The sequence below is a fragment of the Novosphingobium subterraneum genome (genome assembly GCF_000807925.1).
In the GTDB taxonomy this organism is placed as follows: domain Bacteria; phylum Pseudomonadota; class Alphaproteobacteria; order Sphingomonadales; family Sphingomonadaceae; genus Novosphingobium; species Novosphingobium subterraneum.
Map to the genome: position 1 here is coordinate 111726 of NZ_JRVC01000001.1, position 113037 is coordinate 224762.

116 protein-coding genes and 2 pseudogenes (2 of these 118 running past the window's edge) are annotated in these 113037 nt (G+C 61.1%); 40 read left to right on the forward strand and 78 right to left on the reverse strand.

Annotation, left to right across the window (positions count from 1 at the left end; genetic code table 11):
• The 10 genes from NJ75_RS00525 to NJ75_RS00565 form a co-directional block, all read right to left on the reverse strand.
• A protein-coding gene (locus tag NJ75_RS00525; RefSeq protein WP_052241816.1) for a PAS domain-containing sensor histidine kinase crosses the window boundary here: on the reverse strand, positions 1–21 show its 5' portion. It extends 1521 nt beyond the left edge of the window; the window shows 21 of its 1542 coding nt (coding positions 1–21); it begins with the start codon at positions 19–21; its stop codon lies off the left edge, out of view.
• A gap of 335 nt (positions 22–356) precedes the next feature.
• Positions 357–785 (reverse strand): DUF411 domain-containing protein, encoded by a 429-nt coding sequence (locus NJ75_RS00530; protein ID WP_039330752.1) that lies wholly within the window; start codon positions 783–785, stop codon positions 357–359.
• A 60-nt stretch (positions 786–845) separates the two neighbouring features.
• On the reverse strand, positions 846–1046 hold the full coding sequence (locus NJ75_RS00535) for a hypothetical protein (RefSeq protein WP_039330754.1): 201 nt from the start codon (positions 1044–1046) through the stop codon (positions 846–848).
• A gap of 17 nt (positions 1047–1063) precedes the next feature.
• Positions 1064–1405: a hypothetical protein gene (locus NJ75_RS24175; protein WP_137775969.1), complete on the reverse strand. Its 342-nt coding sequence runs from the start codon at positions 1403–1405 to the stop codon at positions 1064–1066.
• The gene (locus tag NJ75_RS00540; RefSeq protein WP_039330756.1) at positions 1402–2121 is read right to left on the reverse strand and encodes a PepSY domain-containing protein; all 720 of its coding nucleotides are present in this window, start codon (positions 2119–2121) and stop codon (positions 1402–1404) included. Before NJ75_RS00540 ends, NJ75_RS24175 begins: the two co-directional genes overlap by 4 nt.
• 505 nt (positions 2122–2626) lie before the next feature.
• The gene (locus NJ75_RS00545; protein WP_236727031.1) at positions 2627–3523 is read right to left on the reverse strand and encodes a copper resistance protein B; all 897 of its coding nucleotides are present in this window, start codon (positions 3521–3523) and stop codon (positions 2627–2629) included.
• Positions 3524–3921: 398 nt separating this feature from the next.
• The gene (locus tag NJ75_RS00550) at positions 3922–5751 is read right to left on the reverse strand and encodes a copper resistance system multicopper oxidase (protein WP_039330760.1); all 1830 of its coding nucleotides are present in this window, start codon (positions 5749–5751) and stop codon (positions 3922–3924) included.
• Between the two features lie 197 nt (positions 5752–5948).
• A complete protein-coding gene (locus NJ75_RS00555) occupies positions 5949–6533 on the reverse strand; it encodes an RNA polymerase sigma factor (RefSeq protein ID WP_039330761.1) in 585 nt (194 codons plus the stop codon).
• A complete protein-coding gene (locus NJ75_RS00560) occupies positions 6530–6967 on the reverse strand; it encodes a periplasmic heavy metal sensor (RefSeq protein ID WP_039330763.1) in 438 nt (145 codons plus the stop codon). The genes NJ75_RS00555 and NJ75_RS00560 overlap by 4 nt, the downstream gene beginning before the upstream one ends.
• Before the next feature lie 2 nt (positions 6968–6969).
• Positions 6970–7236, reverse strand: a complete 267-nt coding sequence (locus NJ75_RS00565; protein ID WP_039330765.1) for a hypothetical protein — start codon at positions 7234–7236, stop codon at positions 6970–6972.
• Between the two features lie 133 nt (positions 7237–7369).
• On the opposite strand from NJ75_RS00565, the gene copC reads away from it, so the two are divergent.
• The 10 genes from copC to NJ75_RS00615 all read left to right on the forward strand — a co-directional run bounded on the left by copC (position 7370) and on the right by NJ75_RS00615 (position 16583).
• Entirely contained in the window at positions 7370–7753 is a 384-nt protein-coding gene (gene copC / locus NJ75_RS00570) for a copper homeostasis periplasmic binding protein CopC (RefSeq protein ID WP_039330766.1), read from the forward strand.
• A 21-nt stretch (positions 7754–7774) separates the two neighbouring features.
• Positions 7775–8701 carry a copper homeostasis membrane protein CopD gene (copD, locus tag NJ75_RS00575; protein ID WP_039330768.1) on the forward strand — a complete coding sequence of 309 codons (927 nt, stop codon included), beginning with the start codon at positions 7775–7777 and terminating at the stop codon, positions 8699–8701.
• Complete coding sequence (locus NJ75_RS00580) at positions 8698–9423, forward strand: helix-turn-helix domain-containing protein (protein ID WP_137775968.1); 726 nt, start codon at positions 8698–8700, stop codon at positions 9421–9423. The genes copD and NJ75_RS00580 overlap by 4 nt, the downstream gene beginning before the upstream one ends.
• A 79-nt stretch (positions 9424–9502) precedes the next feature.
• Positions 9503–10387 (forward strand): sterol desaturase family protein, encoded by an 885-nt coding sequence (locus tag NJ75_RS00585; protein ID WP_039330770.1) that lies wholly within the window; start codon positions 9503–9505, stop codon positions 10385–10387.
• On the forward strand, positions 10384–11121 hold the full coding sequence (locus NJ75_RS00590) for a class I SAM-dependent methyltransferase (RefSeq protein WP_067511735.1): 738 nt from the start codon (positions 10384–10386) through the stop codon (positions 11119–11121). The genes NJ75_RS00585 and NJ75_RS00590 overlap by 4 nt, the downstream gene beginning before the upstream one ends.
• 80 nt (positions 11122–11201) lie before the next feature.
• Positions 11202–13532, forward strand: coding sequence for a heavy metal translocating P-type ATPase (locus NJ75_RS00595; RefSeq protein ID WP_052241820.1), 2331 nt, complete (start codon positions 11202–11204; stop codon positions 13530–13532).
• A 3-nt stretch (positions 13533–13535) separates the two neighbouring features.
• The gene (locus NJ75_RS00600; protein ID WP_039330774.1) at positions 13536–13721 is read left to right on the forward strand and encodes a DUF2933 domain-containing protein; all 186 of its coding nucleotides are present in this window, start codon (positions 13536–13538) and stop codon (positions 13719–13721) included.
• Between the two features lie 37 nt (positions 13722–13758).
• Positions 13759–14235 carry a YybH family protein gene (locus tag NJ75_RS00605; protein ID WP_039330776.1) on the forward strand — a complete coding sequence of 159 codons (477 nt, stop codon included), beginning with the start codon at positions 13759–13761 and terminating at the stop codon, positions 14233–14235.
• Positions 14236–14245: 10 nt separating this feature from the next.
• Positions 14246–15532, forward strand: a complete 1287-nt coding sequence (locus NJ75_RS00610) for a hypothetical protein (RefSeq protein WP_052241822.1) — start codon at positions 14246–14248, stop codon at positions 15530–15532.
• A 475-nt stretch (positions 15533–16007) separates the two neighbouring features.
• Positions 16008–16583, forward strand: a complete 576-nt coding sequence (locus NJ75_RS00615; protein ID WP_039330781.1) for a recombinase family protein — start codon at positions 16008–16010, stop codon at positions 16581–16583.
• 41 nt (positions 16584–16624) lie between these two features.
• Here the strand turns inward: NJ75_RS00615 and NJ75_RS00620 are convergent, their stop codons facing one another.
• The 7 genes from NJ75_RS00620 to NJ75_RS00650 all read right to left on the reverse strand — a co-directional run bounded on the left by NJ75_RS00620 (position 16625) and on the right by NJ75_RS00650 (position 30500).
• Positions 16625–19726, reverse strand: a complete 3102-nt coding sequence (locus NJ75_RS00620; RefSeq protein ID WP_039330934.1) for a type III restriction-modification system endonuclease — start codon at positions 19724–19726, stop codon at positions 16625–16627.
• Between the two features lie 133 nt (positions 19727–19859).
• Positions 19860–21524: an RNA-binding domain-containing protein gene (locus NJ75_RS00625; protein ID WP_039330783.1), complete on the reverse strand. Its 1665-nt coding sequence runs from the start codon at positions 21522–21524 to the stop codon at positions 19860–19862.
• Between the two features lie 3 nt (positions 21525–21527).
• Complete coding sequence (locus tag NJ75_RS00630) at positions 21528–23624, reverse strand: site-specific DNA-methyltransferase (protein ID WP_039330785.1); 2097 nt, start codon at positions 23622–23624, stop codon at positions 21528–21530.
• 157 nt (positions 23625–23781) lie between these two features.
• Entirely contained in the window at positions 23782–24441 is a 660-nt protein-coding gene (locus NJ75_RS00635; protein WP_039330787.1) for a DUF4391 domain-containing protein, read from the reverse strand.
• Positions 24438–27725: a helicase-related protein gene (locus NJ75_RS00640; protein WP_039330788.1), complete on the reverse strand. Its 3288-nt coding sequence runs from the start codon at positions 27723–27725 to the stop codon at positions 24438–24440. The genes NJ75_RS00635 and NJ75_RS00640 overlap by 4 nt, the downstream gene beginning before the upstream one ends.
• Positions 27726–28239: 514 nt before the next feature.
• Positions 28240–29661: a DUF6035 family protein gene (locus NJ75_RS23145; protein WP_169745685.1), complete on the reverse strand. Its 1422-nt coding sequence runs from the start codon at positions 29659–29661 to the stop codon at positions 28240–28242.
• 92 nt (positions 29662–29753) lie between these two features.
• A complete protein-coding gene (locus NJ75_RS00650; protein WP_156135675.1) occupies positions 29754–30500 on the reverse strand; it encodes a WYL domain-containing protein in 747 nt (248 codons plus the stop codon).
• Positions 30501–30600: 100 nt separating this feature from the next.
• Here NJ75_RS00650 and NJ75_RS00655 point away from each other — a divergent pair, with 100 nt between their 5' ends.
• The 4 genes from NJ75_RS00655 to NJ75_RS00670 all read left to right on the forward strand — a co-directional run bounded on the left by NJ75_RS00655 (position 30601) and on the right by NJ75_RS00670 (position 35858).
• The gene (locus tag NJ75_RS00655; RefSeq protein WP_022677993.1) at positions 30601–31746 is read left to right on the forward strand and encodes an exonuclease SbcCD subunit D; all 1146 of its coding nucleotides are present in this window, start codon (positions 30601–30603) and stop codon (positions 31744–31746) included.
• On the forward strand, positions 31743–34817 hold the full coding sequence (locus tag NJ75_RS00660) for an AAA family ATPase (protein WP_039330789.1): 3075 nt from the start codon (positions 31743–31745) through the stop codon (positions 34815–34817). Before NJ75_RS00655 ends, NJ75_RS00660 begins: the two co-directional genes overlap by 4 nt.
• Positions 34818–34952: 135 nt before the next feature.
• Entirely contained in the window at positions 34953–35162 is a 210-nt protein-coding gene (locus NJ75_RS00665) for a hypothetical protein (protein ID WP_039330790.1), read from the forward strand.
• Positions 35163–35192: 30 nt separating this feature from the next.
• Complete coding sequence (locus tag NJ75_RS00670; RefSeq protein WP_039330791.1) at positions 35193–35858, forward strand: hypothetical protein; 666 nt, start codon at positions 35193–35195, stop codon at positions 35856–35858.
• A 13-nt stretch (positions 35859–35871) separates the two neighbouring features.
• Here the strand turns inward: NJ75_RS00670 and NJ75_RS00675 are convergent, their stop codons facing one another.
• Positions 35872–36654, reverse strand: coding sequence for a GntR family transcriptional regulator (locus NJ75_RS00675; protein ID WP_039330792.1), 783 nt, complete (start codon positions 36652–36654; stop codon positions 35872–35874).
• A 179-nt stretch (positions 36655–36833) separates the two neighbouring features.
• On the opposite strand from NJ75_RS00675, the gene NJ75_RS24180 reads away from it, so the two are divergent.
• Positions 36834–37046: a hypothetical protein gene (locus tag NJ75_RS24180; protein ID WP_137775965.1), complete on the forward strand. Its 213-nt coding sequence runs from the start codon at positions 36834–36836 to the stop codon at positions 37044–37046.
• 46 nt (positions 37047–37092) lie between these two features.
• On the opposite strand, the gene NJ75_RS00680 is transcribed toward NJ75_RS24180, so the two are convergent.
• The 20 genes from NJ75_RS00680 to NJ75_RS00775 form a co-directional block, all read right to left on the reverse strand.
• Positions 37093–39873 (reverse strand): conjugal transfer protein TraG N-terminal domain-containing protein, encoded by a 2781-nt coding sequence (locus NJ75_RS00680; RefSeq protein ID WP_082013217.1) that lies wholly within the window; start codon positions 39871–39873, stop codon positions 37093–37095.
• 28 nt (positions 39874–39901) lie between these two features.
• Entirely contained in the window at positions 39902–41356 is a 1455-nt protein-coding gene (locus tag NJ75_RS00685; protein ID WP_052241834.1) for a conjugal transfer protein TraH, read from the reverse strand.
• Complete coding sequence (gene traF / locus NJ75_RS00690) at positions 41356–42162, reverse strand: conjugal transfer protein TraF (protein ID WP_039330942.1); 807 nt, start codon at positions 42160–42162, stop codon at positions 41356–41358. Before traF ends, NJ75_RS00685 begins: the two co-directional genes overlap by 1 nt.
• A complete protein-coding gene (locus NJ75_RS00695; RefSeq protein ID WP_039330795.1) occupies positions 42159–42536 on the reverse strand; it encodes a hypothetical protein in 378 nt (125 codons plus the stop codon). The genes traF and NJ75_RS00695 overlap by 4 nt, the downstream gene beginning before the upstream one ends.
• A complete protein-coding gene (locus NJ75_RS00700) occupies positions 42533–44206 on the reverse strand; it encodes a conjugal transfer protein TraN (RefSeq protein ID WP_052241836.1) in 1674 nt (557 codons plus the stop codon). The genes NJ75_RS00695 and NJ75_RS00700 overlap by 4 nt, the downstream gene beginning before the upstream one ends.
• Positions 44207–44271: 65 nt before the next feature.
• Complete coding sequence (gene trbC / locus NJ75_RS00705; RefSeq protein ID WP_039330799.1) at positions 44272–45009, reverse strand: type-F conjugative transfer system pilin assembly protein TrbC; 738 nt, start codon at positions 45007–45009, stop codon at positions 44272–44274.
• A 14-nt stretch (positions 45010–45023) separates the two neighbouring features.
• Positions 45024–46049, reverse strand: coding sequence for a conjugal transfer pilus assembly protein TraU (gene traU, locus NJ75_RS00710; RefSeq protein ID WP_039330801.1), 1026 nt, complete (start codon positions 46047–46049; stop codon positions 45024–45026).
• Positions 46039–46317 carry a hypothetical protein gene (locus NJ75_RS00715; RefSeq protein ID WP_039330803.1) on the reverse strand — a complete coding sequence of 93 codons (279 nt, stop codon included), beginning with the start codon at positions 46315–46317 and terminating at the stop codon, positions 46039–46041. The genes traU and NJ75_RS00715 overlap by 11 nt, the downstream gene beginning before the upstream one ends.
• Positions 46314–46970: a type-F conjugative transfer system protein TraW gene (gene traW / locus NJ75_RS00720; RefSeq protein WP_052241838.1), complete on the reverse strand. Its 657-nt coding sequence runs from the start codon at positions 46968–46970 to the stop codon at positions 46314–46316. Before traW ends, NJ75_RS00715 begins: the two co-directional genes overlap by 4 nt.
• An 11-nt stretch (positions 46971–46981) precedes the next feature.
• Positions 46982–47503 (reverse strand): S26 family signal peptidase, encoded by a 522-nt coding sequence (locus tag NJ75_RS00725; protein WP_236727033.1) that lies wholly within the window; start codon positions 47501–47503, stop codon positions 46982–46984.
• On the reverse strand, positions 47490–48074 hold the full coding sequence (locus tag NJ75_RS23150) for a TrbI F-type domain-containing protein (protein WP_052241845.1): 585 nt from the start codon (positions 48072–48074) through the stop codon (positions 47490–47492). The genes NJ75_RS00725 and NJ75_RS23150 overlap by 14 nt, the downstream gene beginning before the upstream one ends.
• Positions 48071–48424: a hypothetical protein gene (locus NJ75_RS23155; protein ID WP_022678009.1), complete on the reverse strand. Its 354-nt coding sequence runs from the start codon at positions 48422–48424 to the stop codon at positions 48071–48073. Before NJ75_RS23155 ends, NJ75_RS23150 begins: the two co-directional genes overlap by 4 nt.
• Positions 48421–50967, reverse strand: coding sequence for a type IV secretion system protein TraC (gene traC / locus NJ75_RS00740; protein WP_039330807.1), 2547 nt, complete (start codon positions 50965–50967; stop codon positions 48421–48423). Before traC ends, NJ75_RS23155 begins: the two co-directional genes overlap by 4 nt.
• Positions 50968–50973: 6 nt before the next feature.
• Positions 50974–51648: a hypothetical protein gene (locus tag NJ75_RS23160; RefSeq protein ID WP_052241847.1), complete on the reverse strand. Its 675-nt coding sequence runs from the start codon at positions 51646–51648 to the stop codon at positions 50974–50976.
• The gene (locus NJ75_RS00750; RefSeq protein ID WP_052241849.1) at positions 51645–52481 is read right to left on the reverse strand and encodes a DsbC family protein; all 837 of its coding nucleotides are present in this window, start codon (positions 52479–52481) and stop codon (positions 51645–51647) included. Before NJ75_RS00750 ends, NJ75_RS23160 begins: the two co-directional genes overlap by 4 nt.
• Positions 52482–52491: 10 nt before the next feature.
• The gene (locus NJ75_RS00755; protein ID WP_039330809.1) at positions 52492–53784 is read right to left on the reverse strand and encodes a TraB/VirB10 family protein; all 1293 of its coding nucleotides are present in this window, start codon (positions 53782–53784) and stop codon (positions 52492–52494) included.
• 5 nt (positions 53785–53789) lie between these two features.
• Entirely contained in the window at positions 53790–54590 is an 801-nt protein-coding gene (locus NJ75_RS00760; protein WP_039330811.1) for a type-F conjugative transfer system secretin TraK, read from the reverse strand.
• On the reverse strand, positions 54587–55150 hold the full coding sequence (locus NJ75_RS00765; RefSeq protein ID WP_039330813.1) for a type IV conjugative transfer system protein TraE: 564 nt from the start codon (positions 55148–55150) through the stop codon (positions 54587–54589). Before NJ75_RS00765 ends, NJ75_RS00760 begins: the two co-directional genes overlap by 4 nt.
• Before the next feature lies 1 nt (position 55151).
• Positions 55152–55436: a type IV conjugative transfer system protein TraL gene (traL, locus tag NJ75_RS00770; protein WP_039330815.1), complete on the reverse strand. Its 285-nt coding sequence runs from the start codon at positions 55434–55436 to the stop codon at positions 55152–55154.
• Positions 55437–55522: 86 nt separating this feature from the next.
• The gene (locus NJ75_RS00775) at positions 55523–55774 is read right to left on the reverse strand and encodes a hypothetical protein (protein ID WP_407668280.1); all 252 of its coding nucleotides are present in this window, start codon (positions 55772–55774) and stop codon (positions 55523–55525) included.
• Positions 55775–56196: 422 nt separating this feature from the next.
• Between NJ75_RS00775 and NJ75_RS00780 the strand changes: the two genes are divergently transcribed.
• From NJ75_RS00780 to NJ75_RS00790, 3 genes are all read left to right on the forward strand, one after another.
• Positions 56197–56571: a hypothetical protein gene (locus NJ75_RS00780; protein ID WP_022678018.1), complete on the forward strand. Its 375-nt coding sequence runs from the start codon at positions 56197–56199 to the stop codon at positions 56569–56571.
• 45 nt (positions 56572–56616) lie between these two features.
• Positions 56617–57111 (forward strand): hypothetical protein, encoded by a 495-nt coding sequence (locus tag NJ75_RS00785; RefSeq protein ID WP_039330819.1) that lies wholly within the window; start codon positions 56617–56619, stop codon positions 57109–57111.
• 148 nt (positions 57112–57259) lie between these two features.
• Positions 57260–57535 (forward strand): hypothetical protein, encoded by a 276-nt coding sequence (locus tag NJ75_RS00790; RefSeq protein ID WP_039330821.1) that lies wholly within the window; start codon positions 57260–57262, stop codon positions 57533–57535.
• Here NJ75_RS00790 and NJ75_RS23165 read toward each other — a convergent pair.
• Positions 57515–58372 (reverse strand): lytic transglycosylase domain-containing protein, encoded by an 858-nt coding sequence (locus NJ75_RS23165; protein WP_052241851.1) that lies wholly within the window; start codon positions 58370–58372, stop codon positions 57515–57517. The genes NJ75_RS00790 and NJ75_RS23165 overlap by 21 nt on opposite strands.
• A gap of 1082 nt (positions 58373–59454) precedes the next feature.
• Between NJ75_RS23165 and NJ75_RS24185 the strand changes: the two genes are divergently transcribed.
• Complete coding sequence (locus NJ75_RS24185; RefSeq protein ID WP_156135676.1) at positions 59455–59604, forward strand: hypothetical protein; 150 nt, start codon at positions 59455–59457, stop codon at positions 59602–59604.
• A 188-nt stretch (positions 59605–59792) separates the two neighbouring features.
• On the opposite strand, the gene NJ75_RS00805 is transcribed toward NJ75_RS24185, so the two are convergent.
• Positions 59793–60131: a YnfA family protein gene (locus NJ75_RS00805; protein ID WP_039330825.1), complete on the reverse strand. Its 339-nt coding sequence runs from the start codon at positions 60129–60131 to the stop codon at positions 59793–59795.
• Positions 60132–60261: 130 nt separating this feature from the next.
• Positions 60262–60666 (reverse strand): MerR family transcriptional regulator, encoded by a 405-nt coding sequence (locus NJ75_RS00810; RefSeq protein WP_052241857.1) that lies wholly within the window; start codon positions 60664–60666, stop codon positions 60262–60264.
• Between the two features lie 83 nt (positions 60667–60749).
• On the opposite strand from NJ75_RS00810, the gene NJ75_RS00815 reads away from it, so the two are divergent.
• The 15 genes and pseudogenes from NJ75_RS00815 to NJ75_RS00885 form a co-directional block, all read left to right on the forward strand.
• Entirely contained in the window at positions 60750–61376 is a 627-nt protein-coding gene (locus tag NJ75_RS00815) for a cation transporter (RefSeq protein ID WP_039330829.1), read from the forward strand.
• Complete coding sequence (locus tag NJ75_RS23630; protein ID WP_082013220.1) at positions 61373–62170, forward strand: DUF3703 domain-containing protein; 798 nt, start codon at positions 61373–61375, stop codon at positions 62168–62170. The genes NJ75_RS00815 and NJ75_RS23630 overlap by 4 nt, the downstream gene beginning before the upstream one ends.
• A 163-nt stretch (positions 62171–62333) precedes the next feature.
• Positions 62334–62501: a hypothetical protein gene (locus NJ75_RS24190; RefSeq protein ID WP_156135677.1), complete on the forward strand. Its 168-nt coding sequence runs from the start codon at positions 62334–62336 to the stop codon at positions 62499–62501.
• Between the two features lie 408 nt (positions 62502–62909).
• On the forward strand, positions 62910–64187 hold the full coding sequence (locus tag NJ75_RS00835) for a TolC family protein (protein ID WP_039330833.1): 1278 nt from the start codon (positions 62910–62912) through the stop codon (positions 64185–64187).
• Positions 64187–65356: an efflux RND transporter periplasmic adaptor subunit gene (locus NJ75_RS00840; RefSeq protein WP_039330835.1), complete on the forward strand. Its 1170-nt coding sequence runs from the start codon at positions 64187–64189 to the stop codon at positions 65354–65356. Before NJ75_RS00835 ends, NJ75_RS00840 begins: the two co-directional genes overlap by 1 nt.
• A 3-nt stretch (positions 65357–65359) precedes the next feature.
• Positions 65360–68605 carry an efflux RND transporter permease subunit gene (locus tag NJ75_RS00845; protein WP_039330837.1) on the forward strand — a complete coding sequence of 1082 codons (3246 nt, stop codon included), beginning with the start codon at positions 65360–65362 and terminating at the stop codon, positions 68603–68605.
• A gap of 53 nt (positions 68606–68658) precedes the next feature.
• A complete protein-coding gene (locus NJ75_RS00850; protein ID WP_039330838.1) occupies positions 68659–69147 on the forward strand; it encodes an SRPBCC domain-containing protein in 489 nt (162 codons plus the stop codon).
• Positions 69144–69521, forward strand: coding sequence for a hypothetical protein (locus NJ75_RS00855; protein WP_039330839.1), 378 nt, complete (start codon positions 69144–69146; stop codon positions 69519–69521). The genes NJ75_RS00850 and NJ75_RS00855 overlap by 4 nt, the downstream gene beginning before the upstream one ends.
• A 45-nt stretch (positions 69522–69566) precedes the next feature.
• Positions 69567–69908, forward strand: a complete 342-nt coding sequence (gene fliE, locus NJ75_RS00860) for a flagellar hook-basal body complex protein FliE (RefSeq protein WP_039330840.1) — start codon at positions 69567–69569, stop codon at positions 69906–69908.
• On the forward strand, positions 69905–70060 hold the full coding sequence (locus NJ75_RS24195) for a hypothetical protein (protein WP_156135678.1): 156 nt from the start codon (positions 69905–69907) through the stop codon (positions 70058–70060). The genes fliE and NJ75_RS24195 overlap by 4 nt, the downstream gene beginning before the upstream one ends.
• Before the next feature lie 5 nt (positions 70061–70065).
• Complete coding sequence (locus NJ75_RS00865; RefSeq protein ID WP_171007820.1) at positions 70066–70449, forward strand: hypothetical protein; 384 nt, start codon at positions 70066–70068, stop codon at positions 70447–70449.
• 3 nt (positions 70450–70452) lie between these two features.
• Complete coding sequence (locus tag NJ75_RS00870) at positions 70453–71139, forward strand: ZIP family metal transporter (RefSeq protein ID WP_039330842.1); 687 nt, start codon at positions 70453–70455, stop codon at positions 71137–71139.
• A complete protein-coding gene (locus NJ75_RS00875) occupies positions 71136–71744 on the forward strand; it encodes a cation transporter (RefSeq protein WP_039330843.1) in 609 nt (202 codons plus the stop codon). The genes NJ75_RS00870 and NJ75_RS00875 overlap by 4 nt, the downstream gene beginning before the upstream one ends.
• Complete coding sequence (locus NJ75_RS00880) at positions 71741–74275, forward strand: heavy metal translocating P-type ATPase (protein ID WP_052241852.1); 2535 nt, start codon at positions 71741–71743, stop codon at positions 74273–74275. Before NJ75_RS00875 ends, NJ75_RS00880 begins: the two co-directional genes overlap by 4 nt.
• A 15-nt stretch (positions 74276–74290) precedes the next feature.
• Positions 74291–74494, forward strand: a pseudogene (locus NJ75_RS00885) (transposase); the annotation flags it as partial.
• Between the two features lie 63 nt (positions 74495–74557).
• Here NJ75_RS00885 and NJ75_RS00890 read toward each other — a convergent pair.
• From NJ75_RS00890 to NJ75_RS00905, 4 genes are all read right to left on the reverse strand, one after another.
• Entirely contained in the window at positions 74558–77527 is a 2970-nt protein-coding gene (locus tag NJ75_RS00890; protein ID WP_014072601.1) for a Tn3 family transposase, read from the reverse strand.
• Positions 77528–77618: 91 nt separating this feature from the next.
• Positions 77619–79037 carry a mercury(II) reductase gene (gene merA, locus NJ75_RS00895; RefSeq protein ID WP_039330847.1) on the reverse strand — a complete coding sequence of 473 codons (1419 nt, stop codon included), beginning with the start codon at positions 79035–79037 and terminating at the stop codon, positions 77619–77621.
• 37 nt (positions 79038–79074) lie between these two features.
• On the reverse strand, positions 79075–79404 hold the full coding sequence (locus NJ75_RS23635; protein WP_004213249.1) for a heavy-metal-associated domain-containing protein: 330 nt from the start codon (positions 79402–79404) through the stop codon (positions 79075–79077).
• 12 nt (positions 79405–79416) lie between these two features.
• A complete protein-coding gene (locus NJ75_RS00905; protein WP_014072602.1) occupies positions 79417–79812 on the reverse strand; it encodes a mercuric transporter MerT family protein in 396 nt (131 codons plus the stop codon).
• A gap of 76 nt (positions 79813–79888) precedes the next feature.
• On the opposite strand from NJ75_RS00905, the gene NJ75_RS00910 reads away from it, so the two are divergent.
• Together NJ75_RS00910 and NJ75_RS00915 are read left to right on the forward strand one after the other, a co-directional pair.
• Positions 79889–80311, forward strand: a complete 423-nt coding sequence (locus NJ75_RS00910) for a MerR family transcriptional regulator (RefSeq protein ID WP_039330852.1) — start codon at positions 79889–79891, stop codon at positions 80309–80311.
• 167 nt (positions 80312–80478) lie between these two features.
• The gene (locus tag NJ75_RS00915) at positions 80479–81039 is read left to right on the forward strand and encodes a recombinase family protein (RefSeq protein ID WP_017184234.1); all 561 of its coding nucleotides are present in this window, start codon (positions 80479–80481) and stop codon (positions 81037–81039) included.
• Between the two features lie 84 nt (positions 81040–81123).
• Here NJ75_RS00915 and NJ75_RS00920 read toward each other — a convergent pair whose 3' ends face one another.
• The 7 genes and pseudogenes from NJ75_RS00920 to NJ75_RS00950 form a co-directional block, all read right to left on the reverse strand.
• Positions 81124–82218 (reverse strand): Cj0069 family protein, encoded by a 1095-nt coding sequence (locus NJ75_RS00920; RefSeq protein WP_137776362.1) that lies wholly within the window; start codon positions 82216–82218, stop codon positions 81124–81126.
• A gap of 71 nt (positions 82219–82289) precedes the next feature.
• Entirely contained in the window at positions 82290–82958 is a 669-nt protein-coding gene (locus NJ75_RS00925) for a superoxide dismutase (protein WP_171007877.1), read from the reverse strand.
• Between the two features lie 75 nt (positions 82959–83033).
• Positions 83034–83525: pseudogene (locus NJ75_RS00930) on the reverse strand (chromate transporter); the annotation flags it as partial.
• A gap of 69 nt (positions 83526–83594) precedes the next feature.
• The gene (locus NJ75_RS00935) at positions 83595–84671 is read right to left on the reverse strand and encodes a hypothetical protein (protein WP_236727034.1); all 1077 of its coding nucleotides are present in this window, start codon (positions 84669–84671) and stop codon (positions 83595–83597) included.
• 36 nt (positions 84672–84707) lie between these two features.
• The gene (locus NJ75_RS00940; RefSeq protein WP_012449407.1) at positions 84708–87686 is read right to left on the reverse strand and encodes a Tn3-like element ISMpo10 family transposase; all 2979 of its coding nucleotides are present in this window, start codon (positions 87684–87686) and stop codon (positions 84708–84710) included.
• Between the two features lie 4 nt (positions 87687–87690).
• Positions 87691–88275, reverse strand: coding sequence for a recombinase family protein (locus NJ75_RS00945; RefSeq protein ID WP_010339849.1), 585 nt, complete (start codon positions 88273–88275; stop codon positions 87691–87693).
• A 133-nt stretch (positions 88276–88408) separates the two neighbouring features.
• On the reverse strand, positions 88409–88885 hold the full coding sequence (locus NJ75_RS00950; protein ID WP_010339850.1) for a YkgB family protein: 477 nt from the start codon (positions 88883–88885) through the stop codon (positions 88409–88411).
• 104 nt (positions 88886–88989) lie between these two features.
• On the opposite strand from NJ75_RS00950, the gene NJ75_RS00955 reads away from it, so the two are divergent.
• From NJ75_RS00955 to NJ75_RS00965, 3 genes are all read left to right on the forward strand, one after another.
• Positions 88990–89532: a MarR family winged helix-turn-helix transcriptional regulator gene (locus NJ75_RS00955; RefSeq protein ID WP_010339851.1), complete on the forward strand. Its 543-nt coding sequence runs from the start codon at positions 88990–88992 to the stop codon at positions 89530–89532.
• An 82-nt stretch (positions 89533–89614) separates the two neighbouring features.
• The gene (locus tag NJ75_RS00960; RefSeq protein ID WP_230960668.1) at positions 89615–89809 is read left to right on the forward strand and encodes a type II toxin-antitoxin system RelE/ParE family toxin; all 195 of its coding nucleotides are present in this window, start codon (positions 89615–89617) and stop codon (positions 89807–89809) included.
• Complete coding sequence (locus NJ75_RS00965) at positions 89799–90101, forward strand: HigA family addiction module antitoxin (RefSeq protein ID WP_039330864.1); 303 nt, start codon at positions 89799–89801, stop codon at positions 90099–90101. Before NJ75_RS00960 ends, NJ75_RS00965 begins: the two co-directional genes overlap by 11 nt.
• 303 nt (positions 90102–90404) lie before the next feature.
• Here the strand turns inward: NJ75_RS00965 and NJ75_RS00970 are convergent, their stop codons facing one another.
• From NJ75_RS00970 to NJ75_RS01065, 20 genes are all read right to left on the reverse strand, one after another.
• Complete coding sequence (locus NJ75_RS00970; RefSeq protein ID WP_062780548.1) at positions 90405–91241, reverse strand: alpha/beta hydrolase; 837 nt, start codon at positions 91239–91241, stop codon at positions 90405–90407.
• Between the two features lie 396 nt (positions 91242–91637).
• The gene (hypB, locus tag NJ75_RS00975; RefSeq protein ID WP_007015761.1) at positions 91638–92531 is read right to left on the reverse strand and encodes a hydrogenase nickel incorporation protein HypB; all 894 of its coding nucleotides are present in this window, start codon (positions 92529–92531) and stop codon (positions 91638–91640) included.
• Entirely contained in the window at positions 92531–92773 is a 243-nt protein-coding gene (locus NJ75_RS00980; protein ID WP_011536540.1) for a hydrogenase maturation nickel metallochaperone HypA/HybF, read from the reverse strand. Before NJ75_RS00980 ends, hypB begins: the two co-directional genes overlap by 1 nt.
• Entirely contained in the window at positions 92773–93492 is a 720-nt protein-coding gene (locus NJ75_RS00985; protein ID WP_007015759.1) for a HoxN/HupN/NixA family nickel/cobalt transporter, read from the reverse strand. The genes NJ75_RS00980 and NJ75_RS00985 overlap by 1 nt, the downstream gene beginning before the upstream one ends.
• 15 nt (positions 93493–93507) lie before the next feature.
• Positions 93508–94557, reverse strand: coding sequence for a hydrogenase expression/formation protein HypE (gene hypE, locus NJ75_RS00990; protein ID WP_007015758.1), 1050 nt, complete (start codon positions 94555–94557; stop codon positions 93508–93510).
• On the reverse strand, positions 94554–95687 hold the full coding sequence (hypD, locus tag NJ75_RS00995; protein WP_007015757.1) for a hydrogenase formation protein HypD: 1134 nt from the start codon (positions 95685–95687) through the stop codon (positions 94554–94556). The genes hypE and hypD overlap by 4 nt, the downstream gene beginning before the upstream one ends.
• The gene (locus NJ75_RS01000) at positions 95684–96367 is read right to left on the reverse strand and encodes a D-sedoheptulose-7-phosphate isomerase (protein ID WP_039330976.1); all 684 of its coding nucleotides are present in this window, start codon (positions 96365–96367) and stop codon (positions 95684–95686) included. Before NJ75_RS01000 ends, hypD begins: the two co-directional genes overlap by 4 nt.
• Entirely contained in the window at positions 96364–96660 is a 297-nt protein-coding gene (locus NJ75_RS01005) for a HypC/HybG/HupF family hydrogenase formation chaperone (protein ID WP_011536535.1), read from the reverse strand. The genes NJ75_RS01000 and NJ75_RS01005 overlap by 4 nt, the downstream gene beginning before the upstream one ends.
• Entirely contained in the window at positions 96651–99032 is a 2382-nt protein-coding gene (gene hypF, locus NJ75_RS01010; protein ID WP_007015754.1) for a carbamoyltransferase HypF, read from the reverse strand. The genes NJ75_RS01005 and hypF overlap by 10 nt, the downstream gene beginning before the upstream one ends.
• Positions 99014–100192 carry an NHL repeat-containing protein gene (locus tag NJ75_RS01015; protein ID WP_007015753.1) on the reverse strand — a complete coding sequence of 393 codons (1179 nt, stop codon included), beginning with the start codon at positions 100190–100192 and terminating at the stop codon, positions 99014–99016. The genes hypF and NJ75_RS01015 overlap by 19 nt, the downstream gene beginning before the upstream one ends.
• Positions 100189–101055, reverse strand: a complete 867-nt coding sequence (locus NJ75_RS01020) for a NifU family protein (protein WP_007015752.1) — start codon at positions 101053–101055, stop codon at positions 100189–100191. The genes NJ75_RS01015 and NJ75_RS01020 overlap by 4 nt, the downstream gene beginning before the upstream one ends.
• A gap of 4 nt (positions 101056–101059) precedes the next feature.
• Complete coding sequence (locus NJ75_RS24690) at positions 101060–101281, reverse strand: hypothetical protein (RefSeq protein ID WP_007015751.1); 222 nt, start codon at positions 101279–101281, stop codon at positions 101060–101062.
• 11 nt (positions 101282–101292) lie between these two features.
• Positions 101293–101499 carry a hypothetical protein gene (locus NJ75_RS01030; protein WP_196490157.1) on the reverse strand — a complete coding sequence of 69 codons (207 nt, stop codon included), beginning with the start codon at positions 101497–101499 and terminating at the stop codon, positions 101293–101295.
• Positions 101500–101511: 12 nt separating this feature from the next.
• On the reverse strand, positions 101512–102510 hold the full coding sequence (locus NJ75_RS01035) for a tetratricopeptide repeat protein (RefSeq protein ID WP_007015749.1): 999 nt from the start codon (positions 102508–102510) through the stop codon (positions 101512–101514).
• Positions 102511–102606: 96 nt separating this feature from the next.
• Positions 102607–102918 carry a hypothetical protein gene (locus NJ75_RS01040; RefSeq protein WP_007015748.1) on the reverse strand — a complete coding sequence of 104 codons (312 nt, stop codon included), beginning with the start codon at positions 102916–102918 and terminating at the stop codon, positions 102607–102609.
• Between the two features lie 3 nt (positions 102919–102921).
• Positions 102922–103407, reverse strand: a complete 486-nt coding sequence (locus NJ75_RS01045) for a hydrogenase maturation protease (protein WP_007015747.1) — start codon at positions 103405–103407, stop codon at positions 102922–102924.
• Positions 103395–103712 (reverse strand): hypothetical protein, encoded by a 318-nt coding sequence (locus NJ75_RS01050; RefSeq protein WP_039330882.1) that lies wholly within the window; start codon positions 103710–103712, stop codon positions 103395–103397. The genes NJ75_RS01045 and NJ75_RS01050 overlap by 13 nt, the downstream gene beginning before the upstream one ends.
• Positions 103713–103723: 11 nt before the next feature.
• The gene (locus tag NJ75_RS01055; protein ID WP_007015745.1) at positions 103724–104104 is read right to left on the reverse strand and encodes a hypothetical protein; all 381 of its coding nucleotides are present in this window, start codon (positions 104102–104104) and stop codon (positions 103724–103726) included.
• A gap of 89 nt (positions 104105–104193) precedes the next feature.
• On the reverse strand, positions 104194–105789 hold the full coding sequence (locus tag NJ75_RS01060; RefSeq protein ID WP_039330883.1) for a nickel-dependent hydrogenase large subunit: 1596 nt from the start codon (positions 105787–105789) through the stop codon (positions 104194–104196).
• Between the two features lie 61 nt (positions 105790–105850).
• On the reverse strand, positions 105851–106765 hold the full coding sequence (locus NJ75_RS01065) for an NADH-quinone oxidoreductase subunit B family protein (RefSeq protein WP_007015743.1): 915 nt from the start codon (positions 106763–106765) through the stop codon (positions 105851–105853).
• Between NJ75_RS01065 and NJ75_RS24965 the strand changes: the two genes are divergently transcribed.
• Positions 106691–106990 carry a hypothetical protein gene (locus NJ75_RS24965; protein WP_236727037.1) on the forward strand — a complete coding sequence of 100 codons (300 nt, stop codon included), beginning with the start codon at positions 106691–106693 and terminating at the stop codon, positions 106988–106990. The genes NJ75_RS01065 and NJ75_RS24965 overlap by 75 nt on opposite strands.
• Before the next feature lie 320 nt (positions 106991–107310).
• Here NJ75_RS24965 and NJ75_RS01070 read toward each other — a convergent pair whose 3' ends face one another.
• The 6 genes from NJ75_RS01070 to NJ75_RS01095 all read right to left on the reverse strand — a co-directional run.
• Positions 107311–108759 carry a sigma-54 dependent transcriptional regulator gene (locus NJ75_RS01070; RefSeq protein WP_039330884.1) on the reverse strand — a complete coding sequence of 483 codons (1449 nt, stop codon included), beginning with the start codon at positions 108757–108759 and terminating at the stop codon, positions 107311–107313.
• A gap of 149 nt (positions 108760–108908) precedes the next feature.
• Entirely contained in the window at positions 108909–110174 is a 1266-nt protein-coding gene (locus NJ75_RS01075; protein WP_007015740.1) for a DUF3422 family protein, read from the reverse strand.
• A 177-nt stretch (positions 110175–110351) separates the two neighbouring features.
• Positions 110352–110849: a hypothetical protein gene (locus NJ75_RS01080; RefSeq protein ID WP_039330979.1), complete on the reverse strand. Its 498-nt coding sequence runs from the start codon at positions 110847–110849 to the stop codon at positions 110352–110354.
• A 154-nt stretch (positions 110850–111003) separates the two neighbouring features.
• Positions 111004–111633, reverse strand: coding sequence for a hypothetical protein (locus NJ75_RS01085; RefSeq protein WP_007015738.1), 630 nt, complete (start codon positions 111631–111633; stop codon positions 111004–111006).
• A gap of 60 nt (positions 111634–111693) precedes the next feature.
• The gene (locus NJ75_RS01090; protein WP_007015737.1) at positions 111694–112362 is read right to left on the reverse strand and encodes a hypothetical protein; all 669 of its coding nucleotides are present in this window, start codon (positions 112360–112362) and stop codon (positions 111694–111696) included.
• Positions 112363–112405: 43 nt separating this feature from the next.
• Positions 112406–113037, reverse strand: the final stretch of a protein-coding gene (locus NJ75_RS01095) for a hypothetical protein (protein ID WP_007015736.1). Its footprint extends 742 nt past the window's final position; the window shows 632 of its 1374 coding nt (coding positions 743–1374); its start codon lies off the right edge, out of view; it ends in the stop codon at positions 112406–112408.

Sequence of the window (113037 nt, forward strand, 5' to 3'; positions counted from 1 at the left end):
CCTGTGCCGATCGCCCGCCATGTCTAGCACGCCACGCTTGCGACCCGCGGGCGGAAAAGCCGGTCCTCGCGAAAGTCGCTTCGGGCAGTCATTGGAAACATGCGAATGGAATCTTCCGGTACACGCGCTGGGCCTTCGTTCTAGAATACGCACAGCGACCGGCCACCCCTCACGAATTTCGGACACGTGTCCCGTCCGCTGGCCGCACCGGTGAGGCGCGCTCATATTTTTCCCGGGAATCACCCCCGTGAGGGCTGCAGCGCTCGGGACAGCCCTCTCGGGGGTGATTGGCAGTTTACCGCGACATTTCGGCCTCGTTTGCAACGGCGGACCGGTCGAGTCAGCGCCGCAAACGGTCAATGCCGCGCATAGACAGTCGGCGCCCCGGCGCCGATGGCGTAAACCGCAAAGCGTTGGGGTTCCTGCCCCGGCACTTCCATCCCCGGCGACCCCAGTGGCATGCCGCCGACCGCAAGGCCGCTCACGCCTCTCGGCCTTGCCGAAAGGACACGCCGCATATCCTCGATCGGAACGTGACCTTCGAAGGCCATCCCGTCGATCACGGCGGTGTGGCACGAACGGAGGGTGGGTGGAATTCCATACCTTGCCTGAAGGGCTGCGCGGTTGGAGGCGTCGACCGCTCTGATGGTCTTGCCCAGCCCCTTGCGGACTTGTGCCGCCCACTTCTCGCAACAGCCGCATCCGGGATCCCGGTGCATGATTGCCGCGGTCGAGGCCATGGCGGGTGAACCCGCTAACGCCAGTGCCAGAATGAGTTTTCGCATTGTATATCTCGCCTTCCTGAAGTGCTCAGGCGGCAGCTAGCCGCCTGAGCACCGAGTTGCCTACTTGTGTTCCATGCCGCCCATGGCGTGGCCCGCATGATCGTCGGACGCTGCCTCGGCTTTGTCCTGACAACAGGCCATCTTGCCATGTTCGTCCTTCTTGCAGCAGCACTCCTTCTTCGGAGCGGAAGGCGGTTCTGCGGCAAAAGCCGCTGTCGACAGGGTGAGCGCGAACGCGCCAAGCAGATAGTTGAGTTTCATGATCTATTGCTCCGTGATCAGGTTGAATGATTTGGCATGGCCTGATCTCGCGGCGGCGGATGCGGTGGTTTGAGGGCAATTCCCTTAATCGAGGTTGCTGCCTCCTCTTTGGGCACCGGATCATTCCAGACTGCGACCGGCTGCACGGTCGGCGGCTCGGCCGCGCGTGAGGCGCAGGCATGACAAGCCATGGCAGAATCTTTCGCGTGACCATCGGGCACCGGAAGATGACCGTCTTGCGCGTTCGAGCAATCCATCGCCATCGATGTCGCCGCGGCTAGCGGTGCCGCATCAGCACACAACGGCCCGGTCTGTAATGCGAGGCCGAGAGCGAGAAACAGAACAGCCAAAAACTTCATGCCGCCCGCCTTTTCCGGCGAAACGGCCAGCGCATGAAGAGCAGGATCGCGCCCGCAATAGCGAGCACCAAGCCGCCGCACGCAAAGGCCAGCAACCACCAAGTGTTGAAATTCTCGTGGTTCTTCCAGTCCATGATGTGGAGGCTCCAGAAGAAATCGTAGAGCCGCCACGTCCCGTTGCGAACCGCCGTCAACTTGCCCGAGTCCGCCGCGACGAAAACGCTGGTGCTGTCAGGATCGGCAAAGGCCACGCGCCATGCGGGAAGCGCGCCGCGATATTCGGGGCTTTCGGCAAGGACGCGAGAAACTTTGGCATCGGGCTTGACCGGAGCCTTCCACGCATCGCGTGCAATTGCGAGGGCAAGCGCTGCGTCAACCGGCAGTAGTGGCGCGCCGCTCACCGCATCGAAAAGAGTGGTTCCCTCCGCCGTCGCGACCAGGGCGACTGGGCGATTGGCGAGCATGGCGAAGGATACCGACTCGACCGGGGTCTTGGCCGCCGCGACCAGGCGGGTCGGCGCGACGAAATCGACGCCTTTCGGCATCGCGACAACGCGCTCGCGGTCCACAAGATGTTCGCCGCGCACTTGCTCGATGGGCAGATAACTCATCAGCACACCGCTCGAAAACCAGATCAGGAGCTGCGCCCCGATAACCAGCGCCAACCATTTGTGAATGCGGCTCGCGGCGACATGAACCCTTACCTTCGCTCCCATTGGTCCCCCGATTTGCACCCATTGCGACCGCCTCCGATCACCATCGGCGTTCCGATTGTTGCCTTATCTTATGTCGCTCATGTCATGGCCCGCATGAGGATCGGCTTCGCCGGGCGGCGGTGCGGTCTTGGTGGGCACGGGCGTTGCAGCCTTGGATTCCGCTCTCTGTTGAGGTTTTGGTGCGCCGGCCCTTGAAGCTGGTTTTGGTTTCGGGGTGCTGGGCTCTGGTACCGGTTTTGCTTCGGATCGTTGCGGCGCGCCCTCCGGCCCCGCCGGTGATCCGCTTGCGCCACTATCCGTTGCCGTCACGTCTGCCTGGGCTTCCGCTAAAGCCGGTCCCGAATTTGCCGATTGGTCGGGCGCAAAGGGCTGTTTAGTCGCGCCGCAGCCGGCAAGCGCAGACGCCGCCGCTATTAATGCGAGAGGAGCGAGCTTATTCAAGAAAATACCCTTGGAAAGATGGATCTGCTGGTCCGCTACGAACCGTTCCTCCAGACTAACTCCTCTAGAACCAGACCCGCACGCCCATCACAAAGTGCGGGTCAGAGACTTCTCCTCCGTTCGCTCTGACGAAGCGAGCGGATTCGCCAAACTGCCTAGTCCACTCAAAGCCTGCATAAGGTGCAAACTCCTTTCTGATTTCGTAGCGGAAGCGAACCCCAAGCTCGAGGTTCGAAAGGCCATCTCCGACCCCAAGCTCGGGAATGGCTTGCGCGGAAAAATTGGCCTCGATCCGGGGCTGCAAGATCAGCCGCTGGGTAATGCGCTGATCGTAAAATCCCTCGAACCGGCCGCGCAGTTCCCCCTTGTCCGACAAGAATGCCGACGCCGTGACCTCGAACCAATTGGGTGCCAGACCTTCAATGGCGACGACAGCATAGGTGCGCGACGGATCAGGCGTCACGTCGTAGCGGACACCCGCCTGCAGGTTCCAATAGGGTGAGATCGCGCGGGAATAGACGCCGGTCAGCTCAAGATCGTCCAATGCCCCCCTGAACTCGCCCTCGCCTTCATACTTGAACACGAAGCGGTTGATGTCGCCGCCGAACCAGGCCTCGCCATCGAAACGATAGCTGTCCTTGCCCTTGTGGACGACGTATTCGGCAAGATCGAAGGATACATAGCGAAAAGTCGTGCCCCCGGCTTCTTTCATCATCTCGTCGCGCGAGCGCCGCATGGTTTCACTCGGGAAAAACCGGTCGGCATACCAGTCCGAAGGCGGCGCGGGGGCGGGCGCGTTGCCAGGCGCGAAGTCGGTGCCGGTCGCCGTCCCGGACCCGCCTTGGGGCAATGAAGGAGCGACCTTTGGCGTGCAATGGCCCATCTTTGCATGCTCAGGTGGGCAGTCCGGATCGACACCGCTTGCTACCGACGAGGCCGTGCCCATAGAAATGCCTGGCATTTCATCGGCTGCGGATCCCGGAGCCGTCTCCGACGGCTTGGGAGTTTCGGCAGCCGGAGTGCAATGCCCCATCCTTGCGTGCTCGGGCAGGCAACCGTCATCGGATGGCGCGGGCGGCGGTGCCATCTTCATCGCTGGCATTGTGTCGGGCGTGGATGGCGTCGAACCCGTTGGTTCGGGAACGCAGTGCCCCATTTCCGCGTGTTCAGGCGAGCATGTGCTTGCCGAAGGAGGCGCCGCCGGCTTCTGAGCGACTGGCTTTGCAGAAGGCGCCTTGGGTTTGGCGGGCTCGCTAGCGGGCGGCATCGAGCCATGATCCATGCTTTGCATCGATTGTGCCGAAGCGGGGACGGCTGCCGCGCAAAACATCACGCTGGCGAGCAACAGTTCGGCTCGGCTCATGCGCCTACCCCCCGCGGACGCACGCTGACAACGCGCATCATCCCTGCGTGCATGTGATAGAGCAGATGGCAATGGAACGCCCAGTCACCGACGGCATCGGCGGTAAAGTCGAAACTTGCCTTACCGCCTGGCTGCACCAGCACGGTGTGCTTCCTTGGAGAGTATGCGCCCTTGCCGGTCACCAGCTCGAAGAAATGCCCATGGAGATGGATCGGGTGGCTCATCATTGAATCGTTGATGAGGTTTATCCGCACCCGCTCACCTTCGATGAACGGAATGGGCTCGTGAAAGTCCGACATTTTAACGCCGTCAAACGACCACATGAATCGCTCCATGTTGCCGGTCAGGTGAATGTCCAACGAACGATCAGGAGCGTTGACATAGGGATTGCGCTCAAGCGCTACGAGATCGTGATAGGTGAGCACTTTGTGCTCGACATTCTCCAATCCCTGGCCCGGTTCGCCCATTCGGTCCACAGGCATCGGCGAGATCGTCTGTACGCCCGGATTTTTCTCGACTTGCGGTGCCACACTGAAATCACGCATGTTCATCGAACCGTGGTCCATCCCGGACATGGTATCGGAATTGGACATCTCCATGCCGGGCATCGAGTCTGTCGACGGAGCGGGTGCTCCGGGCATGTCCATCGAGCCGCCGGAGCCATGGCCCATCGCTGCATGATCCATGCCGGACATCGAGCCACCGGACATGTCCATCTCGCCCATGCCCATGTCCTTCATATTGGCTAGCGGACGCTCACGCAGCGGCGGGACTGCGGCGACCATCCCCGGGCGCGGCGCTAACGTTGCGCGGCCCATGCCCGAGCGGTCGTTGGCTTCGGCGACCAGCGTGTAGGCGCGGTCTTCGGCCGGCGTCACGATAACATCATAGGTTTCGGCAACCGCGATCTGAAACTCGTCGACCTCGACCGGTCGAACGTTGAGCCCATCGGCTTGCACGATCGTCAGGCGAAGCCCCGGGATGCGGACGTTAAAAATCGACATTGCCGAGGCATTGATGATGCGCAGTCGCACCCGCTCGCCCGGCTGGAACAGCGCCGTCCAATTGTCCTTCGGGCCATAGCCGTTGACCAGAAAAGTGTAAGTCGAACCGTTGACATCGGCGATATCGGTGGGATCCATGCGCATCGCGCCCCAATCAAGCCGGTCCTTAAGCGGCTGATCCTTGCCCGACAGCAGACCTCCGAGCGTCTGGCGCTGCATATTGAAGTGCCCGGGATTGACCTTGAGCTTGTGAAAAATCGCCTCGGGCGAGAGTCGGCTGTGATCCGAAAGCACGACGACATGCTCCCGATCATAGGCCACCGGATCGGCACCCTTGGGATCGATGACGATCGGTCCGTAGTGTCCAAGCTGCTCCTGAAGACCCGAGTGGCTGTGATACCAGTAGGTCCCCGACTGCATGACAGGGAATTCATAGACGAAGGTTGAGCGCGGCTTGATGCCAGGGAAGCTGACGCCTGGAACCCCGTCCATCTGGAACGGGAGCAGCAAACCGTGCCAGTGGATCGAGCTGTCTTCGTCGAGGTCGTTCGTAACAGAGAGGCGAACATTCTGGCCTTCGCGTAGACGGATCAACGGTGCCGGGACAGTCCCGTTGATCGCGATCGCGCGGCTGACCTTGCCATCGACACGCATGGTCTGACGGGCAATCCGCAAGCTGATGTCGTTACCCGAAACCGTTGGAATCGGCTCCGTGATCCCCGGCGAGACGGGCTGCGCCCATGCCGGAAACCAGGGTGCAAGGGCGGCTGTTACGCCACCGGCGGCAGCGACGCCGATAAAGGATCTTCTGTCGAGGGTCATATCTTGTCCAGGTTCGACGATGGGGATTACACATGGCTTTACGCGGCGGGCACATGCATCCCTCACGCATAATCAGAAAATATTCCGCCAATTGCCCCGCCGCATCGCCATGCAAGTACGGCTCGCGAGCGACCAAACCCCACCGGCTGTCCATAAATGCTGCAAGCGGTGGTACGCTTTGCTAATGACGTGCGTGATTAGGGCCGACCGGATACAGGCTCGGCCGCCAACTGCGCCTTCAGTTGACCTCGCGCTCGATAGAGCCTCGTTTCAACTGCCTTTTCGCTGATCCCCAGGATCGCGGCGGTCTCGGCTTGGCTCGCTTCCTCGATAGTTCGCAGGATGAGCACTTCGCGAAGCGGCTGCGGCAATTTGGCAATCTCCCTTTCAACCCGCAGCAGCTCCGCACGGCTCTCGGCTTCGCGCGCAGGCCCAGGCGCATCGCTCCCGAAATCCTCATCGCGTTCGATCGGGCGGGCCAGCGAGAAGAATGAGCGCACGGCCCGCCGCCGCGCCCAGTCGCGGCACTTGTTGAGCGCGATCCTGGCAATCCAATGCCGAAACGGCCGATCCGGGTCATAGCGGCGGATGGCGCCAAACGCCGAAACAAAGCTCTCCTGTAGCAAATCGAGCGCCTCGTTCGGATCGCCGACATTGTTGCGGATTAAACGATAAACCGGATCCTTGTGGCGACGCATCAATTCCCGAAATGCCTGCGCTTGACCGGCTACCGCAAGGCTTGACAGCTCGTGGTCGTCACATTGCGAAAGATCGAGTGTCACTGCGCATCGGCGGTCAGGGCTTTGACCACAGTGTTGTCGAACATTTTGGCCTGTTCGGGGTTCAACACCCCGCGCATGGCGAAGAGATGCTCCAGCGTCTCCTTCTGCAGTTTTCCCATGACCACATGGTTATGGTCGATCGCGGCGGTCACCTTTGGTCCGTACCCGTGCTCTTCCGCGATGGCTTCAGCGAGCCGTACATTCGACGCTCGCATTTCAAGTTCGAGCGCCTTTCGCCGAACGGCGAACTTCGCTTCAATCGCCTCAACCTTCGAGCGCTGCTGCGGGGTCAACTCGAGCTTGTCGTGAAGCAGCGCGTGCAACTCGCTCTCTTTTGCTCGCGGCTGATCCGCGACAAAGCGCCCGATAAAGACGCCTGTCAGCGCCGAAACGAAGGCGACCACGGCGATCAGCAGAATTTTTCGGTAGCCCATCGTTAGCGTGCATCCAGCAAGGTTGAAGGGGCCAAAGCGGTGCTCGGCGCGAATGGCGAGAGCGGGCGCGCCGCGACAATCGGGGCACGCGTGGTGACCCCCGCGAAAGCGCCCCAGCCAAGGGAAACCACTGCAGCCAACGCCATGAGGCGGTATGACGCACCAGTCTCGCGTCGACGATCCGAGAGCATTGCCAATACGTTATCGTCGACGCCGTCCAACAGGCCCACCGGCGGGGGGTGCCGCAACTGTTTCAGGAAATCGTCCATCACACCCTCATCCAACAATTGTTCTGCAGCGCCATACGCGCTCGCGCGAAAAACCCCTCAACAATTTCCGTCCTGAGGGGTGCGACCTCGACATGCGTATTCATGACTGGCACCACTTTTTTGGAGACCGAATATGCGCAAGACCCTTGTTGCCTTCTCGTTGGCCGTGCTCTCGCTGACCGCCCTTTCCGATACCGCTCTCGCCCATGCCAAATTGGTCAGTTCGGCGCCTGCCGCAAACGCAACCGTCTCAAATGTCACGTCGGTAAACCTGCAGTTCAATGAGCGGGTAATCGCTTCGACGATGAAGGCTGAGCTACTGATGATCGGCATGCCCGGGATGTCCGATCACGCGCCAATGAAAATCGCTTTCACGTCGATGATGGGCAAGGACGGGAAATCCATGATGCTCATGCCCAAGAAGGCACTCAGCCCGGGCACCTACAAAGTCATATGGTCGGCCGCTGGTGCTGACACGCATCGTATGGGCAGTGAATTCAGCTTCACGGTCAAATAGAACGTGGACACTGATTTTGGGATGATTGCCATCAGGCTCGGATTGTATCTGAGCCTGATGCTGCTTGTCGGGCTCGCCGCCTTTCCGCTCTACGCCTTGCGGCACGATGAAAGGCCGGAAGGGCAGGTGCTTTCACTGCGGTGGGCGCTCACTTTCTGGTCAGTTACGGCAATTACCTTGTCGGGTCTGGGATTGGCTGCACTGATCGCGGCCATGATGGGCGGGCCGTTAACCGATATCGACTGGGAAACCAGCCAATCCATCCTGTTTGAAACGCCGATCGGCACCGCGTGGTTGGTGCGGATGGCGGCGCTTGCGGTTGTTTTGATGGCTGCCTTCCCGCGGCGCTGGACCGATGAGCAGCAGCTTGGCACCATAGCGCTTGCGGGCGCAGTGGCGCTTTCATCGCTCGTCTGGACAGGTCATGCTGGAGCAAGCGAGGGCGGCTTGGGTCTCATCCACAAGCTGAGCGATATGCTGCATATGCTCGCCGCTGCGATCTGGCTCGGCGGGATCGCCGCCTTCCTGCTGCTCCTGCGGTCCCCGCTCGATCAGCATTCGGGCCGCAAATTGGTGGTCGGGCATCGCGCTCTCGAAGATTTTTCACGGGTCGGCACGATCTGTGTTGGAATAATCGCTGTTACCGGACTGATCAACGGTCAGGTTCTGATCGGCTTTTCGAATATCTTGCGCGTTTTTGACACCACATACGGGCAGGCACTTTTTCTGAAACTGGTTCTGGTTGCCGGGATGCTGCTCCTCGCTGCGCGAAACCGCTGGCGCCTGACGCCAGATCTGGCACTTGGGCTGAACGACGGGGATGCGTCCAGCGCTGTCGCGGCACTTCGCAAGAGCCTGATGCTGGAAGCGGGGGCGGCGATAGCGATCCTGGCGCTTGTGGCGTGGTTCGGCATGCTTGAGCCGCCCGCCAGCACGATGGGGCCTTGAGCGGAAGGGGCTCGCCCTGGTCGGGGACAATGGTGCTTGGCGTCGGCTGGGCATTGCTCGACGTCCGTGCGGGCGACAACCGGCCGCATCGCCACTTGGCGCACCAGGTCAGCCTTGCGCTCGATGCTCCCTGCGCAATCGGCGGAACGCTTTCCTTGCACCTAGCCGCGGGCGAGGCCGCAGCCATCCCGGCCGGGACCTTGCATAGCCTCGGCCCCGCCGGATCAGCGGTGCGAACCATCTATGTCGATCCGCGGTTTGGCGGGCGGTGCGACCTGTTCGGACGGCCCGAGCCATTCCGCCTCCCTCCCACGCAGACTGCGGCGCTGCGGGCCGTGCGATCCGGGACCGAAGCCAAAGAGTGGATTGCCCGTTTCCTGGGAACCAGTCCCGTGAGTTTGATCGATAGCCGGTTGCGATCGGCATTGGCAGGGATCGAACCAGGGATGAGCGCCGCCGAATTGGCCCAAGCAATGGGGCTGTCGCGAGCACGCCTTCGTGAAGTCGTCAGCCGCGATTTCGGGTTTCCGACTGTCAAATTGTTGCAATGGTTGCAGCTCCAACATGCGATCGACGCACTCCGCCACTCCGCCAGCCTCGCCGATGCGGCTGCCGCAGGGGGCTTTGCCGACCAGGCGCATTTCAACCGGCGGCTGGTCGAATGGTTCGGGGTTACGCCATCGCTCGGGCTCGCCCAGCTCGACATTTCGATCGTCCGCTAAGGTTCGAACCAGCGATTCGTTCAAGACCCGGCGCTGCGCTTGCCGCAGAGAACCGAGCGAACCGTATGGGATCGCCCGAATGTCTCTCTTCCGAACTCTCTATGCACCTGTCTATTTTCTCGGCTTTGTCGGGGCCGCGGCCGTGCTGGTTTCGTCCGGTGGATCGCCCATTTGGCTGATCGCGCTGTTCGCTTTGGCGATTGTCACCTCGCTTGTATCGGAGCGCGTTGCGCCGTTCGAGCCGGTTTGGAATCGCAGCCATGGCCACGCCCGCCGCGACATCGCCCATGCGCTGGTCAACGAAGGCTCGATCCTCGTGCTGGTGCTCTTGCTTCCCTTCTTTGCCAGCCTCGTCCCCTGGTCCCCGCTCTGGCCTTCCTTGCTGCCGTTCTGGGCCGAGCTAGCGCTGGCGATCATCTTGCTTGATGCCGGGATCAGCCTGACCCATTACGCCAGTCACAGGATCCCCCTGCTGTGGCGCTTCCATGCGGTCCACCATTCGGTGCGCCGAATGTACGGATTCAACTGCTTGCTTAAACACCCGATCCACCAGCTGATCGAGATTTCCGTCGGGACATTGCCGTGGCTGCTACTGGGAATTCCGCAGGACGTCGCGATTGTCGGATCGTTCGCGGTCGCCATCCAGTTACAGCTGCAACATTCGAATGTCGACATGCGGGTCGGGCCCCTGGCATTGCTCTGGGCGATCGCGCCGGTGCATCGCCACCATCACCTCGCGTCCGAGACCGAGGGCGATGTCAATTTCGGTCTGTTCCTGACGATCTGGGATGTGATGCTTGGGACGGCTCAATTCCGATCGAGCGCCCAGATTCGCGCTAGCTCGCTCGGTATTGCCGGTCGCTCCGACTATCCCGAGACCTATCTAGCACAGCTTGTCGAGCCATTCACTGCGGAATTAGCAGCGACTGATCCCGCACCGCAGCGCAGCGGGGTACGCCGATGACCGGGAGCGGCTCCTACACGCCCGCCGCTGGCTATCACTTTTTGACGCCGCTTTACGATGCCGGTGTCCGGCTATCGACCCGCGAGGCAGTCTGGCGCGAGGCTTTGGTCGAATTCTTGGCTCCTGAAGACCACGACCTGTTGCTCGACATCGGTGCCGGAACCGGCAGCCTTGCCCTGCTGGTGTCACGCAAGAATCCGGCCACTCGCTATTTCGGCATCGATCCCGACCCTCATGCCTTGGACATCGCCCGCAAAAAAGCGCGACGAGCCGGTATCGATGCCCAATTCAGGCAATCGTTCTTCTCGGCAGAGGCGGTAGCGGACTGGCCGGTGCCCAGTCTGGCGACGCTGTGCCTGGTGCTTCATCAGGTTCCGCTCGACGAGAAACTGCGACTGCTGCGCGAAGTGCATGCCATACTCCAGCCAGGAGGCCGCCTCTTCATCGCGGACTATGGCGAGCAGCGCTCTTGGCTCATGCGCAGACTGTTCAGGGCAACGATCCAGCAGCTCGATGGGATTGCGGACACCCAGCCCAATGCCGACGGCGTGCTCATCCCTTTATTGCGCGAGGCGGGCTTCGCGAAGGTGCGCGAACTCCAACACGTGAAGACTGTGACTGGATCTATCTCGATCCTGTGCGGTGAAAAAGACTTCGGGGCCGCGGGTGGCCAGAAAAGCGATGCCAGCTTGAGGGATGACGGTTCGATCCGCGTATCCAAGATTAGCAGCTAGCCGTTCCTTCCCGTTCGGCATGCCCGTCGGGTCGCCCAGCCTGCGGGCCGGAGGCGGGAGGATAACCATGGAGCAAACACATGGCCTCCCGCCACCACACTACCGAATCGTCGAGGCTTCACGATCCGGTCTGCGGCATGACTGTCGAACCTGAGGATTCGACACCGACAGCTACGCACGAGGCTGAAACCTTCTATTTTTGCAGCCAGGGTTGCCGGACGAAATTCATCGCCGACCCCCAGCGGTTTACCCACCAATCGGGTGGAACAGCACCGCAGCTGCAGCACGAAGCACCCGAAGGCGCGATCTGGACCTGCCCGATGCATCCGGAGGTCCAACAACCGGGTCCCGGAAGCTGCCCGATCTGCGGCATGGCGCTGGAGCCGATGACCCCCACGCAAAACGACGGCCCTTCCCCAGAATATGCCGACATGAAGCGGCGCTTCGTCATCGGCCTCGTGCTCTCGCTGCCGGTCTTCGCGCTTGAAATGGGCGGGCATCTGACCGGACTGCGCCACATGCTCGATGGCGGGATCGCCAATTTGGTCCAGATGGTGTTGGCGACGCCGGTGGTCCTGTGGGCCGGCTGGCCATTCTTCGAGCGTGGCTGGGCTTCGTTGAAAAGTCGCCATCTCAACATGTTCACGCTGATCGCGATGGGAACCGGCGTCGCCTGGGCCTACAGCATGACGGCCACGCTTGCCCCCGGCGTGTTCCCTGCCGCGTTCCGTGCCGAGGATGGATCGGTCGCGGTCTATTTCGAGGCGGCGGCGGTGATCACCGTTCTGGTTTTGCTCGGGCAGCTACTCGAACTGCGCGCCCGCGAAACGACCAGCGGGGCGATCCGTGCGCTCCTCGATCTCTCGCCCAAGCTCGCCCGGCGGATCCGCTCTGACGGTAGCGACGAGGAAATCTCCCTCGACGAGGTCATGGTTGGAGACACCTTGCGTGTCCGTCCCGGCGAGAAGGTGCCGGTCGATGGCGTGGTGCTCGAAGGCCGCGGCACGGTCGATGAATCGATGGTGACCGGCGAGTCCATGCCGGTGACCAAGGAGGCCGCCGCCAAACTGATCGGCGGGACGATCAACCAGACCGGCGGGCTGGTCATGCGCGCCGAGAAGATCGGCCGCGACACCATGCTGGCCCGCATCGTCCAGATGGTAGCCGACGCCCAGCGCAGCCGTGCGCCGATCCAGCGGCTTGCCGATACGGTGTCGGGCTGGTTCGTTCCTGTCGTGATCGCGATTGCCGCGATCGCGTTCATCGTCTGGTCGCTGATCGGCCCGTCCCCGGCGATGGGCTACGGGCTAATCGCAGCGGTCGCGGTGCTGATCATCGCCTGCCCCTGCGCACTCGGGCTTGCCACACCGATGTCGATCATGGTGGGCGTCGGTCGCGGCGCACAGGCTGGCATTCTCATCAAGAACGCGGAAGCCCTCGAACGGATGGAAAAGGTCGATACGCTTGTCGTCGACAAGACCGGCACGCTGACCGAAGGCAAGCCCGCCGTAGTCGCCATCGAAACCGCCGAGGGGTTCGACGCAGACGAAGTGCTGCGTCTCGCCGCCAGCCTCGAGCGCAGTAGCGAACATCCCCTGGCGCTCGCGATCGTGCGGGAAGCAGAAGCTAGAGGTTTTGCAATCAGCGAGCCGAGCAGTGTCGATCAGCCAGTCGGCAAGGGCATCACCGGCACTGTCGATGGCCGCATTCTCGTCGCCGGAAATGCCCGCTTCATGGGCGAAAGCGGCATTGCGACCGGTGCGCTCGCGGAGCGCGCCGACCGGATGCGCAGCGAGGGCGCAACCGCGATCTTCCTCGCCATCGACGGCAAGGCCGCAGGGGCGATCGGCATCGCCGATCCGGTCAAGGAGACGACCCCCGCTGCGCTCAAGGCACTCGGCGAAGCGGGCATCCATGTCATCATGCTGACCGGCGACAACCGCGTTACGGCCGAGGCGATTGCGCGGCGGCTCGGTATCGCCGAAGTCGAAGCCGACGTGCTGCCGGACCAGAAAAGCGCCATCGTCAAGCGGCTGCGCGACCAGGGCAAGATCGTCGCGATGGCCGGCGACGGGGTGAACGACGCCCCTGCGCTTGCCGCCGCCGATGTCGGCATCGCGATGGGCTCGGGAACCGACGTCGCAATCGAAAGCGCGGGCGTCACCCTGCTCAAGGGCGACCTGACCGGGATTGTCCGCGCCCGGCACCTGAGCCATGCGACCATGGCGAATATCCGTCAAAACCTGTTCTTCGCCTTCGCCTACAATGTCGCGGGGATTCCCGTTGCGGCGGGGGCGCTTTACCCGCTGTTCGGACTGCTGCTGTCGCCGATCATCGCAGCTGCGGCCATGGCGCTGTCCTCGGTCAGCGTCATCGGCAATGCCCTCCGCCTCAAGCACGTGGAGATCTAGCCGATGCGTTTCACCCGTCCCGCCATTCTCGCAGCGGCATCTTTCGCCGCGATCGCGCTGTTTTACCTGCTGCGCGAACATTGGGCACACGCGCTCGGGCTATTGCCATACGCGATCCTGTTGCTCTGCCCGCTCATGCACTTCTTTCATGGCTCGCACGGACACAATCATCCGGGCGGAAAGCCTTGAGACCCGCCAATCCAAAACTGAACAGGGGAGAGAGACAATGCGTAGAACTTCACTAGCTGGCAACGCGCTCTTGCTGATTGCCAGCATTTCTGTCGGCACCTCTGCCGTTGCCCAGCAAAACGGCCAGGAAGGCGTCGCAGCGGTTTTGTCTGCTTACAAGTCTGCGGTTGAGCGGCTCGATATTACTGGCACCGACCAGCTGTTTGCGCCTGACGCCGTGGTGGTTGAATCGGGCAAGGTCGAAGGCAATTTCGGCGCCTATCGCGACCATCACCTCGGGCCCGAACTCAAGGAGTTCAAATCTTTTGCGTTCGGCGACTACGAAGTCGATATCAGGCTCGAAGGACCCATTGCGGTCGCAACCGAGACCTATACCTATCGAATTGTCCTCAAATCGGACGAAGCAATCGAGCGTCTTGGCGTTGCCACCAGCGTGCTCAAATGGGATGGGCAAGCATGGCGGATCATCTCGACGCACAGCTCCTCGCGCAAACCCAAGCAGCCCGCCAGCTGATGGCTATAGCATGAGCGCCTCTGACCGACCCGCGCTTGTGCGCAAGCTTATCGAAAGCTGGCGCGAAGACCCGGGTGCGACCTATCAAAGCTGGTTTCTGTGGGACGAACGGATCAAGAATTTCCGCTCCATCCGGCGCGGCATCCAGCAGGTCGTGGCCGAGATCGACAATGGGTCGTTCGGCGTTGCCTATCGCGGCTCGTCGCTCGAAACGGTTGTCCATTCCATCGCCGAGCAACGCCAAATCTTCAAAGGTGCCGACCATGCCTTCCTCTGGAAGCCCAAGTTGCGCATCCCGGATATCTATGAAAGCCCGACCAACCAGCGCGCCTTCGGTCGCCTGCTGCACAATTGCGTCTGCTGTGATGAGGCGGAAGATGTCATCTCCCAAATTCGTGAAATCGACGCACTCAAGATCAAGGGGCTCGGTCCGGCGGTCGCCAATCTGCTCTATTTCCTGCATCCAACGCTGATCGCGCCGTTCAACACCGCGATCGTCAGCGGCTACAACGCGCTGACGGGCGCAAAGGTAAAGCTGGGCAGCTGGGAACAGTTCCTGGCGATGCGGAGCGGAATACTCGATCTCAACGACCAATATCGCGACCTCCTGTCGAACGACCTCGGGGCAATCGGAGGACTGCTGTTCGACATCGGCTCCGGCCGTTACCCCGCCCCGCCTTTGGGCGGGGAAGAAGCCGACGACTGGAGCCGAAGGCTCGACGTTGTCCGCGAGGAAGCGGCCCGGCTCGACAAGACGCAACTCGCCCAGGGCGAGAGCGAACGGACCCACAGCGAAATGCAGGCGTGGCTTCGCGACATCGGCATGGCGCTCGGATATCGCGTTTGGATCGCTGCCAATGACCGGGGCCGCCTGTTCGAGGGCGCGCCGCTCGGCAAGGGCTGCCTCGACTTGTTGCCCGATGAAATCGCCACTGCGCCAGGTGCGGACGCAATCCGATTGATCGACGTGCTCTGGCTTGAACGGGATAACGCTCAGGTTGCCGCCGCCTTCGAGGTCGAGCACTCGACCTCAATCTATTCCGGGATCGTCCGGATGCTCGATCTGGCGCTCAGTGGCAGTAAGTTCCACGCTGCGGCGGGACTGTTCCTCGTCGCTCCCGGCAACCGGGAAAAGGATGTGCGCGCCCAAATTGCCCGGCCTGCCTTCAGCCGCGTGGCGGACCTCGATATCTCTTATCTGCCCTACAGCGAATTGGAGGCCCATCGCGAGCAGATTGCGCGGTTCGGGAGCGGGCTCAAAGCGATCAGGGCAATCGCAAGCCCGTTGTCGGCGTAAATTCGATTTGAGCCCGGTCAGAGCAAAGATCAACAGACAAGGCCATTGAAAGGATTGGCGCTGAGTCCAGAGACCGATTTCGTGCGGCTCTGACTTTCCCCGATGCTCCTTTTGGAGGAGATGCGTCGCATTTCTTGTAACCAAGAAGCGACGTTCTCGCGGTGCAGACCGATGAATGCCGCATCGGCGCCCTCGCGCGCAAAATGCGAGTCGAGACACAGAACGCCGACAAAGTCGCAGTAGAGCTTTGAGGCGGCAACCGTTTCAAAGCGCCCAATGAGAGGGGCTTACTATTTTATCTACGCCTCGCAAAAATTGAAATGCCTTGCGGATGCTTGTCCGAAAGCGATCGCTCACCGGACACTTTTGAGGGAGCAGAGGTCAGACCCCCCTGCCCTCCGCAAATCCGGCTTGCAGGGTCTCTCATTAAGGTGGTACGCTTTATATTCTCACACAGGGGCCTCATCCGTTACAAATGACCAACACCCTCATCGGATATGCCCGCTGCTCAACCGACAAGCAGGACCTCACTGCTCAGCGCCGCGCGCTGATCGAGCTCGGTGTGCCCGAAGACCGCATCTACACCGACCACGGCCTGACCGGCCGGAACCGCGATCGCCCCGGCCTCGCCCAAGCACTGGCTGCGGTCCGCGCCGGCGAGACGCTGGTCGTGCCGAAGCTTGATCGCCTCGCCCGATCGGTCCCGGACGCGCGGGCGATCGCCGATGAGCTGGAGAAGCGCGGCGTGAGCCTGGCGCTGGGCAAGCAGGTTTATGACCCCAATGATCCCATGGGCCGGATGTTCTTCAACATCCTCGCCACCTTCGCCGAATTCGAGAGCGACCTCATCCGGCTGCGAACCCGCGAGGGCATGAAGATCGCCCGGGACAAGGGCAAACTCCGAGGCAAGCCGCCGAAGCTCTCCGACCTCCAACAGCGCGAACTGCTCAAGATGCACGCCACCGGCGAATACTCGATCAGCGACCTCGGCAAGCTGTTCAAGGTCTCTCGGCCGACCGTGTATCGGACGATCCGGCGGGGTGGACTTTGACCGCGCCTTATTCGGGCGAGCTTAGAGGCGCGGGGGCAGGATCAAGTCGTCACGATCTCCATCAGCTTGTTGTAGCTATCAGCTACCCCGTACCTGACATTGGGCGTCGGGTTCGATTCCGCTAGCTTGGCGAAGAACTTCTTGGCGCAGTCGATTTTCGCCCGCTCGAGGTCTCGAAGCGCAAGCGACGACATCGACCCCTTGGTTTCCGCCACGAAATAGATGTGCTTCACGGCACCGGCGCGAAACACAATGGCCCAATCGGGATTGTAGTCGCCCACAGGGGTCGGGATGAGGAAGCCGCGTGGCAGCTTCGCATAGACCTCGACCTCCGCACTTGTATCCAGCTCCCCGACGAAGTCGCGCTCGACCCCTGAGTCTGTGATGCAATAGTCGAAGACATGGTTCTTCAGCCGCTCGGTCGCCCGTGAAAAATCCTGGCCGATCTCCGCCGCAGTGAAGATGTCGGCGTCATAGCGCTCATCGATCGAATCGTAGACGAGCTGCTCGATCAGGTGCCCTGCCTTCTGTTCCTTGATCAGCCGCGCCGCCTCAGAAATGAAGTGCTCGGGATTGGCGCGATATTGGTCGAAGATCGCAGGCTCGATGCCGGTGAGGATCTGGGCCACGGTCCGCCGCAGGAGGTCGGTCGCCTCTGAGACTTTCCCCAAAAGATCGTACTTCACCGCCGAGCGGGCCGACGCGGCCTGGACGGTTTCGTTACGCGTAACGCTGAAACCAGTCCCACCCCGCAATTGCTCATCAGTGACCTCGTCCGTCTGGATTCCCGTCTGCACGGTGTATTGCAGCTTGGTCACGCGCAATTCGCTGTTGAGGGCACTGATACATTTCTGGATCAGCTCCGCCGTGTCGAACTCCACGCGGTAGACGGCCTTTCGGTTGATCCGGCTCCAGAGTTCCTGGAAGGCACCCTTGTGAAAATTGTCGTTCAGCGGGTTGCGCTTGGGCTTCCGTCCGTCCTCGAACTTGGGAAGAGCGGCATCACTGTAGACGCTGTCGATCAGGCTGAAGACCTCAGCCTGGTACGGGACCAGATCGTCATGCAGCACGGCCAAAGTGCCCTCGGCCTTCGCGGTATCATAGGTGTCCGTGATCTGATCTGCGTCGTCGATGTAGTCATGCTTGATCAGGTAACGGTGAATCTGCGTCGCCATCTGGTCGGTGACAGTCACGGGCCCTTCCGGCGTGTGCAGCTGTTTACCCACGAAGAAGGCTTGGCTGGCCTTGCGCGGCCGGGCGGAGAGGCTTTCGGCGATCTCCTTCTGCAGTCCCGCTACGAAATCAGTGTAGCTTTCGCTCGCGATCACCGAGAGAATATTGATGTCGTGGACGGTCGCGGGATGGTCGAGCCTTTCGCCAAACCGGTCTACGGCCAGTCGGAGACCGCGCCCCACTTCCTGCCTGCGTGAAACCGTGTTTTCGCTGTGCTTGAGCATACACATCACGAACACGTTCGGGTTGTCCCACCCTTCCCTCAGCGCGGAATGGGAGAACAGGAACCTGACGGGCTCATCGAAGGAAAGCAGTCGCTCCTTGTTCTTCAGGATGAGATCGTAGGCATCGCTATCGTCGGAATCCGTTGACCGCGCGCCAACCTCGGGGTCCTTCAACCGCTTGGTCTTCTTGTCGATCGAGAAATAGCCATCGTGTGTCTTGGCTACCGGGATCGCCTCGAGGTGCTTGCGCCAAGCAGCCTCATCAAGCGGAAGCTCAGCGAGCACGAGCGCAACAGCCTCGGCATATTCTTCCTCGAACATGCGAGCATACTCGCCGTTCTGATCGTCACGGCTGTAGTCACGGTACTTGGCTACCTCGTCGATGAAGAACAGCGACAACACCTTGACCCCTTGGGCGAAGAGCTGACGCTCCTTTTCAAGATGGGCGCGGATCGTTTCGCGGATCTGAATCCGGCGGATGTCCCGCTCCGACAGGTCGCCATAAGCCTCGCCAGCCTTAAGCGTGATCCCATTGGTGAACTCGACGGTATCGGCGGTTGCATCGATCTGCGACACGACGAGGTCACGGTACTGGTCGAGCCCGCCTGACAGATCGTAGAGGTCATCGCGGAACTTCAGGCGTTTCAGCCGGCGCTTGATCGTTCCGGTGGTGTCCTTGATCTCCATCTCCAGACGGGCAAAGGGCCCGCCCTTGCCGCGGCCGACCGTCTCAATCCCCTCGAGATAGAGATAGGCCGTCGTGCCGGTCAGTCCCTTGAGCGCAATGCCCCGGACCTGGATCTTCTTCACCAGCTTCTGGTTGTAGGCGTCCAGCGCATCAAGCCGGTGGATCTTGGTGTGCTCGGTCCGGTGCGTTGCCGAATAACGCATGATGAACAGGGGGCGGAACTTGGGAAGCGCTTCGACCGTAGCCTTGCCTTCCATCTTTTGCGGCTCATCGAGGATCAGGATCGGCCGGTTGGCGGCGATCACATCGATTGGCTTGCGTGACTGGAAGTCATCGAGGGCGTCATAGATGCGGCGGTTATCCTTGCCGCTGGCGTTGAAGGCCTGGATGTTCATGACCATCACGTTCAGTCCGGCATCGGACGAGAAGCTCTCGAGCTCGTGCAGACGCTTCGAGTTGTAGATGAAGAAGCGCGCCTTCTTCCCGTAGGTCTCGGTGAAGTGCTCCGCTGTGATCGAAAGCGACTTGGCGACACCCTCGCGGATGGCGATGCTCGGGACGATGATGATGAACTTCGACCAGCCATAGCGCCGGTTCAGCTCGAACATCGTCTTGATGTAGCAGTAGGTCTTGCCGGTCCCCGTTTCCATCTCGACATCGAGATGAAGCGGGGCGGCGGCGGCCATATTCTTGAGATAGGCAGCCGGAGCGGGCACCGCCCTGCCCTTCGCATCCCGCGTGACAAAGCTGGTCAGGGATGGCGATTGTGGGAGATTTTGCCGGCGCTGGACCGCATTGATGTTCGTCAGCAACTGCGCGTCGGTGAGCGCGATATCCGGGTTGCGGAACCCTTCATCGTCAAACGCCTCTGCCTGGTTCCGCTTGCCCGGGTCGATCCTGTAGGCTGGACCGACGCTGAAGGGCTGGCCCGCAAAGCAATCGACCACCGCGTCGACGGCCATGGTCTGGTAGGGCTGAACCTTGAATTTGAGCTTCATGGCCGACGCAGGCCCTTTCTGCATTCATAACTTTGGAAAGAGAATTTTCCGCTGTGCAGAAAGAGGGAAACGACGGAATCCCTTGGACTTATCCGCCCGACCTTTCTGCAAGAGGCCGCAATCATCGCGCATTTCATTCTGCAAGCATCCATTGCGGCGCCGCCCGCGGACCCTTGTTCACGATCACCCCCTGGCGCCGCAGCTTGGTGAGCAGGTTGGCAATCTTCTTGGTGCGCTGTTCGGGCGTGAGGGCGTCGCTCAGCTTGTCGAGCAACAGCTGGTCGACCTCCCGACGTGTGGCACGGCCTGCGCCCGCGAGATAGTCAGTCAGTAGCTTAGCATAGAACTCATCATCCTGCGCGCGGGTGCGGACATAGTCGGCCATCGTGGCCGTTGCCGCTGCCACCGTCGCTGAGACATGGAAGTTCGGTTTGCGCCCCTCGATAAGCTTCCGGCGGCGCAGGTGCTTGATGGCATCGTCGGTAATGGGCAGCTTCTTCTGTACCCGGTCAAGATTGACGACATCGACCAGATCAAGCTCGGCCTGCTGCATCAGCAAGCGGCTATAGGCGGGGTCGACCACGCGGCCATGAATTGTCAGGCTGACCGCGGTCGGATCCTTCACATCATAATCGGGCAACGGGAAGAACCGCCTCCGCTGCGCCTCATAGATGCGCTGAATGCCATACCCCATCTGGTCGATCATATTGAGCTCGGCCATTGCCTGAACCAGCCAGCTGTTACGATAGCGGCGCGGTGTCGAGCGGGCACCAGTGGCATAATCCGTGGGCTCGCCATCCACGAAACCGCCCTCGCTCTCGAAAGTCAGCCTATCGAGGTATTCGGTGACGACGATACGGCCGTTGCGGGTGTAGTCCTGGTGGGCGATGCAGTTGTGCAGGGCCTCAAGAACCACGCTTTGGTCATATTTCGACACCTCATGCGCCAGCAGCTGGTCCTGTGGCAGGATGCGGATCTGCACGTTGCGGATACGGGCAAAGACCTCGGAGGATGTGAGCAAAAACGGCGGGTAGAAATGCTCATAGGCCTGCTCTTCCCCGCGTAGGCTCCAGGTGATCTCGGCCGGGTGCGGACTTAGCTTTCCTGCCGCCTCCATCTTGCCAAGTAGCAGCAGTGCTGCGCGGGTTATCGCGCCATTCTGGGTGACCTTCGCTCTGTCGAGGAAGGTAGCGTCACTCCAGCCTGCCACTTCTTCTGGCGAGACCCGCCGTGCATGCTTCTCAGCAAATCGTTCTCGCGCAACAGAGATCGCCTTTGGGTCAAGGTCGGCCAGCGTTGCCCCCTCAACAACCTGTGCCGTCCAATCCGTAGCAATGGTTTGGCCGCGGATCTCATCGAGTTTGTCGAGCCCCAAGGGCATAAGGCTTTCGCCGGCTCGGGCAAAATAGTGCCCGCTCCAGCTGATGGGCATGCCACGAGGTGCGGCAGGGATCTCAAAGAGAATAACCCGGTGCCCATCCTCGTCGATCAGTACATGAATGTTTCGAAGCGTGACGCTCGGCTCAGTACCGTCGCGCATCTGGTTCTTGAGGCTGAGGAGCCGGTCGATCTCAGGACGATAGGCTGTACCCACCACCTTTCGGCTCTTGTCATTGACACCGAAAACCAGCCATCCACGCTCTGCGTTGCGCAGATTGGCTTCATTCGAAAGAGCCGAGAAGTAGCGCCCAATCTTGTCCGTGTCGTAGTCTTTCCCGGCCTCCTTGAACTCCACCACCTCATCCTCCCAATTGGCGATGAGCTGGGCGAGCAGAGAGGTGAGCGCGGCCTGATCCATGGCTCAGATGGCCTTCAGTTCGGTGACCGGTGAGAGCTGGCGGAAGAGCTGCTCGGCGTTGATACGATCGGCATCGCGGGCGAAGCTGGTGTCGCGGAACACGGCGCGCAGTGGCGCGCGGGCGGCGATTTCCTTCACCAGCTCATCGGTGACGCCGGTGTCGAAGCAGGCGATCAGCGCATTACCATCCACCGAGTAGACGGTTTTGCCATGCAGCGTTTCGCGGTTGATCGGCAGGGTCAGCTCCACACCCCAGTCAATGAGCACCTGGAACAGCAGGTCCTCTCCGGTGCGATCCGATTTCACGCTGTCCACTTGCCCGAAGAGCTCGTCCTGGCTCACCTCGTCGGGGCTGTAGTAGACCTCGCTCATGTTGGAGCTGTCGACCTTGAGCACGCGAAAGCCGACGTCACGGTTCCAGCCCTCACTGACATTCCCCTTCAAGGCTTCCATGCCCGCGCGGCGAATGCGCTCTTTCGTCACTTCGGAGAGCAGATGCGGCCTACCCACCTTATCCAGTAATTTGATGGCGTTTTGCACCGTCTTTTTGGCTGCGCCCGTCGTTGCTGAAGCGGCCTGATCAAGGTCTTCAGGCAACTGCACGACCACGAACTTATGATTTGTACCTGCGGTTGCATTCGCCGTCAAAACTGCTTCAGCTGTGCTCCCAGATCCCGCGAAAAAATCCATGATAATTGCGTCAGGATTACGAGGCGTAGCATAGACAATAAGTTTTGCCAGTTCTTCATGATCCTTGGGGTTATTAAATACCTTGCCACCCATCAAACTTCGAAGGTATTTCACAGCGACTTGAGACTGTTTGTAAATCACCGAGGGCCTTACCTGGGTCGCCAGTTCGGTATCGCCCTGCTCATCATCTACTTCCTCGAATATATCAGCGTCGTCATCCAATTCCTCCGGGATCGGTCGAATGTGGGTCTTACGCTGAGGAGGGTCAGTATGGTCTGCACGGAACTCGACAATTCCGCTTTTAATCTTCTCCATCATGGTCTCATGAGACGAATAGATCCATCCGCGCTCCGGGACGGCACAAGGTTGTTTTGTAACCGGGTGAATGACATCGTAACGTGGACCATCTCCTCCTGGCCACGATATGTTATCATCTCGCCAGGGTCCATTTTTGTCGATACGCTTGTATCGCGACCATTTCTTAGAAGGGTGAGACTTAGGTAATTCTGCAAACCAGGCTCCTAATTCCTTCTCCATCAGACTAAAGTTGTCACCATGGATGCTGCGCAGACGCACAAATTCATCCCAAATTTCTTTAGCGCCAGGCTTTTCTTCCCGCCAAATTTCGCCTCGCTCGCGTAGAATGAGCTGATTTCGTGCATATACAAGCATGTACTCATGGCCGAGTGAAAAGAATTTCGCGTCGTTCTTGCGGCCTTTTTCCCAAGTCAGCTGGGCAATAAAATTCTTCTCACCGAATATTTCTGCACAGAGCTGCTTAAGGGCAGCCTGTTCCACATCATCGATACTGATGAAAATCAGACCGTCCTCGGCTAGCAGGTTTCTCGCAACCTTCAGGCGAGAGTAGATCATAGTGAGCCAGTCGGAATGGTACCGGCCCTTGGTTTCAGGATTAGCTACCAGCAGACCGCCTTCGGCGTCGCGCTGCTCAGTAAGATTCTCATACTGGGCCTTCAAAGATGAAAATTTATCTCGATAAATGAAGTCTTTGCCGGTGTTATAGGGCGGATCGATGTAGATCAGCTTTACCTTACCAAGATAGCTTTCCTGAAGGAGCTTCAAGGCATCGAGGTTGTCGCCTTCAATGAAGAGGTTTTGGGTGGTGTCGAAGTCCACGCTCTCCTCGCGGCAAGGCCGTAGGGTCTTGGCAATGGGGGCATTGGCAGTGAGAAGCGCCTCGCGCTTGCCGGGCCAGTCGAGCCGATAACGCTCCTGCGGGCCTTCGACGATATGATCCGAAAGCGTCTGGCGCAGCTGATCGAAGTCAATGGCGAGCCGGATGTTGCCCTGCTCGTCGGCGGCCTCTGTCACGCAATCAGGGAAAAGGGCGCGGATCTTGGCAATGTTGTCCTGAGACAGGTCCGGGCTGTGCATTTTCATCTTGTCCATGGCCCGAATTCCTAGCGGCCACGATGGCTTTTGTCGAACAGTCAGCGGTACTTGATCGGCAAATTTGGATGGGGCAGCCATGGGAGCATCCCGCCCAAAGGATGGATGTCGATACCCCTTAGCGGCTACGCCAGCGTCCACCGCCCATCCAATACAATCAGCCCCTTAGTTCCCCGAGCTTTGCTTTTGCCGCACGAAGCGCCGCGTTGACCTCAACCTTGCGGTTGAACTGCTTCTCCCTTGCCAGAGCATTTTCGAGGCGCGCGATCTCGCGTTCGATCTGTGCGGCCTCTTCCGCCCGGGCAACACGCACCGCAATCGGCTCGTCGTCGCTCCGCCGGGGCGGTAGCAGAGGCTCGAGCAGCCGCGCATAGAGCGTGCCCATGTCCAGCGCGGTGGGCAGAGCCTGACGCGGTGCATCCCCCGCTTCCCAAGCGGTGAAGGCGTGCGTTGCAGTGACCCACTTGCCCGCCTCCGCCTGACTGGGGCGCTTCCACGCCATTGCCATCCGAGTGCGCCCGGCATGGTTGAGTTCGAGGATCAAAGGCCGCGGAATGGCCTTCTCGATCGCCACCAGCACCGCCGGTTCGACGTCCGGCGCATGGAGGTCGATCGCGATGACCGCTATTTCCTCGACGTCTGCCGAAGGTCGTAGGTTCAACCGATCCGCGCGAAGCACGTGGGTCCACTCCATGCGCTCGACCTGATCGACGAATTTGGCCTGCATAGCGCGCGGAACCTGCGCGGCGCCGTATATCCGGCTCTTCGGGATCGCGCGGCCAAATGCCGTTCGCGGCGGCCACGCATAGAGGGTCACGAAGCAGCTCCGGCCTCTGCCTGCTCCACAACGACGAAGGCGATCAGTTCAAAGTCCTCAAGACCGCGGATGGTGTGGGAGAGCGCAGTGGTGGCACCGGCCGAGAACAGGCTGTCGAGATCCCGCTCCTCCTTGGCGTCAATCATAGCGCGGATTGCGGCGTTGAGCAGCTGGGACGGCCCGCTCATGTCCTGTCCGTCGGCCGTTCGGGCATTGAAGGGCCGGAATGCTGGCGGAACCGGGGCTGTCACGCCTTTGGCCGCAGTCCGCACCAGATCGAGCAGGCGCTTCACCTGGGTCTGATCGGCGACGACGCTCCCATCATTTCCCATGTAGATCAGATAGTAGGGATGCAGGCGGTTCTGCCGGTTGGCCGAAGCATCTCCGCCCACGGCTTTCAGCGCGAAGATGATGCCCGGCTCCAGCCCCTTGGCAGGTTCAGCCGGGACCACTGCATGAAGTCCCTTAGGCGTCGTGGCGAGGTCGCCGTGCTCTTTCACGTAGTTGAGCAGGTCCATGCGGAAATCGTTCAGCCCCAGGTCCGTGATCGAAATGCCGGTGCGCACATCCTCGAGCTCGATGACCTCTTCCTGCAACCGGCGCAGCTGTTCGCGGCGATAGGCTGTGTCGCTGGCTTTGGCGGTCAGGACATTGTCATCGCCGGTCGCGGTAACATCGGCGATGATCATGCGGTTTTCGACGCGCTCCTTGAGCTTGATGTAATCGTCGAGGGTGATGTCCGGCCAGTAGTTCGCCAGCTGGATCTGCGCATTGGGCGAGCCGATGCGGTCGATCCGCCCAAACCGCTGAATGATCCGGACGGGGTTCCAGTGAATGTCGTAGTTCACCAGGAAGTCGCAGTCTTGGAGGTTCTGGCCCTCCGAGATGCAGTCGGTGGCGATTAGAATGTCGATCTCACCCGGCTCATCGGGCATGATTGCCGCCTTCTCCTTTGAGCGCGGCGAGAACAGAGTCAGCAGCGTCTGGAAATCGTGCCCCTTGCCGAGCGTGGACTTCGGAGCGTCCGACCCTGTCACGCGCCCGGTGTGAAGGCGGTGCTGGGTGAGCATCTCGGCTGCGATCTGGTCATAGAGATAGTGCGCCGTATCAGCGAAGGCGGTGAAGATGATCACCTTGCGGTTGCCGGGGTTGATCGGCCGGTCCAGCTTCTCGCCGATCAGGCTCTTTAGATGCTGAAGCTTCTTGTCATGCTCAGGCGTGATGCGGGTCATCTCACCCAGAAGGGCATCGATCAGGGCGAGATCTGCTTCAAGATCATGTGCGAAGCCGGGCACGTCCATGTCCGCAAGATCGATCCGGACCTTGCCGCCGACACGGTAGGCCCCGAAACCCTCAAGCTCATCGTCTTCGGCCTCGAGTGTTTCGATGTCGTCAGCATAGTCGACGATCGAACTGGCGCCGCGGCCAGAGCGGTAGTCCTCAACCACCTCCAGCGTCTTGCGGATGTTGTCCGCCAATGAGCCCAAGGTCAGCCGGAATGCGTGGATTGAGCTTTCAAGGCGCTTCAGCAGGTTGACCGTCATCAGGGCCTGCAGGCTCTTGTCGCGATCGGCTTGCCGCAGCTTCCCACCACCGCTCGAGACGTCCGTGTCGTAGAGCGCCTCATACTTGGCGAGGCGGCTCGGCAGGATGTAGCTGGTTGGCGCGTAGACCGAGAGCTTGAGCAGCGTCAGCTGCGCAACAATCTCGTTGAGGTCCATGGCGCCAGGCACATCGGTCAGCGGCGGCCGGAAGGACAATGGCTTCAGGCGCTGCGGGAAATGGCCGATGTCGGTCATGTCGTAGAAGGTCGTGATATGCTTGCGTGACCGGGCGATCGTCACGCTGTCGAGCAGCTCGAAGAAATCGAAATCGAGTTCTGTCAGGATCGTCTCCGCGGTCCTTTGCTCGGGCGGCAGTTTGGACCAGCGATTGAAGGCAGCCTGTGCCCGGCGGAAGATCTCCTCGACGCTGGCGGTGGTATTCAGCTTCTCCGACAGCGTGTCGGAGTGACCCTCATAGGCCAGGGCCAGCTGGTTGCGCAGATCATTGAACCGGTTGTTCACGGGTGTCGCGGACAGCATCAGCACCTTCGTCTTCACGCCGGCCCGGATGACCTGGTTCATGAGTTTCTGGTAACGGGTTTCTTTCTCCTTGAACGCATCGTTGTTCCGGAAGTTGTGGGACTCGTCGATCACCACCAGATCGTAGTTGCCCCAGTTCACCCGGTTGAGCGGAATGCCGTTCGATGAGCCCGAGCTGCGAGACAAGTCCGTGTGGCACAGGACGTCATAATTGAACCGATCCCGGGCGAACGGATTGGTTTTCAGGTTGGTGTTATAGTTCAGCCAGTTATCGGTCAGCTTCTTCGGACACAGCACAAGGACCGAGCGGTTGCGCAGTTCGTAGTACTTGATCACCGCCAGGGCGGTGAAGGTCTTCCCCAAACCGACGCTGTCCGCCAGGATGCAGCCGTTGAAGGTCTCGAGCTTGTTGATGATCCCGGTTGCTGCATCACGCTGGTAGTTGAACAGCTTCTGCCAGACGAGGCTCTCCTGATAGCCCGTCCGGTCATTGGGCAGAACGTCTTCATCGATATCCTCCAGGAACGCATGGAAGATATTGTAGAGCATAATGAAATAGACGCGCTCGGGGGAATTCTCCCGATAGACCGAGGCGATGTGGTCGCAGATCGCCTCGGTGACATCTTCCACGCGCGACGGGTCGGACCAGATGGTGTCGAAGAGCTGGATGTAGCTCTGGGTGTGCATCGCCTCGTCGAAGCGGTTCACGAAATTGGAAACAGCGTTGCCCTGAGCATAGCCCAAGTCGACTGCCGTGAATCCCGATAGGGGCATGTAAGCGACGCTGGCCAGCGCTCCGTCAACCGCAAGAAACTGCTGCATTGGGGCCGAAGACGCATTCGACTTGAAGCGCGCCTTCTTCCGGATCCATTCAGCGCATTCCCGCGCGATCGCTCGCTGAGTCAGCCGGTTGCGAAGCTGGATCTCGAACTCTGAGCCGGAGAGACCGGCAACCCGTTTGGATTTAGGGATGAAGAACTCGCGGCGCTCACGCGTCTTCCCGTCTGTCGCACGCTCCGCAGTGAACGTCTGCTCGGTGAACAGAAATTGCAGCTCTTCGATCTGGTGAAGCTCCTTGCGCAGAGCCTCGAACGCGAAAATGGAGAAGCTTGATGCGGCAATGCGGAGCCGCTGGCCGCGCTTGATGTCTTTCTTGAGCTCGTCACCAAGCAGAACGTTGATGTTGTCGATTATCTGCACGGTTTACAGGATTCCTCCAATTCAGGACTGCATAAACCACGAAATCGATTGATGAAACAGGTCAGCGGCCTTCCGCAAAAAGCATGACGAGCATGCAACCTCAACGCCAAGGCAAAACCGTCTTGGTGGCCAGCATAGCTTGAGCGAGGTCTCGACCATCTGAAAGCCTGCAACTGGCAACGACACGGCCGTAGCTCTGCCCGTCCGCTGAACATCGCATCGCTGGCGCCCGCACGATGATGTGACCACTGTCGCGCTGGCCCTTCGGTCCACCTAGCAAACGAACCAAGGCATCTCTGGCCGCCACGGCAGAAGACGACGGGCATGGGTGCCCTCGCGAGCAGGTCCCATCCATTTCGCGGGCTGCGATGCCGGCGATCCGGATCTTCGGCCCCTCCTTGCACCAGATCGGGCCATCTCCGTCCCAGACGGCAACGGGCGTGCAGACAAAGGTTGCAGCCGAGACGAGCGTAAGAAGCCCCATTAGTCGTGTCCTGTGCTGGCAGTGGTCAGCTTATGCCGCCGCGCGGCCTTGCTGGTCGCGATTGTCATTGTCGGGTCGTGCCTTTCGAGATGCTCCCATGGAAAGAAACGCGCACAAGCGCTCCTCATCCTTTGCCATCCTGTATTTCGGGTTCTGGGTGAGTTCAGACCGTATGGCGTCGAGCTTTGCCCTCAGCTTGCCCGTCCGATCGTCGCGATACAGCGCCTCTTTTGTTCCAAACCTGCGTAGCATGTGGCCGAAAGCGAGAAGCAGCTCGGGGTGTTGGTGGATGAGATGATGGCCGAGCTCAGTGAAACTGCTGTAGCCGAAGCCAACCGGCTTTCCCGCCCTTGCGCTCTCGATGAGATGGACGATGCGCGTAGCCGTAAGCAAGTCCGGGTATTCCCCGTCCAGACCGTATCCCATGGAACGAAGGCGGTCATTGAGGAGAGCCCATTCCTGATTTCGAGGCATGTCATGGTCATCGCGCGTGGCATCGAGGACAAACCGAAGCACTTGCTCGCGCAGATCATTCGCCCGGTCTTCTAGGACCTGCCTTGCAGCGGCCTGAGCAGCTGCGATCCTTTCCAAGTGCGCTGCTCTGAGTTCTTCGCGGAGCCTTGCTACCTCCTGGGCATAGTCGAAGACGATGATGGTCTCGCGGTCTACTTCGACCGTGATCTCATCCCACCGGACCAAGCGCTCGACCCACTCATCAACGATCTCATCGCCCTGAATGATCGGCTTGCGGTACCAGCATGTCATGATGAAGCTTCCTGCCGCTTCCGACGCGGCAGCACTTCGTTCATCGACAACGAAAACGTTGGAGTTGTTGCCGAACAGGATGTCATCATCGGTCATGCGACGATAGGTCGGATGGAAGTACGGCAAGACCCAGACGAGCGCCGCTCCTTCGGCACGATAGAACTCCTTCCGGCTCAGCACGACGTCCATGAAGGTTGTGCTCAGCTGCACCTCGAAGGCGAGTCTGTCGGTGTCTGTCCGCGCTGAAACGTCAGGTCGGCGCAGGCCGCAGAGACCCTCGCTTGCTTTCCAGGTCCTTTCTGAGGCCACATCCTTGAACCGTGGATCGGCCGAGAGGCTCCGCAAAAGAAGTGCCTTGACCCGCTTGTGCGCCCCGCTCTCCTGGGCACCGCGGTACTTCATGGCCCTGATATCGGCTTCGCTCAGCTGCGTCCGCGTGACAGCGGGGCACGAGCCATCTTCATGGCGATGCCGGAAGAAGAACCGCTTGGTCGTGCTGCACGCCAGATAAACCGGAACACCGCACGTCGCGCACACCAGGCGTGCGTCTTCACGTTTGACGAGCGCCTTAAGTCTCTGGCGTAGCAGAATTGCGCGCTCATACCGGAATGCCCGGATCAACCGGCGGACATTGAGCACATGGCCAGTTCGCGGGTTCCTGACAGCGTCAATCTCGGGCTTTGTCACCGCCGATGCCCATGCCAGCGGATCGACGGTCGTGTTTCCAACCATGGTCGTCTCCTTTCCTTGTGGCAGCAGAATTCCCTCGCCCGGGAGGGCTAACAGCGTTCCAATCGCGCGCCCGCCTGTTTGAGCCCCCAGCGTCGCTCGACATAGAATTCGAGCGACTTGCGGACCTCGAAGCTCAGAACTTCCTGCGTGAACCCATATTCCAACCGGACAGCGGCCTGCTGTTCTTCCGTCAGACTGCTCAGCGGCCGAAGCCGGATCTCGACGAACTCCTCCCAGTCAGCATCGCGCGGAAGGTCTTCGCCGACCGGTGCCACATCGAAGGTGCTGTCGGGATGGACCCGAACCGGAACATAATCGCGCCATTCGCGGTGGTGGAAACTCCACGCCCGAACGTGCAGGCGCTCGCCGTCGGAGGCAAAATGCGCCGGTGCGATCCATTGGTTCTGACGCAGCCCACTCGACATCGACACATAGCCGATCTCGATCTTCTGCCGCTGCTCGACCGCCTGCCATAGGCGACGCATCACAAATGGGGGGCACTGCCGGGCCGGTGATGGAAGAACAGAAAGGCCGCTCGATGTGGGATGGCCGACAAACTCATCCGGCGAGCCTGCATCCTCCACAAAAGGCAGGCCGCGATGGTGGGGGTTGGCAACATAACACTTTCGGACCGTGTCGTAGCGAGGCTTCGGCTCTGCAACCCGGTCGAGATATTCCCTCAGATCGATTGCCGCTTGCGGAGACGAGATCCCGAAACGCTCGATCAGGTCCTTGCGATTCACCTGTCCGCGCCAAGTCAGGCACCGGTCGAGATAGACCAGGCGGGCGAGCATTGCCGGCTTGAGTGCAGGATCGTCCATGTCCGAACCCTACTTGACGAGCTACCGCCCGTCTATATAAAATTTATATGCACTTGGATTCGAGGACAGAATAATGCGCATCTTGCACACCAGCGACTGGCATCTGGGCCGCCAATTTCATGGCCTGTCCCTCGATGAAGACCATGACCACATTCTCGTCCAGATCCTCGCGGTGATCGATGATGAACGCCCCGATGTCGTGATCATCGCCGGCGATGTTTTTGACCGGGCAAACCCGCCCCAAAGCGCGATAACCCGCCTCTCGCAGTTCCTCACAACGGTGCGGGCAGCATCCGATGCAGCGATCGTTATCATCGCGGGCAACCACGATTCCGCCGCACAGATCGGTGCGATGGGCGTTCTTGCCGATGGCGGCGCGGCGATCGTGCGCGGACCATTGGATGAAGATGAGCGACCGCTCGTGGTTTCCGATGCGCATGGGCCAGTGGCCATTTCCGCCCTGCCCTTTGCCTTCGAATACGCCGCCCGCCTGTGTTTCGACGACGACGGCATCGGCTGCCCTGCAGATGTCATCCGGGCCCAGCTTGCCAGCGCTCGCAAGCACGTGGCCGAGGGAATGCGCTGGGTTGTCGTGGCCCATGCCTTTGTCGACGGCGCAGCAACCAGCGAAAGCGAACGTCCGCTCACGCGCATGGTCGGCGGGATTGAGACGGTATCGGCGGCCGCCTTTGAGGGCGCACACTATGTGGCTCTTGGGCACCTTCACCGCCCGCAACCGGTGGGACTGGATCACATCCGTTATTCCGGCGCACCTTTGGCATTCGGATTCGATGAGGAAGGTCAGCAGAAGTCGGTCAGCCTGATCGACCTTGCGGCCGACGGCACTGTCACGGTGACCGAAGTGCCGCTGCGGCCGCTGCGTCAGGTCAGAACCATCCGAGGCAAGCTGCTCGAGCTGCTCGCGGCCGCGGAAGTGTCCAATGACATCGTCCGCGTCGTTCTCACGGACGACACCCCGCAGATCGACCCGATGAAAAGGATCAGGGCCGTGTACCCCAATGCGGTCCAGCTCGCTTACGAACGCAACGAGCGACCAGTAGAGCTGCGCCTCGAAGAGCAGCGCGCGGCGATTGATGACCCGCAGACGCTCTCCTCCGCATTCCTCGAGTTCATCCGTGGTGAGCCCCTGTCGGATGCGGAGGGGCAGATTGTGGCCTCCGCGCTGCAATCCTTCGCTACGATGGAGGAAGAAGCATGAGGCCGATCAAGCTCACCCTCAGCGCTTTCGGTCCCTATGGCGGCGCGGAGACGATTGATTTCCGCGAAGCGACGGATGCCGGCCTTTTCGGGATTTACGGTCCAACCGGATCAGGCAAGTCGTCGATCTTCAGCGCGATTTCTTTCGCCCTGTTTGGCGAGGGGGCCAAGGAGGAGCAAGGCATCGGTACGATGCGCTCTGACTTTGCGCCTGAGGATCTGCTGACCGAGGTGAGCCTGCAATTCGAACTGGGCTCCAAGCGATATTATGTCAGGCGTCAACCTGACCAGGCACGGCCGAAGGCGCGAGGCGAGGGTCACACCATGCAGCCACACGCTGCCTGGCTGTTCGACGTATCGGACGTCGCCATCGATGATGTCGGTCCGGATAACTCGGGCGTTCCGATCGCAGAAAAGAAGGTCGGCGCCGTCCTCAGCCACGTCGAAGGTCTTCTCGGCTATGGCGCACAACAGTTCCGCCAGATTGTCCTGTTGCCGCAAGGGAGGTTCGAGCGTTTCCTGGTGTCGAACAGCAAGGACCGGCTCGAGATTCTGCGGGAGCTGTTCGACGTCTCTCTGTACCGCCGGCTCACCGAAAAGCTCAAAGCCGATGCCGCGAACATCAGACGCGAGATCGAAGACGGCTACCGCTTACACGCAAGCCGCCTTCAAACCGAGGGCTACAGCAGCTCGGACGAGCTCGCCGACGGCATCGCCTCGGCACTTGAACGGTACGAATTTGCCCAGCTGGCAGTCTCGGAGACAGCGGCCGTGCTCGCTGTTGCCAACAAAGCCTATGCGGCCGCTGAAGAGCAGGAAAAGCGCTTTGTCGAAGTCGAGGCTGCGTCGGCTGCACTCAAGCAGCTCGAGGCACAGGGCCAGACTTTCGAGGCGATGCGAACCCGCAGATCCCAGGCCGATTTGGCGCGGCGCATATCGGACCTCGACGCCAGCGTTGCCGATGCCCAGAGGCGCTACCGCGAAGCGATTGATGCGCACGCCAGCGCTGAAGTCGAAGCACGAGAGGCAAGCGAGGCTCTTTCGGCAGCGAATGCGACGCTGCTCGATCTCCGCTCCCGCGATCATGAGATCGAAGACATCACGCGCAAGATCGACCAGCTGAACCGCCACAAGCAAGTTCTGGTGGATGCCGCCGAGCGTCTGGCTGGCCTTGAAGCCGCCGAGGCAGGGCTGGAAAAAGCAAAACAGGCTCACTCTCAAGCCGCCGACGCTGAGGCACAGGCTGCTGATCTCTGCGAAGAGAAGGAGGCGGCGCTCGCGGCGGCCCAAGCCAATGGTCTTGAGCGACAGAGGCTGAACGCAACTCGCGATGGTTTGAAGAGCGAAGTAGATGCAGCACAGGCCTTCGCAAAGGCAGCGCAAGATTTGGAATTGTCGCAGGAAGCCTGCGAGAAGGCATCAAAAATCGCCCGCGACGCACAGGCCCGCCATACCGAAGCGGTCGCTGTAGCCGAGATGCACGAGCGCGCCTTCCTTGCAGCCCAGGCCAGCGTCCTTGCCCAGCGATTGCAGGACGGGCACCCCTGCCCGGTTTGCGGCGCCAGCGACCACCCCGATCCGGCGCATGATTCAGGCGATGCGGGCGCACTCGAAAAGGCGTGGCGCAATGCTCAGGGCGCTGCGCTTGCCGCTTCAAAGGCTGATCGCGAGGCCCAGGCTGCCGCCAGCTCGGCCCGTGCCACGCTCGACGCGAAACGTGCCGTTCTGGACGGGCTCATGGAGCCAAAGCGCGACGTGAGCGAGATCGATGGCGATCTGCAACACGTCCTTGGCCAGATCAGCGGTTTGGGCCCGGACGTCGATATCGGCCTTCTCACCGAGGAACTGGATGACGCACGCACGCGCAAGCTGGCAGCGACGGCGGCCCTCCAACAGGCTCGAGACGCCCTCGGTAAGGCAACGCTTGCAGAGGCACTGGCCCGGCAGGCGTACGACGAGAAGATTGCATCGGTCCCCGAGAACCTGCGCCAGCAAGACACTCTGCAGACCACAATCGATACCGCCAGCGCAGACGTGAGCAGCCGGAAGCAGGCTCTTGCCGATGCCGACGCGAGGCAGCGCGAGCTCGATGCCATTGCGATCAAGGCAGCAGCCGCACTGCAAAGCGCTTCGACCGCAGTCAGCGAAACCGGCATCGATCTCGCCGCAAAGCGATCAGCATTTGAAGCCCGCCTTACCGAGCTTGGGATCGCCGAGGCAGACTATCGCGCCGCGATCCCCGACATTGCCGAGATCCCTGCACTGGAGCAGGCAATCGCGGGTTATGACACCGCCCTTGTTGAAGCCCGCGCGCGGGAAACGATGGCAAGAAACGCGGTCGGCAACGCGCAGCGGCAAAGCCTCGAACCCTACCGTCTGAGCTGCGCGCAGGCACAGGCCGCCGCCGACGAGGCAGTGAAGCAGAGCGCTGCTGCTCAGCAGAAACACCAATCGCTTGTCGAGCTGCAGACCAGTCTGGCAGACCAGCTTGAGAACCTTCAAGCCCTTGAGCAATCGTCTGGCGCGCTGCGGGGAATTGCGGAAGCCTTCGACGGTCAGAACGAGATGCGGACCAGTCTCGAGACATTCGCCATCGGTGCGATGTTCGATCAGGTTCTCGAAGCAGCGAACCTGCGCCTCGATCCCATGACCAGTGGCCGGTATCGCTTTGAGCGCGATACCGTCAGTGTTGGAGGCCGATCCAAGAGAGGGCTGGACGTTCGGGTCCACGACATCGAGACTGGCCGCGCCCGCGAGATTATCACGCTTTCAGGCGGTGAGACTTTTATCGCAGCTTTGTCCCTCGCGCTCGGGCTGTCCGACATCGTCGAGATGACAAACGGTGCCATCCGGCTCGACACCATTTTCATCGATGAAGGCTTCGGCAGCCTCGATACGGAAAACGACGCCGGAACGCTCGATCAGGTTCTGCAGGTGCTTCAGAATATCGTGGGCGAACGGCGCGCGGTAGGGCTTATCTCGCACGTGCCTTTGGTCCAGCAGGCAGTCCCTAACGGCTTTACGGTCCACAAAGGAACCAACGGGAGCCAGATCACGGTCAGGGCTGCCTGAATGGGCAATCGGCAGTCGTTTTGCATTGTAACACAATGAAGTAACAACATGCGGAGCGGTCTATAATCGGCAAAGTGGCTCGACAGTTCGCGGATTATCGGCCTAGATTTGAATCAGTTTCCAGCGGGAGCGTTGATGAGGCACTACGAGGATTTCAAGCGTTTGCTTGCCGCGATTGAAGCATATCGCGCCGACGCAAGCATTCCCGTTGATGCTGAACAAGTCGACGCCGCTTGCGCACGAATTCTGACCCATGATCCCTTTGATGAAACCGCCATTGAATGGAAACGGATTGCTGAATTTGTGAAGGAGCTCAACGGGGGCGATTGGCCGCCGACCGGTTGATGATCCACTCTTCGCTGCTATCCTCCGGCAATGCCCAACGGAATCGACCAGCTCTATCGGACCGCGATCGAGAAGCTCGCCAAAAGCGCTGATGCCGATATCGAGCATCTCCGCCGCGCAGTGATCCGGGGCGACGGTGTACCCCTTGAGCCCGACCCACGCCTTCTCGCCGAGGCGTCTGGTAAAGGCGCGGATTGGGGGGAATATGCGTTTGGCGAACTCCGCGCATTTGGCTTCATTGTGGCAGATGTGGCTAGGTTTGTTTGGTATCGGCCGACCAAGAACGAAATGTGGGAGCGGCAGGCGGTTCTAGCCGGGATCGAGGCTACGGCTATCGTCAGACTGGTCTCGATGGACCTTTCTCCTGCCATCCCTGAAATACAGAGGCGGCTAGAAGCATTCGACCGAACTGCGGCTTCCGGCAAAGCGCTCGCCTCACTCCTCGCGCACCAGAAATTGATGGTCAGTGTCGTCGCAGCGACAGGCGAAGTCGCCACGCTCGAGGAATATGCAAGGCGCGCCAGCGTTGCACAGGTCTATGCGCGAGCAGCGACCCTGGAGCTGACGGATGTAGAGGGCATGACGACATCTGCCCGAACCATGGTCCAATTGCTTTGTAAGGGCGACGCGCGCGATTGCGCTGCCGCTGCGACTGCCATGCGGATCCACCCCCGGCAGCCCGCCTTTGCGGCTTGAGATGTGAGCGCTGCTACAAGGGATGCGCGGCCACGCCGGCATCACTCAGTGGACCAAGCAGCGGGCGCGCAGCCTTCGTACTCCCTGTATACGTCGGCAATCCGCTGACCTGGGGCTCGATGGCCTGAAGGGCGTGATACTGGGCGCTTTTTGGAAAGTCTTTGCGCTCCATCTGCTCGATCAACTTGTGGAGCGCCGGCGCGGTTGAATCGAAGAAGAAGCGGCTCGCTTTCCGTACGCCATCAAGATCACCCGCGCGCGCCGCGACCAGATAGCTGTCCGCAGCTTCAACCAGGAAACCCGTGCGCTCGGCATAGATGTCAGAGAGCCAGAGCAGCCTGAAAAAGGCCTGCGGGATGAACTGCTCGACCAGCTCGGACAAGGTGCTCTGCGGTCCTCCCAGAATGATCGTCGCGAAGGACATCGCCCCGAGAAAGAACGCCTCATCCTCCACTGCATGGCTGCGGACGTCCTTTTCAAGGCTCTCGGCCACCGCCTGCAACCGCGCACCTCCCGCCAATGCCAGACGAAGGGCGCCGATCTCGACGATCGCTCCCAGCGCAAGGCGCCATTCCTCGATCTGTTCTCTCGTGAAGGTCGAAACAACATAGGCACGGCCACGCTTGGTGAGATAGCCCCCGACACCCAGCGAAACCAGAAGATGGCGAGCCATCGACAACGACACGCCGGTATGCGCGACAATGTCGTCAGCTGTCATCGACGTACCGGGCGGCAAGTCGCCCAGCATGACCCGCTCACGCAGCTCGATATAGGTCGCGTCAATCTTCGACAGCATGAATTCCCCACGGCTCGCCCACCATGGCGCTTGCCGCTCTCTACGGGCTTCAACTTAGCATAACGCCTGCGAAATGCAGCCTCCTATGCCGCTTCGCTCAACTCCAGCCAGTCCCCAACACCACCTCCAATCGTTGTCATCGAACCATGATAATGGTATGTTCAGATTGGAGAAAGACGATGGAAGACTATGAAAACTGGCGAACTGTCGATTTCTCGAAACGAGCAATACCTGACGACCTGACTGGGAATGGTGATCCAGATTTCTTGAAATCACGTATTCCAGAAAACGATGCCCGATCTCATCTGGATAGCCACCCCAGAAACAGCGCTGGACCTTGGATCGTGATTTTGGTTTCCATCGGTTTCATCGCATTCAGCTTGCTCAGCTGATAACTGCGAGATCGTATCCGGGCGCTGCCACAACTCCCCATCCGCTCTACCGCTGATCTCGATCATAGAACCGTTCATTGAAGCGCTCGTCAGCGCCACCTGAAGTAGAACGACCCCCGTCAAATTCCCGACGCCGATCATCAAAGCGGGTGCCATTGGCCTCGTAGCGCTCCTTCAGGCTCCCCTGCCCTTCGCTTATCCGAGCACCAATCGAGTCATCGGTCGATCCCTCGACAAGATTCCGGGAGCTTCCGCCAGAACGCTGTGGCGCTCGAGCCCTAAGGTCAGTTTCGGTGAAGCTACCGGGCCCGGCGACTTTGCCGGTAAGCGTTCCCTTTTCCGGGATGAGATCATTGAAAGGCGCCACCCGCTGATCGTAGTAGTCGGAGATGATCTCGCGCGCGACAAGCTCGTAGACAGCCTGCTCTTGCGGGCTGTAGTCGGTTCGAGCAAGGCTGGGTGCAGTGATCCCGAGTTCCGCCGCCTTTTCCTGATAGCGGCTTGCCACGATCTGGCTCATGTCGAAGGCGAGACTGGCACCAAATCCCTCCCGTGTAGAGGTACTGTCGGTGAGTGATGTCGCCAGCTCGTCAATCTGGGCGATCCGCTGATCGATCCGCCGGATCTCCTCGAGTGCACGTTCACGCGAGTAGGCGTTCTCGGAATAGCCCTCACTCCGGCTGAAGCTTCCGCTTTGAGCGTAGCTCCCACTGTCTTGCGTGACATTCGAACCATTCGAACGATTGTCCGAAGTCGAGGACTCGAAGCCCTGCGTTTCGTTCCGATCATTTCCTCGAGAGACAACGTCTGTTCGCTGGCGGCTACCGCTGATGCCAGCTTGGACACCTCCATTGGCGCCCACACTCCCCTTGCCCCCAGGCCCGCCATCGCCACCTCGAGTGCCTGCAACGCTGCCGGACAACCCGACACTGCCGCTGCGGCTCGTCTCGAGACGATCAATATTGGTTTGCTGATCCCCCCTCGACCGCGTGACACGATCGCTTTCGCTGACGGTGTCCCTGGCATCCAGCGACTGATTGTCGAACCGCTGCAGGTTCTCACCCGAGCGATACCCGGACGAGCTTTCACTTCCGCTGGAGTTGCGCACTCCGCTTGTTTGCCGCGTCGACGCGCGGTCAAGGAAGGCAACCGCGCGCGACCGCTCTTCCGAAAGAGTGTTCCGCGCCGTCTCAAGTTCAGAAAGGGTCTGCTGCCGCTCGGCATTGGCGAACTGGCTGAGCGACGCGCCGAACGCCAATCGGCTCATGCCCGGCGACGTGTCAAAGACGCTCGCACCATCTGTCATGGTCTTTGTCGTTGTCCCATTCGCATTGACCGTCGACATGACCGGCGCCCCGCCGGTGAAGGAGGGAGCGGCATTCCATTGTTCGGACTGCCGGTTGAAGCTTGAGAGGTTCATGAAGCTCTCGTTCCCGTAGGAATAGTTGCCGGTCGTACGCTCGACGGCAGCCGCTTCGGCTGCCGCCTGCGCTGGGGCAAGCATCGAGGTCGCTTGCGACGAGACGGCCATGGCCCCTTTCGCCATTCCGCCGGCGAGGAAGGGAATCGACATCATCAGAAAGCCCGCGATCGTTGCGGTATCCGCATTGACCGCATCGATCCCCGCCATCCCCGCCATGGTAATCCCGCCCGGTGCGGTGGCGTTCAGGGCATCGGAAGCGCGGTCCATGATGAACATGTGCAGGACCACATAAAGCGGCCCCCACGCAGCGAGGTAGAAGAACCCTGTGAAGTAGCCCTTGAGCGCCATCGTACCTGTCCGCGGCATGAGAAACAGCGGAAAGATGACCGGGAACATCGCATAGAAGACCACCGTCAGGACGATGTTGAGAAGCGGCACCCATGTCATCGCCTGCTGAGCGATCGAGCTGTAGGTGTTGCGCGCCTGCTCCTCCGCTCGAAGCATCGCAAAGGTATCGCCGTCCGCGGCCCCAAGATTGGCCCGCGCCTCGAGGAAAGCGTTCACCAGAGAGCGCTGCTGGAAAACCTGCTGAGCTGTCTGCGAACTCCCGTGGAACTGGTTTGCGATGACAGGGAGATCAGAAACCAGCTTCGCTCTCGCCAGAGCCGGCGTCAGGCCGGGGAACAGCTTGCGGCCTTCTTGCTGCAGACCCAGCTCGGTGTAGGCGGTGATGCCAGTCTGCAGCTCGTTATAGGCATTCTGGCAGGTGACGATGATCGGTGGCCCGCTCGCAGGCAGAAACTTCATTCCCCGCGCCGGTGACCCAGGCCCCATATCGGCAAGGATGTTGTTCGAGTTGGCGATTGTGTCGAAAGAGGTGTGTCCGAGCAGAATATCGTACAACAGGCATTGCTTGAAGTACTCACCCAGGTTCGCGCTGATACGCGGGTCGCGGATCTGAAAGTCGCGGGTCCGGTCCCAAAGCCGCGCACCGTAGATCATCCCGTTGGTCGACATCTGCAATGCACCTGGCATCACGAAGACCGTTTCAGCGGTGCGTGTCAGCCAGTCCCCGGCCTGGCTGCTGACCGAAGCGACCATCGCCAGACCGATGGGCACGTTGGCAACCGTGGCCGGCGCGAGCGAGGGATTGAGGCGATCGGTAATCCGGACCGAGGTCACTGGGACGACCAGAGCGCCGTAGATCAGCGTCGCGCCGAGAAACCAGTTGAACCAGGCACGCCAGTCGAGACTGAACGCCACGATGAGCAGGGTATAAATGAGCCCGATCACCATCACGACACGCAGCAGCGCGCGGAAGCCCCCTCCCCCGGTCCAGGCGCTGACCGCATTGAAGATGTTGACCAGGTACTCGCCCCCACCGATCGTGAAGATCTCCATCATGGCTCGTCCCTCCTGCCGCGCGCCGGGCCTATTGCAGGCCCTGATTTGAGAGGGATGTGCTGAATCGCAGCGCAGCCGACATCTGGGGCGAAAGGTTGTTACGCAACGTGCCCTCGAGGAAAACAGCCCGCTGAACGACATGCTGGGTCCGTTCGAGGCGGAGGTTCATCCCTTGGGAATATGTGTCGAGCACCTGACGGACCGAGACGATCTGCGCGCGCCACTGTGACAGTGCTTCCTCATTGGCATTCTGGAAGGAGCCGACGCCGCGCGAGGCATAGCCGTAATACTGCTGTGCCAGCGCATCGAGGAGGTCCATCGCGACGATCTCGGCAAGATCGTTCATGTCATTGGCTGTCATGCCGCCAAGCGTTGCGGCCGCGTTGACCGAGATGATCTTGTAGAGCGGGATGGTGGTGGCCCCCAGAAGACCAATCTCGTCAGGCGTGAGAGCCGCATTGCTGCGCACCTTGCCGTTCATGCTCTCGATCATCGCCCTCACACGCGGCTTCAGGGCCTGCGAGGCAGAAACAGACATGCTCTGCGTGGTGGGATTGAGGCACTTGTCGCTCGTGTCACACTTCAGCATCGTGACCGAGCCCCCGCCATCCAGCAGGGCGGTCAGCAGTGCCCGGTCTCCCTGCCCGACGAACTGGTAGCCGCGCTTGCCGCTGGCATCGCCGTCCTGATAGAAGATTACGGTGCCGACAAAGGTCATCAGGTATTCGCGGAAGTTCACCGAGAAACTGGGGTAGCTCTGCTTCAGCATCTCCCACGTGAAGTTGTAGCTTGCCGCGGGAATGGTGGGATCCTTGTTCGCCTTCAGGGTCGCCTCGCGCTGCCCACCCGTCCCGCATTCATGCCGCCCCTTGGCCCAGTCGGAGAACAGGCCCTGGCTGTTCCCGATCGACTTGCAGATCTCCGACGACATGCGATCGGACTTGCCCCACAGGCCGCCGACGAGGTTCTGTGCGGTCTCGCAGCTGTTCATGTTGAACTGGTTCATCTGCTGCGCCTTCTGCGCCATTTCCTCAATCGTGGCCGAGATCTGCGGACTGATCGACTTGATCGCGAGCTGGAAGGCAAACCCCAGCGCATTGTTGGCTGTCGCTTTGAGCATCGCCACGATCTCGTCCGAGTTGATGAACGAGAAGGATCCGGAAAACACATCGATCCCGCCGCAGCCAGCCTTGACCGAGGGCAGCTGGAGATTGACCGGGTTGACGCTCCTTTGCGGAAAGCGGGTCCAGATATTGCCGCCTGAATAGTAGCCCGCAGACTGGCCCTGGTAGGCAACCGGCCCGGTGGCGTTCGCAGCCGCGCCCATGTCATTGAAGAAGCTGTTGAGCTCAGACCCCACATTGGCATGCACGGGGCCGGCGGCCATGGTGGCAACTGCCAGCGCTGACAGGGCAATGCCCGCTCGCCTCAGGACAGGAGCGAGCAGCCGGGTCGCCGAATTTGGCGTGGAGGTGCGTGCCATCAGTAGTCGCTCCCTGGTTCGATCTTGGTGAGGTAGAAGATGCGCTGCATGACCTCGTCGGCCGCCATCACGCCATAGCCGATCGGAATGGGCTGCTTCGTCTGGGTGTCGAACAGGACGAGGGCAGGAACGGTCCCGCCCTGCAGCCCCATGCGCTGGTATTGTCCGCTATCGACCACGAAGTTGGGAAACGCCTCGTTGGGGCCGCCGTCCATCGACACCGCCAGAACCTCGAGGCCGTAACTATCGGACAGGGCCCGCATGACTGGCGAGAATGTCCGGCAGGCCGAGCATGACGAGGAGTAGAAGTAGAACACGCCGTAACGCTGAGTGAGCGCTGCCATCGATCCCTCGCGCTGCTGGCGGCGATCAGTCAGCCAGGTCTGCTTGGCGAGGGTCGAGACTGGACGCTCAAGCGTGTAATCGAGCTCGGGGTTTTGCCAGATTGCACGGCTCCAGACGTCGGCGAAGGTCGACGCACGATCGAGTTGCTCGCGCTGGAAGCGGATGTAGTTGACGATGTTCTCCGAGGTCGGCTCGAGGATCGCGCGCGCCTTGAGCTCGTCGAGCTGGCGGGTAATTGCCGCCATGCGGTCAACCGCAGGCGGGCTCTGGGTCGGCTGCTGTTGGCTTCGCTCCCGCGCCTTTCGTTTGGCCTCTTCCGAATTGCAGTAGAACCAGGTGCCAAGCTTGCGCTCATCGCAATAGAACGCATCGCGCGGGGCGGGGGATGCGCTCTGCGCCACCAAAGGAGCACCGAGCGCCACGCCGAATGCGCTCAGGGCAAGGAAAACAGGCTTATTCATGGGCATTGTCCTTTCCCGAGGTCGAGCATCTGGAGGAGGAAGGCGGTTTTGAAGAGACCACGGCCGCGGTCGATCATGCGGATCATTCCCCCCGAAAGAGTGGTCGTGGCCGCGACGCCGGCTTCTGTCAGGCACAGGCCGCAGTCATCTGTGCCCGAACGGCGCGCCCAATCCTTGTCGAGAAGGCGCGCAACCGAACTCGCGACCTCGCTGCGTGTCGCCGGATGCAGGAACCAGTCTTCGATCCGCGCAAGAAGATCGGCCTCGGTCCGCGCGAGATCGCGACCGATCGCAACCGCAACCGCCAGATCGAGAACCTCAGCAGATGGGAAGGGTCGTTCTCTCCCGAATGGCAGGACCGTTGCACCGGTCATGATCCGGTCCCTCCATGACGAGTATAGTAGCTCTCGATTTTCTGCTGAATCTGGATCGACATCTCGATCTCACTGGGCAGCTTTGCCGCGTCGACGAACTCGGCGTAGACCTCTCGGAAGTCCATGCGGCTGAGATCGAGCTGCTGGAATTGTGCGATCAGGAAGCCGTCGCAGTCAGGTTGCTTCGGGGTGCCCCACTGCATGCCGAGCTGGGCCTTCCCCTGCTGATTGAGGATGCGGACCAGCTTGCTTCCGTAGCAGCAGTAGGACTGCTTGCGGGTTACGCAGACGCCGAGGACGCGCGCTGAACAATAAGTGCCGACAAAGTGGCAGAGGCCAGCATCATCGCGCTTGTCGACCTCGCGGTCCTCGCGGTCGCACAGGAACGGTGTCAGGAGCGGAACGCCCTTCCCGCTACAGCAGTTCGAGAGGCCAAAAATCTTCCGGGTGCAACGCAGATGCTCGCCGCTGAAGATCTTCAACTGGTCCGGATCGAAGCCATCGCGCAGGTTCCCCATCACGTTCATGGCGACCATCGCGTCCTTGAACTCGGTGGACGCCTCGCGCGTCACCTGCGTACATTCGCCGTCGATGCAGTAGAGGTCGCCCGCGCAGACATAGGCGGCTGAAGCGGAGGTGCCCGTTTGGGGAAGGGTGCACTGGTACCAGCGGTCGTGGACATTGCAGGTCACGCCATCGGGCTCGAAGCTCAGGCATTCATCATGACTGAACTTGCAATCAGAGCGTGCTTCCAACGCGGCGCAGTCATTGGCCGGTGCCACACCCTGGCACTGATAGGTGCGCTGCCACTCCCAACAGCTTCGCGTAACCGAAAGACCATTGATCACCCGCGTCTCGTCAGGGGCCGTGCAGACCTCGCTGGCAAGGGTGCAGGTGGCGCCATTGGTGGCACTCCGGCAAGCAGCTTCGTCTATCGTTTCGCCGACGATCCGAGCAGTGTTTCGCTCGACTCCGCCCGGCACGCCGCTGAGCCTTGAAGGGCATTGCCAGACCTGGCGGTAGATCGGCTCTCCAGGCTCCGAACACCATTTGCGGCCATTATCTTCTGCTACCCACTGCAGACACCGCTGACCGACGCGCACGCTCCTCTCGAGGGTGCAGGAACCCGAACCCTGCGCATTGGCAAGCATCGGGCACATGTCGGATCGCTCGGCAAACTCCTCGGTTTCACAAGCATATTCCCAGGAGCGCCGCCCTTCGGTCTGAACGCTAAGCGCGGCATTGCAAGTCCGTGGTGCGTCAAAGGGCTGGGACCCGCTGTTGCAGCTTTCAAGATAGGTCATTGCGCCATCGCCGCCCGGGGGAAGCGGCGAACAGGTGTTGGCTTCCCCTCCGATCCCAGCTCCCGCCCCGAGGTAACGATCGGGATCGCCCTCAATTGCCGAGGCAGACGACAAATCGATCGTCGCAGGATCGACGACCTTGCGGCGCGGATCAACGACCGTCCGGTATTGCTCCTGGTAGCGCTGTGCTTCGCCGGCCGTCGTCAACCCCTTGGGGTCATCGACATAGCGCCGTGCTGGAATGTCCGTCCCGCCAAAACCGGGCACACTTGCTTCACTGCCGGCGCTCAGAATAGCCGAGTTCGTGCCATCGCGCAGGCTGCGGGCCATGGCCTCGCCATCGGCGCGCGCATCGCCAGATGTCATCTGGGCATGAGCAAGGTGCCCGGACGCAAGCAACGCAAGACAAGCAAATGAAAGCCGCACCGGGTTCACCGCGCCGTCCTCATGTTCGCGAGCGCGACCCGAGACACCGGTGCGCCCGGGCCGTTGGCGTCAGCAAAGGTTTCGAGCACATAGGCCACGCTCACATTGCCCGCGATCCGGTCGTGGGGTGGCGGCGCGGTTACGCAGTCAAGCTGGTCGCAAGGCTCAAAATCCGTCGAGAGCGCCACGAAGGTCGGCACCCGGTCGACACGGAGCGAGCGGAACAGCCGCGGGTCGATCGCGACGTTGGTGGCCCCCGCCTGGTCCACAACCTTGCGGATACCCGTGATGAAGGCTTGGGGATTGCCGGAGGAAAAGCCGCGGAAAACCACGACGCCCCCAGCCTTGGTCGTGTCCGCAATAAGCCCGGCGAGCGCGTCCTCCGGCATCGACAGGCTGGCAAAGGCGATGAAGAGCGGCGCGCCCTTGGGCTGAACATTGCCGGCCTTTGCGCCGGTTACGATCGCGTCGAAATCTATGGGGCCCTTGACCCCGCCCATGTCCGATACATCGAGATCCTGCACGGAAGCCTTGGCTGCATCGACGACACCTTGCGCCTCACTGCGATGCGCTTCGCTCCTCGCGGTGGCGAAATCGAACAGTTCTTGCGCATCGGCCTGCGCTGCGTGCCCGCGCGCCTCGATAGCCTGAATATCGATACCTTCAACGGTCTGGGCGAAGACCGTCACCGCAAAGCCTGCAAGACCGACACCTGTAAGACAGAAAGCGAGCGTGCGGTTCACTATCCCTCTCCCGGCTAAAGGACGCAGCAGTTGCGCTTGCGCCAGACAAGGAAGCCCACGTCTTCACCCTTCACAGGGTAGACCTGACCCGCCTTGGGCAAGAGCGTTGTGGCGCCGATGGGCGAACAGGCCTCGCGTCCGCTCACCATTGCGGTTGGGTTCACCTGCTGCAGGCGGTACTGGCTCTTCTTGAGGATCGGCATGAGATACTTGGAGCACAGCGCCTTCGGACCGCTGGTGCCCCAGGCCAGACCCTGCCGGTGCATCTTGTAGATCATCCGCTCGGCCGCGAGCCGGGCAGATTGCTTCATGCCAACGTTCGCGCCGATGTTGCCGTTCATCGGGTACATCGGACCCTGACAGCCAGAGCACCAGAACAGCTCATCCATCGGCAACTTTGTGCTCGCCGAAATGCAATCGGCCGAGCAGGCAGCTTGAGCCAACGGCGAGGTGAACAGGGCCGCCTCGGGATTGAGCAGCGTGGTCAGCTCATCGTCCTGCCAAAGCGGATCGATCTCGCTCAGATAGGCCACATCGAAGGAGCTTGCCTCGAGGCACAGAAAGTCCGTTACCACCTCCAGCCAGTAGAGCAGCGGGTAGATGTAGTAATGGACGTGGTACTTCGCGCTGTTCTGCGCCTGACCACCGACCTGTGAAGAGTCGGAGGCATAGCCATTGCCGATCGAGAAACCGGGATTGAGTTTGATCCCGCCGAGATTGGGGAAACACCACGGCTTTGTCGTGACGTCGACGAGCCGCACCGGCTCCCAGAAACCCATCGCAAGGCCAATGCGCGGAACAGGAGTGCCGCACGCACAGATCGGGAGGTCCGGATTCTTGGTGTCGGCCCGGGAGGACGGCCAGATCTTGAGCGAGCCGAGCGAGAGCGGGAACATGCAACCCCAACACACATCGGTGACAGGATTGACGAAACTGCCCGAGCAGCGGCCAGGCCCGGTCGGAAGACCTTGAGCCGCTGCCGGCGTTGCCAGCGCTGCTACCAGCAGAGCCACGATGGGAGTCAGAAGCCTACCCAGCATCCTGGTCCTCCCTGCCCTGCATGAGCCACGCATCGTCGGCTGCATTTTTCGCCTTCAGCCAGAGCCAGCCCTGAACAATGACAAAGGTGACGGTGGCGCCCAGCCAGGGAAACGCCAGAGGGCGTGATAACGTGCGCAGCTCGCCAAAGAAGAGAACTGTTGCGGAGAGCACTGCGCAGCCCATGATCACTCGGATGCGGGCGCCGCGCAGCATCGGCGTTTCGGGGGCAGCGAGCGGGACCGGCAAAAGATCGCGCCACCCGGTCATGTCGGCTGCCCCTTGCGGCGGATGACATGCTCGGTGACCTGAAGCAGATCACCCTTGCGCTCGACCACGGCGGGCGTGTGGCGGATACCGAAATGCGTTGTCAGGCGCCCATCCTGGTCGAAGTAGAAGCGCCGGCGATGCGTTTGCATCTGGGTGAACGGCGAGCCGTTGACGAAGATGATCTTGGCCGCTTCATCGCCTCCCCGCTGCATGGCCCAGGCGAGCTCTGCCGGATCGTTGCCATTGATGAAGACGAGCTTCTTCGAAAGACCCGTATAGCTCAGCGGATTGACGCGCTGACCTGCGACAGCAATGAGATTGCCGTGATCGTCGCGAATGTCGTTCTCGACCACGATGGCAGGATCAAACTCCCAGCTGCGGGTCTCGCCCGCAGGGCTCATTCCGGCAACAGCCACCGGCTGCTTGACCCGCTGCGTGACCTTCTCGGCAAACTGGCGGTTCAGCGCATCGATCTTGCCGCTCGCCTGCGCCGTATCGAGACGGGCCTTGATGACCGCCAGGAGGTCAGGCTCGATAACGGGCCAGGTCTGACCCATTTGTCCATGATCGACGCCCACGCGCGTGGGCGGAGCGGGCACGCCTGCACCGATCGCGAACGGCGCCAGCAGCGCAAGAAGGATTCCGCGCTTCACAGGCTTGCCCCTCACAGGATTGCCCTTCCGGTGCCAACCAGACGGTCGCGGCAGACAAAGCCGATATGCGCGTAGCGGCTGTCGAACCCGTCCTTGTGCGAGGTCGCTGCAAAGATGCAGCCCTTTGGCACTATGCCCAGAGGGCCTGCCTCGAGCGCGTCGCCGCGCTTGGTTACAGGCTTCAGCGATGCAACCTGCTGACCATTGACCAGAACGTCTGCGCCCCGCCGCGTCACGACGTCTCCCGGCAAACCGACCGCGATCTTCGCAAAAGGAGGCGGGTTGGTACCAAAGTACTTGGTCGTCACCCGGTCATGGCCCGGATGAAAGATCACGTAGTCGCCGCGCTTCGGGAAGCGGCCGCTCTCCACCAGGAAGGCCCAGTTTGGAAGCGAGTCCGAAACATTGACCATGAGGGCGTGCGTTCCGCTCCACCGGGCCAGCGCGCTGAAACCCATCGCGAGGGAGCTCAGCACGGCGATGACCGCCAGCTTCTGTACGAGCGAAAGGCCCTTGGGATCAGCGCGCTCCACCACCCTGCCCTCCGCCATTCGCGGCCATGAAGGCCTGCATCTCGGATTCGACGCGGGCCGCATTTGCTGCCGAGCCCTTTGGTCTCACGCCCGATCCCATGCCCTGCATCGCTTGAGCGGGCGTCGGCCGCGGGACCTTGGCATAAACGGCAGCCTTCACGCTTTGCGTCACGTCCGGCACATTGCCGCCAACGATGGCCTCGTGAACCAGCACGACTTTGCCGCTCTTGGAGAGGCTGGCGACAGTTTCATCGAGCGCCGCCATGAAGACAGCCGTCTCGCGTGCAGCCGTCGTTTCGTCCGCGCTCGAACGGGACTGCGCCTGCAGATATTCGCCGATGATCCCCTGAAGCTGCAGCTGGACGAACTCCTGCCTCGAGTCCGGCGAAGCTGCGATGTTCCGTGTCACCCAGGCGCCCCAGATGAACATGGCGATGCCGGCTACAAGCAAGACCAGTTCCCGCGTCGACATGCCGGCAAAACGGCGTTGCATGAGCGTTCCGGTCGGTTTTCGCGCCGCTGTCGAGACAGCCTCGTGGGCAGGTGGCAGCTCATCAAACAGATCTCTCATTGATCCTCTCCCCCAGTAACAAGAGGCACGGTAAGGGCAGCGCGAAGGCTCGCGCGGCGGAAAAAGGCGGTGAGCGCCACGACAGTCGCGAAGATGGCCAGCACGAGGGCCTCGAATTCACTCTGTCTGGCAGGGCCCGCTGCTGCGAACCGCGATGCCAGGTTGCCGAGCTGCAGCATCAGCCCTGCAAAGGTGAAACTGCCCAGCGCAACGAACACGAGCAGCCCCGTGCCGAGCGCCGCGAGCAAGGTCGTCGCGCCCCACCCTGCGAGGCGCAGGGCCACAAACAGCGTGTCCTGGCCGCGCTGGACAAGATCCGCCCTCTGCCGTGAACGAGGCAACGCGATCATTCCGCCGCCTCCGCCTGCTGGTAGCCTTCGGGAAATGCGACGGCCTCGATCGCGTCGTGCATCGCCATCCCGCGCTCGATGTTTGCCTCGATGCGCGCGAAGACGTCGGGGCTCGATGAGTAGAGTGCTGCTGAATAGCGGTCGAGGACGAGCCGTCCGATGCTTTCGGTATCGGGTCCGCGGATGAAGATATCCGAATAATCGGTGCCATTGCGCTTCAGCGAGCGCAGCAGCGCCTCGGTAAGGTTGTCCATCTCGAAGCGATCCGAGTTGCGGAAGTCCGAGATGGTCTCGCCCTTTTGCTGGAGGATCAGGAACCAGTCAGAGTTTTCGAGCGCGGCCCGCGAGCCTTCCGACTTGTAGTAATCGTGAATCGACTGGGTGGCCGTGATCAGCGCCCCGCCGTACTTTCGGCACGTGCGCGAATAGGTCTCGACGAAGTCGGCCATCGCACCGCCCTTGAGCATCTGCCAGGCCTCATCGATGATCAAAGGCTTCGGCGTCGCGCGGTCCATCCGGCGCATGACCTGCGAGGCGATGAACATGATCGACGTGAGAACAACGCCGCGCAGCTCCTCGCGGGTCGCAAGATCAGAGAGCTCGAAAACCGTCAGATCAGCGGACAGGTCAAGGTTGGCATCGCCCAGAAAGAAGCGGCCGAAAGTGCCCTTGGCCGCGAACGGCAGGAGCGAGGTAGCCAGATCATAAGCACAAGGGTGCTGGGCCTCCCCGAGCGCCGCGATAACATGGTCGACAGTCCCGTCACGGCCATGCTCCTCCCAGACGAGGTTGACCGCCTGGTCGATAAGCCCCCGTTCGGTGTCGTTCAGCCGGGTCTCATTGCGCGCCATCTGGGCGATGATCGATTTGAGCATCGCGAGGCAGTCGACCAGATAGTCATCGTCCTCGCGCGCAAGATGCTCATCGATCATCCGGAACGGGTTGATCGAGATGCCCGAGGACAGCTTGAACTCGGTGAACGTGCCGCCAAGAGCCTTGGCCATATGCTCGAAGCTGCGGCCATCGTCGATCACGATGGTCTTGGCTCCAACCCCTGCAAAGCTCGCTGTCAGATCCTGGAGGAGAACCGATTTGCCCGAACCGGACTTGCCTGCAATCGCAACATTGTGATTACCGGCAGTATTCTGGAACGGCGACCAGAACTGCGGTTGACCGCGCCTGCCAATGAACAGCAGATGCGGAATATTCCCCCCGACATACTCTCCCTGGATCGGCGCGATCGCTGCAACATTGGCCGAGCGCATCGTCCGCAGGCGCTTCATGCGTTTCAGATCATGGTCGAGCCCGTCGGCGAGGAGCAGCGGGAAGTGCGCCATAAAGGCGGGCAACTGGATATGGGTCTCGTCGATCAGGTCCCATCCCGTGGCCTTGTAGAGCGCTTTCAGCGTGCGCTCGCAGGGCTCGCCCCGGCCCTTGGGCGCGATGATCGAGACGGCATAGTAGCAGGAGACCAGCTTCTCGCCCTGCTTGACCCTGTCGGCCACGAACTGCCATTCGGCGGCCTCGGTGCGCAACTTGGGAACGAGCTTGACGCCCTTGCCATCGGCCAGCGATGTCGTTCGCGCGAACTTGTATCCTGCCCTTGCCTCCGAGGATTCCGGGCCCGGGATGATCCCGCAGACCGTCTGAAGCACCGGGCAGGGAAGACTGAGCTTGGGATTGAAGATGTCGCCGATGATCTTCTGGGTATCCCAGGGTGCCCAGCGATCAGGGAATCCTCGCACCGCCATGGTACGGACGTCGAACCGCTCGGGCACAAAGTCCTTCAGTTCGGGGACACCCGATGCGACTGCGCCGGTCGGCCGCAGCGATTGAGCATGGAGGACAAGGCGGTCCTTCTCGACATGCGTCACCAGGTCGCGCCGGACACATTGTTCGTTGATCGGATCGAACCTGTTGTAGTCCGGGACCTCGTCTCCTGCGCCATTCGATGGCGCGAGAATTTCGTCGAACAGGCGGATGAGATCGACTGGCGCGAACTGCCGGACCGGAACGTTGATCGATTCCAGCGCCGAAATGATCCCGTCGCGCATCGTGACGAGGTCATCATTGGTGAGACTGGACCCTTGCCCGATGCCCACCGACATCACGACACGGAAATTGCGCACGAAAAATGGTCCATCGCTCGCGAGCGTTGACCAGGCACCGGCGAGCAGCTTGTCGAGGCGGTGGCGCGCAAGTGTCCGGAAAACGCCCGAAGCCGTGAATCGGGGCAGCGCCCAGGCCTGCAGCATCTCGGCTACCCTGGGACTTGAGAAGTTTGTCACGCTGAAGCGCGTTCCGGGCTGAAGAATATCGGAGAAGATCGTGCCGATGATCTCGCTGACCCGGTCATTCGCACCCACGAGCGGTGCAAGCTCGAGAATGAAGCCTTTCGAACGGACCTGGTGGAAGATGCGCTTCTCCTCGTCGAAGGAGCGATACCCGAGAAAATGCGACAGCATCGGCACATCAGGCGCGCGGGCGCTGCGCTCCGGCTTGCGGCTGTCTCCCACAACGAGATCGACGAGCGAGCCCAACATCGCGCCTTACTCCACGACGCCGCTGAAAGCGGCAGGCTTGGGCCGGGCGCGGGATCCCTTGGCAGAAAGCCGCTGGGCAACCTCCGCCTGAATCTCGGCGATCGGATTCTTCGCGTCGGCCGTGGCGACCTCAGTCCCGCCCGCGCCCTTGCGAGGATCGGGCTTTGCGTCGCTCCCCTCCGGCAATGGCGCGAGCAAAGGCGGAGCGCTTTCTGCTGCGGCGAGAAGACCGCGACTGCGCGCAACCTTCGGACCCCGCTGAGCAATCTGTTCCATCGCGTCCCCGCGTCCGGGAAGCAGTGCTTCGGTGCTCACGACCCGGCGCGCATGCGTCGTGCCGCTGGCATCGGTGAAGCCGGGGAAGACCACAGAGAGCTGATAGCGCGGGGCGCTGCGCGCCACAGGCGCCGCACTTGCCAGATGCGTGTCGTGGACAGGCGCATCGATCCCGTCATCCATCCGATAGGGGCCGGCGGGATTGAGAAGGTCGGACGAACTCGTCTCTTCGATCCGGGCGAGCGCAGTATCGTCGATCTTGGAGGATGGGGCGCAGATGCCGTCGGGCGCATTGCAGCGGAAGTTCGCGCTGACATTGGTGCCAAGCGTCGAGCAACCCGACAGCAGGCTCCCGAGGACCGCAGCGACCATGACAGCTTGCGAACGCAGATTTCTGTGCATCATGATGCCTTTCCTTCGATCCAGCTGAGCAGGAAGTCGCGCGGGCGGTAGCCGTGGAGAACCGCGCCATCTTCGCGGACGATGACCGGCGTCCCGCTGAAGCCGTGCTGTCTTGCGAAGGCCTCGTTGGCATCGAGCCCGCTGGTGTCACAGGATCCTGCAGATGTGACCGCCCCGCCCTCGTACGCCTGAGTTACTGCCCGGCGCCGGTCGGGTGCGCAGATCACGGCCTCCGAGATTGGCCTTGTGCCGAGCACCGAGATCGGGCGCTCGATCACCTTGACATTGAGGGTCCCCAGCGTCTCGTGAAGCCGCTTGCAGTAGCCGCAGCGAAAGTCGCTGAAGACCGTTATGGTCCTGGTTCCACGGCCCATCACGATGCTGCCGTTCTTCGGCAAGGTCGCAAGGGCTGCCGGATCAATCCGGGCATCGGCTGCTGCAGACGGCGAACCAGTAGCGCCTGCCTGCGGCTTGGCCTCGGGCTCATCGCTTGCACCGGCACCGCCGACAAGCATGTCCGGGTTCATCTGGAGGAGACGGGCAGCCGTGAGGTCCTGTTTGGTCTCCATGTCGTAAACGCGCCCGATAATCAGGTAGCGCGCGCGATGGTCGATGTAGAACAGGTTCTGGCGGGCCTGAATCTCGCAGACGCCGTCGATGGACTTGCAGTCGATTGATGTGATCTCAGTCTTTGGCAGGCGCTTGGTCAGCGCTGCCTGGATCGAAGCGGGGTCACTCGCTGCCGAGGCATGAGCAACGGCCGCGATAGCGGCTAGGCCACTGGCTGCCAGACCTCCGGCTGCCGCGATCTGCCATGTCTTCCATTTACGCTCCATGGTGGTCCCCTCAGTTTCTGATGAAGGTGCCGTCGAGGAAGACGACCTCGACCGCCGCCCCGGTGGGCATCTCGACAACCGGCTGATATTGCTCGGCGCGCTCGATGAGATATTCCGAGACCGTAGTGCCGGCCTGCTGTCCGCCGCCGCCGAGCGCACGCAGCCCGATCTCGCCAGCGCCGGGGGTCCGTCGGCCCTCGCCCGCGATGATCGGCTGATTGAACCCTTCACTGAGCGCGTTGCCGACGCCGCTCACGAGACCTGCCAGAAAAGCCTGGGTGGTCAGTGAGCCCTCGCGGCTAACCACGCGGCCGCGCACGCCCACTTTGCCGCCGAACGCGATGAACCCCTTGACCTCCGATACCGCAAAGCGGCCGCCCGGCTGCGCGCAAGTCATGCGCTGGAGCTTCACATAGACCTTCTCCGAGGAGAGGTCCCCGTAGGCTGCGCCGTTGACCATGCACCCCTGCACCCGGGTCGCGAGGAGCTTCCCATCCCCGTAGACCGAGCGCGCGGGCCCGGTAATCCGGAGCAGGACGGGGAGCGGATCGCTCTGGCTGCGCGTATTCGTCGTGGCATCGACGCCGACCACCACCGTTGCCTTGGCAATCGAATTCGGGGGCAGATAGTTGGGCGAGTCCGTATAGACGGCGGGCGACTTTGTCGGGTCGATACGCGATGCCGTCCCGCTTGCTGACGTGAACGAGACCATCTGGACGTCGCTACCGCGGCGAACGGGCGGGGCTTCTGCCGCTCCGGCCTCTGGTGACGCCGGCACGCCCATCTCGCGGGCCGCCGCGACAGGTCCTGGCGCTGTCGGCCGCGCGTTGCCCCTCTGGACTTGCTGGCGCAGTTGCTCGTTCTCGCGCTCGTAGGCTTCCAGGACACGCTGGCCATCGCGCGCCATGGCCGCATTTTCGCCGCGCAGCGCCTCGATCTCGGATTGCATCTGGGCGAACTGCGCGCCCTGCGCCTCAAGGCCCTTGAGACGCACGTCGGTCGAGTTCATCTCGCCCTCGTACATCGCGACCCATTCCTGATCGACGCGCTGCCGGTTCAGAAGTGCATCGGTCGAGACAGTTGTCTTGGCCCCCTTCTCCGTCGCCTCTTCGATGGTCTCCTCGGTATCGAGGACATACATGGCCCCAGCCACCGCGATCACGCCGGCAAGACCGAACATCAGCATCTTCTGCCGCTTCTGGACCAGTGAGTTCTCTGCAATGGCACCACTCGCATCGAGGGTGTCATGTTCCTCAGCCTCGCTGGCATCGAGGTCCTTGGGTTTGCGCTTGAGGAAATCCATCTGACTTACCCTCCTGACGGTACGACGACGTAAGCGGCGGTGGCCTGGCCGCTGGCGAGGTTGGGATTGGAAATGCTGACCGCGATGGCGCCGTCTCCGGCGATGATCTCTTCCTTGAGCGTCATCGGCTCAGAGCCATTGTTCTCGATGCGCAGGACCTTCCCGGTCATGGTCGGGCTGCGATATTCGCTGACCAGCTGGACCTTCAGATCGCCGACATTGACCGGGGCACGGGCAGCATCGCTGATCTCGAAACCCGCAACGCGGCGCTGCTCGAACATGGCCCGGACGAGCGAGACCGCACGATCATCGAGCGTTGCAGAGGCCTCGAGCGACTGAGGCGCACCCTGAGGGTTTTCGAGATCGGCGTTGGCGACGAAGACCTGCAGCGCCGCTTCGCCCGATACCTCGCAGTCGAACTTGTAGACGAAGCCACGGCGCGTCGTCCCGAAGAACGAAATATTGCGCTTGGAATAGCCGTCCGGAACGGAAAGATAGATGTCGCCGCGGGTCGGCTCGTGCACGATTGAGAAGTCTTCCTGCGGAACACCCGCCTGGACACGCGAGACCGAGACAAACTGGTCATCCTTCAGCGAAATCCGGGTAAGGTCCGACTTCGACGCCTGGCAGCGCACCTCGCCATTGTCGGCTGCCAGAATATGCTCGTCGGCGAGAGCCGGAACGGCGGTCAGAGCGAGCGCGCCGCCGACCAGTACGACCCCGCACAAGCGAAGGAGCTGGCAGTCAATGCGGGAAGCGAGGACGCTGCCGGTCGCAATCAGCAACGAAGGCACAATCGGGTTCATTGTTCCTGCTCCTTCTTGACGACCACGCCAAAGCCCTTGAGGCGGAGCGAGACGCCGGTGTGCTGCCAATGGAATTCGAAGATCTTGTGTTCGCGGCGGACGTCGCGCGATCCGACGATCGTATGGAGCACGCCGCCGACCTGACTGGTCAGGTTCTCGGGGTCCGTGCGGATCCAGTCGATCGTGATGAACTGGGTGACCTGCGAGTCCTGTTGCTCATCGATGATTTTGAGAAGGTTGGCCTTGAGCGGACCGCGCGCCTCGGGCGCGGCAATCGCAATGAGCCCGTCGAGCCAATACTGCAGGTTCTCAGGTGACCGATTGAGCGCAAGCTGTGCCGTGTCGCGGGTCACCGCCTCGAGATATTCGGGGCTGACCGCCGCTGAGCTCAGCACCATTTCGCTGGGAAGGATCGGCTGAAGGACAACCTCCCGGTCCCGCGTCGTTGCCGCGACGAACATCACCAGCACCAGGGCGCCGAGAATGATGCAAGTCAGAGCCAGAATGTTGCGCTGCTTGAGGGTCCGCTGCGACGCCTCGTGTGCGAATGAGAGTTCCATGTCAGCCCGCCATCACACGCAAGTGGGAAGGCGGAGCGACCTTCAGACCGAAGAATTCACCCGGCAAATGCCAATAGGCAAAATGCAGGACCCAATACATCGAGCGCCCAGCTTTGAGTTTGCGGTACCCAAGCCATGCAGCAACGGCCAGAAGCAGGCCTATGACAACATGCTGCGCCAGAATTCCCCAGGTGAACGGGATCACCAGCACGAGGAATTCATCAAGCGACCAGAACCCGATCAGTTCGGGATCGTCGAGATGCTTTGGGATGGAATACTTGTCCAAAGATCGTCTCCGCCAGAAAGGTTTGCTGCCATTCCCATGCCGGTGATGGAGCAGCGCCCCCCGTTCGCGATGACCTGTGCTCTCGCTCAGATCGTCGCTGTGACCGTGGAAGTGACGATCGGCACGCCGGTGCCAGCGCCCACGCCGACGCCGACGGGGATCGCGACCTGGCCGAGCGAGAAACGCCCGCTGGCCATGGCAACGATGCCGCCGGCGAGCGAAAGCACGGTGACGATCCGACCGCCCGAACCCTCGAGGAATCCGGTGAAGCGGGTGAGCGCGGTATTGAAAGTGTTATCGGTACCGGCCATGGCAGCTTCGACACCAAAGACGCTCATGGCGGCAGCGACAGCAAGGGCGACGGCGAACGTCCCCCCTGCCTGCTTGAGATCGTGGACCTTCATTGTCTTCCCCTTCTGGTTGACCAAATGACGTGGTGCGTCGTCACCAAGGGGGCCGCAGCCGAAAGGTTTTCTCAATCACTGTTGTGTAGAGCGAAGTCGGAGAAGTCCGCGAATCACCGTTTTTGATGCCAGGTGGTCCGATTTTTGATACCGGGTGGCTCGATTTTTAGGACCACGTGGTCATGGATTCAGGACCACGTGGTATCACCAACACGCCACCCTGGTCCTGAATCCCTGACCACGTGGGTCTGTTTTTCATACCACCGGTCCGAATCGTTGCAGCTGCTCGGGGAGGCGATAAGGAACCGACGCCAAGGGGCCCCGATCAGTAGCGAACAATGGCGGGAGGAAACGCAATGGCCAGCGGAAAAGAGGTCGTCCACGAACTGCTGGTGAGTCGGGATGCTTTTGTGATCATTGCGGACGCCATCAAATGGCTGACAATAGAACGGTCGAAGTTTCAGCGCCTTAGAGATGTGATCACAGATGTGATCCGCGCTCCAGACCTTTCCAATCAGGAATTGCTTGCCGCATTCAACCGGCACAGGCCCTGCGATGGGCGGGTTAGGATCTATCTCAGATTAAGCGGCGCTCTGAATGCCGAATTTGACACCCTCAAAGCCCGCCTTGGAGAGGTCACAGGCGACCAGTGCGGCGTGCGCGAGACGGTGATCTTCTGCGCCCTCGCCATCAGTCTGCGCCAAATTTCTCTTGCCAAAGCCGCATTTTAGAATTCACATCATGCAGTTGCATAGGGAGAATTTACGGAGACAAGGATGGGTCAGGGGGCGAACCCAAACGAGCGCAAGAGCTGTCATAAGCTGCAAGCTGAGTACGCCGATTTGATCAAGTACCAGATGAACCGGCAGGGGATCAGTCTTCGTAGGCTCGTCGATGAGGGGATCATCAAGAGCAGCCACCGCAGCGGTCTGTTCGAGCGCATCGCTGATGGCAGTGTGTCGACAGCCGAGTTTAACCGGATCAACGAAAGGCTCGGCATCGATCCCGTCAGAGCAGCGATCGCCGTTCACTGCTTTGTCAGCCCGGAATCCTATGAAGACCCGTGCTGCGAAACCTCTGCCCACCTTGCCATTGCCCTCGCGCTTCAGCTCAGCGAGGAGATGGCCGCGTGCGATGGGACTTTTGAGCCGATCCGCGAAGCCCTTTGCCACGGCATCGCGCAGCGCACCTCGAGCGCTATAGCCAGGCACCATACAGCGCTGGAAGCACGGCGGCACGACCCTGCGCTGTTTGACCGCCCATTCGGCTGAGCAAGCGAACTGCTGCATCAGCCAAGCACGCACGCTTAGTAGAAGCGCCGCTGATCTATTGATGATATGGTCACTCAGCTTGGGACATGTTCGCCGCCAAGCTCGCTTTGCGGAGCAATCGCCTCCAGGATCAGGGACCAGTCTGCTGGTGAAGCAAGAAGCGCTCATTGCCTGGACATCGCTCTATATTGCGGTCGGCATCATGGCGCTGATCGGCACCGCACTTTCGACAATCGTGACCCTGAATGAATGGCGAACTGGCCGATGGGCTCCCGCCTGCACAAGCACGCTCGACAAGGCATTGTTGCTCCCGAAGCTTTGGCTGCGCTGGCAAGCCAACTATCTCACCGGCACACCTGTGATCTTGGCGATCAGCCTCTACTATGCCTCCAGTATTGGTTTTTCAGTTTTCCGGGACATCTGACCCTCCAGCGAACGCAAGAAGCCTGACCGACCTGAAGAGGTTGTCCGCTTCTCGCCGGGCAAGCGAGACTGGCGGGGCAGAGCTTCCGCTGAGCGATGCAAGTATGGTGCGGACATAGCTGCGCGTTTCAGCAAAGGGCGGAACTCCGCCATGCTTGTCGACGTTGCCCGGACCGGCATTGTACGCAGCCAAAGCAAGATGCCACGAGCCATAGCGATCGAGCTGCTCACGCAGGTAACGCGCTCCGCCGCGGAGGTTTTCGACAGGGTCCCAAGGATCTGAAACGCCAAGATAGTTTGCGGTCCCCGGCATCAGCTGTGCCATGCCCATCGCCCCGGCAGGACTACGCGCAAAGGGCTGGTAGCGGCTTTCATGAGCAACGAGCGCGTCAAACAGCCGCAGGGGAACGCCGGCTTCGCAAGCGGCTGCGGCGACGTGGCGGAAATAGAGACGGCGTCGCGATTGTGCCATCTCGGACAGGTCATAGCGCGGGAAGTACCCTCCAGAGAGACAATCGGGACCTGGCGCGAGGCTCGATGCATTCACCGGCACGGGAATGACGGTGGAGCTTCCGCGTCTCATCCAGGACGGGATATAGAACAACGGGGGCGCGGGGCTGACAGGGGTGATCTCCTGCTCCTCCGCAAACGCTGTCGCTTCAGTCTCGGGAACGGGCTGCTTGGCTTGCAGCTGCGCGTTGGGACTTTTGACAACCACTCCGGGCACCAAGAGCGCGAATTCAGAGGGCGTGCTGCTCGAGAAGTCCTCAAGCTTGACCTCTTGGGCGACGGCTTGAGAATTTAGCGCGACAAGCGCTGCGCTGAGGTAGATTTTCATAACCACACCTTTCGGCATGGCTTAGGAACCGCCAACTAAGGTTATCGAGATGGCTCCGCTGGCGCAAGCGTCGTATGGATTTGGAGAGGTAAGCACCGCAACAGCATCTGCCGCCCAAGACCCGGTCGTTCCTCGCCACACATCAAAGTGACCGTTTTTGTCGAAATCTGCCACTCAGCTTGATCGAGCGGACCGAAGCTGCGACCACATCGCGTATCATGGTCGAACGAACGTGGACCGAAAATGTGATCGGCCGTTGGAACTGCATCGGCACCGGAGTTCATCACTGCAATAGACGCAGCGGAGTGGTGCTGTAGGGTGCGCTTACTTGCAGGATGCAGTCAGTTATCTGGCTTCGGCCAGCACAGAGATTAACGAGAGTAGCTGAATTTGCTGGGTTGGTGCCATTGGCGTCCACAGCCCCTAACTTCAGCTTTGTGCCCAAATTTTGCTCATCTAGTTTGTAGGTGAATGATCGAGGAAGCTGTCGATCGCTCAGGCGTCAACCTAACATCCTTGGCTAGCCTGGGGGGCCGTAAATCCGCATCACTGAAGCCCTCTGATTTTTTGCATTTCGGGGTGCTAGTCTGAGACTTGCGGGGCTCACAAAAGGCGAGAAGCCTTCTGATATCGCTAAGAAGCTTGCGTTGCTCGAAGCTGCGTTAAGCTTTGCGCGAGGCTGTGTAACTATGTCTTTGATCACGTCGAACACAGTGGTATGGACCAAACGGTGACACAGCGCCTCTTTCTCTATCTCGCGGCATTTCTTGCCGCGCTGCTACCCATAGAGGCGACCTATGCAGCGAACGGTTGCGCGCCGATGGCAGAGATGAACGCGGACGCAGGCGACTGCAGCGGATGCATGGATGATGAGCGCGGGCAGTGTCAGAGCTATTGCTTGGCCTTGTGCCAGACGCTTCCGGCAGCGCGCGTTTCGTCGCTAGAGCCGCGCGATCTTTCGTCACTCAATTTTCTAGCGCTTCTCGAAAAGTTTCCGCCCCTGCCTAACGGGGGGCCGGAACCGCCGCCTCCCCGAATGCTCCGCTGATCGACGGAATTCAATTTCAACGGAGATAAACATCATGAAGAAGTACATCATCACGGCAGCAGTGCTGCTCGGTTCCAGCTCAGCTGCTTTTGCCGCCGCGCCGGAGCAGGTCGCATCGCTCGCAATGTCCTGCTGCGACCTCGTGCTCGCATGCTGCGAGGCTGCAATGGACTGCTGCCCGTAAGGGACTAGCCAAGGCATAAGGGCGGGCGTCCGGTCACCAACTGGGCGCCCGCTTTCTTTTGGACCGCTCTTGCGCGAATGCCTAACAGTCGAGCAAGCCTCGTAAAAGCTATTCATTATAGCCTTTAACTTATTGGCATTCGGGATGTTCACGAAATGCTTTTCGAGTGACCATCCCAATTGCAGCCATCAGGCTGATCGTCCCGGACCCACCAGAATCAATCCTGCTCCGACGAGACAAATCGCCGCGCCAATGACATCCCAGCGGTCGGGTCGTGCGCCTTCGACACTCCAAAGCCAAATCAGTGACGCTGCGATGTAGACGCCGCCATAGGCTGCGAATGCGCGGCCCGCAGCGGATGTATCGACCAGCGTGAGGAGCCAGGCAAAAATCGCGAGCGACACCATGCCCGGCGCAACCCACCAGGCAGATTTGTCGAGCCGCAACCATGCCCAGAACGAGAAGCAACCGGCGATCTCCGCCAGCGCGGCGAGCGCATAGATGAGTCCGGTTTGCAGGGTTGGCATGGTTAGTGCTCGATCCGTGGCGATAGTGGGGCTGGGCAGACCATTGCCGGGTGTCGCAGCATCGTCAACGCGGTCTGGTGGATCCATGCACGCGAGGCCGAAGCGTTGGCGCCAAAGCAGCGATCTTCGATCACGTTGCGGTCAGCGTGCGCGGGGCGAGGGTCTCGATGATCTTGCAGTCGGCCACGGTCCCGTGACGGCAGGATCCGATGACCCGGTCCAGTTCGCCGCGCAGTGCGCTCAGATCGGCGATCTTGCGGTCGATTTCGGTGAGGTGGACGCGCGCGATTCCGTCAACGGCATCGCAGGATTGGGCCTTGTCATCCGACAGCGTGAGCAGTTCGCGCACGGCTTCGAGCGTGAAACCGAGATCGCGGGCGCGGCGGATGAACGACAGGCGCGCCAGATGATCATTGCCATAGGCACGGTAATTGGCACTTGTCCGGGCGGGTGGCGGCAACAACCCGATCTTTTCATAATAGCGCACCGTCTCGACCTTCGTCGCCGTGGCGCTCGCGAGTTCGCCAATTTTCACTGCCACTCCTTCGGGCTTGACCCTATAGTTGCTACAGGGTGTAGATAGAATGCCGACTCGCAGATTGTCGAGAAGGCAAAAAGATGGCTGATGATTGCTGCAAGGCCGCGTGCGGAACGACGGCAACTCTGAACGACCCGCGCTGGCGCAGGGCTTTGTGGATCGCGCTCGGCGTGAACGCCGGCATGTTCGCGGTGGAAATGGCGGCAGGGGCCGCTGCGGACAGCCGCGCGTTGCAGGCGGACGCACTCGATTTTCTGGGGGATGCCACCAATTATGCGATCAGCCTGCTGGTCGCCGGGATGGCGCTGGCATGGCGCGCGCGGGCGGCGCTGGCCAAGGGGCTCGCCCTCATCGGTCTGGGTGGTTGGGTCGTGATCACAGCCGTTCTGGCGGCGCTCGGCGGAGCTGCACCCGAGCCTGAACTGATGGGAATCATCGGCGCGCTCGCGCTGGCGGCCAACACCGGTGTCGCCATCATGCTCTACCGTTTTCGCACTGGAGACGCGAACATGCGCTCGGTCTGGATATGCTCGCGCAATGACGCGATCGGCAATATCGCCGTTATGGCGGCCGCACTTGGCGTGTTCGGCACCGGAACAGCCTGGCCCGACCTTATTGTTGCAGCGATTTTGGCACTGCTCGGGATCAGCGGCGGCATTCAGATTGTCCAGCAGGCACGGCGTGAATTGCGGAGCGTTGCGGCATGAAGGTTTCCCGTTCGACACATATCGCGCTCAAGCCGGAAACAGTCTGGGCCGAGGTGCAGACGGCGCGCCTGCTGCAGCATATCGCCTGGCCGCTGGTGCGCTTCATCCCGGTCGATGACGCGGCGTTCGACAGGTTTCGGCCTGGCGAGCGCTATGAGGTCAAGCTCCGCCTCCTTGGCATTATTCCGTTCGGGACACAGTGGATCGTGACGTCCCAGCACGAAGCTGCCGGCACCGAATGGCCGAAGCGTCTGCGCGATGACGGCTATAGTCACCTGATCACAAGGTGGGACCATTGGATTACGGTTGCTCCGTATCGGAGCGGGGGGACACATTACACCGACGAGGTTGAGGTGTCCGCCGGCTTGTTGACCCCGCTTATCTGGGCATTCGCGCAGATCTTTTATTGGCACCGGCAGGGACGCTGGCGGGAGCTGGCTAGAAGCCTAAGCGCGCGGCGGGTAATTGCGGCCGAAATGGCGGCATATCGGTCAGCTGAAGCTTTAGGAAATCATGGCCTTGCCTGGCGCCATCTTGAACGGGTGCACATTATTGCGCAGCCCTTTTGGGGCCTCCATCTCGCCATTCACGGCGCAATGTTCAGTCTCGCCATCCGGCAGCGCGATTGGAGCGAAGCACTTGGCCAGATCTTCCGACTGCTTCTTGCACCGATCGGCGCGCTGACGGGAAAGTTGCCGATCGGAAATACCGGGCGGTCGACTGTGAGCGCCTTTCAGCCAATGCCAATTCCACCTGATCTTCTTGAGCTCTTGCAAGACGGGATAGGCAAATGACCCTAGGCGTTCACGGTTGCTTTTTACGGTCGGTACGAGTAGGTCATTAGCGTGCGGGCTATGTTCCTCCTGTTATGGCTGGCTATCGGCCTTGCCTTTGGCGGCGTTGAATCGCCGGCTGCAGCGCATAGTGCGAGCGGGTACGACAGCGTCATGATGCTGGATGCTCACGCTGATCATGCAAACATGGACGGGCACCGGAATAGTTCCAGCGATGACGGTGGCCCATGTCATGGGCTGGTTCATCATCATTGCAGCATCGGACTTGCCAGCGAAGGGACAAGTGATTTTGGTCTGCCACTGGGCGGCGATACCTCGCATTCAGCCTTGAGTAACGCCGTTCTGAGTTCGTTCGCTCAAGCGCCTCCCCTTCAACCGCCGTCAGCCTGAACCCAGTCGCTCAGTGCACTCGGGCCATTGCGCCCGTGTGCCATTTGCACCTGTGTTCAGGAGTTTTCCATGCAATTGCTTTTGTGCGTCCCCACCCGGGCGGCGATGCTGGTCGCTGCCTCGCCAGCGCTGGCTGCCTCCCCCTTTATCAGCGGTAGCGAAATCGAGCACCCACTTGCCGATACTATCCGGCTAATCACAACCCGGACTGTTGCGGCTAACTCCGTGTCTCTCCCTCTGCGCAGGGCATATCCCACTCCAAAGACAAGACGCGCCGGCAAAGGTCAATCGTCCGACTTGCCGATTGGTCACCCATGCAGGCCGGTCTTTATGACGGAGCGCCATCTCGATGCATAAGATTTTTGTGACTTTCTTAATCGCCGCCTCATGCGCTTCGATCGCCCATGCACAGGTCGGATCGATCGCACCCTTTTCGCAAGATTCGCCAGTTTACACGCTTGAACAGGCAGTCAGTTCAGCTGGCGGATCCGCACCCGCCACGGAAGCAGCCAGTGCTGCGGTCGAGGCAGCGCGCGCGGGTCGCACCGTTGCGGGCTTGCGGCCGAACCCGGTCGTTCAAGGCCAGGTTGAGAACGTCGTCGGGTCAGGTCCGTATCGGGGCGTCCGCAGCGCGGAAACCACGGTCGGTTTTGCAATCCCGATCGAGCTAGGCGGCAAGCGCGGCGCCCGCGTCGCGGTCGCCAATGCGCAATTGTCCCGGGCCGAGATCCAGGCCGCGATCATCGCGGCGGATGTCCGGCTTCAGGTGACGCAGCTCTATGTCGAAGCGGTCGCAGCCGACCGGCGGGTGGCGACGGCGCGGGATCAGGCCCGGATCGCCAGCGACGCGCTTCAGGCTGCACGCATTCGGGTGCAGGCGGGCCGCGCCTCCCCTTTGGAGGAGCAGCGAGCGGAGGTTGCCCGTATCAACGCTGAGGCGAATGTGGAGCAACAGCTTCGCTTGGCCAAAGCGGCTCATACAAACCTGGAGCGGCGGATCGGCGGACCGATAACCGGTGTTCTTGACGGGACAGCACTCGACCGCTTCGCCAATGCAAACGTTTATGGTCCGGTAGCGACAGTGGACACTTCCAGTACTCTGGCAATGGCGGCCGCGAACGCTGATGTTTCTATTGCAGAAGCTGGGGTACGTCTTGCACGCGCCAATCGGGTTCCTGATCTGAATGTCGGTCCTGCTATTCGCCGCTTGGAAGAGACCAACGACTTGGCGGCGGTGTTGACCGTGTCGATTCCGATCCCGGTGTTCAATAATGGTCGCGCGGCGATTACGCAGGCGACCGCGCAGCAGTCTCAGGCAGATGCTCAGCGCCGGGTGGCTGCGCTCGACATAGAGCAGGCAATCACCGACGCGCAGGCCCAAGCGGCAAATGCGGAAACAGCGGCTCGCACAGCCTCCGGCCCTGCCTTGGCGGCTGCCGAGGAGGCCGCCCGCATTGCCCGGATCGGTTATCGGGAGGGTAAGTTCGGGCAACTTGAGTTGCTTGATGCAGAACGTACCCTCGCCGAGACGCGTAACGCTGCGATCAATGCGCTCGCAAACTATCAGAATGCCCGTGCGCGGTTGGAGCGGCTCACCACTCCTGCGCCCGATGGAGGAAACAAGTGATGAAGAGTCTTTATCTCGCTGGCGCAGCGTCGCTCGCGCTCCTGCTGGCTGCATGTGGCGGCGAAAATTCAGGTAATGAGGAAGGCGCCGCCGCCAATGAAAGGGCCGCGAACGGGGAAAATGGCGGTGCTGAATCGGGCCATGCCGATGAAGGCGTCGTCACGCTAGATGCCGATCAGATCGCTGCCGCCGGCGTGCAGATCGGACGACCGATCATCGGCGGAGCCGGGACGATCGAACTGCCTGCGATAATCGAGGGCGACCCACAAAGGACGCAGGTCGTGTCAGCCGCGATTGGAGGGCGGGTCGTCGCATTGACACGCAACCTGGGCCAATCAGTCGTAAGCGGCCAGACAATTGCGGTCATCGAAAGCCCTGAGGTGGCCCAAATAAAGGGGGAGGTAGAAGCTGCACGTGCGCGGCTTCAGCTCGCCAATTCGAACCTCGCGCGCGAGGAACGCTTGTTCGCACAGAGGGTGTCACCAGAGCAGGATCTGATCGCGGCACGCACGGCGGCTACCGAAGCGCGGATCGCGCTGAAGCAGGCGCAAAGCATGGTGTCGGCCGCAGGCGGCGGCGGCGGCGGCCTCAACCGGCTTGGTATTGCTGCGCCGATCTCCGGCCAGATCATCGCTCGTCCAGTTACGCTGGGACAGACGGTCGCTGCTGATGCCGAGCTTTATCGTATCGCCAACCTTAGCCAGGTGTCGATTGCCCTCAACCTTAAAGCTGAGGATGCGGGCAGGGTGCGACCTGGCAGCACGGTGCTGGTCACGGCGGCGGGGCGCCAAGCGACTGCGCGCGTGACTTTCGTTTCGCCAGCGCTCGACCCACAGACGAGGCTGGTGCCCGCAATTGCCACGCTCGATAATCGGGGTGGTGAGTGGCGGGTCGGCGAGCCTGTGATGGCTGCCGTCCAACTCACGGGCAGTGGTGGCAGCAATGCGATCCGTGTGCCGAGGACAGCGGTCCAGAGTTTGGAGGGTAAGCCGGTCGTGTTCGTCCGCACGCCCACCGGTTTCAAGGCGACCCAGGTTCAGCTCGGCGATGCGTCTGGAGATACGGTGATCGTCCAGTCGGGCCTGACCGGCAACGAACAGATCGCCACCACCGGAAGCTTCACGCTCAAGGCCGAGATCGGCAAGGGCGAAGCGAGCCACGAGGATTAAGCCATGATCGCCCGCATCGTCACATGGGCGGTCGAGAAGCGCTGGCTGGTCCTGCTCCTCACCGTCATCGTCACCGCCATCGGCGCCTATTCCCTATACCGGCTACCGATCGACGCGGTGCCGGACATCACCAACAATCAGGTCCAGATCAACGTCCGTGCGCCCGCACTCTCGCCTGAGCTTGTCGAGAAGCAGGTATCTTTCCCGATTGAAACCGCGCTCGCCGGCACTCCCGGCCTTGAATATACGCGCTCGCTGAGCCGCAACGGATTCGCGCAGATTACTGCCGTCTTTTCGGACGCGACGGACATCTACTTTGCCCGCCAGCAGGTGGGTGAGCGTTTGCAGGGCGTGCAGGAGAACCTCCCTGATGGCGTAAACCCTGAAATGGGTCCGATAGCGACAGGCCTGGGCGAGGTGTACATGTACACCGTTCGGCTCGAGCATCGTGAGGACGACAAGCACAAGCCCGGTGAACCGGGCCAGCAGCCTGACGGCAGCTATATCACGCCCGAGGGTGAACGACTGACGACCGAAGTCGACAAAGCGACCTATTTGCGCACAGCGCAGGACTGGATAGTGACGCCGCTTCTGAAAACCACGCCAGGCCTAGCAGGAGTTGACTCAATTGGCGGCTACGCCAAACAGTTTCTCGTCGTGCCCGACGTTCAGAAGCTTGCTTCGCTCAACATTACCCTCACAGATCTGGGTACTGCGCTGGAACGCAACAACACCAGCGTCGGGGGTGGCTTCGTCAATCGCAATGGTGAGGGTCTGGCTGTCCGCTCGGACGCGCTTGTTCGCAATGCGAGCGAGTTGGCCAGGACAGTGATCGCGACGCGTAATGGCGTGCCGATCACTGTCGAACAGGTTGCGACTGTGAAGACGGGTCAGGCGATCCGCATGGGTTCGGCGTCGGAGAACGGCACGGAAGTCGTCGTCGGCACGGCGATCATGCGGATTGGCGAGAACAGCCGCATCGTTTCGACTGCGGTCTCGGAAAAACTTAAGACGATAAACGCTTCGCTGCCCCCTGACGTCGTCATTCAGCCAGTGCTCAACCGCACGGAGCTGGTAAATTCGACGATCAAGACCGTCGCCAAGAATCTTTCGGAAGGCGCTCTCTTGGTTATCGTCGTCCTCTTCCTGTTGCTGGGCAACTTCCGTGCAGCACTGATTGCGGCGTTGGTTATCCCAATTACCATGATGCTGACCGGTTTCGGGATGCTGCGCGCAGGCGTCTCGGCCAATCTGATGAGCCTTGGCGCCTTGGACTTTGGCCTGATCGTTGATGGCGCTGTCATAATCGTCGAAAACGCGTTGCGGCGGCTTGCCGAGCAACAGCATCATGAAGGGCGATTGCTGACCGTGAAGGAACGGCTGGCGACCGTGGCTCGCGCCGCCCGCGAAATGATCCGTCCCTCGGTCTACGGGCAGGCGATCATCATCCTCGTCTATGTGCCGCTGCTCACGCTGACCGGCGTGGAGGGCAAGACGTTCGTGCCGATGGCGCTCACCGTCATCATCGCGCTCGGCTTCGCCTTCATCCTCTCTCTCACCTTCGTCCCCGCCATGATCGCGATCTGGCTATCGAAAAAGGTGGAGGAGAAGGACGGCCGCATCATCACGTGGCTGAAGAAGCGCTACGAACCCGGTCTCGACAGGGCCATGAAGCGCCCGACGCTGACGATCGGGGCAGGTGTCGGCAGCCTTGTGGTGGCGGCGCTAGCCTTCACCACGCTCGGCTCGGTGTTCCTGCCGCAGCTCGACGAAGGCGACCTGCTGATCCAGTCGCTGCGCATCCCCGCGACCTCGGTCCAGCAGAGCCAGGCGATGCAGGTGCCGATTGAGCGGATGATGTCCAAGCAGCCCGAGGTAGCGTTCGTCTATTCCAAGACGGGCACGGCCGAACTGGCTTCGGACCCGATGCCGCCCAACGCGACCGACATGTTCGTCATCCTGAAGCCGCGCAAGGATTGGCCCGATCCCGAGTTGCCGAAGGAGGAATTGGTAAGCCGCATTGAGGCGAACCTCGCGAAGATCCCGGGCAATGCCTACGAGATCACCCAGCCCATCCAGATGCGCTTCAACGAGCTGATCGCCGGCGTGCGCGGCGACATCGCCGTAAAGGTATTCGGCGACGACTTCAGCCAGATGAACCGGACGGCCGAGCAGATCGCCGCGGTGCTGCGCAAAACGGAAGGTGCGGCGGACGTGAAGGTCGAACAGACAACGGGCCTGCCCATGCTCGACATTCGCGTCAATCGCGACGCAATGGCGCGGTTGGGGGTCACCGCGCAGGATGTGCAGGACACCGTCACCGCCACGATCGGCGGTCGAACCTCGGGCCAGATCTTCGAGGGCGACCGTCGCTTCCCGGTGGTGATCCGGCTGTCCGAGGCGCAACGTGCAGACATCGGTCTGCTCGAACAGGTGCAGGTGCCGTTGGCAGGGGGTGGCTATGTGCCGCTCTCCAGCGTCGCCGACATCAAGGTGATCGATGGTCCCAACCAGATCAGCCGAGAAAACGGCAAACGCCGCGTGGTGGTCCAGGCCAATGTGCGCGGTCGCGACGTCGGCAGTGTCGTCGCGGACGCGCAGGCGGCGATCGGCAGCCAGGTCCGGCTGCCCGCTGGTGCCTATCTCGAATGGGGCGGCCAGTTCGAGAACCTACAATCGGCAAGCGAGCGGCTGAAGCTGGTCATCCCGGCCTGCTTCATCCTGATCCTCCTGCTTCTCTACGGGGCGTTGGGATCGGTGCGGGATGCCGCGATCGTGTTCACCGGCGTGCCGTTTGCGCTGGTGGGCGGCGTGCTGCTGCTGTTCCTGCGTGGCATGGACTTCTCGATCTCGGCGGCGGTGGGCTTCATCGCCCTGTCGGGCATCGCAGTCCTCAATGGCTTGGTCATGGTCAGTTCGATCCACGACCTGATCCGGTCGGGCATGAGCCGCGAGGAGGCCGCGCACGTCGGCGCAATGCAGCGTTTGCGCCCCGTCATCATGACTGCATTAGTCGCCAGCCTCGGCTTCGTTCCGATGGCGCTGGGTTCGGGGGCAGGCGCGGAGGTGCAGAAGCCTCTGGCGACGGTCGTCATTGGCGGCCTGATCTCGGCGACGCTGCTGACGCTGTTCGTGCTGCCGACGCTCTACGCCCGGTTCGGGCAGAAGGTGATCGGAAACCCCGAGCACTACAGAGAGGAGCATGAAGGGGACGACCACGGTCAGACCTTCGTGAACAACTTGGCCTGATGGGTGAGCGGGGCGGTCCGCGATCGCCCCGCTCATCTCTTGGAGATGGGGATATGCCTCGCACCATAACCAGTTCAATGCTTCACGGTGGGCCACTGCGCATCTGGTCGGCGCTGACCGATCCGGATCACCGCCGGGCGTGGAGTCCGCTCGTATTTCTAGATAGCCCGTCCCGCCTGGGTGACACGGAATGCACCTTCGCGATTCAGGGCATCACCCGGCCGATCCGAACGCCCGCCCGGGTCGATCAATTCGACAAGCCGCATGCCTTCGCATGGTCCTGCGGCATCCCTTACCTTTTCACCCTCGAGGAACGGTACGAATTGGCAGGGAACGATGGCGGCACCAGGGTAACGCATAGCTGCACGCTACGCGGTGCGCTTTCATTCCCATTCGCGGCTATGATGTTGCGCCGCCTGCATTCCCTGATGGTCGAGGCAGACGAACGCTTCGCGACCTATCTGCGCTGGCGGGTAGGCCAGCCTGCCCGTGGGATCAATCGTCAGCGCGTCCCCTCCCGCTACAGGAGGAAGGCGCGATGATGACGCACTGGAAGCGGGCACTGCCCGCTCTTGTCCTCGCTGGTGGGCTGGCGGCTTGCTCGGAAAGCAAGCCGCCGGCCCCGCCAACGGAGCAGCAAATCCATTCGTCCGATAGCGCTGTGGCGACCGGGGAAATGGGCCGGCATCCGTATCGTTGTTCCGATGGGGAACCCCTGTTCGTCGACTACAAGGACAGCGGGCTGCAGATTGATTTGCGGCGCTCCAACAGTGGGCCGCCGATGACACTGACGGCTCCAGCGCAGGGCCTGCAATATATTGGCGAGACGGCCACCGCGACGTTCAAAGGGTCGCAACTCACGATCGTGGAAGGCGATGGCCGCACCCGGATCTGCGAACGGGAGGGCACCCGATGAAACGTCCCGTCCTCCGACACATCGCACTGCAGCGGGAGAGAAGCGATGTCTGACACGTCGATCTCGAATGTAATGGCCATTCGTGCCGAAGTGATCGCACGAAGTCGCGCCTTGCGCGAGGCGCAGCCAACGGCACCGCCAGGCGTCGCGCCGACCGCTCCGGCCTCAACCTTTGCCGACACGCTTAACGCTGTGGTCGCCAAGGTCAACGAGACCCAGGAGCAAGAGGATGTCGTTACCGAAGCGTACGAACGTGGCGAAACCACCGACATTGCGACTGTCGCGCTCATTCAAAGCCGTGCGTCCATTACTTTCGAGGCAACCCTGCAAGTCCGGAACAAGCTGCTCTCGGCTTATCGGGACATTTTGAACATGCCCATCGGATGATCGCGGAGAAAACCAAAGGTCGAATTTTCATGGTTGTTGGCGAAACATCACCCCTCACGGCCACGTGCCGCACGATCAAGATGGAAGATCTCGACACGGCGGGACTGCCGGCACCTGAGCCGATAGCGCCGGACCAAGGCGCGCCATTGTGACCGACTTGCGCGCCTCGCTGCATCAAACAGGCTTGGCGACCACGCGCCTCGGCGCGGTTCTCGTAGCTGGCTTGATTGTAGGGGCGTGCAATCCAGCGCCGACCCAGCCCACCGAACCGACGCATGAAAAGCATCTGACGTCAAAGCTCATAGGGCAGCGCATCATGTACTGTGACGACGGCACGCGCGCCGATGTCGACTTCATCGATGACGGCTTGAAGATGGCCGTCACCTGGCTGCCCAACGGCAAGACCGAGATCCTGCGCGCGCAGCGAACGGGTGACGAGTTTCGAGGCGACCAATCGCGCGCCATCGTGGCGGGCGGGGCGATCGCCTTCATGCGGCGCGGGAAGATCCACGTCTGTCACCGAACACCGGAGGAGACGTAGGATATGCAGGCACTGCTTTATACGCTTGCGCCTGTCCTGGCGGTCGTGCTCGGCGCGATCATAGCGAGCCGCACAAAGTTACAGCCCGGCCTTGTGGCGGGCCTGCAGCATCTCGCTGCCGGCGTCGTGTTTGCTGCGGCGGCGACCGAAATCCTGCCCCAGGTCAAACATGAGGCTTCGCCCAGCGCCACATTGATTGGCGGGGCAGCGGGCGTTGCAACGATGCTGGCGCTCAAGGCTTTCGAGGCCCGCTTCAGGGGGCCGATGGCACTGCTCGCCGCGATCGGCATCGACATCCTCGTCGATGGTCTGGTGCTCGGCCTGGCGTTCGTCGCCGGTGAGAAGGCAGGTTTCCTGCTGACGATCGCGCTGACGCTCGAAGTGTTGTTCCTGGGGCTGACGCTCACCAACGAGCTGGCGGAAACCTACCGTTCGCGGCTGCGCATCATCGTGATCGTCTCGGCAATGGCGCTGCTGCTGCCGATCGGCGCGCTGGCGGCCGTTCCGGTCGCCACGCTCTCCCCGGTGATGATCGCCGGTTTCCTCAGCTTCGGACTTATGGCGCTGCTCTATCTCGTCACGGAGGAGCTGTTGGTCGAAGCACACGAGAAGCCTGACACTCCGCTCATCAGCTCGATGTTCTTTGTGGGATTCCTCGCCCTCCTGACGCTCGAGGAGATCATGGGATGATCCCGAGCAACGACAACACTGGTGGGGAAGAGCGTCGCACGCTCTGGATCGTCCTGCTGCTGAACGCGGCGATCGCGGCGGGCTTCTTCGTCTCAGGCTATTTTGCAGATTCAAGCGCACTGATCGCCAACGGCGTCGATAACCTGTCAGACACGGCGGTATATGCGCTGAGCCTCGTCGCGCTCACCCGGGGCAAGACATGGAAAACACGCGCGGCAATGGCCTCGGGCGTCATGCTCATGATCTTCGCGGGCGGCATCCTGATCGATGTCGGACGACGCTACTTGCAGGGCAGCGAGCCCATCGGACCGACCATGATGGTCATGTCTGTGATCGCTGGCGGCGTGAATTACCTCTGCCTGCGGCTGCTCCAGCGCCTTAAGGAGCCGGACGTCAATCTCCGGGCCGCGACCACCTTCAGTTTCAATGACTTTATTTCCAACGGCGGCATCCTGATCGCCGGCGTGCTGGTGCTGTGGCTGGGCACCAACTGGCCGGACCTGCTGGTCGGCTTCGCCACCGCCATCATCGCCATCAAAGGCGGTGTCGAAATCCTGCGCGACGCGCGCGCCGAAACCAAGAAAAGCGAAAGGAGGTCGTCATGAACGACAAGCTCGAACTCGATATTCCCGTGCTGCTGCCGGACCTTCCTGACGCGGCCGATGCTTGCCTGGACCGTCTCGTATCCACGCTGTCTAAGCGCGAAGGCGTCGAGCGGGCGCATGTGATCTGCGTAGACGGCGACACGCCGGCAGCGCTGTGCATCCATTTCGACGCCGCCAAGCTGCCGCTTCCGCGCTTGCGCGAGATGGTGCGCGCCGCAGGTGCCGAAATCACCGAACGCTTCGGCCATGCGATCTGGCAGGTAACAGGTATCAGTCACGAACGTCGTGCGCGCACCGTGAGCGATGCGTTGTGCGCTTTGCCCGGTGTCGTGCAGGCAAGCGCCAGCACTAGCGGGTTGATCCGGGTCGAGTATGATCGTCGCGAGACTACTGAAGAGGAGGTGCGCGCTGCGCTTCGCAAGCTCAAGGTGAGCGTTGGCAAGCGGGTCGCTGCAGACGAACATGCCGGCCATGAACGCGGTTCCAGGGGCCACGGCGCGGGCGAAGAAGTGCACGGCACCGGCGAGGCCCACGACCATGGCCACGCCGAGTTTCTCGGCCCCAATACCGAGTTGATCTTCGCGCTTGCCTGCGGCGCGCTACTGGGGATCGGCTATGCGATTGAGACGCTGGCTGCCGGCGCACCGGAGTGGCTGCCCACGGCCAGTTATGTCGCAGCCTATTTCTTCGGCGGTTTCTTCACGCTGCGCGAGGCGATCGACAATCTCAGGCTGAAGAAGTTCGAGATCGACACGCTGATGTTGGTCGCCGCCGCCGGCGCCGCTGCGCTGGGCGCATGGGCCGAAGGCGCGCTGCTGCTGTTCCTGTTCAGCCTGGGACATGCGCTTGAGCATTACGCGATGGGACGCGCCAAGAAGGCGATCGAGGCGCTGGCAAAGCTCGCCCCGGAAATCGCGACCGTGCGTCGCGACGGGCAGATCAGCGAAATCCCAGTCGCGCAGATGGTCGTCGGCGACGTTGCAATCGTCCGCCCGAACGAGCGCCTGCCTGCTGACGGCTTCGTCATCAAGGGCACCAGCGCGATCAACCAGGCCCCGGTGACGGGTGAAAGCATCCCGGTCGACAAGGTGCCGGTCGCCAATGCCGCAGCGGCGCGGGCAAAGCCTGATGCAGTGGACGCGGCAAGCCGGGTTTTTGCCGGTACGATCAACGGGAGCGCCGCGATCGAGATCGAGGTGACACGCCGTTCAAATGAAAGCGCGCTCGCCAAGGTCGTGAAGATGGTGAGCGAAGCGGAGACGCAGAAGTCGCCGACGCAGCGCTTCACCGACCGGTTCGAGCAAATCTTCGTACCTGCTGTCCTCATCTTCTCTGTGCTCCTGCTGTTTGCATGGGTGGTCGTCGACGAGCCGTTCCGCGACAGCTTCTATCGCGCGATGGCGGTGCTGGTGGCGGCAAGCCCATGTGCGCTTGCGATTGCAACGCCAAGCGCGGTGTTGTCGGGCGTTGCCCGTGCAGCGCGGGGCGGCGTGCTCGTGAAGGGTGGTGCACCGCTCGAAAACCTTGGGTCACTCAAAGCGATCGCTTTTGACAAGACGGGTACGCTGACTGAAGGGCGTCCGCGCATCACGGATGTCGTGCCCGTCGATGGCGCCGATGAAGGCGAGTTGCTGGCGCTGGCGGTCGCCGTCGAGGCGCTAAGCGACCATCCTTTGGCCCAAGCTATCGTCAGGGACGGCCGCGACCGTCTGAACGATCGCGCCATGCCGACTGTCGGCGACCTCAAGAGCCTGACCGGTCGAGGCGTCACCGCGAGCGTGGATGGCGAGACGGTCTGGATCGGCAAGGCCGAGATGTTCGGAAGTGAGGGCATTCCAGCGCTGGGGCAGGGAGCGCAAGACGCGATCACGAAACTGCGCGAGAACGGTCGCACAACGATGGTGGTTCGCAAGGGGGACCGTGACCTGGGCGCGATCGGCCTGATGGACACGCCCCGCGCAGCGGCAAAGACCGCGCTGCGCCGGCTGCACGAGATGGGCGTGTCGCGGATGATAATGATTTCTGGCGATCACCAGAAAGTCGCCGAAGCGATCGCCAAAAAAGTCGGGATCGACGAGGCATGGGGCGACCTCATGCCTGAAGACAAGGTCGCGGCAATCAAAAAGCTTGCCGGCGAGGAAAAGGTCGCGATGGTGGGCGACGGCGTCAACGATGCGCCGGCGATGGCAAGCGCGACGGTCGGCATCGCGATGGGCGCAGCGGGTTCGGATGTAGCGCTGGAGACGGCAGATGTGGCGTTGATGGCCGATGATCTTGCGCATCTACCATTCGCGGTCGGCCTAAGCCGGCACACCCGCAGAATAATCCGGCAAAACGTCTTCGTCAGCTTGGGTGTCGTCGCCTTCCTCGTGCCTGCCACCATTCTCGGCCTCGGTATTGGGCCTGCGGTGGCGGTTCATGAGGGATCAACGCTGCTCGTCGTCGTTAATGCGCTCAGGCTGCTGGGCTACCGCGAACGAGCAATCATTGCTTTGAACCGCCCCGGGATTGCCGGAGGCCCCAACTCCTGAGAGGAAGGGTCTACGATGAGCAAGACGACGAACAAGTTTGCACCGGAGGTTCGTGAGCGGGCCGTCCGCATGGTGCTGGACCACCAAGGCGACCATTCGTCCCGCTGGGCGGCGATCACATCCATTGCCGAGAAGATCGGCTGTTCGGGGCACACGGTGCTAGAGTGGGTAAAGAAGACTGAGGTGAACAGCGGCAAACGTGCTGGCGTTCCCACCGAACTGGGCGTCACCTCAAGGTTTGTTCGCCAGACAACGATTTCTCGGACATAAGCGGAACATGGGCTACGCTACACGCTTCAACCGCGCCATTGGCTCGTTGAGTGGGTGGAATTCACCTGCTGGAAGTCGCCTGGCCTGCTCCCAGAGGTAATCGCCGGTCAGACTGATGTGCGCCCAGCCCATCGGAGAAAGGTGCGCAAGCAGTGCCGCATCGAACGTCGTGCCGACAGCGTTGAGGTGCTGGGCGGCCCGGTCGAGATAGACCGTGTTCCAGTAGGAAATCGCCGCAATCAGCAGGTTCAGCCCAGATGCGCGAAATTCCTGATTTTCCAGCGAGCGATCGGTGAACCGACCCTGCCGGTTGGTATAGATGGCGGCGGCAAGCGTATGCCTCGCCTCGCCTTTGTTGAGACCGGCCTGACAGGCACGTCGCAGTTCCGGTTGTTCAAGCCAATCGAGCGTGAACAAAGTGCGCTCGATACGGCCCAGTTCAGCCAATGCAAAATCCAGCCTGTTCTGGCGTTTGTAGGCGGCAAGTTTTCGCAAGATTACTGACGGCGCCACCGTGCCATCCTTGATTGAGGCGACAATCCTGACGATGTCATCCCAATCGGCCTCGATCGCTGCCGTTTTGATGGTGCGGCCCATCAGATTTTCGATGCCCTTGTATGTCGATGGCGCAGCGATCGAACCCAGCTTGCGGTCGCCAATATCGCGCAGCCGGGGCGCGAAGCGGAACCCGAGTAGGTGGCAGAGTGCGAAAACATGATCGGTGGCGCCGCCGGTATCGGTATAGTGCTCATGCAACGGAAGGTTGCCGGCGCCCAGGACAAGCCCGTCGAGCACGTAAGGCGCTTCACCTGCCGTCGCGGACATGATCCGTGATCCGAATGATGCGAAGTGATCGGAAAGGTGAGAATAGATTTTCACGCCAGGTTCGGCGCCATATTTGGCATTGACGTCCGCCGCCCCTGAACGGCTCCGCCCCGACCGGAAGAACTGGCCATCGGACGACGAACTGGTGCCAGCGCCCCAATGCCGCGCGAAGGGTAATTCGTGATGGGCTGAGATGATCATGGCCAGCGCGGCCTGATAGTTCTCGGGTGAAAGATACCAGTTGTGGGTCCATGCGAGTTGGGCATAGCTGACGCCTTCGCTGGCATTGGCCATCCGCTCCAGCCCGAGGTTGGTGCCATCAGCCAGAATTGCGGCGAGTACCGTGCTGGGGTTGTCGTGCTCCTTGCCTGAGCGCAGGTCACGGAATGCGTTCAAAAAACCAGTGCGTTCGGCGACTTCAAGCAGCAGCTCGGTGATGCGCACGCGGGGAAGCAGGGTATCGAGCTTGCGATCGAGGGCTTCAGCTTCCGGTGGGGTGACAGGCGGCATTTGCTGAAGCTTGAGCCGGTCTCGTTCGAGCGACACTCCCTCAAGCTTGTTTGTTTTCAACTGCTTGGCAAATCGGCGCAGCCGCCAGTCAAGATTTCGTGCCCGGTCAGCGAGGTAGGATGCAGCATTTGAATCGAACGGAAGCACATCCGCCACTTTGGCGGCGTCGCGCCGACCCAGCAAATAGGCATCGAAGCGCTGATAGTTGCGGGTTCCCTCGATCCATACATCACCGGCGCGCAAACGATCACGCAAGGTTGCCATGATCGCAATTTCATAACGTCGGCGGTCGATACGGCCGCTTTCGGTGATGAGACGCTTCCACTGCCGATTGGGGAATGGCAGTGGAACGCCATCGGGAAGGTCGCGCGACTTTCGTGTGTTCGCATCGCGAATGACATCGATGGCTTTGATCAGTGCCGTCCCTGTTCCAGACGCCTTGAAGGTGAAGGCGTCCAGAAATGCCGGGCTGAAACGCCGTAGCGTGGCGTAACGCTCGGTTGCCGTTACCAGTGCGTCCTCGCCGGCAAGATCAGCAAGGGCATCTACTTGGGCCTTTGCCGCAACAAGCCGGTGCCAGCCCACCGCTTCGTCAATCAATTCGAGCGGATCGCCGCCATTCTGGACAGCCTCATCAAGTGCTGTAATCGTGGCGCCAAACAGCCGCATGAGTTGCCCCACCGACTGAATACTATCTTGGTAGCGACGCTCGCGCCCACGCCGCGCGCGCGTGAACATGCCGCCGATAAGTCGGTCAAACATTTGGATCGCGGCATCGGCAAGTCTGGCCTCGAGGTCGATCACTGCGGCCGTCAACGTCGCCCGCCTGCGATTGACGCTGTAATCCGAAAGCAGGAATGCCGGTGCCACGCCGCCCTCGCGGACAAATTGGGCAAAGCGGAATTCCGGAATGGCGCCCCCAACTACCGGGTGGATACCTATGCCGCGAACATAGCGCAGGCGCTCAAGCAAGCCATTGATATTGGCCGCAGTCGGGGCTTCTTCGAAATTACGCAACCACGCCAGCGGTGTCATGCCGAAATCCGGGTTGTTGATTACGAGTTCGTCTAGCCGTGTCAGTTCAGCAGAGCTGAGGCCTTCGACGATTGCGGCTGCGGCAGCTTTGCGTGCGCGTGCCCGGCCAGCAAGACCGGCGCGTTCCAGTGTGTCGCCTGACGGAAGAATGAACCGCTCACCCTTCAGGCCAACCATGAGGGCGCGAACAATCGGTTCACCTCTGTCTGTATACTCGGCGGCTTGCGCGGCAAGATTCAGGGCAAGTGCCAGGTCGCCGCGTCGAAACGGGCGTATGCCAAGATAACGCGCCACGAGATCGGCATGATCGGTACGGGTTTGCGCGCGCTGACCATATGCAGAGAAGGAGGAAGGATCGACGAATAACTGTGCCGCGAGGTACTGAAGAATGACGTCGGGAAGCCCGATCTCGGGTTGCAGACCAAAGCCGGGATGTCGCATCAAAGCGATTTGTGCAGCCAGACCGAGTCGATTTGCTGGACCATAGCGGCGCCCAACCAATTCAACATCTTCCGCAGAAAGGGTATAATGCCCAATGATCGCGGTTTCTTGGACAGGAGGATCGAACAGGCGCCGGCGCTCGTCTCCGGTCAGAAGTCGGCGTCGTGCCATTTTGCTCTCCCGCTGAGGCGAATTACAAAATTGACACCAAAGCGGCTTGCACTGGAGGGAGGCCATTCGTTGCCGGTTGATCCCCGAGCAATCACCCGGCGCAGCAAGACAGTTTGGCGACATCCTTATCAAACGTTTGGGCCGCCAGTTTGAGGCCTTCCACAGTGGTCAGGTAAGGAAATATCGTTGCACCCAATTCCAGGGTGGTCATGCCGTGTTTGATCGCCAGCACCAGTGTCTGGATCGAATCCGCGCCTTCGGGTGCCATGATCTGGCCGCCCAGCAAACGGTCGTTCGCCTTGTCGGCAATCAGTTTGATGAGACCCCGCGTATCGCGTGCTGCCAGTGCCCTTGGCACAGCATCGAGCGGGAGCAGCGAAACCTTGATGTCCAGGCCTTGCGCCCGTGCTGTCGTTTCAGTGAGGCCGGCGCTGGCGACTTGCGGGTCGGTGAAGACGACGGATGGCATGGAGGAATTGTCGTAGCGGTATTGGTTGCCCGTCACCGCGTTGCGCGCGGCCAGTTTTGCGCCATAGGCGGCCATGTAGACGAACTGGTCCCGTCCCGTTACATCGCCCGCCGCGTAAATGCCTGGAACCGACGTTTCGAGGTGGTCATCGACGACGATTCCACCATTACGGGCAAGCACTATGCCGCGCTCCTCCAGCCCAAGCCCGTCGCTATTGGGTCGGCGTCCGGTGGCGATGAGCACCTGTTCCGCCGCGACGGTGTCACAATGCCCCTCGCAGGTCAATTCGACCCCGCTCTGTGTTTGGGCGATACGCTGATAGCCGACACCTGCGCAAACCCGCACGCCCTCGGCTTCCAAATAGTTTTTCAGCGCGGCACTCACTTCCGGGTCCATTTCGGGGAGCAGGCGGCTTCGGCAGCAGATGGTGACATCAACGCCCAGACGCGAAAACATCTGTCCCAGTTCTACCCCGATCACCCCGCCACCGATCACCAGCAGCGATTTGGGCAAGCGATCCAGCGCCAGCGCCGATGTGCTGGTTAGGTAGGGCACGCTGTCCATCCCCGGAATCGGCGGCACGGCGGCGTGCGCACCCATCGCCAATATGACCTTGCCGACCTTCATGGGCGCATCGCCGACAATCAGCGCACCATCGGCAAAGCGTGCCTTGCCCTCGATATAGCTCACACCTTCATAGGCGGGCAGCAGATCGACATATTTTTTTTGGCGCAGCGTCGTGACAAGATCGTCCTTCGACGCCGCCAATACGGACCAGTCATCCATCTGGACAGCGCCCCCAAGGCCGGGAAAGCGCGCGGCGGCAAGCCCACCATGCACCGCTTCGGCGGCGCGGATCAGCGTCTTGGAAGGAACGCAGCCAACATTGACACAGGTGCCGCCAATCGTGCCGTGACCGACGAGCGCCACTTTCGCGCCCAGATCGGCAGCGGCGATCGCGGCGGAGAACCCGGCAGAACCCGCGCCGATGACGGCAACGTCAAATCCTTCCTGCCCGGGGCGGTTGCAACAGTCGTTCATTGCTTATCGCTTTCTTGAGGCGCTGGCGGCGCCCCGCTCAGTTTTGAATAGCGCGCGCCGGATAACCCGCGTTGGTTGATGCAGCGGCAATCGCAGCAGCATTGGTGCGGCGCGGGTTATAGGTTGCGCGCGCGGTCTTGGCTGCGAAATCGACCGTGACCGCCGTTACCCCGGCGACGCCTTCCATCGCCTTCTTCACGGTGATCGGGCAGGTGGCGCAGGTCATGTTCTCTATGGCAAAGGTGGTTTGCTTCTGAGCGGTTGCGGTAGCCGCGGGGCGATCTTGCGCCGTGCCACTAACTGCATAGGCGACCCCGCCGCCAGCCATAGCCAGCACGGCCATAGCGATACATACTGTCTTTTTCATGGGTATTTCCTTTCAATAGAACCAGGGTGCCCACCAGTCGATGGTGAGCGCCAGGATGGCGACGGCAAGGCCCAGCCACAGCACCGCCTTGGTGGTCCAAGCCGATTGTGGACGAGCGCAGTAGGAACCGTCTTCACAGGGCGGTTTCGGCTTGAAATAGACATGCCAGAAGCCGTAGCCGAGCAGCGCGAGCGTTACGCCTGCGACATAGGGCTTGTAAGGTTCGAGCGCCGTCAGGTTGGCGATCCACGCGCCGGAAATTCCGAGCATAACCAACAGTAGCGGGACGACGCAGCAAGCCGAGGCGAGCCCCGCGCCGATCAATGCGCCCGCCGCAACCCAGTTTGCCTGCTTCGGCTCGTGGTTTTCGGTGAGGGCTGGCTGTCCCGCTTCCGGCGTTGAGACCATGGCTTGAATCCCTTGTTCCAACTGAGTGATTCGCAGTGTAGGCTCTGTAGCCACTACAGACTCAAGAGGTATTTTCATGGAGCAACAGGTCGGCATCTTGCGTGCCCAGCTTGCCCGGAAAACAGGCTGCAATCTCGAAACCATCCGCTATTACGAGAAGGTGGGATTGCTGCCGGGGCCGCCTCGCAGTTCCAACGGCTACCGCGTCTATTCGCCGGAACTGGTGCAAAGGTTGCAGTTCATCCTGCGCGCGCGCGACCTTGGCTATGCAATGGATGACATACGGTCATTGTTGTCGCTCACCGATACCGGTGCACAAACCTGCGCGGAGGTTATGGCGAGAACCGAACTCCACCTTGAAGATGTCCGCCGCCGCATTGCAGATTTGCAGAAGATAGAGGTGACGCTGGCGACCACGTTAGCCAGATGCACTGGAGATGACGTTGCCGAATGTCCCATCCTGGAAGCACTCCAGTTTTTACCCCATCAAGGCAATTGACGCCATCTTTGAGGGATTTGATTTTGTGATGTCAGCTTGGAGTATAGCCTAACCGGACGTCAGGATGCAGCGGCGGTTTCTGTCAGGATAGGGTTATGGCAAGCATTTATTGACGCATGTTCCGCCGTGTCATAGAATTCAACCTGACATTTTGACCGGAGGCGGCGATGAAAGGCCAGAGGATCGGTTACGTCCGGGTGAGCACATTCGATCAGAATGTCGATCGCCAGTTGGACGGGCAGTCGCTCGACCGGATTTTCACCGACAAGGCATCGGGCAAGGACATCAACCGCCCCGAACTCGATGCCATGCTCGCCTTCGCCCGCGAGGGTGACACCGTCGTGGTCCACAGCATGGATCGATTGGCGCGTAATCTCGACGATCTGCGCAAACTGGTTCAGTCCCTCACCAAAAGAGGCGTCCGGATCGAGTTCGTGAAGGAAAGCCTGGCCTTCTCGGGCGAGGATTCCCCGATGGCCAACCTGATGCTCTCGGTCATGGGTGCGTTCGCCGAATTCGAGCGCGCCCTGATCCGGGAGCGGCAGCGCGAAGGCATTGCGGTCGCCAGACAACGCGGTGCTTATCGCGGGCGGAAACGTTCCCTCTCCGACGAAATGGTCGCCGAGCTGCACCGCCGTGTTGATGACGGCGAGCGCAAGGCCGTCATCGCCCGTGACCTGGGGATCAGTCGCGAAACCCTCTACCAGTATCTCCGCGCTGCCACCTGAGCCGGTTTCACCCAGCCTCGCTCACCCTTAGGCTTGTCTGATTGATACGACCAATGTCACGTCTCTTGAATTGCTTGAATCATATCAATGAGGATTGGAGGTCTCCTTCGTCAAACGAATGGCAAGAGCGCGACCGATTGCCGCTGCGGCGACTGGCTGGACGGCGCTTGGCGGAAATGGTGCAACCGAACTAGCATTGATCTCGCAAAGCGCATAGGAGCCATCGCTGATGGCTTCACCAGGGCGAAATAGGAAGTCGGCGTCCCAAAGAAGCGGAAGATCGTGGTCGGCGATCGACAGCAACCTTTGCATCTCTGGAATCCAGCGATCCTCCATCGCTTTCCGTAAGGCTGCGAAGCGCGTCACCTCCGGTCCGAACATGGCGCGGCCCATCGGCTGTGGGGTTGACGACGTTGTATCAATGGCCGTTGGCGTCATCAGCGCAGTGATCAGGTTGTGCCCAAAGCCAACCACTCGGTGCCCGCACACGTAGCAGCGGACCATGCCCTCGGACGACTGCGGCTGATAAGCCTGATCGATCAGCACGCCGCCGTCGTTTAGAAACGGCACCCACCTTTCCAAGCACTCGGCTAGGCTGATGCGCTCCGATTTGCTTCCTTGGCGGGCCTCTTGAACTTTCACCGACGTTTTCAAAGCCGGAGCGTTTCCCGCTTCGTCTAGTTGGACACGCCATACATTCCTGCCGCCGTTGCCGTAGTTCGGCTTCAGCACGCGCGGGCCTGCGGCAAGATGTTCGGGGAAACGAGCGCGAAGGCCTTCAGCGTCCACGTATCGATCGACATCGCTGCCCCATTCCATGGATCGCGTTGTGTAGAGCACTTCCTTGACGCCGATTTTGGCGATCACGTCAGGATGCGCGCTGACGACAACGCCGCACGCCGCGACTTCGCGCAGCATCGGGTCGAGCACCGAGCGGTCGCCTGAAATGTCCAACGGATTCACCCAGACCAGCACCGCGTCGAACGACAGCAACTCGTCACGAATGTCGCGAACCGCTTCGTCTCTGTACAGTACAGGCCTTGTGGTCGCCCCGAACGACCGCAAGGCTTGAACGATCGGCCACTGCCGAGCTTCATGAAAGCGATGCGTCCACTCGGCCGCTTGTCCGCGCCAAAGAAGAGCGATGTTCGGGCCGGATGTCACTGTTGCATCTCCCATCGGACCTGCCCCCTTTGTGGTCGCCAACTCAGGTGTCGCGCAGAAGTGGGTGTTGATCCTCGGCGGACGGGTCAGCCGCCGCCGCGCAAAGCCGCGGCATAGCGGCGGTCGACCACTTCCCAGTCGATGTTGCGGAAGAAGGCGTCGACGTATTTGGCGGCGGCGGTGCCGTAATCCATGTGAAAACTATGCTCGTACATATCGAGCGCCAGCAGCGGCACGCCGGCGATTGCGCCGTGCATATGATCCCACGCCCAATGGTTGTGCAGCGAGCGGGTGTGGAGATTGTAGACGAGCACGCACCAACCTGATCCGCCGGCAAGACTCATGCCGGTGCGGCGGAAGTCGGTCTCCCAGCGGTCGAACGAGCCGAACGCCGCGCCCAGCGCGTCGCGGATCGAGCCGGCTGCTTGACCGTTGCCGCCCAGCCCGTCGAAATAGATTTCATGGAGCACGACCGAGCCGGTGCGGTGCAGCTCCTCGCGCTTGAGGCCGCCATAGACCACCGGCGGTAGGTCCGGGTCAGCGAGCGCGGCGGCAAGGCGTGTTTCGATCATATTCAACGCCTTGACCGAGCCGGCATAATTGTTCTCGTGGTGCGATGTGATCAGCCTTTCGGAGAGGCCGTGGAGCCTGGCGGGATCGAACCTGAGCGGCTTGATCTGATGATTGCCGGCGAATGCGAGGACATTCGTCGGCGCTGCGGTCGGCGTCTGCGCCGAGGCTTCGTTCATAGTCATGGCTGCGGCTCCAATGCCAAGAGTTGCGATTGCACTGCGTCGGGAAAATTGGTCGATCGTCACACGTCACTCCCTTCAGATGATCATTACATATGCGGCCCCGAGGACGGAGCAGACGCCGAGCACCGGCAGCATGCCGGCCTTGAACCGGAACATGGCGAGGATCGCACCCACCGCCAGCGCTAACGCGGGCCAGTCGACGGACGTCAGGACTGGGAGATCGATGGCGCCGGCCGCGAACGGCACTTCGCGGACTTGCCCGAACAAGGTGTGAATCCCGAACCAGACTGCCAGATTGAGAATGACACCCACCACTGCGGCGGTGATCGCCGAAAGCGCGGCCGACAATGCGCGGTTGCCGCGCAGGCGTTCGATGAACGGCGCGCCGGCGAAGATCCACAGGAAGCAGGGCAGGAAAGTGACCCAGGTGGTGAGAATCGCGCCCAACGTCGCGGCGATGAGCGGCGGCAGTCCGGTGGCCTCGCGGAAGGCTGCCAGAAAGCCGACGAACTGCGTCACCATGATCAGCGGCCCGGGCGTGGTCTCGGCCATGCCGAGCCCGTCGAGAGGGCATAGCGTGGGAGGTACGCCAAGCAACGCTAAGGACGAACAATACCGGAACGGCGTGCAAGGGCATCACCTGCGGAGGCCGATGATGCCCAGCTCTTGCCACATCCACGTAAAATCATAGGTAGCCATTGGCTCGCCGACCCCGGATTTTGCTGCGCCATTCTCTATATATTTGAGCCAGTCGGCCACTTTCGCCCGGCCAGCCTTCGTGCGGGCCAGAGCGCGCGGCGTCTTGTTGCCAAGGGCAGGCACCGCTTCATCAAGCGTTTTGGTATATTCGCGTGTCAGCATATCATGAACGATGCGCTCCATTTCGTCCGGCGGGATATCGAGCGGCTCTTCCTGCGGAGCGCGGGCGGCGTCATCAGCCATGAACTGGGCCAGAGTCCGGATTTCGGTCATAGGTGTGCTCACGCAATCACCAAGCCATTCGCCCATTTGCGCAATCGCTTTCTCCGCACGGGCGGCACTATTGACCTCAACGATCAGTTTGCGTCCCGCCAACTCGACATTGGCGAAGACGGGTGTGCCGTCCTCCATGGTCGTCACAAAAGCCTGCCCGCCTTTGGCCGTTCGTGGTTTTCTCTCCTTCGTCACCGGCACCAGCCAGTTCCAGAATGTGTCGCTGGCAGGCTCCAGCCATTGTGCCGCGTTCAGCCTGCGAACCACGCTCTTGCCGATCACGCCCTTGGCCAGGGGGAAGACGATGCGGTGGAACACAAGATCATCGCCATCGGCGTTGACCATATCCGGCATGGTGCCAGGCATGGCTTTGCCCAGACAATCGAGCAGCCACATGTTCGTGAACATCGGGCCTGATGCCCGTAAAATAGCATCCCGGTCGGTCTGGTTTAGTTCGGAGGTGTCCTTTGCATCGTCCGCAAGCCGGCCAAACGCGTCGATCAGTTGTAGGGCGCCATCAGCGCTGAACGGCAACAGCGCGCCCGAGATGCCATGGCGACCGTTCACATCGACAACCCGTGCAGCGATCTTGTCCCAGTTGACGAGGGTCTGTGTCGCGCCGTGTTCGCGGACCGTGACTGGCGCAACATCCCGCAACAGATCACGCAAGGTCATCGACTGACCGGGGACGACCTCGCTAACCTCATAGAGCGACATCATCGTATCCCGCAGCGCGCGCATATAGGGGTCGGTACACAGAACGGACCCAGATATACGCTAAGGTTTTGCCGTGCCTTCGACGGCGCGCATCTGGCGAAGCGGTCTGAGCGCGGTGGATGGCGCATCGGGATCGGTCCAGAGGTAATCGCCGGTGAGATTGATATGCTGCCAACCGAGCGGTGATAGGTGTTGCAGCAGGTCCGGCGGGACCGGCCGGCCGAGGTTGGCGAGATGCATCCGGGCGGCTTGCAGGTAGGTCGTGTTCCACAGGACGATGGCACCGGCGACGAGGTTCAGCGCGCTCGCCCGATGGCTTTGGGCTTGCAGCGCATGATCGCGGATACGGCCGATGCGATGGAAGAAGATGGCGCGTTTCAGGGCATTTTCCGCTTCTCCCTTGTTGAGTTCGCGGGTGGCGCGGCGACGCTGTTCGGGCTGCTCGATCCAGTCGAGCGTGAACAGGGTACGCTCGACGCGACCGATCTCGCGCAACGCCAGTGCCAGGCCGTTGGCGCGTGGATAGGAGCCGAGCCGTTCCAGCATGATCGAGGCGCTGACGACGCCTGTGCGGATCGAGGTTCCCAGTCGCAGCACGTCGTCCCAGTGTGCCTCGATCAGACCTTCGTCGATGCGGCCCGCGACCAGCGGCGCAATATCGGGGCCGGGTTCGATGCCGTTAAACAGGTGCAAACGGCGTGCGGCGATATTCGGGATACGCGGCGCGAACCGGAACCCAAGCAGATGACATAGCGCGAACACATGGTCGGAGACGCCCCCGCCATCGACGTGATGCTCTTCGATGTGCAGATCGGCGCCGTGGTGGAGCAGCCCGTCGAGCACCTGTGCCGCCTCGCTCGCCGAAGCGGAGATAACTGTGGAATGGAACGGCGCGTAGCGATCCGAGACGTGGCTGTAAAAGGAGACAGCCGGCTCTGTCCCCTTGTGCGGATTGACTGCGCCGGTTGCCTGGGCGCGGCGGTCGAGCGGAAAGTTCTGACCGTCTGAGCTGGACGAGGTGCCGGACCCGAACAGCGCGGCCAGCGGCGCGGTGTGTTGGGCGTCGACAAGCCGGGCGAGCGCGCGACCGTAGGTTTCCTCGCGCAGATGCCACGAGGCGAGCCAACCGAGTTGGCGCTGGGTCACGAGATTGCAGGCTTCCGCCATGCGCGTATGGCCCAGATTGGTGGCATCGGCGAGCACCGCCGTGAGGATCGCACGTGGTTCATCCGCGGCACGGCCACTTTGCAGATGCGTGAAGCACTGGCTGAACCCGGTCCATCGATCGACTTCGGCAAGAAGGTCGGTGATGCGGATCGCGGGCAGATGCGCATAGAGCGGCGCAAGGGCGGTATCGGATTCCTCGGGAGTAATCGCCTTCAAGGGCGAAATCCGCAGCCTGCCCAAGCTGAGCTGCACGTCTTCCAGCGCGTCCGTCTCCGCCTTTCGCTCGACCTCGGCCAATCGACGGGCGAGGCGGGCGCGTCGTTCGGCCAGCCAGATATCGGCCGTATCCGGTGCCGGTATCGGCAAGGGGCCGGCCGCGCGCATGTTGGCGAATACGGGGGCAGGAATGAGTTGCTGCTCGACAGCACGATAGCGTCGGCTTCCCTCGACCCACATGTCGCCGGCGCGAAGCCGGTCGCGAAGCTCGACCAGCACGCACAATTCATAGATCCTGCGATCGGGAATGCCGGTGCCGATCGCCCGACGCCAAGCTTGCCGGATGAAGCCGACTGGCGTGCCTGCAGGCAATTTGCGCAGATGACCAAAATGAAGGTCGCGCATGATCGCGACCGCTCGCGCGAGCGCATGGCAGGCTGGCACCGCCCCGAATGTGAACGAGGCGATGAACGAGGGACCGACCTGTCGGAGGACGGGGTAATTGGTCGCGGCGACCGCGACGGGATCGACCGAATCGGGGCGGATCAGCTTGCGGGCTTCATCGACCTCGCGGCCGAGATCATTCCATCCGATCGCTGCCTCGACCGCAGCGCCGATATCGCCACCTGATATCTTGGCGGCGAGCAAGGCAGCGCCGAGTTGGGCAAGCAGCCGGATTTTGCCGTTGATGGTGCGCCGGTTGCGCTTGAGTGTCGTGTCCGCGCTGTTCTGTTCGCGCCGGAACATCTGCCCAAGCAGGCGATCGAACATCAGCACCGCATCGTCGGTGAGGGTAACGATGGTTTCGAGGATGGTCGCCACCAATGTGGCGCGACGCCGCGTCGCTTGCAGCGTCCGAACATGTTGCGCGGTCAGCCGCACGCCTTCCTGGCACAGGCGTCGGAGGCGCTCGGGATGGACGCCTACGGCGATATCCGGATCGATCCCGATGGCCCGAAGCAGTGTCAGTCGCTCGATGATGGCGGCGAATGTCTTTCGGCCGGGCTTGCCGGGTGACTGCCGCACCCAGGCCAGATCGCTCAAGTTCGTGCCTGTGTGGGGCAGGAGAAGCGCATCGAGCAGCCGGCGCTGTCGAGCATCGAGTCCTCGGGTCAGATGCTCGGCGACATGGCGTTCGGCATCGAGCAACGCCTGTGCGACCATCCGCTCGACCGAACTGATGCCCGGCACAATGATGCGCCGTCGCCGGCACTCATCCAGCATCACGCGCGCCAGCCTAGCCCCGCTGGTCGTCGTCAGCGCGATCGGCAGGAGCCATTCCTGCAACGTCGTTCGCAGCGGCCGACTGAGCGGCATGAAGCCGAATGCATCGCGCAGTGCATCGAGCTGTTCGTACCGGGTCGGGCCGCGCGTCGCGTAGTCGGCCAGCACCTCGGGTCCGACCTGCAATTGCTCTGCGACGAACGCGAGCGGCGTATCAGGGATCAGTTCACCGGGTCGCAGGAAACGGCCAGGATAGCGCAGCGCGCAAAGCTGGATCGCGAAACCCAGCCGGTTATGCGGTCGCCTCCGGCGGACGATGATGGCCAAGTCGTCCCGGCTCAATGTCCAGTGCTGGACGAGCAGGGTTTCGTCGTCGGGAAGCGCGAGCAACGCCGCGCGTTGCTCGTCCGACAGGACGGCGCGACGCGGCATCGGCTTAGACCTTGGCCGGTGCGGTCCAGCCGATCCGGGCAAGCGTGCCGAGAAGGGTCGAACGCGGCACCTTGAAGGTCCGGCAGACGGACGCCTTGCTGGCCCCGCCATCCAGCGCGGCGGTGATCCGCTCGAGCGTTTCGGCGTCGATCATCGGCGGGCGGCCACCTTGGCGTCCCCGGCGTTTGGCAGCAGCCAGTCCCGCCATCACCCGTTCGCGCGTGAGCGCACGCTCATATTGTGCCAATGCACCGAACAGCGAGAACAGCAATTCGCCGTGCGGCGTGGTCGTATCCATCTGCTCGGTCAGCGACCGGAACGCGATGCCGCGCGCCTTCAGATCGGTGACGATCGTCAGCAGGTGCGGCAGCGAGCGTCCGAGCCGGTCGAGCTTCCACACGATCAGTGTGTCGCCCGCGTTCAGATAGTCGAGGCAGGCTTTCAGGCCTGGTCGGTCGTCGCGCGCGCCGGATGCCTTGTCGGTATGGAGATGCCGATGATCGACCCCGGTTGCGACGAGCGCGTCCCGCTGGAGATCGACCGTTTGGCGGTCATCGGTCGTTGACACCCGCATATATCCGACCAGCATGTACGACAAACCCTCGAAAGCATGTTTTCGAACACCCTATCAAAGCGACAGGGTTTGTCGATCGTTATGGGCTGAGGCGGGTATGGTTCGGCAAAAGCGCAGGTCCGGAGCGTCGCCTATCACCTGTTTGCCGTCACGCGTCTGCTGTCCGTATGGACGCAAGTAGAAGGCACGCTGATGCCGCAAGAAGCACCAGGTCCTTCAACAGGAACTGTCCGGTTCCGGCCGAAATCGCCGGGAACCCGCCAGCGGTCGGCTCGGCGACGCCAGGCGTGCTCAGGAAAAACGTCAGTGTCACGGCATAAGTCAGGCATGACATCGCCGCGCCGAGAGCGGAGGCCGTCTTGTTGAAAGCACCGATAATCAGCGCAGCGGCCGTCGCGAGCTCGACGGTGCCTATAAAATAGCTTCCACCCTGCACCCCAAAAACGGCCGGAATCCAGCTCATGATCGGACTGTTCTTCATCAATGGCGCGATGCCCATCGCTTCATAGCTCGTGAATTTCATGCAACCGAACCAGAGAAAGATGACCACCAGCGCCCAGCGCAGCAACGCGAGAGACCCGCGAGAGCCGGTCGTCTTTTCAGCTATGTGTAATGTCGAAAACATGGTGCCTCGCTTTCATCATGGCGCATGACCTGCCTTCATGCTTAGACAGGCGTGATATATGCGCTGCGCATACACTATACGCCGTCAATGAATGAGGCAACCCTTTGAACGTACTCTCGGACCGGCTCGTCAATCTGTTCGGCGCCCTCGCAGTGGGCATCACCGATCGAATTAAGAAGGCGGCATTCGACCCGACGATACCCGGCGGTGGCGAAACCACCGCGGCGATCGTCGTCATCGGTCACGCGACCGGTCTTTCGATCGACGAATTAGGACGGGTGCTAGGCTTGTCCCACGCGGGGACGGTGCGGCTTGTCGATCGATTGGTTGCAGCCGGGTTCGCCGTTCGATCCAAAGCGCTACGGGACCGTCGTGCAGTAGCGCTGATGCTCACTGAGGCAGGCGAGACTCGCCTATCTGCGATCCTGCAACGAAGAAACGAGACTTTATCCGAAATCCTTAGCCATGTCTCGAATGCTGACCGCCTCGTGCTGGAACGTATTGCCGAGACAATACTTGCGCAGATGTCTGACGACGCTGTCTCGGCGCTGACGATATGCCGGCTCTGCGACGAGAGGCGATGCTACAACTGTCCGATGGATGCCTTTGGAATGCTGGAGTCGTCGACGCATAGAGTCGACCCATAAGTGCGCGCAGAGACGCTTAGCGTATATCTGTGCCCGTTCTATGTCCTGACCCCTGGTTGGAGATGCGGGGCGACTGCGCAAGATGCTCGCCTTCATCGACGCTGCGGAAAGCTTCGAGGAGCTGTCGGTGCCTCCGAACTTCGGATTGCATGAGCTGACAGGCGATCGGAAGGGGATCTGGTCGATGACGGTTACGAGAAACTGGCGGATGACCTTCGGTTTGAATGACGAAGGCGCGCTGATCGATATGGATCTGGAGGATTATCATGGCGCTTAAGATGCACCCGTCGCTCGCGGTCCACGTGGGGGACTGGCTGAAGACGGAAATCGTGGAGCCCGCGCAGGTCAGCGTGACGGCTTTGGCCGAGCATTTTGGTGTATCGAGGCAGGCATTGAGCACCTTGCTGAATGGCAATTCGAACCTGTCTGCCGATATGGCTATCCGGTTTGAGAAGGCCTTTGGCATCAAGGCCGACACGCTGTTGCGGATGCAGACGACCTATGAACTGGCCCAGGCTCGCAAGCACGAGCAGGATATAAAGGTCGAGAAACTCGCAACAGCTGCCTGACATCGCCAACATAACCGACATTCAATGGCAATTACCTGCCCCCTGAAACCCTCCGTTCGTTCATCAAACTACAACATCGGCACCAACAACCGATCTTGGGGACGAAGCCGTTATTCCTCCCCGCATCGCCAAAACGTCGGTTTTCGACAAGAGCCGACTTACGCGCACCGGGCCAACCTCGTCGATTGGCATGGCCGTACGTAGGTGATGCAGTGCATCCCGCGGCGAGGACGAGTCATCAGGACTTACGCAATGCCCAGTGCCTTCGCCCTAGGGGCGGACCCAGCCCAACCATCTCGCGCTTCATCGTGCTAGACTGCGAACAAGATAGGTCTCGAGCTTCTTACGAAACGCAGGGTCATTAGCGCGAACCACTTCATCGTGTCCCAAGCCCTCCAGTATCCACCACTCGCTTCCTGGCGGTGCTGCCCGGTACATGGCTTCAATCTCAGCGGGAGGAGTGTATGCGTCGAGCTCTCCCCCAACCACCATGACCGGAACGCGAACCTTGTTCATGGCTGCGAGGGGAGACAATTTATCCGGTCCAACTCCATAGCGTGGAATGGACTGATAGCTCAGCATCGGTTCGATTGCCACTGCCGGCAGGGTCCCGACGGCGGCTTCGATGCGATTGAAAATGGCCGTGCGAATGTCAGGGTAGACCGACATCATCACAAGAGCGTCGACGTCGAGAGGGCCTCTGTCGCCAAGAACGCTGGCCGCACCGCCCAGAGAGAAACCGATTGCCCCCAGCTTGCTCGCGGGGTGCTGCTGCCTGAGCCACGCGAGTGCGGCATGGGCATCACGGGCTTCAAGATAGCCGAAACTTTTGCTTTGTGGACTGGATTGGCCATGTCCGCGCATATCGATGGACAGCACGGAATAGCCTTCGCCTGCCAACCACGTTGCCATATCGAGCATATCTCGCCGATTGCCGCCGTTGCCGTGCAACAAGAGAATGGCCGGGGCGGTGGAATCGTCAGCCTTCCAGTAACTCGCAGCGATCTCGACCTGATCCGATGTCGTCAACCGGATTTCGGTGGCGGGCGCGGGGGCAGGTTCAACCGACGCGTTGGTCGCGCCAGTCATTGCCGAACCAACAACCCAGATGCCGGTAAGTCCGGCAATCAAAGCCAGCATCCCCATACAGCCCAATCGTGTTCGCCACGTTAGGAATGATCGCCTTCTTGCCTTTGAGGACATTTCAACCTTCGCCAAGGCTGGAATTTTCGAGGGTCTATCACAATATAATTCAAAGCTATGTTAATGTGACCGCTTTTGGCTTGTGTCCGGAAAATCCGGTTCCGGGATGCCAATTGCAATAGCTGCGGTTAGGGTTTGGCAGGCTGCTGCCGCCAACAGAGCCGTCGTTCCCGGTCTCAGAACCAACCGTTGAAACCGGACATAGATTCACGCGGCGGATCATGGGTGAAACAGGGCCGGTTTCGGACCGTCCGGTCTGGGCTCTAAAACTAAAGAAAGCCGCCATTCCTCGATAGGGCAAGATGACGATCTTAGTCCCGTGGGCAGTCCCGCCTAAATGAGGCACCCGCCATCCGCGGCTGCTGACGCCATTGCTCGCAGAAAATCGTACCACGCGTCCATCCCTTCACCGGTGCGGGCGGAAACCAGCAAGACGCGCGCATTGGGGTTTACTGAGGAGATGTTTGAGCGGCATGCGGCCTCGTCGAATCCAACATGCGGGGCGAGGTCGATCTTGTTGATCAGCACCACCTCTGCTGCGCGGAACATGTGCGGATATTTGAGTGGCTTGTCCTCGCCCTCCGGGGTGGAGATAACGGCGACCTTCATCCGCTCACCCAGATCGAACATCGCCGGACAAACAAGATTGCCGACATTCTCGATCAGCAGCAACGAGCCGGATTTCGGTGCGAGTTCTTCAACAGCGCGGGCAACCATATCGGCTTCGAGGTGACAGCCGGCCCCTGTGTTGATCTGGATTGCACGGGCCCCCGCTTCGCGAATGCGCGTGGCATCATTGGCCGTCTGTTGATCACCTTCGATAACGGCAATCGGCAGACTTCCTTCCAGCGCCCGGATCGTGGTTTCGAGCAAGGTCGTCTTGCCAGCCCCAGGCGAACTGACGAGATTGAGCGCGACAACACCGCGCCCTTCGAACCAGCCCCGGTTGCGAGCCGCCTGGCGATCATTCCGGTCAAGCACGGCGGTTTCCAGCGATACACGCGCCGCTTGTTCACCGTGGTGGTGATGGTCATGCCCGTGATCATGATGATGGTGATGATGGTGCCCGTGTGAATGATCATGATCGTGTGAATGATTGTGATCGTGGGTGTGGTCATGATCGTGGGAATGGTCATCGCCGCCGCGAAGCAGCACTCGCTTTCCGGTTTCCGGGTCGATCATCGCGATCTCGTTGTCAGGATCGGTGCATCCGCAGGTGCCGCACATCAGGCCATTTCCTCCATATCGAAATCCTTGATGATGAACTGGTCGGTCTCGCCTTCCAGAAATTCGAGTGCAGCCTTCTCGAGCAGCGTACCTTCGCTCGCCACCTCGAATGAAAATCGGATCGCCTCGCGCTCTACGCAGGCATAGGGGCCGACTGCCAGGCGAACACGCGACACCCGCCGACCCTGCGCGTGATCACCAACAATGGCGACAATATTCCGGGCAAGAGACAGCTCGTGCATCAGGCCGCCCCCAACACGCCAGGCAGGTTGGCGTAGATCGTGTGCAATCCCAGGCCAAGTGCCAGCACAGCCAACGACAGATTCAGCGCTCGATGAAGTCGCAAGGCAACACGCTCTGCATAGCCAAGCGGCCAGGAGGCGACAAAGCTGAGCGCAGCCATTCCTGCAATTGAGCCAACTCCGAACAGCAGGACATAGATAACCGCCAGCAGAGGATCACCAACCGAAGCGACTGCCAGGGTAAGCAGGGCAGCCGATCCTGCCGCGCCATGCACCAGCCCGACAGCCAGCGCTTTCAAGGGAAATTTGTGGGGGTGAGAGTGTTCGTGGCGGCTCGCATCATGGGGCGCCCGTTCGCCAAGATGGCTGTGAGCATGAAAATGACGTTCGCCATCGGAATGATCGTGCAGATGGAAATGCACCCGTGCCTTGCGCATCCGCCAAAGTACATCGCCCCCCAGCAGAATCAGCATGAAGCCAACGGCGCTCTCCAGAAGGGCTGCCGTACGGCCTGTCAATGCCATGCCCAGCAGGATCACTGCAGAACAGATCGCGAGCAGGGTGAGCGTATGCCCTAGCCCCCACGCAGCACCCCGCAGCACCATCGACCGGCGCGAATTCCGTCCCGTGGCCATGGCACCGACTGCGGCGAGGTGATCGGGTTCGAGCGCATGGCCCATTCCGGCAAGGAAACCCAGGGCGATCAACGAGAGTTGCATGGCAGGTCTTCTCCCTCAGCAGATACGCGGCAGTTGCTCGCCGACCAGCATGTCGACGATCCGGCTTCCGCCGAACAGGCTATGCATGACCACGCGCGGGCTGCGCATCTCTGCCGCGCGCCCGATAATGGCTGCATCGCGCCCTGCCTCGGTTGAGCGCATGGCTGCCAGCGCAGCTTCCGCCTGCTCCTCTGGAACGAACAGCACCAGCGCCCCTTCATTGGCGAGATAGAGTGGATCAAGCCCGAGCAGTTCGCACACGCCCTTGACCTCGGCCCTCATTGGCAATCTGGCCTCGTCGATCTCGATCCCGATGGCCGAGGCTTGCGATATTTCGTTGAGTGCGCTGGCCAGGCCTCCTCTGGTGGCATCCCGCGCACAGCGCACACCCGGTGCGGCTTCGATCACCGCTTCCATCAGGTGATTGAGCGGGCGGCAATCCGAACGAATATCCGCCTCGAAAACCATGTCTCCGCGCGCGGCCAGAATGGCGGCGCCATGATCACCCAGTACGCCGTTGACCAGCGCGACATCGCCCGCGCGAACTTTCTCCGCGGCAAGTTCGCGTCCCGCAGGGATGACTCCCACTCCGGAAGTGGTGACGAACAGCGTATCGGCGGCACCGCGCTCAACCACCTTGGTATCGCCGGTCACGATCCGCACACCGGCCTGGTCGGCCGCCCTACGCATGGCCGCTGCCACGCGGCGTAGCAAGGCGACTTCGGTGCCTTCCTCAATGATAAAGGCCGCCGACAGCCACAGCGGTTGCGCGCCGCCGACGGTAAGGTCGTTAACTGTGCCGCAAACCGCAATCTTGCCGATATCGCCACCGGGGAACTCGAGCGGCTGCACTACGAAACTGTCCGTGGTGAAGGCCAGCCGGGCACCCTCCACGGCCAACATTTCGTGGCTCAACCGCGCCTGGTCTTCCAACCCGTCGGGTTCGAAAACCGAGGTAAACACATCCTCGATCAGATCCCGCATGGCCTTGCCGCCACCGCCATGCGCCAGCGTGACCCGCTCCGCTCGCAGCCGTCCGTTGCCAGTGGGAGTTACAGCGTTCATTGCGCTGGCTCCGGCACCGCATCGATCCCGCCATACTGATAATAGGCGGCACATGCTCCTTCAGACGAAACCATCAGGGCACCCATCGGTGTTTCCGGTGTGCACGACCGACCGAACAGCTTGCACTGCCATGGCTTGATCGCGCCTTTCAGCACTTCGCCGCACTGGCAAGCCTTGGGATCCGGAATGCTAGGCGATGCAACGGCAAATTTTCGCTCAGCATCCCAGGCCGCATAGGCCTCGCGAATCTGGACGCCAGAATGGTCGATCGAGCCCAGCCCGCGCCATTCGAAGAATTCCCGCAGTTCGAATACTTCCGTAACCGCAGCCAGCGAAGCTTCATTGCCATAGCGTGGCACAATCCGGGCATACTGGTTTTCGATCTCCGCCCGGCCTTCGGCCATTTGCCGAAGCACCATCCAAACCGAATGCAATACGTCGAGCGGTTCGAAGCCGGCGACCACCAGCGGACGGTGATAGTCGCGTGCGATGAAGTCATAGGGATCAGTGCCGATGACCATCGAGACATGGCCCGGCCCGAGAAAGCCATCGATCCCCATATCGGGTGAATCGAGGATCGCCTTGATCGTGGGGATGATGGTGATGTGGTTGCAGAACAGCGAGAAATTGCCGATCCCTTCTGCCTGGGCCTGCAGGATTGTCAGGGCTGTGGAGGGCATCGTCGTCTCGAAGCCGAGGCCGAAGAAAACCACTTCGCGGTCCGGGTTCGCACGGGCCAGCGCGAGGGCATCGAGTGGTGAATAGACCATCCGCACATCGGCCCCTTCGGCCTTTGCGCCTAGCAGGCTGAGCCGCGATCCCGGCACGCGCATGGCATCGCCAAACGTAGTGAAGATCACCTCCGGCTTCATAGCCAGTTCCACGCAATCATCGACCCGGCCCATCGGCAACACGCAAACCGGACAGCCCGGCCCATGGGCAAACTCGATTTCCGGCGGAAGCATCTTCTCGATGCCGTATCGGAAGATCGAATGCGTGTGGCCGCCGCACACTTCCATGATGACGACTGGGCGATCGCGCCCGGCCATGATCTGTGCAGTCAGGGCCTCGATTTCCTTGAGCAGGACACCGGCGCGAACCGGATCGCGGAATTCGTCGACATACTTCATGCGCCTGCCTCCAGCGGTGCGGCCCGGTCATTGGCTAGCAGCGTGTGGGTCAGGTCCCAGAGGATGTGATAGGCCGCGAGGTGGCATTCCTGCACCCGGTGGATCGAGCCTGTTGGGACCACCAGCAGATGATCCAGTCCGGCGCGGGCCATCTCGCCCCCGTCACCACCCGCCAGGCCGATCGTGGCAATGCCCATCTCCCGTGCCTTGGCAAAAGCCCGGATGAGGTTTGCGGAATTGCCGCTGGTCGAAAAGCCGATCAGGCAATCACCGTGCCGCCCGTGGGCAATCAGCGGACGCACGAACACATGGTCCTGTCCGACATCATTACCGACTGCCGTCAGCATCGCGACATCGGCCGCGAGGTTGATCGCACCCAGCGCCGGCCTTCCGGCGGTCACTGGATGGAGAAACTCCACCGCGACATGCGCGGCATCACAGCTCGATCCGCCATTGCCCATGGCCAGCAGGCGCCCGCCCTGGCGATAGCTTGCGGCCAGCGTGGTCGCGGCGGCGACCAGCTCGTCTGCCTGTTCTGCAAAAAACTTGCCGAACACCTCAGTGTGGTCCCGAGCCTTGCTCTCAACCGAATGGCGCAGGCTTTGCGCCGAGGCACGGAGCTGTTCGCCACGTCTGCGCATATGCGGATAAAGCGCATTCAAGGCAGGGCCAGTGGTCACCACTGCGCGTCTCCCAACGCGCGATCGCCGTCGCGCATGGCTGCAAGTTCCTGCTGCGCCTCTCCCAGCTCGGTCAGGATGCGCAGTGTTTCGGCCGCCTGATCCTCGTCAATCTTGCTCATGGCAAATCCGACATGGATCAGCACCCATGTGCCGATCAGGTCTTCGACACTGCCTTCGCCAATAACGCAGGCGAGGTTGACCGGGCGCCGCACGCCCGAGACATTGGCCACGCCCAGCTTGCGCCCGGCATCGGTGATCTCCACGATCTGTCCCGGAATACCTAAGCACATACTTCTCTCCCATTTTCGGTTTCCGCGGTCGCTTCGTGCAAATGGGCCATGGCCACAGCGGCCTGCCCCAAAGCCAGACCGCCATCATTGGCGGGCACTCTCGAGTGGCTGAGGACGTTGAGCCCCAGTTGTTCCAATCCTTCATGGACCAGGCGGAACAGCGTGGCGTTCTGGAAACAGCCGCCAGACAGGGCCACAGTATCAGGGCCATCGTCTGCGGTCAGGCGCTGCGCCATGGCCACAACAGACCGTGCGAGGCCGCGATGGAACCGCGCGGACATCACCCCAACAGGCGTATTCAGCAGCAGGTCACCCAGCATCGCCCGCCACACGGCGAGCGGTTCAACATAGGGAAGCCCACGCCCGCCCAGCAACGGAATGGAAAAAGGATAGGCCAGATCGTCCGGCTCATTCAGCGCCGCCGGATCGATTGCTGCTTCCAGCAACATGGCTGCCTGCCCTTCATATTCCTGCCGATCCCAGGCGAGACCGCAGATCGCCGCAGCGGCATCGAACAACCGCCCGCATGAGGAAGAAAGTGGGCTATTGGTGCCGCTGGCGATCATCGCATCGATCGTGGATCGCGGCATGGCGGAAAGGCGGGCAAACAATGGCAGGTCAGCGAAATTCATCGCGAATTCGGCCCAGCCCATCTGCGCCATCAAATGGGCATAGGCATTGCGCCAGGGTTCGCGGATCGCCGCAGTCCCACCCGGTAGTGCGACCGGCTTGAGCATCCCGGCACGACGGTATCCGCGATAATCGCAGATCAGGAACTCACCGCCCCAGATCGTGCCGTCATCACCCAGACCCAGACCGTCAAGCGCGATTCCCAGTACAGGGGCGGCATCGAGCGAGCGGCCGTTTTCTGCCAGACAGGCGGCGATATGGGCGTGGTGATGCTGTACCGCGATCACCGGTCGTCCATCCGCGATTTCGCGCCCATGCTTGGTCGAAAGATATTCAGGATGCGCGTCCACCGCGATTGCCGCTGGCTGATGGTCGTAGAGCTGGGTATAAAGATCGAGGTTGCGGCGCACATCATCTTCGGTGGCCGCATCTTCCAGATCGCCCATGTGCTGGCTCAGCACAGCTTCGCCATCGCGCACCAGACAGAAGCTGTTCTTGAGCTCCGCGCCCATGGCCAGTATTGAAATGTCACGCGGAAAGCCGGTGGGCAGGTCGATAGCTCTGGGGGCATAGCCGCGTGCGCGGCGCAGCAGCCGGACCCGGCCCAGATCGACCCGCGCAACGCTGTCGTCGATCCGGTTGGCAATGTGCCGGTCGTGCATCAGCGCGAATTCGGCAATGCCTTCCAGTTCGGCGCGGGCCTGCTCGTTAGTCGTGCATTGCGGGCGGCCTGAGAGATTGCCTGAAGTCATCACCACCGGGCGCTTCATCCGCCGCAACAGCAGGTGATGTAGCGGGGTGTGCGGCAGCATGAAGCCGATACGGTCCAGCCCCGGCGCAACCGCTTCGGGCAGCGGTTCCCCCGATGCGCGCAGCAACACGATCGGCGCTTCAGGCGATGCCAGCAGTTCGGCTTCCTGTTCCGAGAATTCGGCATAACGGCAGATAACGTCCAGATCGCGCGCCATCAGGGCAAAGGCCTTGCCCCTGCGCCGTTTGCGCATACGCAGATCGGCCACCACCTCCGCGCGGGTGGCATCACAGGCGAGATGAAAGCCGCCAAGCCCCTTGATGGCGACGATATGCCCGTTCATCAGCATGCCGCCTGCGGCATCCACGTCGTCCATCATCGAAAAGGCTTCGTGATTAACAGTACCGGGGCCAAGGCGCTCGATCCATGCGCGTGGTCCGCAAACATGGCACGCGATAGGTTGGGCATGGAAGCGCCGGTCTGTCGGATCGGAATATTGCTCTCCGCATTCCGGGCACATCGCGAAACCCCTCATGGTCGTGCGGGCACGATCATAGGGGCCGGTCTCGATAATCGAGAAACGCGGCCCGCATTCGGTACAATTGGTAAAGGGGTAGCGATAGCGACGCTCGAAAGGGTCGCGCACTTCTTCAAGGCAGGCGGAGCAGATTGCCGCATCGGGCGTTACAGCCCCGCGCATGCCATCACCTTCCGATGCACCGATAACGAAGCTCTCGGGCCGCACAGCATCAATTGCCACGCGTTCTATCGCATCAATCCGCGCCAATGCAGGCAGAGCCGCGCGCAGTTCGCTTTCAAAGCGCGACACCGCTTCGCCCCAAAGGCGAATTTCAACCCCGCTGCTGGTGTTGCGCACATCACCGGTTAGCTCAAGCTCGCGTGCAACCCGCCATACAGTGGGCCGGAAGCCTACGCCCTGCACCTGGCCGCGTACCAGAAGGCGTTCGCCGGTCACCGCGCCAGATTCCACAAAAGGACGCGATTGTTGCCGCTATCGGCAACCGCCACCAGATCACCCAGCGCTGACAGGCCATAGGGCCAGCACAGGCTGTCTCGTTCGGGCATGCCCCAGCGATTGTCGCCTTTGCTGGCGAAGTCCGGCTGACCACAAAGCCGGTTCGCCGCAATGCCGGTGGCGCTGTCTGCCCAGCCGAGCAGACGCGAGTTCGCGGTATCGGCCACAATCAGCTGGCCACCGGCTTCAACCGTCGCATAGGGCATGTTCACACTGGCCGCGCTGGGATAGTAGGAGGACATATTGTGATCGCAATGCGCGGCGTCCCGCTGTCCCAGGATTGCGTCGCAAGGCGCGCCATTGTGCTCTGGAAATCCGCGCCACAGCATTACACGATTGTTGCCGCTATCTGCCAGCGCGAGATGGCCATTCCACCAGCAGGCTCCATGCGGCCACCGCATCGACATCGCCGTGACTTCGCCGCCCGCGTTCTCGTCGCGCGTAGAGAAGTCGTGCTGGCCCAGCACCAGATCGGCTGGCTGGCCGGTTTCTGAAGGATCGCTCCAAACCAGCAGGCGGCGGTTGCCGCTGTCGCATACGACCAGTCTGCCGGCCACTTCGGCCACGCCATAGGGCCAGTGCAGGCTGGCCGAGGTTGGACGGTCAGCGCCGCGATTGGCCAGAACGGATTCACTATCCTCCTGACCCAGCACCAGATCGGCTGGCTGGCCATTGCCTGTTGGCACTTCGCGCCAGATCAGCACGCGGTGGTTCCAGGCATCAGCCACGGCTAATCCGCCGCGCCATGAGCACAGGCCAGTTGGCACATTGAGCGTAGCAGGACCGGGAGGCCCCTTGGCGTTGCGGCCTTCGCGTGAGAAACTCGGCTGGCCGATCAGAATGTCGGCAGGCTCATTGTCCGATTGTGGAATTTTTCGCCATCCCAGCAGCCGATGATGCCCGGTATCCGCGACCCACAATGTTCCATCAGGATGCAGGCAGACACCGCGCGGCCCGAACAGGCTTGCAGCGGCGGGAGACAGCGGCGTTGCAATGTCGCCGGGCGACCACCCGAGCACAACGCGCGGCCCGCCTTCTTCCAGCAGCGGTGCCCCCGCGATTTGCGTCCCTTCGGCTTTGACCGGACGGAAGGAGGGCGCGAGCGATACTTTCATCGCGTCAGCCTCAGTTCGATGGCGTCCCCTCGGACGCGTACGGCATGAGGTTGCAATTGCACTTCCGGTGCCGTCAGGCATTCACCGCTTTCGAGCGCATAACGGAAACCATGGTGCGGACAGGTGATGAAGCCATCGGTAATTTCCGCCTGGTCCATCGGCATGCCAAGATGCGCACAGGCGTTCTCGAAACAGGTAACCTTGTCCCCGAAGCGCGAAAGAAGCAGCGAACGCCCTTCCAGCTCCAGGACAGAAGTCGTCCCGTCGGGCAATTCAGTCAGTTGCAGCGCGTGGAGCCAGCCTTCATGCTCATGCGCGGCGAAGGGAGAGGTGAAATGCACCGTGTCACCGCCGCCGCCACCCAGCCCCTTGGCCTGTTTGACTTCGCGGATTTCGGGCACTTGCTCAGTGATCGCTTTCTTTACCCCGGCATAGAAAGTCAGCGCCGAAGCGGGACATCCATCACAGGCCCCCAGAAAACGGACCACTGCCTTGTCGCCAGATACTTCGACCAGTTCGGCATCGCCGCCATGGCCGGCCAGCGTCGGGCGCACCGTGGCAAGCGCGGCATCGACCCGCTCGAACAGGCTGGCCTTGAGGATGCCATGGCGGCGGAGCACGCAATAGACCACCTCGTCCGCCGCCGCCTGACGCAAAGCCTCGGCTGCGCCGGGCAGCTCACGCAGCGACCGGATCAGGCGACGGAAGGCTTCGGCATTGAGCGCGTCAAGCGCCGCTGCCCGTGCCTGCGCACCATTGCGTGCACCTTCTTCCCAGTTCTCTGCCAGCGCTTCCAGCGCGGTCAGATCCCCCAGCAGGCGGGAAAGCGTTGGCTCGGGCCGCTGGGGATCCGCCTCTGACATCGGATCAGGCGTACTTGATGTTCCGGTAGAGGTAAGGCTGAAGCAAGCCGCCCACCAGGCCCCCGGCAATCGCCGCTCCCCATAGTGGTGCAACCATGCCAACCAATACAGTTGCAACGGTAGCTGCGGCAGCCCCGGTCACAAGTAGACGGATGGCGAGGGCCGTATCCTGGAACAGCTTGCCCTGAAAAAACAACTTGGTTGAACTGAAAACCATATCAAACATGGTAGTCTCCCTCAGGCCGATTGCATGAAAAACAGCACGGCGAGTCCCATGACTACACCGGGAACTCCGGCGAGCAGGCCGTATAGCCCGCCCAGTTGGGCTGCCAGTTGCTTGCCCAGCGCAGCCCCGCCAATCTTCAGGCCCGAGAGCGCGCCGCCGACAAGAGCCCCTGCTATTCCGGCCACTAGGGCCAGCAGTAAAATTACGAGCAAATTCACCTCCATTGTTCTCTAAAATCCGCCGTTGGCGCGCGAGGGTTCGCCGCGCACTGCCATTTCAAGTTCGATGATCGTTTGCGCCGCGCTCTCGGCCCGGTCCTGCGCTCCGGAAGCGGCAAATATTTCGCGCGCTTCGCGCAGCAGCTTGATCGCCTGCGCGATGTTGCGTGGATTGCCTGCTTCTCCGTCTTCCGGATCGTCAGGGAGGTTGCAAAGGCAATTGGCCTTGTTCGCTATGGTGTTGGCATATTCAAGCGGAGTGTTGTCCCGCTGGCGCACCTTCAACGCCTCGTCATAGGCCTCCAGCGCACGGAAACCGTTCTCGACCCGGTGGCTCGATGATGCATATTGCAGCGCATTGCCCAGATTGTTCTGCAGCATTGCATATTCCATCGGCTGATCGATCAGATTGACCGCCGAAAGTCCTTCTTCAAATGATTGCACCGCCAGCGCTTCGCTGATCTTGCCGCTTTCGCTCGTAATCGGAACGGAGAGGAAGGCGGTCGCCAGATTGTTGTTCAGAATGGCATATTCGCGTGGATGACGCAGCTTGTTGAACGTCCGCAGCGATCGCTGATAGGCGGATATTGCATCTGTAATTCGTGCCATGCCTGCGCCTGCAAGAGTCTGCAGGGCGAGGCCAAGGTTCATTTCCGCTTCAGCCACCTCTTCGCCGCTGCCTCCCTCCGCCAGGACCGGTGTTGCCTGTTTCAGCAAGTCACGAGCCTGTTCGATCGGTGCGGCAATTTCGGAAGGAATTGCCATGAGCGCCGTGGCCATTCGCGCACGAATCCGGGCAGTCAGCAGTGCATCCTGGTCTCCGCACTGATGGATTGCCTGTTCATAGAGTTCGATGGCTGCCAGCAGGTCGTCGGCTTCCTTCGGCCGCTGTTGCAGACCCATGGCAATTTCCATGAGCATTTCGGCTTTCTCGATAACCGAAGCGTCACTTTCCTCCACCACCTTCAAGGCGGCCGCCAGCTGATCCTCTGTGCGACTGAGCGCAACCATCCCGACTCTCCCCGGCCTCCCCTTGATCGGATTCGGGCCTGCAGCCCTTAAAACGAGCGCCGGGTAAATTGTCTACCAGTTTTTCGTTATGTAAACTTAGTTATCAGTTACGGGGAGGTCCGCAAGAAGCGCCGCATCTCCGCTTGACCACCTTACGGGGACGTCCTGCGCCTCGAAGTCGGCCAGGCCGTGCGCCTCGAACACATCGAAAGCGCCAACTACCCGATCACCCTGAGCATTGCGTTGTTTCAACAGCGCTCCTCCGGCCGCCGCGTGAAACACCGGCAAAATCCGCAAGGTCGCGCCATCGATCAGCACCGCAACTGCATCGATGCCCGAGAAATAGGTAGCGACCAGGCCTGCGGGAAACCGGATCGTCCCGCGCGCGACCGAGATGGTCTGCTCCATGACTTAAGCCTCGGGGGCGATGACGAGCCGCGCCGCGATCTTGGCCGCCACCTTCTCGACCGCTGCAACTACCGGCCCGGAAAGCTCGGTGGCATAGTCCAGCGTCTGCGCTTCGATCAGATAGACTTGCACATCAGAAGGGAAGTCATCGCCAAAGATCTTGCGTCCCACAAACAGGGCGTTGTCCCAACGGAACGCGTGAAGACCCACGCCATGGACCGGTTCTGCCGCCAGCACATCGCCGGGAACCTCGTAGATAGCCCCCGGCTTGCCTTCGGGCTCCCTTGCATCGATCACGATAAGCTGCTGCGCCCCGCGCGCACGGTACATCACTGCCATCCCATCAGTGCCGGCATCCAGCAGCGCTACATCAGACGGCAAATCTTCAGCAGCAAGCCGGGCGATGACGGCCGGACCAGCCCCGTCATCACCGCGATTGATATTGCCGCAGCCAATGATCGCAGTGGCAGGTGCGTCTAAATTCGCCACAGGCGGCACGACCACTCGGGTTCAACCGGCAGCATAAGTTCAGGCAGATCACAGAAACGGCGCTTGATAAGGTAATACATGCAGGTTTCGCAGGGCTGTTCCAGTTCATCAGCCGTGATGGTGTGATCTGTAAACCCGGCAATCACAAGTTTGGAAGCAAGGTCCTTGCCTTCCGATTGCAGGCGGGACACGATCGCGTTGACCTGCGCGGAGTCTTCGGCTCTGGGGAAGACTTCGGTTTCAAGGCCGCCAGCCAGAAGACCCGCGATCTCCCGCCGTAGGGTTTCGTCTGCATCAGTGGCCATGCGCAACTCCTTCAAATGCGCCAGAGGCGACACCACCATTCGGGCTCGGCGGGCAAGCTTAGCTCCGGCAGGTCACACCAGCGCCTGTGGACCAGATAATACATGCATTCCTGACAGCGCATCTCGTCTGCCCCGTACGGGCGAAGCAACCAGCCGGAAATGTCGAGCTTGGCCCTTAGATCATCCGGGTCGAGCGCCCTTAACTCGTCAAGAATGCCTGAAAACTCGCGGTCGGTTTCGGGAAATGGCTCAACCTGCGTTTCCAGCCCTTCGTTGAGATAATCCTCGATCATGCGCAGAAGTGTCGCATGATCGGCCTCTGAAGGCACCACGCCATACCGGGACAGGAGCCATTCGCGCTGGCGCTGCAATTCGGTGTTGTCGCCAGTCATTCCGGCGCATTCTCCCAACGGGTTGTTATTCTATTCGCAGCCTCGGGTGGGAGACACCTCACAGCGTCCTCCCACCCGGCGGCCCGATATCAAGCTGTGCGGAAGCGCGCCAGTTCCTCGCCCGTTTTCGCATCGTGTGCGTGGACCGTACAAACCAGGCAGCTGTCGTAGGAACGGCAGACATGTCCGACTTCAACCGGATCGGCAGTATTTGTAATCGGGGTGCCGATGAGTGCCTCCTCGATCGGTCCCAACTCGCCATTGCTCGCACGCGGGCCGACATTCCATGTGGTCGGAGCGATGATCTGGTAATTGTGGATCTTGCCATCGCGCACGTCGATCCAGTGGCACAAGGCGCCACGCGCAGCCTCGGTCGCGCCCCATCCCTGGCCATCGCGCTCAGTAGGCTTGATGTACCATTCATCGTTGAGACGGAACTCGCGCAGGATGCGTTCGGCTTCGCGGTATAGCTTGCACAGCTCATGCAGGCGGGCGAAGTGGCGCAGGTAGGTCGAAGCGCCGCCAAGCTTGCGATACATGTCGAGCACCAGTCCATCACTGTGTTGCCAGGCCTCGCCATGATCGCCACCAGCGATCAGCTGCCGCGCGAGCGGGCCGGCCTCAAGACGACCATGTTCGGCGTGGCGAACGGCAGTCGACCAGCTGTATTTGCCATCAGTATCGATGTCGTTTTTCGCGATTGGCATCGTCGTCCGGTCGAATGGGTGGATATCGTCCCCTTCGTTGTACCACGCGCGCTGCATGTCCTCGCGGACATTGCCCTGATCCATCAGCTTGAACGCGCCGCTGGCACCGTCGAACGTCCCCGATTTCATGATCACGGCGCTGTTGCGGCCTTCAATCGTGGGGTTGTTGTAACGGTCTTCATGCGGGAGATAGCCCCACGAGATGAACTTGCCGTGGCCAGTGCCATATTTCTCCAGTCCGATGTCGAGCGACATGCGGATAAACATGCCGAGATCGGAATTCGCGTGTTCCGGCCGCTCATCAAGCCACGCCATCAGTTGATCGTACGTGGTGATTTCCTCATAGCGCTCCATCGAGCAACCAAGGAACAACGGTTCGATCCAGTTGCGGCGGAAGTGCTCCAGGATCGACCAGGCGCGGGTCACGTCGGTCAGGGTCGGGGCGCACATCACGCCGCCAGGAACCATGAAGGAAGAATGCGGCCACTGCCCGCCAAGCAGGGCATAGATTTCTACCGGGCGGCCCGAAATGGTCACACCCGCTTCATAGGAGGTCCCTGTGAAGGGCGCATAGCGCTTCACCGCTTCTTCGTAGAACTTGGACTTCGCATAGTTCTGGTTGGTGTAGTCGATCATGAACAGACCATAGTGATGTCGCGGGATTGACTGGAGTGTTTCGACGATTTGCCCGAGATTGCGGGCAAGGATCGCGTTACGCGGAACGGTGGTACCCCAGGCGGAATCGAGTGCCCAGGCAGCACAGGACAGGTGCGAGGCACCGCAGATGCCGCAAGCACGAGGCGTAACGACAAGCCCGGCCTGTGGATCCTTGTTCTTGAGGATGACTTCGAAGCCGCGGAACATTTCCGCTTGCGTCCATGCATTGGTGACGATCCCGTTCTCGATGTCGACGCGGACATCAAGGTCGCCCTCCACCCGGCCAACGGGCGAAATGTCGAGGGTTTGTGTAGCTGCCATTGTAATTCTCCCGAAATTCTGTGTGCGGCGCGCTTCGCTGCGCGCCATGAACCCTCATGAATCAGACGACGAAGATATCCTCTTCGGCCCACGCCGGAGCCGCACCCTTGGCGGCAGCTGTGAGCTTGACGTAGCCGGTACGATCAACCCCTAGCGGCAGATCCTTCGGCACGCCCATCACAGTCTGGGTCTTGAAGACAGTTCCTGGGGCGAGATCGAAGAAGGGGAATTCCGGTTCCGTACAGCCAAGGCAGGGCATGCCAGCACGGGTCTTGGACGAAACGCGGTTCCACAGAATGCGGTTGCAGGGGCTGTGAGTCATCGGGCCGCGGCACCCCAGATCGTAATAGAGGCAGCCCTTGCGCTGACCGAAGGCCGTGGTCGAGACCTTGTAGGCGAAGTGCATGTTGCGGGTGCAGCCCGTCTGCGTGAAGCTGGAGAAGAAGGTCTTTGGCCGATGGAATTCGTCCAGCGTCAGGTCGCCCGCGCGGCCCGTGGCAACGGCGACAAGGATCTGCGTTACCCAGTCAGGGTGAGCGGGGCAGCCGGGAATATTGATGACCGGAAGGCCAGCCTGAGACGTGAAGCCTTCGCCCAGCGCTCCACCCTTGGCCCGCTTGAGGAACTGCAAGCCTTCGCTTTCAGACGGGTTCGGCGCCGTTGCCGGGATGCCGCCCCAGGTGGCGCAATCGCCGATTGCCACAACAAATTGCGCCTTGGCAGAAAGATCTGCCACCCAGTCTTTCATCGGGCGGCCACAGAAGCGATTCCATTCGCCGGTACCGTTGGGCGCATTGATGACGCTGCCTTCGAACACGAAAATGTCGAGCGGGATTTCGCCGGAAAGGCACTTTTCCATCATGACTTTGACATTCTCACCCAGCTCGAGGCCAAGCGAGGGATGCCAAAGGACATTGATGCCAAAATCCGTCACCAGATCGCATGCGCTGGGCTCCTCGGCATTAAGGAAGGACATGGTGTTGCCAGAGCACGCACCGCCTTGAAGCCACAACAGATTCGCCATTTCTCAGTCTCCCAACTTCCCGGCGGAGTGCCCGACCGGCCAAATGCCCCTGCGGGCTATGGGAGGACATTAAGCATGATTCGTGCCAGAAAAATAATAAAGCATTTTCAGTATTTTATGATGAAGCTCATATTTTCGGCGAAGAAAATGCAAAGAAACTTTGCACGCACTCCTTGAAACATTCTTTGCAGTCGGAGCCGCAGGAGGTGCGTATGCCAACCGTTCAGGCTAGCCGTGCCGGTTGCCGCAGACCGGGCATTCAACTTCGCCGAACGCCGAATACCAGATGCCTTTGCAGCGCCCGCACCAATGGCCATGCGCACCAGAAAGTCCTGCACCCGCTGTTCGCGTCAGTTTTGTCGAGCCGAGGTCTTGTGGCGCCTCTTGCCCCGGATAGGGCATGCGGGAAAAACGCAAGCGAACAACATTGTCCCGGTCTGCCATTTCACTGCCACTCCCGTTCCTGCTCCTGCTCCTGCTCCTGCATGAGACCAACGTCAGCCATCATGCAGACCGTAGCGCTTGATCTTGTTGGCCAGGCCCACGCGGGATAGCCCCAGCGCGTCGGCAGTCTTGCTCTGGTTCCAGCGAAAACGGGTGAGTGCACCTACCACGACCCGTTGCTCCAGACGCTCGACCATCTCCTTGAGTGTGCCGCCTTCCATTTCCGCCTGCTGGCCGACATCCGGGGCAACAACGAGATTATCAAACACGGCCGAAAGGTTACGCTCTGTAATGTAACCACCATTTTCAGCCAGCGCCACCGCGCGCCTGATCTCGCTTTCCAGTTCCCGGACATTGCCTGGATATTGATGAGCCTGCAGCCTGTCGAGCGCACTCTGCGTAATGCCAATTACCCTGCGGCCGACTACTCCGGCATATTTCTCGATGAAGAAATCTGTAAGAACAGGAATATCCTCCCGCCTGTCTCGCAGCGCCGGGATGCTCAGCGAAAAGCCTTTGAGACGATAATACAGGTCACGCCGAAATTCGCCTTTTTCGACCATTTCCAGAAGCGGCCGGTTCGACGCCGCAATGATCCGGACATTGGCATGCAACAACTTGTCCGACCCTAGCGGTTTAACCTCGCCATTCTGAAGGAAGCGCAGCAGGCTGACCTGGAAACTCGGCGAAACATCTGAAATTTCGTCAAGGAACACCGTTCCGCCATCTGCGGCACGGAACAGCCCAAGCCGGTCTGCGGTGGCTCCGGTGTAAGCCCCCCGCACATGTCCGAACAATTCGGAATGGAGCGTGGAATCCAGCATACCGCCGCAATTCTGTACATGGATCGGAGAATCGACACGTGTAGAGTTGAAATGGATCGCTCGCGCCAGCAGTTCCTTGCCCGTCCCGGTGTCGCCCTCGATGAGGACTGGCAGATCGGTAACCGCCGCCTTGCGCGCTTCAACGATCAAATCAGCCATCTTGGCGCTGGCATAAACGAGCTTCTCGAATTGCGAGTAACCGCCCTTGACTGACATATCCACGCGTTCCTCGAAGATCTGGTCATCGACCGAAATCTTCAGTTCACGCGAAAGAAGGCGATGGCGTCGCGAAAGTTCGTTCATTTCCAGGCTGCGCTTTACCATGAGCGCAATCTGATGAGGTGTTAGCGGCTTGAACAGATAGAGATAGGCGGCAGAGCGACGGACTGCCTCGCTGTCAGCTTCGTCGCGATTCTGCGAAGAGACCGCAATTCGACAAACCCCCGGATGTGACACGCGCGCGCGTGTCAGTATGTTGTCCTGGGCATCGTCCACCGTGTCGAGATCGCAAAGCAAGAGGTGTACTTCGATGTCGTTGAGCCGCTCCTGCGCGGCCTTGCCGTCCTCAGCTATGACCAGCCGGTAATCTGCTCGCTCCTTCAGCCCAGCTCGCGCCGCGCTGATCAGCGCATCGTCGCGCGAAACAACAAGGATCGTCAATTCCCCGGCCAAATGCACCTCCCAACATGCAGCGGACCGCAACTGCTACTGCCAGTCGCGACCGATGTGCAAGGAAAGTTTGCATTTCGCCTGCTAACTTAACAATGAAATGTGCTTGGAGGCTGGTAACAGGCGCTGTCGCTTGCGCAATTTCCGCGTGGATGCAGTTAATGGCCGCCCAGAACCCGCTTCTTGAGCGAATGGAGCGCAAACCACACGGATCCCAGGACCGGCAGCACCAGCAAAGCGATCGCAACTTCCGGATCAACCCAGTCAAAGTGATGGGACGCACCCTTTATGGCATACCCTAGCAGGCCGATGGCATAATAACTCACGGCCACTACTGAGAGGCCCTCGACGATCTGCTGCAAGCGCACTTGCATCGTCGTGCTGCGCTCCATCGATCGAAGCAGCTTCGCGTTCTGGTTCTCGATTCGCGTCTCGATGCGGGCGCGCAGCAGTTCGGAGATTTGGCGCGCACGCCGTGTCAGCTGGCGTTCGCGCTCAGTCAAGGCGGCGCAGGTGCGCGCTGCTGGCAGGAAGCGGCGTTCAGTGAAGTCGACGAGCGAAGCGAACCCACGGATCGGTTCCGGAGCAAGTTGTGCGAGCCTCTCTTCCACCAGACGCGAATAGGCTGCGGTAGCGTTCATGCGATAGCCGATTGACGTGGCAATGGTCGAAAGTTCCAGGCTGAGGTCAGACAATTGCGCCAGCAAATCATCGTCAGAGGCCACCGAGGACGTTACGGCCTTGGCAAGTGCGGCCAATTCGCGTTCGGCCGCGTCCAGCCTTGGCCAGGCCTCTTGTGCCACCGGCAGCCCCAAGAGCGCCTTGTTGCGGTAATTCCCAAGCTCCTGCAATTGCTGCAGTTGCCGGGTGAGATCACTCCGGTCGACTTCCCCGGCTGACACCACAAGGCGCCCCCGGCCATCGGGGTGAATGCGAAAATCCGACCAGATACGCACTCCCCCGGAGAGGCCGCATGACACAAGCTCGCTGCGATTGAAATCAACCGCCGGCAATGCCCTCTCGACTTCGGCTTCGTCGCCACCAACCCAGATCGATGTCGCGCGAATGATTGCGCCCGGCAGGGTTTCCGCCCAGTCAATGGCCTCGCCCACCGAAGAGTCCAGTCCGGGGTCGAGCAAAACTTCGATGGCGCGTTCCGGACAAAACACTGTCAGCGTCGAACCTTCGCTCTGTCGCTCCCATGTAAAGGAGACGTCGCCAAAGAGTGCACCTGACAGGTGGCGCGGATTCTCTTCATCCGATTGGCTTCCGCACAGAGCGGACAAGACTGAGCGCTCCGCCTCACGCTCGCCAGGCCCAACCTCAAGCACCCACTGGAACACTGCGACCGGCAGTTGCAACAGCGGCCAGCGACGCAAATGCATTTCGCTGACAACTTGCCGCCGCAACTCATGTTCTCGCATAGCCTCATTCCCCGCCAGTGGATTCCGGGCCAGACCTATTCAAACAAGCGCGAAGCCGCAATGCCGGTAAAATCGATCTCGGCTAGCTGCCATCGGACATGGCCGCAACAATGGGCAGCTATCCCTCGTTCACTCCCCAAAACCTGCCGTTCCGGACCGTCCAACAAAGTTGCCGCTTCAATCTTTGATCGGCCCATATGTCAACGGGTCCCTGGTCCAGGATGGACCGAGGTGGAAATCTTCGCTTGCCGACGGTACCGGGCCATCAGGTTGGGAGGCGACATAAGGAGGGCAGGGCGGCTCCACCTCTGCCTTCGTTCGCAGGACTTCGCCCATTGCACCCGCCCTTCCGCGGAGAATGCGGACCAGCCACGACAGGGACAGGAGCATAACGCCAGCTCCTCGCCCAGCGAGGCAGTAATAGAGGCAACGCTGGTAATCGTCGCAGTCCGCCGAAAGAATGCCTGCCAGCCTTACCTTTGCCCCGGGTGTCTTTCTCTGGACCGCCTCCAGCACCTCGAGCAGTTCCTGCGCCGCGTAGTAGGCGTCGAAGGGCTCGACGCCCAGGCTGGCATTTGCCACCATTCGCATGGTCGGCAAGATCTCCTCTTCGACGGCGGCATCCATCAAGGTGACCTCGGGATCGAATTTGCCAAGATCGAATGAGGTACGCATCGCTTTCTCCTTCGACACTCCGACTGCGTATGTGCCGGACCAAGGTCAATGAGCGATCGAAGGGGTCTTCGATGCAGTCCGAAGCGAGGGGAGGGCGGCCCTTTGGTGGACACCGTTTGCTCGACCTCCCGCCGCAGCGCACGCCGATGAAGGATCAGGCATCGACAAGCCGCATTCCCGGGCAGTCCTCGATCACCTGCGGCCGCCATTCGCCGCGATCGGGGTGCTTGATCCAGATCTGGTCGGGCTTGTACTCCTCGCCATCGAGGAATTTCTCGCGGAAGGCCTCCCAGGTCTGCGATTCTGACATCAGGCGTTCGCAGAAATGCACCTCGTCGCTGACGGCGATGAACAGGCGCCTGAGCAGGTCGGGCGCCTGGGACAGGTCCACCACGCAGCTGTCGAAGCGGGTGGCGAAACTGGCCATCTGGTCGCGCAACCTGTCGAGAATATCGCCGACGCTGTCATAGCAGGTGAGCGCCAGCAGCACCTCTTCTTCGCATGCATCATAGGGGTGCCGCTGTTCCCGCAGGTCCAACAGGCAGAGTCGCGGAAGGGCTTCCTGCCGTAGCCATACTCCAGCGGGCCATGCGCCGAAGATCAGCGATGCGTCACCCAGCGTCTCGAAACCACGACCGAGATTCTTGCGGCCGAGCATTTGGGTGTTGCCCAGATCGATGGCCAGAATTGCCTCCTTTGCACGCAGCTTGTCGGCGATGATTTCGGTGGCAACGCTGGTAACACCGGTGCCGCCGGCAATGCTCTGGACTGAGATTATGCGCATTTGTTGATCCTCCTCGTGAATGTGGACTTGTGGGGATGTGTAATTGTGGGTCTGTGGGCGTCAGAGGCCGAAAGTGCAGATCGCGTAGCCGGGCGGCGCGAGGCGCTCGATCCGCGACCAGAAGGTGCTTTCCCCATTGGGCGCACGCCGGTTGGTCGGCACCGCAATCTCTGCCATGGGGCCGCGAACCTCGATCACCGTGCCGCAGTTGCTTTCGTCGCCGATCGCCAGGTTCCGCTGGAACTCCGCGATCCGCTCGCTCGCTGCCTCGAACCGCTCTTCGACCGCGGCAATCCGGCGCTCTTCCTCGTCGACGACCGCAGCGGCATCGGCAACGGTCGGCAGTCGATCCGGGTGAAACAGGTAAATCGCCGTGGTGTTGGACAGGCCGCCGAACAAACGCCCCATCACCTGGCTCCCGATATCGCCGGACCGTGAAATCTCCGAATTATCCATCAGGAGAGACACGAACCCCACCAGCGGCTCGCCTCCGCTGCCGTCGCAGATCGCCACTTCACCGCGCCATTGATGACGATACCCGGTGGGTCGGGTCAGGTGGGCAATGACGCGGTTGCGGAACATCCCGGTCCGCAGGTCATCGGCCGGGACGATGGTGCCACCGTGAGCCTCGCAACTTTCTGAGAAGACCTGCTGGCTACGGCGCGTGACAATCATGGCGTCGGTATTGCCGCGCTCCTTGAAGAGGGCATAGCGTGGGAGGTACGCCAAGCAACGCTAAGGACGAACAATACCGGAACGGCGTGCAAGGGCATCACCTGCGGAGGCCGATGATGCCCAGCTCTTGCCACATCCACGTAAAATCATAGGTAGCCATTGGCTCGCCGACCCCGGATTTTGCTGCGCCATTCTCTATATATTTGAGCCAGTCGGCCACTTTCGCCCGGCCAGCCTTCGTGCGGGCCAGAGCGCGCGGCGTCTTGTTGCCAAGGGCAGGCACCGCTTCATCAAGCGTTTTGGTATATTCGCGTGTCAGCATATCATGAACGATGCGCTCCATTTCGTCCGGCGGGATATCGAGCGGCTCTTCCTGCGGAGCGCGGGCGGCGTCATCAGCCATGAACTGGGCCAGAGTCCGGATTTCGGTCATAGGTGTGCTCACGCAATCACCAAGCCATTCGCCCATTTGCGCAATCGCTTTCTCCGCACGGGCGGCACTATTGACCTCAACGATCAGTTTGCGTCCCGCCAACTCGACATTGGCGAAGACGGGTGTGCCGTCCTCCATGGTCGTCACAAAAGCCTGCCCGCCTTTGGCCGTTCGTGGTTTTCTCTCCTTCGTCACCGGCACCAGCCAGTTCCAGAATGTGTCGCTGGCAGGCTCCAGCCATTGTGCCGCGTTCAGCCTGCGAACCACGCTCTTGCCGATCACGCCCTTGGCCAGGG

Excerpts from the sequence above, each read along its gene's own strand:
- NJ75_RS00530 (WP_039330752.1), bottom strand. The coding sequence starts at position 785 with ATGCGAAAACTCATTCTGGCACTGGCGTTAGCGGGTTCACCCGCCATG.
- NJ75_RS24195 (WP_156135678.1), top strand. The coding sequence starts at position 69,905 with ATGATCGCGGAGAAAACCAAAGGTCGAATTTTCATGGTTGTTGGCGAA.
- NJ75_RS00630 (WP_039330785.1), bottom strand. The coding sequence starts at position 23,624 with ATGGACAAGATGAAAATGCACAGCCCGGACCTGTCTCAGGACAACATT.
- NJ75_RS01035 (WP_007015749.1), bottom strand. The coding sequence starts at position 102,510 with ATGGTTGCGCTCAGTCGCACAGAGGATCAGCTGGCGGCCGCCTTGAAG.
- NJ75_RS24180 (WP_137775965.1), top strand. The coding sequence starts at position 36,834 with ATGGAAGACTATGAAAACTGGCGAACTGTCGATTTCTCGAAACGAGCA.
- NJ75_RS00850 (WP_039330838.1), top strand. The coding sequence starts at position 68,659 with ATGCCTCGCACCATAACCAGTTCAATGCTTCACGGTGGGCCACTGCGC.
- NJ75_RS23635 (WP_004213249.1), bottom strand. The coding sequence starts at position 79,404 with ATGAAAAAGACAGTATGTATCGCTATGGCCGTGCTGGCTATGGCTGGC.
- NJ75_RS00980 (WP_011536540.1), bottom strand. The coding sequence starts at position 92,773 with ATGCACGAGCTGTCTCTTGCCCGGAATATTGTCGCCATTGTTGGTGAT.
- copD (WP_039330768.1), top strand. The coding sequence starts at position 7,775 with ATGATTGCCATCAGGCTCGGATTGTATCTGAGCCTGATGCTGCTTGTC.
- NJ75_RS00785 (WP_039330819.1), top strand. The coding sequence starts at position 56,617 with ATGGGTCAGGGGGCGAACCCAAACGAGCGCAAGAGCTGTCATAAGCTG.
- NJ75_RS00815 (WP_039330829.1), top strand. The coding sequence starts at position 60,750 with ATGGCTGATGATTGCTGCAAGGCCGCGTGCGGAACGACGGCAACTCTG.
- hypE (WP_007015758.1), bottom strand. The coding sequence starts at position 94,557 with ATGAACGCTGTAACTCCCACTGGCAACGGACGGCTGCGAGCGGAGCGG.
- NJ75_RS23150 (WP_052241845.1), bottom strand. The coding sequence starts at position 48,074 with ATGAGAGATCTGTTTGATGAGCTGCCACCTGCCCACGAGGCTGTCTCG.
- NJ75_RS01020 (WP_007015752.1), bottom strand. The coding sequence starts at position 101,055 with ATGTCAGAGGCGGATCCCCAGCGGCCCGAGCCAACGCTTTCCCGCCTG.
- NJ75_RS00970 (WP_062780548.1), bottom strand. The coding sequence starts at position 91,241 with ATGCTGGCTTTGATTGCCGGACTTACCGGCATCTGGGTTGTTGGTTCG.
- NJ75_RS00625 (WP_039330783.1), bottom strand. The coding sequence starts at position 21,524 with ATGGATCAGGCCGCGCTCACCTCTCTGCTCGCCCAGCTCATCGCCAAT.
- NJ75_RS00940 (WP_012449407.1), bottom strand. The coding sequence starts at position 87,686 with ATGCCGCGTCGCGCCGTCCTGTCGGACGAGCAACGCGCGGCGTTGCTC.
- NJ75_RS00780 (WP_022678018.1), top strand. The coding sequence starts at position 56,197 with ATGGCCAGCGGAAAAGAGGTCGTCCACGAACTGCTGGTGAGTCGGGAT.
- NJ75_RS23165 (WP_052241851.1), bottom strand. The coding sequence starts at position 58,372 with ATGAAAATCTACCTCAGCGCAGCGCTTGTCGCGCTAAATTCTCAAGCC.
- NJ75_RS24965 (WP_236727037.1), top strand. The coding sequence starts at position 106,691 with ATGCCAAAGGACATTGATGCCAAAATCCGTCACCAGATCGCATGCGCT.
- NJ75_RS00985 (WP_007015759.1), bottom strand. The coding sequence starts at position 93,492 with ATGCAACTCTCGTTGATCGCCCTGGGTTTCCTTGCCGGAATGGGCCAT.
- NJ75_RS00755 (WP_039330809.1), bottom strand. The coding sequence starts at position 53,784 with ATGGATTTCCTCAAGCGCAAACCCAAGGACCTCGATGCCAGCGAGGCT.
- traC (WP_039330807.1), bottom strand. The coding sequence starts at position 50,967 with ATGTTGGGCTCGCTCGTCGATCTCGTTGTGGGAGACAGCCGCAAGCCG.
- NJ75_RS00605 (WP_039330776.1), top strand. The coding sequence starts at position 13,759 with ATGCGTAGAACTTCACTAGCTGGCAACGCGCTCTTGCTGATTGCCAGC.
- NJ75_RS00565 (WP_039330765.1), bottom strand. The coding sequence starts at position 7,236 with ATGGACGATTTCCTGAAACAGTTGCGGCACCCCCCGCCGGTGGGCCTG.
- NJ75_RS00610 (WP_052241822.1), top strand. The coding sequence starts at position 14,246 with ATGAGCGCCTCTGACCGACCCGCGCTTGTGCGCAAGCTTATCGAAAGC.
- NJ75_RS00760 (WP_039330811.1), bottom strand. The coding sequence starts at position 54,590 with ATGAACCCGATTGTGCCTTCGTTGCTGATTGCGACCGGCAGCGTCCTC.
- NJ75_RS01050 (WP_039330882.1), bottom strand. The coding sequence starts at position 103,712 with ATGGCCACTGATGCAGACGAAACCCTACGGCGGGAGATCGCGGGTCTT.
- NJ75_RS01060 (WP_039330883.1), bottom strand. The coding sequence starts at position 105,789 with ATGGCAGCTACACAAACCCTCGACATTTCGCCCGTTGGCCGGGTGGAG.
- NJ75_RS00765 (WP_039330813.1), bottom strand. The coding sequence starts at position 55,150 with ATGGAACTCTCATTCGCACACGAGGCGTCGCAGCGGACCCTCAAGCAG.
- traF (WP_039330942.1), bottom strand. The coding sequence starts at position 42,162 with ATGAATAAGCCTGTTTTCCTTGCCCTGAGCGCATTCGGCGTGGCGCTC.
- NJ75_RS00540 (WP_039330756.1), bottom strand. The coding sequence starts at position 2,121 with ATGGGAGCGAAGGTAAGGGTTCATGTCGCCGCGAGCCGCATTCACAAA.
- NJ75_RS01085 (WP_007015738.1), bottom strand. The coding sequence starts at position 111,633 with ATGCGCATAATCTCAGTCCAGAGCATTGCCGGCGGCACCGGTGTTACC.
- NJ75_RS00680 (WP_082013217.1), bottom strand. The coding sequence starts at position 39,873 with ATGATGGAGATCTTCACGATCGGTGGGGGCGAGTACCTGGTCAACATC.
- copC (WP_039330766.1), top strand. The coding sequence starts at position 7,370 with ATGCGCAAGACCCTTGTTGCCTTCTCGTTGGCCGTGCTCTCGCTGACC.
- NJ75_RS23630 (WP_082013220.1), top strand. The coding sequence starts at position 61,373 with ATGAAGGTTTCCCGTTCGACACATATCGCGCTCAAGCCGGAAACAGTC.
- NJ75_RS00950 (WP_010339850.1), bottom strand. The coding sequence starts at position 88,885 with ATGTTTTCGACATTACACATAGCTGAAAAGACGACCGGCTCTCGCGGG.
- NJ75_RS24190 (WP_156135677.1), top strand. The coding sequence starts at position 62,334 with ATGCTCACGCTGATCATGCAAACATGGACGGGCACCGGAATAGTTCCA.
- NJ75_RS00665 (WP_039330790.1), top strand. The coding sequence starts at position 34,953 with ATGAGGCACTACGAGGATTTCAAGCGTTTGCTTGCCGCGATTGAAGCA.
- NJ75_RS00805 (WP_039330825.1), bottom strand. The coding sequence starts at position 60,131 with ATGCCAACCCTGCAAACCGGACTCATCTATGCGCTCGCCGCGCTGGCG.
- NJ75_RS00905 (WP_014072602.1), bottom strand. The coding sequence starts at position 79,812 with ATGGTCTCAACGCCGGAAGCGGGACAGCCAGCCCTCACCGAAAACCAC.
- hypB (WP_007015761.1), bottom strand. The coding sequence starts at position 92,531 with ATGTGCGGCACCTGCGGATGCACCGATCCTGACAACGAGATCGCGATG.
- NJ75_RS00750 (WP_052241849.1), bottom strand. The coding sequence starts at position 52,481 with ATGGAGCGTAAATGGAAGACATGGCAGATCGCGGCAGCCGGAGGTCTG.
- NJ75_RS01075 (WP_007015740.1), bottom strand. The coding sequence starts at position 110,174 with ATGCGAGAACATGAGTTGCGGCGGCAAGTTGTCAGCGAAATGCATTTG.
- NJ75_RS00535 (WP_039330754.1), bottom strand. The coding sequence starts at position 1,046 with ATGAAACTCAACTATCTGCTTGGCGCGTTCGCGCTCACCCTGTCGACA.
- NJ75_RS00875 (WP_039330843.1), top strand. The coding sequence starts at position 71,136 with ATGATCCCGAGCAACGACAACACTGGTGGGGAAGAGCGTCGCACGCTC.
- NJ75_RS00840 (WP_039330835.1), top strand. The coding sequence starts at position 64,187 with ATGAAGAGTCTTTATCTCGCTGGCGCAGCGTCGCTCGCGCTCCTGCTG.
- NJ75_RS00910 (WP_039330852.1), top strand. The coding sequence starts at position 79,889 with ATGGAGCAACAGGTCGGCATCTTGCGTGCCCAGCTTGCCCGGAAAACA.
- NJ75_RS01015 (WP_007015753.1), bottom strand. The coding sequence starts at position 100,192 with ATGAAAGTATCGCTCGCGCCCTCCTTCCGTCCGGTCAAAGCCGAAGGG.
- NJ75_RS00560 (WP_039330763.1), bottom strand. The coding sequence starts at position 6,967 with ATGGGCTACCGAAAAATTCTGCTGATCGCCGTGGTCGCCTTCGTTTCG.
- NJ75_RS00775 (WP_407668280.1), bottom strand. The coding sequence starts at position 55,774 with ATGAGCGTCTTTGGTGTCGAAGCTGCCATGGCCGGTACCGATAACACT.
- NJ75_RS23155 (WP_022678009.1), bottom strand. The coding sequence starts at position 48,424 with ATGATCGCGTTGCCTCGTTCACGGCAGAGGGCGGATCTTGTCCAGCGC.
- NJ75_RS00550 (WP_039330760.1), bottom strand. The coding sequence starts at position 5,751 with ATGACCCTCGACAGAAGATCCTTTATCGGCGTCGCTGCCGCCGGTGGC.
- NJ75_RS00670 (WP_039330791.1), top strand. The coding sequence starts at position 35,193 with ATGCCCAACGGAATCGACCAGCTCTATCGGACCGCGATCGAGAAGCTC.
- NJ75_RS00600 (WP_039330774.1), top strand. The coding sequence starts at position 13,536 with ATGCGTTTCACCCGTCCCGCCATTCTCGCAGCGGCATCTTTCGCCGCG.
- NJ75_RS00855 (WP_039330839.1), top strand. The coding sequence starts at position 69,144 with ATGATGACGCACTGGAAGCGGGCACTGCCCGCTCTTGTCCTCGCTGGT.
- NJ75_RS24690 (WP_007015751.1), bottom strand. The coding sequence starts at position 101,281 with ATGTTTGATATGGTTTTCAGTTCAACCAAGTTGTTTTTTCAGGGCAAG.
- NJ75_RS01040 (WP_007015748.1), bottom strand. The coding sequence starts at position 102,918 with ATGGAGCAGACCATCTCGGTCGCGCGCGGGACGATCCGGTTTCCCGCA.
- NJ75_RS01080 (WP_039330979.1), bottom strand. The coding sequence starts at position 110,849 with ATGCGTACCTCATTCGATCTTGGCAAATTCGATCCCGAGGTCACCTTG.
- NJ75_RS01005 (WP_011536535.1), bottom strand. The coding sequence starts at position 96,660 with ATGTGCTTAGGTATTCCGGGACAGATCGTGGAGATCACCGATGCCGGG.
- NJ75_RS00620 (WP_039330934.1), bottom strand. The coding sequence starts at position 19,726 with ATGAAGCTCAAATTCAAGGTTCAGCCCTACCAGACCATGGCCGTCGAC.
- NJ75_RS00660 (WP_039330789.1), top strand. The coding sequence starts at position 31,743 with ATGAGGCCGATCAAGCTCACCCTCAGCGCTTTCGGTCCCTATGGCGGC.
- NJ75_RS24175 (WP_137775969.1), bottom strand. The coding sequence starts at position 1,405 with ATGAAGTTTTTGGCTGTTCTGTTTCTCGCTCTCGGCCTCGCATTACAG.
- NJ75_RS00590 (WP_067511735.1), top strand. The coding sequence starts at position 10,384 with ATGACCGGGAGCGGCTCCTACACGCCCGCCGCTGGCTATCACTTTTTG.
- NJ75_RS00715 (WP_039330803.1), bottom strand. The coding sequence starts at position 46,317 with ATGACCGGGTGGCGCGATCTTTTGCCGGTCCCGCTCGCTGCCCCCGAA.
- NJ75_RS00695 (WP_039330795.1), bottom strand. The coding sequence starts at position 42,536 with ATGACCGGTGCAACGGTCCTGCCATTCGGGAGAGAACGACCCTTCCCA.
- NJ75_RS00880 (WP_052241852.1), top strand. The coding sequence starts at position 71,741 with ATGAACGACAAGCTCGAACTCGATATTCCCGTGCTGCTGCCGGACCTT.
- NJ75_RS00685 (WP_052241834.1), bottom strand. The coding sequence starts at position 41,356 with ATGGCACGCACCTCCACGCCAAATTCGGCGACCCGGCTGCTCGCTCCT.
- NJ75_RS24185 (WP_156135676.1), top strand. The coding sequence starts at position 59,455 with ATGAAGAAGTACATCATCACGGCAGCAGTGCTGCTCGGTTCCAGCTCA.
- NJ75_RS00615 (WP_039330781.1), top strand. The coding sequence starts at position 16,008 with ATGACCAACACCCTCATCGGATATGCCCGCTGCTCAACCGACAAGCAG.
- NJ75_RS01055 (WP_007015745.1), bottom strand. The coding sequence starts at position 104,104 with ATGACTGGCGACAACACCGAATTGCAGCGCCAGCGCGAATGGCTCCTG.
- NJ75_RS00650 (WP_156135675.1), bottom strand. The coding sequence starts at position 30,500 with ATGCTCGCCCGCCTGGTCTATCTCGACCGGTGCCTGACTTGGCGCGGA.
- NJ75_RS00700 (WP_052241836.1), bottom strand. The coding sequence starts at position 44,206 with ATGACATCTGGCGATGCGCGCGCCGATGGCGAGGCCATGGCCCGCAGC.
- merA (WP_039330847.1), bottom strand. The coding sequence starts at position 79,037 with ATGAACGACTGTTGCAACCGCCCCGGGCAGGAAGGATTTGACGTTGCC.
- NJ75_RS00965 (WP_039330864.1), top strand. The coding sequence starts at position 89,799 with ATGGCGCTTAAGATGCACCCGTCGCTCGCGGTCCACGTGGGGGACTGG.
- NJ75_RS00945 (WP_010339849.1), bottom strand. The coding sequence starts at position 88,275 with ATGCTGGTCGGATATATGCGGGTGTCAACGACCGATGACCGCCAAACG.
- NJ75_RS00845 (WP_039330837.1), top strand. The coding sequence starts at position 65,360 with ATGATCGCCCGCATCGTCACATGGGCGGTCGAGAAGCGCTGGCTGGTC.
- NJ75_RS00935 (WP_236727034.1), bottom strand. The coding sequence starts at position 84,671 with ATGCGCGCGCTGCGGGATACGATGATGTCGCTCTATGAGGTTAGCGAG.
- NJ75_RS00870 (WP_039330842.1), top strand. The coding sequence starts at position 70,453 with ATGCAGGCACTGCTTTATACGCTTGCGCCTGTCCTGGCGGTCGTGCTC.
- NJ75_RS00890 (WP_014072601.1), bottom strand. The coding sequence starts at position 77,527 with ATGGCACGACGCCGACTTCTGACCGGAGACGAGCGCCGGCGCCTGTTC.
- NJ75_RS00585 (WP_039330770.1), top strand. The coding sequence starts at position 9,503 with ATGTCTCTCTTCCGAACTCTCTATGCACCTGTCTATTTTCTCGGCTTT.
- NJ75_RS00925 (WP_171007877.1), bottom strand. The coding sequence starts at position 82,958 with ATGACTATGAACGAAGCCTCGGCGCAGACGCCGACCGCAGCGCCGACG.
- NJ75_RS00915 (WP_017184234.1), top strand. The coding sequence starts at position 80,479 with ATGAAAGGCCAGAGGATCGGTTACGTCCGGGTGAGCACATTCGATCAG.
- NJ75_RS01065 (WP_007015743.1), bottom strand. The coding sequence starts at position 106,765 with ATGTCCTTCCTTAATGCCGAGGAGCCCAGCGCATGCGATCTGGTGACG.
- hypD (WP_007015757.1), bottom strand. The coding sequence starts at position 95,687 with ATGAAGTATGTCGACGAATTCCGCGATCCGGTTCGCGCCGGTGTCCTG.
- NJ75_RS00595 (WP_052241820.1), top strand. The coding sequence starts at position 11,202 with ATGGCCTCCCGCCACCACACTACCGAATCGTCGAGGCTTCACGATCCG.
- NJ75_RS00545 (WP_236727031.1), bottom strand. The coding sequence starts at position 3,523 with ATGCCAGGCATTTCTATGGGCACGGCCTCGTCGGTAGCAAGCGGTGTC.
- NJ75_RS00920 (WP_137776362.1), bottom strand. The coding sequence starts at position 82,218 with ATGGGAGATGCAACAGTGACATCCGGCCCGAACATCGCTCTTCTTTGG.
- fliE (WP_039330840.1), top strand. The coding sequence starts at position 69,567 with ATGTCTGACACGTCGATCTCGAATGTAATGGCCATTCGTGCCGAAGTG.
- NJ75_RS00675 (WP_039330792.1), bottom strand. The coding sequence starts at position 36,654 with ATGCTGTCGAAGATTGACGCGACCTATATCGAGCTGCGTGAGCGGGTC.
- NJ75_RS00960 (WP_230960668.1), top strand. The coding sequence starts at position 89,615 with ATGCTCGCCTTCATCGACGCTGCGGAAAGCTTCGAGGAGCTGTCGGTG.
- traU (WP_039330801.1), bottom strand. The coding sequence starts at position 46,049 with ATGCTGGGTAGGCTTCTGACTCCCATCGTGGCTCTGCTGGTAGCAGCG.
- NJ75_RS23160 (WP_052241847.1), bottom strand. The coding sequence starts at position 51,648 with ATGATGCACAGAAATCTGCGTTCGCAAGCTGTCATGGTCGCTGCGGTC.
- NJ75_RS00835 (WP_039330833.1), top strand. The coding sequence starts at position 62,910 with ATGCATAAGATTTTTGTGACTTTCTTAATCGCCGCCTCATGCGCTTCG.
- NJ75_RS00655 (WP_022677993.1), top strand. The coding sequence starts at position 30,601 with ATGCGCATCTTGCACACCAGCGACTGGCATCTGGGCCGCCAATTTCAT.